Below are 114368 nucleotides of genomic sequence, written 5' to 3' on the forward strand. Positions count from 1 at the left end.
CTTGTCGCCAATGATGATTTTCTTCTGCCCGTCGCGCTCAACCAGAATCAACGCATGGATGTGCAGAATGCGCCCATCGCGCTTGAACTCTTCGATTTCCACGGTGATTTGATACGGCAGCTCGGCGCCAAGTTGGCGCATGACTTTCTCGCGCACCAGCTCGGCAGCGAAGAAACGGCTGGAGCGGTCGGTGACCTGATCTTCCGGGAAGAAGTGCACACCTTCCGGCAAACGCTCACCTACCAGCTTTTCCAGAGTATCGAGGTTATGCCCGTGCTGCGCCGATACCGGAACGATTTCAGCATTCGGCAACTGGGTGGCCAGCCACTCCAGATGCGGCATCAGCTCGGCTTTATCTTCCAGACGGTCAGTCTTGTTGATCGCCAGAATCACCGGGCCTTCGACGTACTGAATGCGCTCCAGGACCATCTGGTCTTCGTCAGTCCAGCGGGTACGGTCGACCACAAAGATCACCACGTCGACATCTTTCAGCGCCGACGAGGCATTCCTGTTCATGTAGCGGTTGAGCGCTTTCTCGTTGTTTTTGTGCAGACCAGGCGTATCGACATAGATCGCCTGCACCTCACCCTCGGTCTTAATCCCGAGCATGTTGTGCCGCGTGGTCTGCGGCTTGCGCGAGGTGATCGCCAGCTTTTGCCCGAGAATATGGTTCAGCAAAGTCGACTTACCCACGTTGGGCCGGCCGACGATGGCGACATAGCCACAGCGTGTAACAGGTAAATCAGTCATTGCCATTCTCCACACCCAGGGCGATCAGCGCGGCAGCGGCGGCCACCTGCTCGGCAATACGCCGGCTAGCCCCCTGCCCCAGGGTTTTATCATTCAGTAAGGTAATCTGACATTCGACCACGAACGAGCGGCAGTGCGGCTCGCCCTGGATATCCACCACTTCGTAACGTGGCAGCTCACAACCGCGCGACTGCAAAAACTCCTGCAGGCGGGTTTTCGGGTCTTTGTTGGTGTCGACCAGCGTCAGGCTCTCCAGCTCCGTGGTCAGCCAGGCCAACACCCGCTCACGGGCGGCCTCCATACCGGTGTCCAGGTAAATGGCGCCAATCAATGCCTCGAGGGCATCGGCCAGGATCGACTCACGACGGAAGCCGCCACTTTTTAGCTCACCGGAACCCAGACGCAGGTACTCGCCAAGGTCAAAGCCGCGCGCCAATATCGCCAACGTTTCGCCCTTGACCAAGCGCGCACGCAGGCGTGACAACTGGCCCTCACGGGCCAACGGAAAGCGCTGAAACAACGCTTCGCCGGCGACAAAGTTGAGGATCGCATCACCGAGAAACTCCAGGCGCTCGTTATTACGCCCGGCGAAGCTGCGATGGGTGAGCGCCAGGATCATCAGTTCCTGGTCTTTGAAGGTATACCCGAGTTGCCGCTCGAGGCGGGCTAATGACGCGCTCACGGCATACGCACGCGGAATTCTTTATCGAAACGCACCACCAGATCGATATTCTCGATCAACGGCTCGCGCTTTTCGTATTTCACGTGTATCAGGAACTCGTTGTTTTCCACTTTAATTTTCACTGCGTCCTGCATGTTCAGGTCACGAATGCTGTTGACCTGCATGCCTTTGCTGATGTGGCTGTAGAAGTCGCTAACGCTGCGAACATCGACAGCTTTATCGGTTTCGACGGAGGTGATCATTTTCTCCAGAGCCATGTTGTCGAAGTAATGCGGCATTACCTTGAACGCTGCGCTGGCCAAAAAGGCCACAACTGCAAGCACCATCAGCCAACTGAGAATCGACATTCCTTTTTGCGAATGTGCAGATTTCATATTTGTCCCCAAATTCAAGTGGTGTGAAAGCCATTACGGCTGGAGGCAAGACTATATATAGCCTGCGAGGCTGCATTTAACAGCGTCGCAAGCTCGTCCGCGGGTCAGTGAATCAGACCTACACGGGAAAAATTGGGCAGGTTACTCGACTTAGGATCCGGCCAGCTCATCCAGATCGCAAAGGCCTTACCGACGATATTCTGATCCGGAACCATGCCTAGCAGCGGCTTGGGGATGGCCGGATCATTCCAGTAACGGCTGTCATTGGAGTTGTCGCGGTTGTCGCCCATCATGAAGTAATGCCCTTGCGGCACCACCCACTCGCGGCCAGGTTCAAGACGGTAGCGGCGCATTTCCTTACGGATCTGGTGCTCTGCCTCACCGAGTTTTTCGTTATACAGCGTCGCGCTGCCCAGGCTGCCGGGCTCATCGCCAATCAACTGCTGCGCAACAGACTCACCATTAATGGTCAGGCGCTTGTCGCTGCTGTAAGCAATCCGGTCGCCGGCCAGGCCCACCACACGTTTGATGTAGTTAATGTTCGGATCGCTGGGGTAGCGGAACACCATCACATCGCCGCGCTGCGGGTCACCCACCTCAATCACCTTGGTGTCCAGCACAGGCAGGCGAATGCCATAAGCGAACTTGTTAACCAGGATGAAATCGCCCACTTCCAACGTCGGCTTCATCGAGCCGGATGGAATCTGGAAGGGTTCGACAAGAAACGAACGCAGCACCAGCACGATAGCCAGCACCGGGAAGAACGATTTACCGTACTCCATCAGCAGCGGCTCTTTGTTCAAGCGTGCCACCACCGCCTCATCAGGTTCACTGACCTGACTGTGGTAGGTGCTAATCGCCGCTCGCCGGCGTGGCGCCAGAAAGATCAGGTCGAACAACGCCAGTGCGCCACAAACGGCGACGGCGATAACCAGCAATAACGGGAAATTGATCGACATAAGCCCTTAACTATCCAACCTGAGCACGGCGAGGAAGGCTTCCTGTGGAATTTCCACGTTGCCAACCTGCTTCATGCGTTTTTTACCGGCCTTCTGCTTTTCCAGCAGCTTGCGTTTACGGCTGACGTCACCACCGTAGCATTTGGCCAATACGTTCTTGCGCAGCGCCTTGACGGTAGTGCGCGCCACGATCTGCCCACCAATGGCCGCCTGAATGGCCACATCGAACATCTGCCGAGGAATCAGCTCTTTCATCTTCTCGGTCAACGCACGACCTTTGTAGTGCGCGTTGTCACGGTGCACGATCAACGCCAAGGCATCGACCTTCTCACCGTTGATCAGTACATCCAGCTTGACCAGATTGGCCGACTGGTAACGGTCGAAGTGGTAATCCAGCGAGGCATAGCCACGACTGGTTGATTTCAGACGGTCGAAGAAGTCCAACACAACTTCGTTCATCGGCAGGTCATATGTAACTTGCACCTGGGAGCCGAGGAACAGCATGTCGTGCTGCACGCCGCGTTTTTCAATGCACAGGGTAATCACGTTACCCAAATGCTCCTGCGGCACGAGGATATTGGCGCGCACAATCGGCTCACGCATATCTTCGATGGCCGAAAGATCTGGCAATTTCGACGGGTTATCGACGTAAATCGTCTCACCGGTCTTAAGCAGCAGCTCGAAAATCACCGTTGGCGCGGTGGTGATCAGGTCCAGGTCGTACTCACGTTCCAGGCGTTCCTGAATGATCTCCATGTGCAGCATGCCGAGGAAGCCGCAACGGAAACCAAAGCCCAGTGCATCAGAGCTTTCCGGGGTGTACTGCAGGGACGAATCGTTGAGCGTGAGCTTTTGCAGGGCTTCGCGGAAATCCTCGAAATCATCGGAGCTGACCGGGAACAGACCGGCGTAAACCTGCGGCTGGATGCGTTTGAAGCCTGGCAGCACATCAACATCCGGCGTCGAACTCAAGGTCAGGGTGTCGCCCACGGGCGCGCCATGAATGTCCTTGATGCCGGCGATGATAAAGCCCACTTCACCCGCTTTGAGATCAGCGGTGGCGGTGTGCTTCGGGTTGAACACGCCGACACTGTCCACCAGGTGAATCTTGCCGGTGGACTTCACCAGCACCTTGTCACCCTTCTTGATCCGACCATGGCGCACGCGCACCAGGGACACAACGCCCAGGTAGTTATCGAACCAGGAGTCTATGATCAAGGCTTGTAGCGGGTCTTCGATATTGCCGGTGGGCGCGGGAATGGTCTGCACCAACCTCTCAAGCACCTCATCAACGCCCAAGCCGGTCTTGGCACTGCAAGTTACGGCGTCGGTGGCATCAATACCGATGATCTTCTCGATCTCTTCCTTAACCCGGTCTGGGTCGGCCTGAGGCAAGTCGATCTTGTTTAGCACCGGCATGACCTCAAGGCCCTGCTCAATCGCGGTGTAGCAGTTGGCTACCGACTGCGCTTCCACGCCCTGACCCGCGTCGACCACCAGCAGCGCGCCTTCACAAGCGGCCAAGGAGCGGCTGACTTCGTAGGTGAAGTCGACGTGACCCGGCGTATCAATGAAGTTCAGCTGGTACGTAACGCCGTCTTTAGCCTTGTAATACAGGGTGACGCTGTGGGCCTTGATGGTGATCCCGCGCTCGCGCTCAAGATCCATGGAATCCAGCACCTGGGCTTCCATTTCACGATCAGCCAGGCCGCCACACATCTGGATAAAACGGTCAGCCAGGGTCGACTTGCCGTGGTCAATGTGGGCGATGATGGAGAAATTGCGGATATGACTCAAATCACTCACGGATCAACACTCGAAAAGGTCGCAGGCGATTGCCCGCCGAAAATAGCCGCGAAGTGTACCCGAAAGCCACCTTGCACGTCACCACAGCCGCAAAGCGGCTCCACGTAAAAGGGCGACCGAAGTCGCCCTTTTTCCCTAGAACTGCCGTTAATCGGCCAGCTTAAAGGTAATAAAGCTGGCACGCCCCTGGCGCAGTACGCGCATCGACACCGAACGGTTTTTCGGCAGTGCCTGCGCCACCTCGGTAAAGGTCTTGGCCGAATTAATCGCCTGGTTGTTCAGGTGGGTGATTACATCGCCCGGACGCAAGCCAATCAACGCTGCCGGCCCCTCCTGCACCTCGGAAATCACTACGCCACCTTTAAGGTCGAGGCTCTTCTTCTGCTCAGCACTCAACTCAACCACCTTGACCCCAAGACGGTTGCTGCTGCGCTCGACGCCAGGCGCCGCGCTTCCTGCCAACGTTTCGCCATCTTCAGGCAACGCACCGATGGCCACTTTTAACTTCTTACGTGCGCCGTCACGCACCACGTCCAGCTCGGCGCGAGCGCCCGGCTTCAGCGCACCGACCAAATGCGGCAGATCAGCAGACATGATGATCGGCTTACCATCCAGACTGAGGATGACATCACCCACTTGCAAACCACCTTTAGCCGCCGGACCGTCTTCTAGCACCTGAGCCACCAACGCACCCGCCGGTTTGTCCAGGCCAAACGACTCAGCCAAATCCTTGTTCACTTCCTGAATCACTACGCCCAGCCAGCCGCGGCTGACCTTACCCTCCGCCTTGAGCTGATCAGCCACGTCCATGGCCACACTCATCGGAATGGCAAACGACAACCCCATAAAACCGCCGGAACGGGTGAAAATCTGCGAGTTGATGCCGACTACTTCGCCGGCCAAGTTGAACAGTGGACCACCCGAGTTGCCCGGATTGATTGCCACATCCGTCTGGATAAACGGCACATAGCTCTCGTTCGGCAGACTGCGACCCTTGGCACTGACGATGCCGGCAGTGACCGAATGATCGAAGCCAAATGGTGAACCGATCGCCAAAACCCACTCACCGACTTTCAGCTCGTCAGACTTGCCCAGCTTGACGGTTGGCAGACCGCTACCCTCAACCTTGAGCAACGCCACATCGCTGCGCGGATCCGTACCAATCAATTTGGCTTCCAATTCACTGCGATCCGCCAAGCGCACGATGATCTCATCGGCATCGGCAATCACGTGATTATTGGTCAGCACATAACCATCAGCGGAAATGATAAAACCGGAGCCTAGCGACTGAGCTTCACGCTGACGACCGCCCCCTGGCGCACGCGGCATCTGGGGAATGTTGCGCTCAAAAAACTCGCGAAACATCGGCGGCAAGCCTTCCAGATCAGGCACATTAAGCTGACCTGCGCCGGCCACCGGGCGATCTGGCATCTTCTGCCGGGTACTGATATTGACCACCGCCGGCGACGCCTGCTCAACCAGCTCGGTGAAATCCGGTAGGCTTGCCTGGGCAAGCAGTGCCTGCCCCATCAGCAACACGGCACATAACGCAGTAAAGGTAGATTTCAGACCAGGCTTCGACATACAACTCCCCATCAGGCCAGCAAAAGTCTTAATACGCTGCCGCGGCACCAGCAAGCAATGCGCGCAACACCACAGGTTGCAGAGCCGGATCACCGGCCGTAAGACGACTGCGCCAACGTACTGCGCAGCAGGCAAGCAGAAAACCGAACAGCGCACTGAGTATCACCCAAGGCTCCCTCAACCCTAGCTGATCAGCCAGCACAGCTGCAAAAAATAAACCCAGCAATGGCAGCAAATAAACCAGCAGCGAGCCGCGCACCAGCAAATCCTCGCGCACGCCGATGATGACTGCATCCCCAACACTCAGGTGTAGATTCGACAGCGCACGTACATAACCACGACGCCCACTTACCCCGATCTGGTCAAGCAAGCCCTGGCCGCAACCGGCTTTGACCGAGCAGCTGGAGCAGGTGCTTTTACGCAAGGTTTCGACCCACACAGCGCCCGACTCGACTGCCACGACGCGGCCATGCTCCTCGATCACTGCACCACCTCAGTGGCTGCACGCATTGACAAGGCCACACGCTCAGCGGTCCCCAGCGGTATCTCGCCGACCACCGTGACCATGACATCACCATCGTCCGTTTTCAGCCGGCGCGAAACAGCAGCAGTTGGCCCCAGTTGAGTGCGCATGTCTTCGACGGCCGTACCGCGCAACGGCTCCATAAATACAGAAAAGCGTGCCAGGCCGTCGTCATACACCTGGCAGGCGACCAACTCATCCGATGCCGGGCTGCGACGCTGAGTAACTGAGCTCAGACTAAAACCTGGCGGCAACCAATCCGAGTGCCAGGCCTCAGCAGTGTCAGCCTGCACAGGCGACAACCGCACGGGCCGACAGCCGACGCTCGGTTCTAGGTTAGCAACGGCGGGAGTCTCAGTTTGCAACTGGGTGAATTGAAAACGCTCGAGCAACTGGCCTTTGTCGTTAACCAACAACGATTTCAACGGCAAACCTGTTTGCTGATCAATGTGCAGCTCGATGCCATAACGGTGCTGGTCTCGCGGCACCAGCGCCAATACTCGACTGGCACGCCCCGCCACACGAGCCGCACCCAGCACACGCAGCTCGTACCATTCACTCAATTGCGCAGCATCCAGCCCTCTGGCGGGCCACAACTGGCTGTCAATCAACTGATCGGCCAATGCGCCGCTGGCACATTGCACCTGACCATCGACGCGCACGACCTCCTGAGCTGAACCATCCAGCTGCAGCAACCGCTCACGCGGAGCGCCATCCTCCTCAACACGATGCCAGATACTGTGCGTCGAAAAGCTGCCATTGCGCTCGTATACAAAGGTGCCTTGAAAGCTCTGCGTGCGCTCAGCATCCGCCAAACGCTGCAGTAAGTCCTGCCCCTCATCGGCCACGGCAGGCAATGCCAGCCAACTACCCAGCAACAGGACGCTAAAAGGAATAAAGCGCATGCGACTCCCTAACGAAAACCCTTAACGGGTTTCCAAACTGGCGGCGCGCGCATAAGGCAGCGCACCTTCACTGGTGCTCATGGCCGCTTGTTGCGCATGCTGGCGCAAATAGGACGGCAGGCGCTGCTCATGCCAGCCAGGCTGCCCCTGGCCTACAGCACTGGCCGCTGGACCAACAGGCTCTTCGCTCGTATTAAAACCGGCCAACATGGCCTGACCGCTGACCTGTGGCGTGCTCAGCACCGGCTGACTAGCCTGCTGCGCCATTTGTGCACCGGTGATGTCATCTTGGTTATACAGACGCACGCCAGCCAACACCGCCACGGTAACCGACGCAGCAACCGCCAAACGCCCTACGGTGCGCCAGGCGCCACGCGCTGCTGGCTGGGCAACCGGCGCAGCCTCATCAGCCAAGGCGGCAGACACGGCAGCCGCAATATCCAGGCGCGGCTCAAGCAGCTCTTTGTGCATGACCGCACGCGCAATTTGATAGCGCGACCAGGTTGCACGCAGCTCTGGGTCGTCACTGGCCGCCAGCACTCGCCTTAATTCAAGTTCATCCGCTTGGTTATCCATCACCGCGGACAGCGATTCCTGCAGGGTTTCACGACTCATGGCGGTTCCTCTCTTGGCTGACGCCGCTGCCTTAGGTTTCCTGCAACAACGGCTGCAGGGATCGATCAATGGCCTCACGCGCCCGGAAAATTCGCGAACGCACGGTACCAACTGGACACTGCATGACGCTGGCAATGTCCTCGTAACTCAGACCATCAAATTCACGCAAGGTTAGCGCTGTGCGTAAATCTTCTGGCAACTGCTCAATACTGCGGTGCACCGTGGCCTCGATCTCGTCACGCAAGAGCACGCGCTCCGGCGACTCAATATTTTTGAGGGCGTGATCGCCATCGTAGAACTCGGCATCCTCAGCACTTACATCACTCTCTGGCGGCCGCCGACCGCGCGACACCAAATGATTCTTCGCCGTGTTAATAGCGATGCGGTACAGCCAGGTATAAAACGCACTGTCACCGCGGAAATTACCCAAGGCTCGGTAAGCCTTGATAAAGGCTTCCTGCGCCACATCCTGTGCCTCATGGGTGTCATGCACAAACCGCACAATCAACCCGAGAATCTTGTGTTGGTACTTGAGCACCAATAGATCAAATGCACGCTTGTCGCCGCGCTGAACGCGCTCGACCAGTTGCTGATCATCTTCCTGGGTTAGCATGAAAACTCCTCATTGGGTTTGAAGGAGCGCAAGCCGACCCATTAATCGATCTGCCAAAGTAGACTTGGGCATTGCGCAAAAGTTCTCTCCTTCAAACAAGCTTCCTGCAGATCACTTAAAAGTCCTGCACGGAATAGCGCAGCAAAGGGACTCCGATGCTGCGCTTTTAGTCTGGATCACACACGGGCCAAGCAAAACTGCCGGCCTACTGCAACGCCGCCTGAGACAGGCGAATTAGCAAATAAATAACCGCCTATGGAACCCGAAACACTTAAAAAGTTCCCGAGTAACGCACTTGGTCATAAGCCGGCTATTGTGCAGCCCACCCCCTCTATATACTAGGGGTCGCTTTTCGCGGAATTCAAACATGAGCCAACATTACCAACACGACGTTCTGGTTATCGGGAGTGGCGCAGCCGGCCTGACTCTAGCCCTGACGCTGCCGGCACACCTACGCATTGCAGTGCTCAGCAAAGGTAACCTGTCTAACGGCTCCACCTACTGGGCACAGGGCGGCGTGGCGGCGGTGCTGGACGACACCGACACCATCGAATCGCATGTCGAGGACACCCTCAACGCCGGTGGCGGCCTGTGCCGCGAAGAAGCTGTACGCTTTACCGTCGAGCACAGCCGCGAAGCCATCCAATGGCTGATCGATCAGGGCGTGCCCTTTACCCGCGACGATGAACACGCTCGTGAAGATGGCGGCTTCGAATTCCACTTAACACGTGAAGGCGGCCACAGCCATCGGCGCATCATTCATGCCGCCGATGCCACTGGCGCCGCAATATTCAACACCCTGCTCGAACAGACCAAGCAGCGAAATAATGTCGAACTGCTGGAGCAGCGCGTCGCCGTCGATCTGATCACCGAGCGCAAACTTGGCCTGGAGGGCCAGCGCTGCCTGGGCGCTTACGTGCTCAATCGCACCAGCGGTGAGGTGGACACCTTCAGCGCGCGCTTTGTGATTCTCGCCACTGGCGGCGCGGCCAAGGTCTACTTGTACACCAGCAACCCGGACGGCGCCTGCGGTGATGGCATCGCCATGGCCTGGCGCGCCGGTTGCCGGGTCGGCAACTTGGAATTCAACCAATTCCACCCGACTTGCCTGTACCACCCCAAAGCGAAAAGCTTTCTGGTCACCGAGGCGCTGCGCGGTGAAGGCGCATTACTCAAGCTGCCCAACGGCGAGCGCTTTATGCCGCGCTTCGATGATCGCGCCGAGCTGGCCCCGCGCGATATCGTGGCCCGCGCCATCGACCATGAAATGAAGCGCCTGGGGATTGATTGCGTATTCCTGGATATCAGCCATAAGCCGGCTGACTTTGTGAAATCACACTTCCCTACTGTGTACGAGCGCTGCCTGGATTTCGGCATCGACATCACCCAAGAGCCGATTCCAGTCGTACCGGCCGCGCATTACACCTGCGGCGGCGTGCTGGTTGACCAAAACGGCCACACCGACGTGCCCGGGCTATATGCCATTGGTGAAACCAGCTTTACCGGCCTGCACGGGGCTAACCGCATGGCCAGTAACTCGCTGCTGGAATGCTTCGTCTATGCACGCTCGGCGGCCACAGACATTGTCAGCCAGCTGGCGCAGGTACAAATACCCACAGCCCTACCCAGCTGGGATGCCAGCCAGGTCACCGACTCCGATGAAGACGTGATCATTGCGCACAACTGGGACGAATTACGGCGTTTTATGTGGGACTACGTCGGCATCGTGCGCACCAATAAGCGCCTGCAACGCGCCGAGCACCGGGTGCGTCTGCTGCTCGATGAAATTGACGAGTTTTACAGTAACTACAAGGTCAGCCGCGACCTGATCGAGCTGCGTAACCTGGCCCAGGTGGCCGAGCTGATGATTCGCTCAGCCATGCAGCGCCATGAAAGCCGTGGCCTGCACTACACCTTGGATTACCCGCAGCAGCTGGCCGAAGCCAAAGATACTATTTTGCTGCCGCCCACCTATGGCGACTGAACTTCAACCGCACACGTAAACGCCGGTGCTGCTCACGTGGCAGGCTGTCACGGGCAACGCACAACGAGCGCACGCGGCGCTGCCCGGCCAGGCGAAAGCGCAGCAAGACAATCAGCGGCAACGCCAGGCTATCGGGGTGTATTTCGATGGCCTGCCATCCCTGCGCGGCACTGTAAACCTGCCAGCCATCGTGATTGCAGCGCAGCGCCTGATAGGCACAAGGCTGCGTCAGCAACAGGTGTCGCGGCACAACCCAAGCGGCATGCGCCAGACAGAACAGCACACCCAAGCCCCACGCCCACAGCGGAATATCCACCCAAGCGAGACTGAGCAGCGCAAGCCCCAGGACTAGCGCATAGCCTGCCAGCAGCCAGCGCGAGGGCTGCCACTGGCATTCAAAGGCATCACTTCGGCTGGACACGATCCAGAATCATCCGAACCATGCGCTTAAGATCGGCATCTTCCGGCTCAGCACGCTGCATAAACCAGCCGAACATGTCCTGATCTTCGCATTCGAGCAGCTTGCGATAACGCTCGCGATCATCGGCATCGAGGTGCGGATACACCTCTTTGACAAACGGCACCAACAGCACATCCAACTCCAGCATGCCGCGACGGCTGTGCCAAAAAAGACGATTGAGTTCAACCGAGTCAACCATAGGTCTGCTCCTTGAAAAAATGGCGTGAAACCATTTTTAACGTCGCACAGCGACTGCCCGAAGGGTGGTCGCCATAAATGGCAGACCATAAATAAGGCGCGCAGTATACCGAGGAAACCGCCGCGATTGGCCATGTACAGCATTGAGCAGGGTGATGCACTGCAGCGATGCAGCGGCAAGCGCTGACAAGGCGCAAGGTGCACTCTATGATGAGCACCCTAATTTTTATCCAGCGATACCTAATCCACCATGGCCGACACCGCGTTTTATTGCATCCTCAGCCACGAAGGCATCCTCGCCGTACGCGGCCCGGACGCCAACAAATTCCTCCAGGGCCAAGTCACCTGCAACCTTAACTACCTGAGCGACAGCCACTCCAGCCTCGGTGCGCGCTGCACACCCAAAGGCCGTATGCAGTCGAGCTTTCGCATCGTTATGGTCAGTGACGGCTATTTACTCGCGATGGCCAGCGAGCTGCTTGAAGCGCAGCTCGCCGACCTTAAAAAATACGCCGTATTCAGCAAATCCAAGCTCGCCGATGAAAGCAGCGCGTGGCTGCGTATTGGCCTAAGCGGCGGCAACAAGGCCCTACACAGCCTCGGCCTGGAACTGCCTGACGCCGCCGACAGCGTGGCCCATGCTAATGACATGCTGGCCCTGCGCCTGAGCGATGGCCGCGCCGAGCTGTGGATACCTGCCGCCCAAGCCGAAGCCGTACAGGCGTTGTTGGCCAGCCAACTGCCGGAGGCGCCGATCAACGATTGGCTATTGGCCCAGGTCCGCGCCGGGATTGGTCAGGTCATGGGCAGCACCCGCGAGCTGTTTATTCCGCAGATGCTCAACCTGCAGGCGGTCGGCGGTGTCAGCTTTAAAAAAGGCTGCTACACCGGCCAGGAAATCGTTGCGCGCATGCAATACCTGGGCAAGCTAAAACGCCGCTTGTATCGCCTAGAACTTCAAGACAGCCAAGTGCCGGCACCGGCCACAGAACTGTTTTCGCCCACACATACATCCAGCATCGGTGAAGTCGTGCTGGCCGCGCGCAGCGAAGCAGGTGTCGAACTGCTCGCCGTGCTGCAGGGCGATGCAGTGCTAAATGGCAATATCCACCTAGGCTCTGCCGAAGGCAGCCCGCTAAGCGTGCTTGATTTGCCGTATACACTGGATACAGACCGTGAAATACAGCGCTAATCAGCGCGCACCCGTTCATTACACTTATTTGCCTGACCGCCTAAAGAGAATTGCCCATGAGTAAGCTTGCCGAAAAAGTCCAACAAGAACTGCTCCTGGCTATCGACAGAGATGAACTGGTGCTGCCAACCCTGCCCGAAGTCGCCCTGCGGGTGCGCGAAGCGGCAGAAGACCCTAACGTCGGCATTGCCGAGCTGAGCAAGGTGATCGGTAACGACGCGGCACTGACCGCACGCATCATCAAGGTCGTCAACAGCCCGCTGCTGCGCACCAGTAAAGAAATCACCGACCTGCAGATGGCCGTCGGCCGCCTGGGTATCAACTACACCAGCAACCTGGCCACAGGCCTGGCGATGGAGCAGATGTTCCAGGCCACCAGCGACGTCGTGGACCGCAAGATGCGCGAAGTGTGGAACAAAAGCACCGAAATCGCCGGCATCTGCCACGTACTGTGCAAGCACTACACCCGCCTGATGCCGGACCAGGCCACCCTCGCCGGCCTGGTGCATCAGATCGGCATACTGCCGATCCTCACCTATGCCGAAGAGCACAGCGAACTGCTGGCTGACTCAATCAGCCTCAACCACGTGATTGAGCAGATTCACCCCATCATCGGTGACAAGATCCTGCGCACCTGGGAATTCCCCGAGCAGATCGCCATGGTGCCCAGCCAGCACCTGGACTTCACCCGCGATAGCGCCAAAGTCGACTATGTCGACCTGGTTCAGGTCGCCACCCTACAAAGCTACTTGGGCAGTGAGCACCCCTACACCCAACTGGACTGGAGCCAGATCCCGGCGTTCCGCAAACTGGGCCTAGACCCAAGTCAGAACCTGAATGACGACGAAGACCTGTCGGCTGCCATGGAAGCAGCCATGAGCATGCTTCAGTAACGCGTTAACAAGCCCACACCCGCATGCAACCGAAGCCAACCAGCCGTGCCTCCACCTCGGCAACTGGCATACGGTTCATGCGCACACTGCTGTTATCCGCCCTACTCAGCCTGATAGGCTGTGGCCTCGCTGCGGCGCAATCGGTGCGGCTGACCAACGGCGAATGGCCGCCTTACCTGGGTGAACACCTGCCACACCACGGCGTTGCCTCGCGTATTGTCAGTGAAGCCTTTGCCTTGCAAGGCATCATGGTGGAGTGGGAGTTTCACCCTTGGGCCCGCGCATTGCTAATGGCTAAAAAAGGCCAACGTGCCGGCAGCGCCGTGTGGCTGAATAACAGCGAGCGGGAAGCCAAGTTCTTTGTTAGCGACCCCGTGATGGAAAGCGGTTATTACATCTTCCACCGCAAAGGCTATAGCTTTGACTGGGCCCAGGTAGCTGACCTGCAAAGCCAGCGCATTGTCGGCACCCGCGGCTATGACTACGGCAAAGCCTTTCAGCAGGCCGAAGCCAGCGGGCAACTACGGGTCAACCGGGTGACCAGCGATGAAACCGCGTTTCGCCAGTTACTCGCGGGCCGAGTGGACCTATTCCCGGTCGATAAGGCCGTAGGCTTTGACGTGCTGTATCAGCACTTCAGCGCCGCCGAGCGTGCCCAACTGAGCTTTCACCACACCCCGTTACGCACCGACAGCATGCACCTGCTGCTGTCTCGGCAAGTTCCCGGCAATGCGCAACTGATCAAGCGCTTCAACCTTGGTCTGCAACAGTTGCGCGAAAGCGGAAAAATCGCCCAGTACCTGCTGGAAATCCAGCAACCACTTAGCCTCAGCCCTTAACGCAAGCCTCGCCTGCGGCAAATGCAACGCGAACCAACAAGCCATGGGGCTGGGCTTGATGCAGGCTGATCTCTGCCTGATGTGCACGGCAGATTTCACCGACAATCGCCAAGCCCAAACCGGCTCCCGCGCCCTTATTACTATGCCTATAGAAACGCGCAAACACCCGTTCATGCGCCTCTGCTGGAATACCTGGGCCATCATCCTCGACCTCCAGCACCGCGCTCGGCAGCACCCGCAAAATCACATTGCCGCCGGGCGGCGTATGCGCCAGGGCGTTGTCCAGCAAATTGCACAGCAACTCATTGAGCAAGGTCGGCTCGCCGCTGACCCACACCGGCTGCTCGGCTTCCAACGCCAGGGCGATGCCCCGCGCATGGGCCAGCGGAGCCAGCGCCATTCCTAACTCGCGGGCCAGTTGACTGAGATCCAGACGTTGCGCGCCACCTTCAGCGATTGCCCGCGCGCCACTTTCGATGCGTGCCAGGGAGAGCAATTGATTGGCCAGATGGGTCAATTTGTCGGTGTTTTGCGCCGCTTCCTCCAGCGTACTGCGCCACACCGCCGGCTCTTGTGCGCGCAAGCCCAACTCAACCCGCGCCTTGAGCGCCGCCAAGGGTGTGCGCAGCTCATGGGAAGCATCGGCAATAAATTGCGACTGACGCTCGAACAGGTTGTGCAGCCGATCATTGAAATGGTTTAGCGCATCGATCAACGGGCGCAACTCACGCGGCATGCCGATAGCCGACAACGGTTGCAAATCATCACTGGTGCGCGCTGCCACGCGGCGGCGCAAGGTTTCCAGCGGGCGCAGCGCAGCACTCACCGCCAACCACACCAACAGCAACGCGCTCAGCGACAGCACGCCCATGCGCAGCAGAGTACCGAGCAACAACTCGCGGGCCATGCGCTCGCGTGCGCCCTGGGTTTCCGCCACGCGGATTTCCGCGACACCATTGACTCCTGGCTCGCTGACAGGCTGCAGCAAGCTAACCACCCGCACACCCTGATTACGGAATTCGGCATCGTAGAAACGCGCCAACGCCGGATAATCCTCGGTGCGTTTGGTGCCCGCTGGCGCAGGCGGCAAGTCCTCATAACCGGACACCAGCGCGCCCTGCACATCCAGCACTTGGTAGTAGATGCGCCCAGCGCTGTCATAGGCAAAGGTGTCCAGCGCCACATAGGGCACATTGGCATTCAGCCGCTCGGCGGTGGTGTACAGACCATCGGCAATCGCCCGCGCCGAGGCCAACAAGGTGCGGTCATAGGCGGTATCCGCCGCATGTCGGGCGCTCCAATAGGCGCTCAGGCTGCTGACCAGCAGAATCAGCGCCAATAGCAGCGCCAATCGGCGGATCAACCGCCCGCGCAGGCTGCCTGGCTGGTTATCCACGGACTTTCCGTGCTCAGTCACCGACTGCCTCCAATAGATAACCCAGGCCACGGAAGGTGACGATGCGCACTCCGCCGCCTTCGAGTTTTTTGCGCAGACGGTGCACGTAGATTTCGATGGCATCGCTGCTGGCCTCTTCATCCAGGCCGAACACCTGAGCGGCCAGCTGCTCCTTACTCATCACCCGGCCCGGCCGGGCGATCATCGCTTCCAGCACCGCCTGCTCGCGAGAGGTCAGGGTCAGCAGGCTATCGGCCAGGGTAAAGCGCCGGGTATCCAGGTCATACAGCAGATTGCCGCAGCGCTGCTGGCGTTCGCCACCAAGCACGGTACGTCGCAATAGCGCCTTGACCCGCGCCTCAAGCTCGCTCAGCTCGAAGGGTTTGGCCAGGTAATCATCGGCGCCGAGGTTAAGGCCATGCACGCGGTCCTTGACCTCACCACGGGCGGTGAGCATCAGCACTGGCAGGGTATTGCCGCGCTCGCGCAGGCGCGCGAGTACTTGAAAACCGTCCAGACGCGGCAAGCCGATATCGAGAATCGCCAGGGCGTAATCCTCGCTGCCAAGGGCCAGATCAGCGGCTACGCCGTCATGCAGCATGTCCACGGTCAACCCGTTGCCACGCAGGGCCTGGGCCACACTTTCAGCCAGGGGCAGATGGTCCTCGACCAGCAGGATTCGCACGGTAATAGCACTCCACAGCACTTTTCTTGTGCGCCCAGTGTAACGGCGCAGAGGCCGCTGCGAATGCCCCAGCGACTTTCTTTCAAACTGAAAGCCTGGTGAAAGCTTGACCCCCTAGCATCGGTTTCAGGTGGCTCGACCCACCGACCTGAACGACTGACGCAGTGGTGCGCAGCCGTGACAAAAACAACAATGGAGACCACAGGATGCCGACTGCATCAAATCGGGCACTTTCGCCTGTACACCTGCTCAGCCTGGCCATCAGCACGGCCCTGCTTGCCCCCGCTGCCCACGCCGACTTTGTCGCCGACAGCAAAGCCAGCCTGACCACCACCAATATCTACCTCAATCGCGATTTCCGCGAAGGGCAAAGTCCTGCGCAGAACAAGCGTGAAGAGTGGGGCCAGGCGTTATGGCTCGACGTTCAGTCCGGCTACACCGAAGGCACTGTCGGTTTCGGCCTTGATGCCCTAGGTGTTGTTGGGCTCAAACTCAACTCCGGCGGCGGCACTACCGGCACCGACCTGCTGCCTGTTCAGGACGATGGCGGCACCCCAGACCAGTTCGGTCGCCTGGGCCTGACAGCCAAGATCAAGGTCTCCAATACCGAGCTGCGCTACGGCTCGCACATTCCTGAACTGCCCGTGGTCAAGGCCAGCGACAGCCGCCTGCTGCCGCAAGTATTCGAAGGCGGCCTGCTGACCTCCTCCGAATTCGAAGGTTTGACCTTTACCGGCGGGCGTTTGGACAAAGTGATCGACCGCGCCTCGACCAACTCCGAAGAGCTGATCCTCAACGGCAAGAACAAGCGCTTTGCCGCTGGCATCACCGCTGACCATCTGGATCTGATGGGCCTCGACTACCAGTTCGCCAAGGGCCTCACCGGACGTTACTACTTTGCCGACCTCGACGACATCTACCGTCAGCACTTCTTCGGCCTGCTCGCCAGCCAGCCTCTGGGCAGCGGCAACCTGAGTGCCGATGTACGCCTGATGCTGAGTAAGGACAGCGGCGCGGCGAACGCCGGAAAAGTCGATAACCGCGCCTTCAACGCCATGCTCAGTTACGCCATCAACGGCCACAAACTGGGCCTGGGCTTCCAGGACATGAGCGGCGACACCGGTTACGCCTATATCGATGGCAGCGACCCGTTCCTAGTCAACTTCGTACAGATCAATGACTTCGCCAACGCCGACGAACGCTCCTGGCAGGCCCGTTATGACTACGACTTCGGCAAAGTTGGCGTACCCGGCCTGAGCTTTATGACCCGCTACATCAAAGGCAGCGATGCGCAAATTGCTGGCAGCGACGACACCGGTGGCGAGTGGGAACGCGACATCGAGGTCAAGTACGTGGTGCAGAGCGGCCCGCTGAAAGATGTCTACGTGCGCCTGCGTAACGCCAGCTTCAAATCCGACTTCGCCCGCGATGCGGACGAGAACCGCGTCATCGTCGGCTACACGTTGCCGATCTGGTAAACCACAATAAGAGTTCAGAGGAACACACCATGAAAACTGCCTTTACTCGCATTGCCCTGGCGACCGCTTGCATGGCCTTTGCCGGCCAACTGCTGGCTGCCGAACCGAAGCGCCCAGAATGTATTGCCCCAGCCAAACCCGGCGGCGGCTTCGACCTGACCTGCAAACTGGCGCAGAGCGGCCTGAAAGATGAAGGCCTGCTCAAGTCGCCGATGCGCGTCACCTACATGCCCGGCGGCGTTGGTGCGGTGGCCTATAACGCGGTGATCGCCCAGCGCGCTGATGATCCAGGCACCATCACCGCGTTTTCCAGTGGCTCGCTGCTCAACCTGGCGCAAGGCAAATTCGGCCGTTACGACGAAACCGGTGTGCGCTGGCTGGCCGCCGTCGGCACAGACTACGGCGCCATCACCGTGCGTGCTGACTCGCCCTACCAGAACCTCGATGATCTGGTGCAAGCGCTGAAAAAAGACCCAGGCAGCATCGTTTTCGGCGCTGGCGCCACCATCGGTGGCCAGGACTGGATGCAAACGGCACTGATCGCTCGCCTCGCTGGCATCGACCCAAAAAACCTGCGTTACGTTGCCTTTGAAGGCGGCGGCGAAACCCTCACCGCCATGCTCGGCGGCCATGTACAGGTGACCAGCAGCGGTCTGGGTGAAGTCACCCCGCAACTGGCAGCGAAGAAAGTACGCATCCTCGCCGTGCTGTCCGATGAGCGCCTGCCAGGCAAGCTGGCTGACATCCCGACAGCCAAGGAGCAGGGCTACGACATCAGCTGGCCGGTGATCCGTGGTTTCTACATGGGCCCAGAAGTGACTGACGAGCAGTTCAACTGGTGGAAACAGCAGTTCGACACCCTGCTGGTCAGCGAAGATTTCGCCAAGCTGCGTGAACAGCGCGACCTGCTGCCGTTGTCAGTCACTGGCGACGAGCTGAAAGCCTTGGTCTTCAAGCAAGTTGAGGAATACAAGGCACTGGCTGGAGAGTTCGGCCTAGTTCAGTAACTCGCTACGTAGGATGGGTATCGCTGCGCCCGACCTACGCGGCCCGACCCATCCTACGGTTCCACGCTCTGCCCCCGATTCTCGACTAGGTAATCCGCCATGTACGTTCGCCTGTTCGCCGCGATCTGGCTGTTGTTTTGCGCCGCGCTCGCCGTTATTGCCTGGGGCTTCCAGGCACCCTTCGCCTACGACCCGGTGGGTCCGCGCGCCTATCCCTTGCTGCTGCTGACCCTGATGTCGGCCGGCAGCCTGTGGCTACTGTTCAAGCCAGGTTTGCTCGAGCAAACCTTCAACCGCAAAGCCGCCCTGCGCGCCACGCTCTGCGTGCTGACGCTGCTCGCCTATGCCGTGCTGTTTGAAACCCTTGGCTTTGTCATCAGCACGGCCTTGGCCGCTTTCGCCCTTGGCCTGCTGTTTACCGGCCGCCTGATTCCTTGCGCCATCAGCGCCGTGCTGATGGGCGTGTTGCTGTATGTCCTGTTTGACTACCTGCTGGATGTGCCGCTGCCCCTCGGCCTGTTCGAAGCCTTTGTGGAGAGCTGAAATGGAAACCCTGAACTTCTTGATGCAAGGCTTTGATGTCGCCACCCGCCCGGAAAACCTGTTGATGGCGCTGTTCGGTGCCTTTGTCGGCACCATCGTCGGCATGCTCCCAGGCCTTGGCCCGATCAACGGCGTGGCCTTGCTGCTGCCACTGGCGTTCGCCCTTGGCTTGCCGCCGGAAACCGCACTGATCCTGCTGGCCGCTGTGTACCTGGGCTGTGAATACGGCGGGCGCATTTCCGCCATTTTGCTCAACGTACCGGGTGATGCTGCCGCGGTGATGACCACCTTGGATGGTTACCCCCTGGCGCGCCAGGGCAAGGCTGGTATAGCCCTGTCGCTGTCGGCCGTCAGCTCGTTTATCGGCAGCATCATCGCCACCTGCGGGGTGGTTCTGTTTGCGCCGCTGCTGGCGAAATGGGCGGTGGCTTTTGGTCCTGCCGAGTACTTCGTGCTGATGATCTTCGCCATCGCCTGCCTCGGCGGCATGGTCGGCGACAAACCGATGAAAACCCTGATGGCGGCGTTGATCGGTCTGGCCCTGGCCACGGTCGGCGTCGACTCCACCACCGGCGTATACCGCTTCACCTTCGGCAGCGTCAGCCTGTCCGACGGCATCCAGTTCGTGATCGTGGTCATCGGCTTCTTCAGCGTCAGTGAAGTGCTGTTGATGCTGGAAAAAACCCACAACGGCCAGAAAGCGGTGAAAGCCAGCGGTCGCCTGCTGTTCAACTTCAAAGAGTTCACCTTCACCTTCTGGACCATGGTGCGCAGCGCCGTCGCTGGCTTCGTCATCGGCACCCTGCCCGGTGCCGGCGCAACCATCGCCAGTGCCATGACCTACATGAGCGAAAAGCGCATGGCAGGCAGCACAGGCAAGTTCGGTGAAGGTGACCTGCGCGGCCTCGCGGCGCCAGAAGCGGCTAACAATGCCTCGGCCTGCGGCTCGCTGATCCCGATGCTGACCCTCGGCGTACCCGGCTCGGGCACCACTGCGGTGATGATCGGCGCGCTGACGCTGTACAACATCACCCCTGGCCCGCTGTTGTTTGAACAGCAGCCCGATGTGGTCTGGGGCCTGATTGCCTCGCTGTTTATCGGCAACGTGATTCTGCTGGTGATGAACATTCCGCTGGTTGGCCTGTTCTCACGCATGCTCAGCGTGCCTAACTGGGTATTGGTACCGGCGATCACCGTGATCAGCATGGTCGGCGTCTACGCGGTGCACAGCACCACCTTCGACTTGGTACTGATGATCGGCCTCGGCGTATTCGGCTACATCCTGCGCAAGCTGGACTTCCCGCTGTCGGCCTTGATTCTCGGTTTTGTGCTCGGTGAGTTGATGGAAGACAACCTGCGCCGCGCCCTGTCGATCTCCGCAGGTGATCTGAACATCCTCTGGAGCAGCCCGATCAGCCTGTGCCTGTGGTCACTCACCGCGCTGATGCTGGCCCTGCCAGGCCTGCGCTGGTGGCGTGCACGTCGCACGGCGCAACCGGCCAATGCCTAAGTTACCCATGCTCACCGGCTGGCAAGGCTGGTGGGCCACTCCGCTGGTCGGCCTGGCCGGCGGCGCGCTGGCCAGCCTGATCGGCTGGCCTTTGCCGTGGATCATCGGCTCGCTGCTCGCGGTTATCGCGGCACGCTGCAGCGGCTGGCTGATTACCGAGCTACCGGGCGGGCGCAAGACCGGCCAGTGGCTGGTATCCAGCGCCATCGGCCTGCATTTCACCAGTGAAGTATTCGGCCAGCTCTTCAGCCACTTCGGCGTGATCCTGCTCGGCGCCCTGCTCACCCTGCTGCTGAGCCTGATTGGCATTATCGTGCTGCGCCGCGCCGGCCTCGATCGCGCCACCGCGTTCTTCGCCAGCATGCCGGGCGGCGCCAGTGAGATGGTCAACCTGGCGCAACGGCACAACGCCGAAACCGCCAAGGTGGCCGCCGCCCACAGCCTGCGATTACTGCTGGTGGTATTGCTGATTCCGGCAATCTTCACCTGGAGTCTGCCGCCTATCGAACCACCGGTGCCGGCGCCGGTGAGTTGGCCGTGGTTAGCGCTGCTGTTGCCTGGCGGTGCGCTGATGGCCTGGTTATGGGGGCTTTTGGGCCAACCCAACCCCTGGATGCTTGGCCCGCTGAGCGTTTGCGCCGTGGCCAGCGTTAGTTTTGACCTGCATCTGGGCTTGCCCGACGGCCTTGGCCAGGCGGGACAATGGCTGATTGGCTGCGCATTGGGTTGTCATTTCGACCGCAACTTCTTTCGCAGCGCGCCGGGCTTTCTCGCGCGCATCCTGCTGTTCTGCCTGCTCGCCATGCTCGCCGCCGCCGCATTGGGCCAGGGCCTGGGCTGGCTGGCCGGAGAAAGCCAGAACGCGCTGATGCTCGGCATGATGCCCGGTGGCATCACCGAACTGTGCCTGACCGCCGAAGCCCTGCAACTTTCAGTGGCAATGGTCACCGCCCTGCAGGTGCTGCGGCTGTTTCTGGTGATGTTCCTGGCCGAGCCCTTGTTCAGGCTCTGGCAGCGCCGCTGAAAACGCATTAACGACCACATTTAGCCCGCCTTGTGCGGGCTCTTTTTTGCCGGCTTCGGCAACAATTTTTGTTTAACAGATATGTCCATCACCACGCAGACGCATTGCGCAGGGGTACTCTCAGGGCCTGGCTAAATGAGGCATTTGTGTATGAGCGTACTGCGCTGGCCCGCCGCAAAAACTCTGCTGCTATTGCTCTGCCTGAGTTTACTGGTCACGGCCTGCAGCCGCCTGGGGCTGGCCTACCGTAATCTGGACTGGCTGGTGCCCTGGCGGCTGAACGATTACCTGAACCTCAACAGCCAGCAGCAGGCCTGGCTCAAGCCGCGCTTGCAGACCCACCTGCAATGGCACTGCAGCGTCGAGTTACCACGTTATATCGACTGGCTGCATACCACCGAGAGCCTCCTCAACCAGCCGCAGCCGGACAGCAGCCAGCTGCTTGAGCAATTCGCCCAGTTCGATGCCGCGCTCAAACGCATCAGCGTCGAAATCACCCCCACCGCCATCGAACTGCTGCAAGGGCTGAACGAGCAGCAGGTTAACGATTTTTACGCGGCGCTAGATGAAGACAATCTGGAAGACCGTCAGGACTTCCTCGACCCGCCCCTGGCCACCCAGATCAGCGAACGGCAGACGCGCATGCAGGAACGCCTGCGACCCTGGCTGGGCCGCCTGAACAGTACGCAAACCGAGCATATCGCCGCTTGGGCCAATGGCCTTGGCGAACAGAACCGCCTGTGGCTGGAGAATCGCCAACGCTGGCAAGCACAGTTGCGCACCCTGCTTGCTGAGCGCCACAGCGCTTACTTTGCGCCCGAACTGACGCAGCTATTGCAGCACCGTGAACGCTTCTCCAGCGACGCCTATCGCGCCAGTTATGCTCGCTCACGCCAGGCGCTGGCCACGCTGCTGAGCCAACTGTTAAGCAGTGCTGATGAACCACAGCGCGAGCGCCTGAGACATCGCCTGCGTGATTTACGTCGGGATCTGGCCGAGCAGCAGTGCAGTGCCGCTTAAAGGGTTCTAGCAAGCAGGCTCGGGTAAGCGCCAGTCGATCGGGCTCAGTTCATGCTGCTGCAGGAACTTGTTGGTACGGTTGAAATGGCCATTGCCGATAAAGCCACGGTGCGCTGATAGCGGCGAAGGGTGTACAGATTTCAGCACCAGATGCTTGCTGGAGTCGATGAGTTTTTCCTTGCTCTGCGCATGCGCGCCCCACAGCAGAAATACCAGCCGCTCCTGCTGCTGGCTGACCACTTCGATCACCTTATCGGTGAAGGTTTGCCAGCCGATTTTGGCGTGGGAACCGGCGATGCCATGCTCCACGGTTAATGAGGTGTTGAGCAGCAACACGCCCTGCTCCGCCCAATGCTGCAGGTTGCCGTGACTGGGGATGTCGATATTCAGGTCGCGCTTGAGCTCTTTATAGATGTTCACCAGCGACGGCGGGGTTTTCACCCCAGGCTGCACCGAGAAGCACAGACCATGGGCCTGCCCCGGCCCGTGGTAAGGGTCCTGGCCGATCACCACCACCTTGACTGCCGCCAATGGCGTGGAATTCAAGGCATTAAAAATCAGCGCACCCGGTGGGTAGATCTCTTTGCCCGCCGCCTTCTCCGCCCGCAGAAAGTCGCCCAGCTCACGCATATAGGGCTTTTCGAACTCCTCGCGCAGCGCAGCTTTCCAGCCGGCTTCGAGTTTGACGTTATCTGCAGCGCTCATGCCTATGTCCTGCCTGTACCAACGGAGACGGCACGCTAAGGAAGCCTCATCGGCAAGTCAAGCAGACAGGCATGCCCCATATTGCTCACTCTAGAGTGGCTTAATCCCGTAGCGGGCAAATAATGCGGCCCAGGCGGGATCAGCCTTAGCGCGCTCAAGCACGTCGCGTAAATCTGGACGGCTTCTGGGAATCATGGCCTGCAAGGTGAACTGGTTGAACGGTTGCTTGGCCACGTAGAAATCAGCCGCAATTGACATCAACTGCGGATCGTTCTGCAGGTAATAGTTGAACGCCAAACGACGAATAATGGTTACCGCGGCCCGCCGTGAGTGGATACGCATCAGCGAGGCGCGCACATCATTTCCATCTTCGCGGTCAATTTTGCCTTGCTGCATCAGCTCTTCAACGCCCATTGGGTAGTGATGCCCGCGCAACGCGGCGAAGCGTTGACCGATCAGCGAGTTGGCGTTGCGGTAAGGAACCTTATGCTGCTGCGTTGAAACCACCAGGTCTTCATCTTTGAACAGATCAACCCAGAGAAATCGCTGCTCAGCCCTCTCGCCCCAGCCCCACGCGGGGATAACCCAAAGCAGCATCCAGTTGTCATCACAACCTGGCGCCCCTGGCCCTGCACAACTGCCGTCTAGCCAACCCGCCAAGGTTTGGTTTAAGCGTGCGCGCGGCAGCACACGGGCATCATAGGTTTGCTGAGCGTCGGCTTGCTGATTCAGCAGCGCAGCCACCTCAAACATAAGGCCCGTGCGCGGCTCTAACTCCAGAACGAAGGGGGGCTGGCGATGGTAGGTGTAAAGACTGACAGGTGCGGCCACTACCGTGACGGGCAACAACAGAAGCAGCATCCAGGCTAGGCGTCTCAATATGACCTCGTACTAACAGTGTCCCTACCGACCGTTGTGGGCCAGCTTAATGACTTTATTAGTGTGCCGGGGCCTTCGGCAGCACTTCATGTATAAGGCAGAAATCTGGCAAACACCACCTGCTGCACGGCTTATTTACTAAAGAATGCAAGGCAGCATCAGCCCTGATGCAACGCCCGATAATGACTAGGCGCCATGCCCACTACTTTGCGAAATAGCCGCGAAAAGTAATACACATCGTCATAACCCAACTGCTCCGCCACCTGACGAATGCCCTGCTCGCCCTCATCAAGAAGGCGGCAGGCGTGAGCCATTTTTAGCTGGATAAAGTCCTGAATCGGCGCATGCCCGGTCAGTGCACGGTAGGTCTTGGCGAAGTGAAAACGGGACAGTTTGAACTGCGCGGCCAGCTCATCGAGGTTCAGCGAGTCATGCAAATGCGCGCGCATCACCGCCTGCACCGCGTCCACATCCAGCACCCGCCCAGACTTCAGTGTGGCACGCGCCGGCAGCACCGCCAGGGATGTCAGCAACACCTGTAATTGATGCGCCGCATGAATAAAGTGCGGCGGGTTCAAGCCCTGCTTACGCAGATTCAGTAACGCATCGAATTCGGCCAGCAGCCGTGGCTGCACGCCAATGCGCCACAGCGGCCCCTTACCCAACGGCTTGAGAAAATCCGCCACCAACTCACCATCAAAATGCACCCAGTACAGGGTCCAGGGCTTCTGCGCGTCCGCGCCATAGGTATGCGCCACGCCTTTTGGCAACAGCAGCAAATCGCCACCACTGACAGCTAATCGTCCATCAGGCGTGTCCAGCCAGCCCTGCCCGGCGCGGCAGTAGATCAGCAGGTGATCCTCCGGCTGCGGGCGATGCATACGGTGCCCTGCAGCTTGCGGGTAGAACCCCAGAGCCAGCGGGTAGCAGCCATGAGCTAAAGGGCTACGAGCCAGCAGGCGGCGCAAGCGGGGCGGCGTGATAAAGCGCACGCCGTTAGCGGGCAAGGGCCAGTTGGAGGTCTCGACATAGGCTGGCATCGGGCAGTCCTATTAGATTTCAAGCACAAGATAGTCCATCCAGCGGCCAAGATCGTCAATCCACAAAGCACCGTAGTGCCGCTATAACAACCAAACAATAACAATCGAGCCCAACAGCGGTTCGCCACGAGGAATACCCGCATGGCCAAGGCAATCCCACAGTTGATCGACGGTGAATGGCGCGAAAGTCGCGCCCGTGAATTTATCGAAGTCACCGACCCGGCCACTCAAGAGGTACTGGCCCTGGCGCCCAAGGCCACTGCCGAGGAGATCGAAGCCGCGATTGCCAGCGCCAAGGCCGCCTTCCTCACCTGGCGCGACGTGCCAGTCTCCGACCGTGCGCGGGTGATGCTGCGTTACCAGCATCTACTCAAAGAACACCACGACGAACTGGCGGAAATTCTCGCCGGCGAAACCGGCAAGACCCTGGCCGATGCCAAGGGTGATGTCTGGCGCGGTATCGAAGTGGTCGAGCAGGCCTGCAACATCGCCAGCCTGATGATGGGCGAGACCATGGAGAACGTGGCCCGCGATATCGACACCGCCAGCTGGATTCAGCCGCTGGGCGTATGCGTCGGCGTTACCCCGTTCAACTTCCCGGCGATGATTCCGCTGTGGATGTTCCCCCTGGCCATCGCCGCCGGTAACACCTTTATTCTCAAGCCGTCCGAACAAGACCCGCTGACCCCCAACCGCCTGGCCGAGCTGTTTATCGAAGCCGGTGCGCCCAAGGGCGTGTTGCAGGTGTTGCATGGCGCACGCGAAGTGGTCGACAGCCTGCTGACCCACCCGGACATTCGTGCCATCTCCTTCGTCGGCTCGGTGCCAGTCGGACAGCACATCTACCGCACCGGCACCGCGCACCTGAAGCGTGTGCAGGCCTTCGCCGGGGCGAAGAACCATATGGTGATCATGCCCGACGCCAACAAGCAGCAGGTGCTGAGCAACCTGGTCGGCGCCAGTTGTGGCGCGGCCGGGCAGCGCTGTATGGCGATTAGCGTGGCGGTATTTGTCGGCGAATCGAAACAGTGGATCGACGAACTGCAGGCGCAGATGACCGACCTGCAGCCCGGCTACTGGACCGACGGCCACGCCGCCTTCGGCCCGCTGATCAGCCAGCAAGCGAAACAGCGCGTGCTACGGCTGATCGCCGAAGGCAAAGCGGAAGGCGCCGAATGCCTGCTGGATGGCTCGCATTGTGCGGTCGAGGGCTACCCCAATGGCAACTGGATCGGCGCCACACTGTTTCGCGGCGTGACAACCAAGATGAGCCTGTACCGCGAGGAAATCTTCGGCCCGGTGCTGGTGTGCATGGAAGTCGACACCCTGGAAGACGCCATCGAACTGGTCAACGCCAGCCCATACGGCAACGGCACCTCGATCTTCACCCGCTCCGGCGGCGCGGCGCGGCATTACCAGCACGCAGTGGAAGTCGGCCAGGTCGGCATCAACGTACCGGTGCCGGTGCCGCTGCCGTTCTTCTCTTTCACGGGTTGGAAGGGCTCGTTCTATGGCGACCTGCACGCCTATGGTAAACAAGGGGTGCGTTTCTTTACCGAAACCAAAACGGTCACCAGCCGCTGGTTTGATGAAGAGGCCGTAGCCGCCGGAATGCCGGCCAGCCCGAATATGACCATTCAATTGAAATGAGAACCCGTAGCCGTATTGATCCACTGCAATACCCAGTTGTTTAGACCAAAAGACAATGCCTCCTTGCGTGCCAGAGCCTCACAGTGCTTTGACATAAAAACAACATGGAGGATTGCAATGAAACAACTGACTGCCGCCCTGGCCCTCTGGGCCGGGCTTACCGCCTGCGCGCAAGCGGCTGAGCCGATCACCCTCGGCCTCAACTACCCACGCACAGGCCCTTATAAGGAAGAGGGGTTGGCCCAGATGCGCGGAGCCTTGCTGGCCATCGACGAGCTTAACGCCCAAGGCGGAGTCCTGGGGCGCACGCTGCGCCTGTCGAGCAAAGACACCGCTTCGCGTCCGGCCAAGGCCGTGAAAAACGTCGACAAGCTGGCCAGTGAAGGCGCGGCCATGCTGTTTGGCGGCTCATCCAGCGCCGTGGCCATCGCCTCCGGCAAGCGCGCAGCAGAACATGGGCTGCTGTACTTCGGCACCCTCACCTACTCCAACGACACCACCGGCAAAGACGGCCATCGCTATATGTTCCGCGAGAGCAACAATGCCTGGATGAGCGCGCGGGTGTTAGGCCAATACCTGAGTAAAAATCTGCCGGACAAACGCTACTTCTACATCACCTCCGATTACACCTGGGGCCACACCAGCGAAAGCTCCTTGCGGCAAACCACTGGCAGCGCAGACAGCACTCAACACCCCGGCCTCAAAGTTGCCTTTCCGGGTGCGCGCCTGGCCGACTACCAAGACGCACTTAGCCAAGCTGCCGCCAGCAACGCCGAGGTGCTCGCTCTGGTGCTGTTCGGTGAAGACCTGGTGCGCGCCATGCGCATCGCCAAGGACCTTGGCCTCACCGAACGCATGCAAATCGTTGCGCCGAACCTGACCCAGAGCATCGTCGAACAAGCGGGCCCCGGCCTGATGGAAGGCGTTATCGGCAGCGAACCCTGGACCTGGCGCGTGCCGGCACTGGAAAAATCCGTACACGGCGAAGCCTTCGTCAAATCCTTCAGCGAGCGTTACAGCACCTACCCGTCCAGCTCCGCAGCATCGGCCTACAGCATCGTCTATCAGTGGGCCGATGCCGCCAAACGCGCAGACAGCCTGGACAGCGAAGCGCTGATCAAGGCCCTGGAAGGTCATCAGTACCAGCTACTCAAGGACCCACAAACCTGGCGTGCCTTCGACCACCAGAACGTGCAGACGGTGTATGCGGTCAAAGTCAAAACCCGCGCCGAGGTGCTCAAGGACCCGTTCAAGCAAGACTATTTTGAAATCGTCGACCGACTCGACGCCTCCCAAGCGGCGCCCAGCCTTGCCGAATGGCAAGCCGAACGACGCGCCGCCGGGCAACCCCTAACCCTGCAATGAGGACTTATGGATTTCGAACTCAGCGATGAACAACGCCTGCTGGTCGACAGCGCCCGCCAATTTGCCAGCCGCGAGCTGGCGCCGCATGCCGCCGACTGGGATCGCGACCACCACTTCCCGGTAGACGTAATCAAGCGCGCCGCCGAGCAGGGCTACCTGGCCCTGTACATCGGCGAAGAGGACGGCGGCCTGGGCTTGTCGCGATTGTCTGCCTCGCTGATCTTCGAACAGCTCGCCGCTGGCTGTATCGCCACCACGGCGTTTCTGACCATTCACAACATGGCTTCATGGATGCTCGCCTCCTTCGCCGACCAGGCATTGAAAGATGCCTGGCTGCCGCGCCTGGTCAGCGGCGAACTGCTGGCCTCCTACTGCCTCACCGAACCCGACGCCGGCTCCGACGCCGCGCACCTGCGCACCCGCGCCAAGCGCGATGGTGATGACTACGTGCTGGACGGCAGTAAATGCTTTATCTCCGGCGCCGGCTCCACTGATGTGCTGATCGTCATGGCGCGCACCGGTGAGGAAAGCGGTGCCAAAGGCGTGTCCTGCTTCCTGGTGCCGGCCGACGCCGAGGGCGTGAAGTACGGCCGCAATGAATTGAAGATGGGCTGGCGCGCCCAGCCGACGCGCACCATCACCTTTGAAGGCGTGCGTATCCCGGCGGGCAACCGCATCGGCCCGGAAGGCCAAGGCTTCGTCTACGCGATGAAGGGCCTGGATGGCGGGCGCATCAATATCGCCAGCTGCTCGCTGGGCGCTGCACAAGCGGCGCTGGAGCAGTCGCTGCGCTACGTCGAAGAGCGCAAGCAATTCGGCAAGCCGCTGAGCGACTTCCAATCCTTGCAGTTCAAACTGGCCGACATGCTCACCGACCTCACCGCCAGCCGGCAGATGGTGCGGTTGGCCGCGCATAAGCTCGACCATGGCCACAGCGAGGCCAGCCTGTATTGCGCCATGGCTAAGCGCTTTGCCACCGACCACTGCTTCAACCTGTGTAACGAGGCGCTGCAGCTGCATGGCGGTTACGGCTACCTGAATGATTACCCGCTGGAGCGCTGGGTGCGTGACAGCCGTGTGCACCAGATTCTCGAAGGCACCAACGAAATCATGCGGGTGATCATCGCCCGGCGCCTGCTCGACCAGGGCGGCATGCTGGATCGCCTGCTATAGAGCCTGAATCCTTGACCCGCAGGTGGCAGCAACAAGCTGCCTGCATCAGCCCACATGAGGACACCCATGAGCCACGCCATCGAACCCTACAGCCCCGGTGTATTCGACCTGACTCACAAGATCACCGTGGAAAAGCACGGCCACACGGCACTGATCACCCTTAACAACCCGCCTGCCAATACCTGGGATCGCGACTCGCTGATCGGCCTCAAGCAGCTGGTTGAACACCTCAACCGCGATGACGATATCTATGCCCTGGTGATCACCGGCCAAGGCGGCAAGTTCTTCAGCGCCGGCGCCGACCTCAAGCTATTTGCCGATGGAGATAAGGCCCGCGCCCGGGAAATGGCCCGACGCTTCGGTGAGGCCTTCGAGGCGCTTCGCGATTTTCGCGGGGTGTCGATTGCCGCACTGAACGGCTATGCCATGGGCGGTGGCCTGGAATGCGCCCTGGCCTGCGACATCCGCATTGCCGAGCGTCAGGCACAAATGGCCCTGCCGGAAGCCTCGGTAGGCCTGCTGCCCTGCGCGGGCGGTACGCAAAACCTGGCCTGGCTGATCGGCGAAGGCTGGGCCAAACGGATGATTCTCTGCGGCGAGCGCCTCGATGCGGAAACCGCCCTGCGCATTGGTTTGGTCGAGCAAGTGGTCGACAGCGGCGAAGCCCGCGGCCACGCCCTGCTGCTGGCGGCCAAGGTCGCGCGGCAAAGCCCGGTGGCGGTGCGCACCATCAAGCCACTGCTGCAGGGCGCACGCGAGCGCAGCCCGAATACCTGGCTGAGCGAGGAGCGTGAGCGCTTTGTCGACCTGTTCGACGCCGATGACACCCGTGAAGGGGTCAACGCCTTTCTGGAAAAACGCGACCCGCAGTGGCGCAATAAATAATCCGCTCATGGAAGGAGCTTTAGCCGCGATTACAGCCCTATCGCCGCTAAAGTCCCTCCGACAAACCTATTAAGCCGGCTGAGCTGAACAAGCAGCCCCGTGCAGCAGGGACACATGATGAACGTGCAATTTGAAGAACGCCCCGCCCAACACGGCATGCGTATCGGCATCGCCAGCCTGGATGCCGAGAAAAGCCTGAATGCCCTGTCACTGCCGATGATCGAAGCGCTGGATGCCCAGCTCAAAGCCTGGGCCGATGACCCGAGCATTGCCTGTGTACTGTTGCGTGGCAATGGTCCCAAAGCCTTCTGCGCCGGCGGCGACGTGGTGCAGCTGGTGCAACAATGCCGCGAGCATCCCGGTGAAGTACCGCCCCTGGCTCGGCGCTTCTTTGCTGACGAATACCGTCTCGACCACCGCATCCACACCTACCCGAAACCCTTTATCTGCTGGGCCCATGGTCATGTGCTGGGCGGCGGCATGGGGCTGATGCAAGGTGCCGGTATTCGCATCGTCACCCCAGGCAGCCGCTTGGGCATGCCGGAAGTAAACATCGGCCTGTACCCGGATGTCGGTGGCAGCTGGTTCCTCGCCCGCCTGCCGGGCAAGCTCGGGCTATTCCTCGGTCTGACCGCCAGCAGCATCAACGCCCGTGACGCACTGGATTTAAACCTGGCCGACCGCGTATTGCTCGACAGCCAGCAAGACGACCTGCTCGATGGCCTGGCCCAGCTCAATTGGCAAGAACAAAGCGCGCAACAACTGCACAGTCTGCTCAAGGCGCTGGAAAACCAAGCCCTTACTGAACTGCCGGAAGCGCAGTGGCTGCCGCGCCGCGCGCGCATCGATGCACTGCTCGACAGCGCCGACCTGCCCCATGCCTGGCAAGCGATCAGCGAACTGCAAAACGATCACGACCCGCTGCTGGCCCGCGCAGGCAAAACACTGACCGGCGGTTGCCCGCTGACCGGGCACCTGGTGTGGGAGCAAATTAAGCGCGCCAAGCACCTGTCCCTGGCCGAAGTATTCCGCATGGAATACGCCATCAGCCTGAACTGCTGCCGCCACCCGGAATTCCCCGAAGGCGTACGCGCGCGGCTGATCGACAAAGACCATGCGCCGTGCTGGCACTGGCCGGATCTGGCGAGCATTCCTGTCGAGGTGATCGAAGCGCACTTCGAGCCGGTGTGGGACGGCGCTAATCCGCTGGCGGATCTGTAAGGCATATCAACTCAGTGCGTAGGGTGGATGACGCTTTTTCATCCACCGATAAGACCGCGGCCGGTAGATAGGTGAAGCGTCATCCACCCTACACGGCTACCCGAACGTTATTCAGCGCGACAGGAGCATAACAATGACAACAATCGCTTTTATCGGCCTCGGTCACATGGGCCTGCCCATGGCGCGCAACCTGCTCAAGGCTGGCTTCAACTTAAACGTCTTCGACCTGCTGCAAGCTGCCGTTGAGGATTTGGCCAAAGATGGCGCACTCCCTGCCAGCAGCGCACTGGAGGCGGTGCAGAATGCCGATGTGGTGGTGAGCATGCTGCCGGCCAGCCGTCATGTTGAAGGTCTGTACCTGGGTGATAGCAGCCTGCTGGCGGCGCTCAAGCCCGGCAGCTTGGTGTTGGAATGCTCAACCATCGCCCCTGAGTCTGCGCGCAAGGTGCACCAAGCCGCGCAGGCGCGTGGTATCGAACTGCTCGACGCCCCGGTATCCGGCGGCACCGCTGGCGCGGCGGCGGGCACCCTGACCTTTATGATCGGCGGCGCAGCAGAAACCCTGGAAAAAGCCCGTTCGATTTTCGAAGCCATGGGCAAGAACATCTTCCACGCCGGCCCCGCCGGTGCAGGCCAAGTCGCCAAGGTGTGCAACAACCAAGTGCTCGCCGTGCAAATGATCGCCACCGCCGAAGCCATGGCCATGGGCGTAGCCAACGGCCTTGAACCCGCGGTGCTGGCCGAGATCATGCGCCAGAGCTCAGGCGGCAACTGGACGCTGGAGAAGTACAACCCCTGGCCCGGCGTCATGGAAAACGCCCCTGCCTCCAAAGGCTACAGCGGCGGCTTTATGGCCGAGCTGATGGCCAAGGACCTGGGCCTGGCGCAGGAAGCCGCCCAAGCCAGCGGCAGCAGCACCCCCATGGGCGCGCTGGCCTTGCAGCTCTATCGGCTGCTGCTCAAGCAGGGTAAAGGCAAGCAGGACTTCTCGGTGGTGCAGCAGTTGTTTATCGAGTAAGCGTGAGACGTTTGTAGCCTTAATAAAGCGGAGGGTAAAGCAGCCGCGAGCGCCTGGCAGCGGACTCATCCGTCATAGCGCGGAAGCGCCCGATTGATCGCAGCCAAAGCGCGTCGCTAAGCGCTGCTCGCGCGCACCCCAGACAGCAAAAAGCCGCAGATAACTGCGGCTTTTCTATGCAGACCTTCAACCACTCAACGTTCGCGCAATGCCTCGGCGCGAGCACGGATAATCGGCTTGAGCAGGTAACTGAGCACACTCTTCTTACCGGTGATGATATCCACCGAAGCGACCATGCCAGGAATAATCAACAAGGGATGCTCCTCGCTGCCCAAATGGCTTTTGTTGGTGCGCAGCTTGATCACGTAAAAACTGTTGCCATCATCGTCGGTTACCGTATCTGCACCAATCTGCTCCAGCTCAGCCTTGAGTCCGCCATAGATGGTGTAGTCATAGGCCGTGAACTTGACCATCGCCTCCTGCCCCGGATGCAGGAAAGCGATGTCCTGCGGGCGAATACGCGCCTCAACCAGCAGGTTCTCACCCAGCGGCACGATCTCCACCAGGTCGCTGCCCGGCTGAATCACCCCGCCGATGGTGGTGACCAACAGCTGTTTGACGATGCCGCGTACCGGAGAAATCACCAGAGTGCGGTTGACCCGATCTTCCAGCGCCTTACCGGTTGACTGAATTTTGCTCAGTTCGGTGCGCGCCTCGTTGAGCTGAGTCAGCGCATCGCTGCGGAAGCGCCCACGGGTTTCATCGATCTTGCGCTCGACCTCCTTGATCGCCGACTCGGCGCGCGGTATGGCCAGAGTAGTGGCCTCCAGCTGGCCACGGGCCTCCACTTCGGCGCGTTTTAGGCGCAGCACTTCTACTTGGGAAATCGCCCCCTGAGCCACCAGCGGTTCAGACATACGTATTTCCTGACGCAGTAGGCTGAGGCTGTTGCGGAACTGCCCCTGCTTAGAGACAAACTCGCGCAATTCCTGTTGGCGCTGAATCAACTGCTCTTCCAAGCCAGCCACTTCATCGAGCAATTGCTGCTTGCGACTGTTGAACAGCTGAATTTCGTTATCCGCCTGCCTCGGCGCCTTTTCGCGCACCTCATCGGCCACCACCAGCTCGCGGTCCTGCACTTCGGCGCTGAGTCGCTCAACCCGCAGCAGCAGGGCCAGACGATCGGCCTCTGTTTCACCGACATTGGAGGCAAAGCGGGTGTCATCAAGGCGCAACAGTGGGTCACCCGCGTTGACGATCTGCCCCTCGCGGACAAACAGCTCAGCGACGATTCCGCCTTCTAGGTTCTGGATTTTCTGCAGCCGCGAGGATGGAATCGCCTTGCCATCACCGCGCGTCACCTCATCAACCACGGCGAAATTCGCCCACAGTAAGCAGAACACCACAAAGGCAATCAGCCCCCAGATGGTGAGGCGTACCACCCGTGGCGCGTCCTCAATCAGCGCTTTATTGACCTCAGGCAGCGGCTCATCGCCCAGCTCATCGTCACTGCCAAAATAGGCGGCAACGGCCTGACGCAGGCTCTTTTTCTCGGGCACTTTAGCTGACACTGATCTGCCCCTTCTTCAACGCTTCCATCACGCTGCCTTTTGGCCCGTCGGCGATGATCTGTCCGCGATCGACAATGATCAGCCGGTCGACCAGGCTGAGCATCGACGCACGGTGAGTGACCAGCAGCAGGGTTTTAGTGCCAATCACCGCAGACAAACGCTGCTTGAGGCGCTCTTCACCGGTGTTGTCCATGGCGCTGGTAGGTTCATCGAGCAGCAGAATAGGTGGGTCAAGCAGCAACGCACGCGCCAAGGCAACGTTCTGTCGCTGGCCGCCGGAGAGGTTCTGGCCGCGTTCCCCCACCTGCAGCTCATAGCCTTTCGGGTGCAGGCGAACGAACTCATGCACGCCAGCCAACTCAGCGGCCTGCAACACCAGCTCGTCTTCCACATAGCGCGCGCCGGACACCAGATTGTCACGCAAGGTGCCGCTGAACAGCTGAATGTCTTGTGGCACATAACCGATGTTATGCCGCAAGTCGCTGACATCCAGTTGGCGTACGTCAATACCGTCGACCAGCAAGCTACCGGCATCCGGCTGATACAGACCGACAATCAGCTTGGCCAGCGAGCTTTTGCCCGACCCACTGCGGCCGATAATGCCAATTTTCTCACCAGGCCGAACGATCAGGTTGATGCCCTGCAAAGCAGCCTGCTGCTGATCCGGGTAATGAAAATCCAGCTGCCGAAACTCGATGGCGCCCTGCAGCGATTGGCGCTTGAGCGGCCGCTCATCGGCCTGACGCTCCTGCGGCAACTCCATCATCTGATTGACTGAATCGAGGGTGATCCTGGCTTGCTGATAACGCGTGAGCAAACCGGAAATCTGCGTCAGCGGGCCCAGCGCACGGCTACTGAGCATGTAGCACGCAATTAGCCCACCCATGCTCAGGTTGCCGTCGATAATCTGGTACACCCCTAGCACGATCACCACCACACCCGCCAGTTGCTGCAGCAGCATGGTGGCGTTCATCGCCAGGCTTGAGAGCATGCGCGCGCGCAGCTCCAGACGACTGAGGGTGCCGATGGTCTGCTCCCACAGGTATTGGCGCTCACTTTCGGCGTTATTCACCTTGACCGCATCCAGCCCCGCCAGGCTCTCGATCAAACTCGACTGACGCTCACCAGCCAGGGCCATGGTGCGCTGCATAGTCTCGGCCAGCGGGCGTTGCAGCGTCCAGCCAATCAGCGCCACCAGCGGAAAAGCGAGCACCGGAATCCATACCAAATGCCCGCCGATCATGGCGATCACGGCGAGAATCAACAGGGTAAACGGCAAGTCAATCACGCTGGCCAGGGTCAGCGAGGCAAGAAAATCGCGCAGGCTTTGAAACTCATGGATGTTCTGCGCAAAGCTACCAACCCGCGCAGGACGGAACTTCATGGCCATCCCAACGATGCGTTCGAACAACGTGGCGGAGATAATCAAGTCAGTCTTCTTGCCCGCCAAATCCAGACACAGACCGCGCAAGGTTTTCAGCAACAAGTCGAAGCAAAACACCCCGGTGATGCCAATTGCCAACACCCACAGGGTCGCTTCGGCCTGATTGGGCACTACTCGGTCATATACGTTCATCACGAACAGCGGCGTGGCCAGGCCGATCAGGTTGATCAGAAAACTCGCCGCAATGGCATCGATATACAGCCAGCGCGAACGTTTGAGGGTGTCGCGAAACCAAGAAGTGGCGCGCGGAATCAACTCGCCGCGGTTGAAGTCGAACTTATGCAGCGGTTGAGCAAAGAACACCCGTCCGCTGTAATCCTCAGCCAGCGCCTCGGCACTCACAGACAGCTCACCACCCTCGCTTTCGCTGGGCATGATGCGCGCACGGCCTTGATCATCCCACCCCAGCAAAATGGCGCTGCGGCCATCGCGCAGCAACAACAAAGCGGGCATAGCCAAGGCCGGAATCTTCTCCAGCGCACGCCGCAACCAACGCCCTTGCAACCCCGCACGCGCCGCTGCACGTGGCAGCAGCTCGGCGCTCAAACGCTGCTCAGGCAACGGCAAGCCAGCCGTGAGCATGGCACGGCTGACCGACTTTTGGTGCAAGCTACAGAGCGACAACAGGCTGTCTAGCAGTGGGTCGTCGTAGCGATCGCGCGGATCACTACGGGTTTGCATCGGGCTGGGGTCTACTGCCACAAAGATTCACTCGTACTCAACTTGGCTCAATTCAGACCCGGCAAATTCACCTGGGTCTTGATCTCGTCCAGCGGCGCAGCGGCCATTGGCGCGACTACACCCTGACTCTTGAGCAGGGAGCCCATGGTGGCCTTGATCCGGTATTGAGTAAACAGCTCGGTGAAACGCACTTCCTCAAGACGGCGCGAGGCGGTGAACAACTCGTTTTCACTGTCGAGCAAATCCAGCAAGGTACGATCACCCAGGCTGAACTGCTTCTGATAGGACTCACGCACGCGGCTGCTGTAATCAACATATTGCTGGGCAATCGGCAACTGCTGGCGAGCATTCTCACGAGCGTTCCAAGCCAAACCCAGCTCTTCATTTAATACGCGTAGGGCGTTATTACGAATATCCATGGCCTGGTTGGTTTGATAGGCCTTGGATTGCAGGTCCGCCTTGTTGCTGCCACCGGCAAACAGGTTGTAGCGCATACGCAGCATCGCCTGCCACTCGTTGCTATGGCCGCTGACGCCATCGATATTGTTGTCTAAACCGCGTGACAGTTCGGCATCAAAGCGCGGATAGAAACTCGACTTAGCCGCTTCATACTGCTGTTCAGTGGCCTTTACATCCGCCTCGGCAGAACTCAACAGCGGATTGTTGGCGAGCATTTCCTGACGGGCCGCTGGCAAACTTTCCGGCAACCGACCAACCAGGCCAGCAGGGCGGCTCAGCTCACTGGCATCGCGGCCAACCACGCTGAAATAATTGACCTGCGCGTCTGCCAGGTTAGTTTGCTCGGTGATCAGGTTGTTACGCGCCTGCGCCAAACGCGCCTCCGCCTGATCAAGGTCCGCTGTGCGCCCTACGCCACTCTGGCTACGCAAGGTGATCTGATCGTAGATTCGCTCATGGCTGGCCAGATTAGTCTCGGCAAGACGCACCAACTCCTGACGGGTCAGTACATCCAAATACACCTGCGCCACTGTCAGGGCAGTGCGCTCGGCAGTGCCTAGCAACTCATAGGCACGCGCATTAACCGTGGCGCGTTGGCGGCCAACTTCACTGCGCGTCGCAAAACCATCGAAAACCATCTGCTGCAAGCGCAGGCTCGACTCGCCACGGTTAAGGGTTTCAGTGTTGTGGGTATTACCACGAGTGCCAGGGCTATCCGTACCTTCACGGCCATAACCGGCCAACAGATCAACCTGCGGCAGATAGCCACCCTTGGCGGCCTTCATCTGCTCTTCAACCGACAAGCGCGCATTAATCCCCGCCTGAATCTCCGGATGCATCTCAAGGGCACTTTGCATGGCTTCATTAAGTGACTGGCCATGGGCTGCCAGAGAGACCGCCAAAGCAAGGGGGACGAGAGCAAGAAAACGCATTTGGTGAAATTCCTTATTCAGACAGATCGAGCGACTTAACCCGCGAAGAGCCCACGCTTGACACTGCGCCCGGCTGGACACATAAAACAGCAAGCAGCACGTGACGCGCATCACAGAATTACTCGCCAATATCAAAGTGACATCGGCCGCGGCATTGTTTATTATCCCGACGAGCCAGTCAATAGTTTGGCATATACCTAATTCCAAATAGCTATATGCCAAAAATATGTCACGCCGGAAAGACAGAAGATTGCCGCATCGGGAACTCGCACTAACTAGTAGTAGTCGCCGCTCAATGAGCGAGCTGCACATCATTCAGGGAGCTTCACCTTATGAGCACTATCGCCGCTATCGTCAAAAGCCTTGTAGGACAAGTGTTTGCCGTTTCCCTCGACGGCCTCAAGCGTCAGATATTCGAAGGTGAGCGTCTGCTGATGGGCGAGCAGGTCCTTACAGGCCTGGGCGGCGAAGTGACCTTGCAACTGGCCAGTGGCGATGTGGTCAATGTGGCGCAGAACAGCAGCTGGCAAGCAGCGCCCAGTGCAGCTCAAGCTGAGGACGATAAAGCCGAGCCCGACTCAAGCCTGGAACAGGCCCTAGCTGCCGGCCTCGACCCCACCACAGAGCTTGAAGCCACCGCTGCAGGCCAAGGCACTGGCGGCGGCACCGGCGGTGCTGCAGGGGGCGGGCATAGCTTTGTATTGCTGGACGAGACTGGCGAGCAGTTGGATCCGACTATTGGTTTCCCTACCGAAGGCCTCGACTTCGCAACAGAGTTCGTCAGAGAAGAACTGGGTCAACCGGATGACAACAACGCCGCTATCCCCGAAGGCATCAGTGCGGCCATCAACCTTACCTCCGATGGCACCGTCACCGAAGGTGGCAAGATCACTGTTACAGCCACGGTCAGCAGCCCAGTCACCGGCTCGCCGCTGTTTATCAACTTAGGTAATGGCAACACCATTAGCATCCCGGTCGGCGCAAGCACGGGCTCCACTGAAGTCGACACCCGTGGTGACGACGTCTATAAGCAAGACGACGAAACCGTCACCTTCGAAATCGTCGGCACCACCGGTGGTAACTACGAAGCGCTGAACACCAGCAGCACCACCTCAACCACAGTCACAGATGACAGTGATCAGGTCTATGCCGTGATCAGCGTCGACGCCAACACCGTCGCCGAAGGCGGCAAGCTGACTTACACCGTAACCCTGCAAGACACCAATGGCGTGGCCGTCACCGTGCCTGCGGGCAAGTCCGTCAATGTCGCCCTGGACTGGACCGGTACGGCTGCAGGCGGTACTGATACCAGCGCACTGCCAACCAGCGTCACCATCACCAACGGCAGCAGCGCTACCTTTGATATCAGCGCCACCGACGACTACCTCAACGAAGGCAGCGAGCCGCTGGTCGCCACCATCAGCGGCGTCACCGACACCGACGCGACCTTCGAGGCCGTCGCCATCGGCAGCAACAATACCGCCAACAGCGCCATCACCGATGACGCCGGCCCAGGCTCACCGACGCCTCCAGGCACCCCAGGCGCTGAAGACACTGTCTACGCCGTGATCAGTGGCCCAACGACCGTTGTCGAAGGCGCGACCACCACCGACTACACCGTGCAGCTGGTCGACAAGGACGGTAATCCCGTCACCGTCACCAACGCGACTAGCGTGGTCGTCAAATTCACCAACGGCAGCGCCGAAGTCGGCGACTACGCCGCCGGCAACCAGACCGTCACCATTGCCGCAGGCAGCAGCAGTGCAACCCTGACCGTCGCCACCAATGAAGACGCCGACTTCGACAACGAAACCTTCACCGCCAGCATCGAGTCCGTGCAGGACACCGGCCAGTTCGAAGCGATCAACATCGTCGACGGCGCCGCCGGCCAGACCGCCAGCGCTGACACCACCATCACAGATAACACCACCGCGCCGACCATTGCTTCCGCCATCGTTACCGTATCCGAAGAGGCGCTATCAGAAGGCATCCAGGGCTCCAACGGCGTGAACGACAGCACCATCCAGACCGGCACCCTGGCAATCAGCCATGACGGCGGAACAGCCACCGTTAGTCTAGACATCGCTACCTTACCTCCCCTCACATCGGGTGGAGTTGCCATTATCTGGAGCTATGGCGATAACGGCAGCAATCAAGCGGTTATCCAGGGTAAGGCCGGTGCCAACAGCGTTATCGAGATCAGCCTCAATGGTGGTAACAGTTCCGTTGCGGGCAACGCGAGCAGTGTGGGCTACACCGTGACATTGCTGGGCCCTGTCGACCACCCCGATACCACTGGCGAAGATGTACTGGACCTCGACGTTGGCGTAACCATTTCTGATGGGCTGAATAGCAGCACCGGCTCACTGACCGTGCAAATTGAAGATGATGCCCCGTATGCTGGTGTCATAGTGCAAACCACCGGTTCTGCAACCGTTTTCAACGCCAACATAATGATCAGCCTCGATGTATCAGGCAGTATGAATGACGCCTCAGGCATAAGTGGACTAACCCGGCTAGATGCTGCCAAACAGGCCATAACCGAACTGCTCAATGAGTACAAAGCCACGCTGACTGCAGCCGATAATGGCGATGTAAAAGTGAACATCAGCCTCTTTGGCTCCTCGAGCACCCAGCTGTCCAATGGCTGGGTTAGCCTTGATGCCGCACTCAACTTGATAAACACCGTCCCCCGCTCAAGTGACACTACGCTCACCAATTACGACGCCGCGCTGCAGGAGCTCATTGACTCCTTCAACCCGGCCGAATATGGCGCCAATGGTCCCGTAACAGCGCTAGGCACACAAAACGTTTCTTACTTCTTGAGTGACGGAGCGCCAAACCGCTCCAATGTTGGCACCAGTAACTCTGTCGGTATCCAAGCGGGTTTTGCTCCAGGGTTCGATGCCAACAGCATCAATGGCACCAGTGATGTCGGACAGGCCAACTGGGAAGCCTTCCTAACTGCCAACAAGGTTGTTTCCTACGCTATTGGCATGGGCTCCGGCGTATCAGCCGCTAAACTGAACCCGATCGGCTATAACGGAGCCACCGGCAGAGACGACAACACTGATCTGGTCAAAGTCGTTACCCAGCTGAGCCAGCTGTCTAGCGTACTGATTGGCACCACGCTGCAGGCCGAGCAGCTGGCCGGTTCCCTGGTGACAGGCAGCGCTAGCACCACCGGATTTGGTGGTGACGGCGGGCGTGTAATGACGATCACAGTGGATGGCATTCTCTACACCTACAACCTGGCTGATGACAACATCACGTCGGTAGGTGCTCCCACCATCGACGGTGACACCCTAAACCTTACCACCGCCTTGGGCGGTAGTTTCTCTATCGATATGTCCAGCGGTTCGTATAACTACACACCGCCCACCACTGGAACCGCAGGCACTGAGCGCATCTTCTTTACTCTCATCGATAAGGACGCAGACACCGACTCAGGCCTTCTGAAAATAGTGGTTAACAGCAGCACGACGATTGCGGCTGACGACAACATCATCACCAATATCCTATCCAACAGTGTCGTAGTACCGGCCGAAGCTTTGCTGGCCAACGACGTTGCCGCAAAAGGTGGCACGCTGAGTGGCAACAATCTGGCACTAAATACGGGCTGGCTGCCAGAGACGCAACCGTCGGTCAGCGTCATAAGCACGCGCGATAGTGCCGCCACCATATCGCGTGACAGTTTCGAGCTAGAATCGCCCACCACCGCCTCGCTCATGGTAAGTGGATCGCTGAGGGGTAACAGTAGTAGTAACAACAGAAGCGATGTGCTGACCATCAGCCTGCATGCTGGAGAAACACTGCAGGTGACATCCAGTAACCCAATCGGTTTCGAATACCGCACAGGGACCTCCGGCAGCTACTCGACTCTCGCCAACAATGGAATCATCGCCAACACCGGCCCAGGTGATCAGGACTACCAAATCCGGGTTACCAAGACCAGTAACGGCAATGTTAACTACGACCTGGATCTGACCCTGGGTGGCAACGGTTTCGATGCAAGCGACTTCACCAGCACGGTAAGTGGTACCTACACTGCCACCGGCAGTGCAGGTGGCAGCGATAGCGCCGATGTCAGCCTGACCTACCAGGCCGGCAGCATCCTGACAGGCACCGACGGCAATGACACCTTGCTGGCGGGAAGCATTGCGACCACCCTCAATGGCGGTGCCGGGCATGATGTGCTGTACGGCGGCAGCGGCGGCGACACCCTGAATGGCGGCATCGGCAATGATCGGCTGTTTGGCAATGCTGGCGACGACACCCTGCTCGGCGGCGACGGCGACGACATCCTCATCGGCGGCACCGGCAACGACAATTTACGGGGTGACGCTGGCAGCGACACCTTCGTCTGGAAGAACGGCGATCTAGGCAACGACGTGATCAAGGACTTCAACCCAGAAGAGGACCGCATCGATCTCCGCGATCTATTGCGAGGCGAAACCGATGCCACTATCGGCAAGTTCCTGCAACTAGTCACCGATGCTAGCGGCACCTCAAGCCTGCTGATCAGCACCGAGGGTCACTTAAATGATACTGGCGGCGCGGCGGCTAATGCTGACATGACCATTGAGTTGGCCGGAGTGAATCTATCCAGCAGCAGTATCAACTCGCTGATCGCTGGCGCCGACCCTGTCATCAAGGTCGATCACACCTAACAAGAAAACCCCGCTAACATGGGTTAGCGGGGTTTTCGTTCAAGGGAAGCCGTTGGCACTAGGGAGCGATCGATGTTGTATGTAAAACGCGATGCTTGGGGCAATCTGCAGCAGGTCGAAGCAGCGCCTTTCGAGGGTATGGATGGTGAGTTGTTGGCGGACAGCCAGGAGGCTCAGGCGTGGTATGCCAATCAGATAGCTGAAAGCAGCCTGCTTAAACTGGAACAGAGCGACCTGGACATGATCCGGGTACTGGAAGATTTGATCACCGTGCTCATCCGCAAGGGCGTGGTGCGCATTACCGATCTACCGGAAGCGGCGCAGAGCAAGTTGGTCGGCCGTAGCAAGGCGCGGGATGCACTGGGCGGTTTGCATCGGCTGATTAATGATGATGAGTCAGAACTGATCTGACCTCGACCAACGGTATAAGGTTTTTCCGATTCAAACCCAAAAGTTCGCGGGCAACCCGCACTTAATAACAGCTGTTAGCGCTTGGGCGCTGGCTCGCACGTGACACGCCGAGCGCGTAGCACCTGTAAGCCTCCTTGCGTTTCCAGCGGCTCGGTACTCAGCGCTGCCGCTCCCATCCCCGCTTGCTATCGCGGCGCTCATCTGCACGGCGTTCTTCGTTACGCGATGCATTGCCGCGCTGTTGGCGCGAAAACTGATGGCCGCGCGAAAAATCGCGTTCAGCATGGCCACCCCAGCTCGCACGCGGTTGCGGTGCGCGGTCATCATGGCGCTTCTGATACTTACGCGTTTGATAATGGCGGGGCTGTGGGGCCGGTGCGTAATAACGCGGCGGCTGGCGGTGATTATCATAGCGACGGCCATCATGGCGGTATGCCGAGTAGCGATGTGGCTGCGGCACCGCATACACAGGGTAGCGGTGGACCTGGTAATAAGTGCTGGTATGCCTTCGATCATAACGGTGATCGTCATAACCACCGCCACCACCGTAGACCGCACAACCGCTTAAAAACATCAGCAACAACGCCAAGAGCATCGCTTTATAGGGCATAGCGGCCTCCTTCGACCGCAGGTATGGCAACGACCGTTGTCGCTACCAGGGGGACTCCCGATAGATCTGACAGCGGCATAAGCGCTTTGGTGCGCTGATGGACAGCAAGTATCCGACCAATTGCTTTCTGCAGATTGATTCGACAACACCCCCAAAGCCCAGCTCAACTATCAACGGTTGATTCACGCCCCTTCGTGATCTGCGTCACGCCTCACTTAGTCACGACTCAATCGCCTAAACCTTAAAAAGGCGTAGCACCGGCCTGTCCTTTGAACAGGCTCGGCGGTCGGTCAGCCCCTCCTGAAATCAACCCAGCGTTACACCCTGAAAACCAGCACATTTAAATATGTTGAGCGGCCCTAAAACTCTCGCAGAGTCAGCCCTAGATGATGCTCAGGCCATAACGGCTATCGCCCTTCACTCAGCAGGCCAGGTGATAGGTACAGCCTGCACCTGTTTCAGCGATGCAACACATTGCACCGTACAGCTGACACGCCACATACCCATCGGCGGGCAAGCCTATGTTTTAAAACCATTTTTGCCTGAAAGCCAAGTTTCACCGGCTTTACACATACACCATTAAGCTGGCCAAAATAATCACCATCTTATTGATATTTAAGGAAATTAAATTGGTGGCATGTTCTCTGCTCTGTCTACCGTCGTAGATACAACGCATTGCACAGGGAACCTAAAAATGCACAAGCAGCTCAGCAGAATCACATGCACAGGGTTGCTGAGCAGCGCGCTGGTGATGGTGCTGCTGAACAATCCGGTATACGCCGATAACGGCTTAATCGTCCTCACACGCGACGTTCAACCGCGTGCCGCAACCCGAACGGAACTGGTTGCAGACCCTCACCCGCTAACTGTCCAGGCCGGGCTGCCGCGCAATGCGAGTGCCGAGCTGAATGACAGTGACTTTGCCCATATCAACACCGGCCTGTCGGTATCCAACAGCGCGCTGACAAGACAAACCAACAACCTCTCCAGTTCAAACAGCATGCCCCAGTCGGCGGGTAATGACATGCCTGGGCTGGGTGCAGCCATCGGGGGCGATGACACCGGGGGCACAACAGGCGGCCTCAGCGGACGCATCAACGGCGCCATACAAACCGGCTTGCGCCCCCTGCAAAAAATGAGCTTAGGACAATGACATGCGCCAGCTAACGCTATTTCTCGCGAGCGCCCTGTGCAGCCAATTATTGCTGGCCGAGCCAGCCATGCAAGCCACTGCCAGCCTCAACCAAAGCGGCCAGAACCATCAAGGTGTACTGATGATTAATCAGGCTGCAGGCGATGCTCAGCAGCAGGCTAACGCCCGCGCCATAGCCATTGGCAGCGGTGTGAATGCGCAGGCCACGGCGACCACCAACGTCAAACAGAACACCGACCATTTACCCATAAACCCACCCGGCATGGTTGCCAGCGCCAGCATTGGCGGCAGCTCATTTGCCAACAGCAACGGTGTTGTGGGGATCAATCAGGGGGCCGGTAGCGGCAACCAACAGATCAATGCAATGCGCATCACCAGCGGTCTTGCGCAGGGCTTGGATGACAGTGCGTTGGCGCAACAAAGCGTCAGGCCGTCAAGCATCTCGGGGGCAGCAGAACCACTAAGCGCAGAGCGCATTGTCTCGGTAGACGACAGCGCATTCAGTAACAGCCGCGGAGTGGTCCAGTTGAACCAGAGCGCCGGAGTAGGTAATCGCAGCATCAATAGCCTCGGCATACGGATCACGGAATAACTCCGCGTATCCGCCAACACAACCGCGAATGGAGAAACAAAAATGAAAGCTCAATTCATGCTCAAGCCACTGGCATTTGCATTGGCTGCCGTTCTGTCCGCAGGCGTCTATGCCGACCAGGGCGGTGATCGCAACAAAGGCCCTCAAAATGGTGGCAACGCCAGCATTGTTGATAGCCAGAACAACCATAACAACCTGGTACGTAATGAAGGCACCGTGAACGACGCCACTGTGGAAGGCTCACTCGGCGGCGCTTCAGGCAATGTCGGCGTCAACGTGGCTGCCGGCGACAACAACCAGCAAGCCAACGCCGGGGCCATTGCCGTGGCCGATGCGTACATGGTGTTTGGTACCGCCGCCAGCGCCACTATCGATGTGGATCAAACCGCGCGTAACAACACCCTGCGTAATTTCAGCGTGCCTAATACCGCGTCGATGGCCGACTCGGCCAACGGGGCCAGCGGTAACGTAGGCGTGAATATCGCTGCCGGTAACTTCAACCAGCAGAAAAATGACATGGCCATTGGCGTATCGGAAACCGCCTATGCGGCGAATGCCGGCGTGAATGTGAGCCAGGTATCCAATGGCAACGTCACCAAAAACAATGCCACCCTGGACTACGGCACAGCGGCTGTGAGCCTGAGCATGAGTGGCACAGGTACCTACAGCGGGCAGTCTGACCAGATTGGCAACGTCTATCCCGATATCTGGACGGGCGACTCTCACCCGGCTGGCAGCCCAGATGGCCACTTTGACTTGGATACCGCCACTCAGGGTGGCTCTGACCTGAATGACGACGGGGGTGCTTTGGCCTTTAACGAGGCCGGCACGCTTGGCCTCTCGGGCTCGGTTACCGGGGAGATCCCAGTTGTTGCCGGCTTCAATACCGCTGTCGTTAACACCGCCAGCCTGAGCAACTCGCTGAACGGTGCCAGCGGCAACGTTGGCGTCAACATTGCCGCCGGTGGCGGTAACCAGCAGAGCAATTCGCTGGCAGTGGCAGTCGGCTGTACTGCGTGCGCTAGCCAGTAACGCAACCGATAGCGCGGGGTGCCAGCAAGGGCCCTGCGCTTTATGCAGGTGTTTCAATAACCGGAGTGTTGCAACCCATGCTGCGTTTTGTACCGACGCTTATGCTCTGCTCTGCCCTCTGCGGTGTTTATCTGCAGCCGGCTGCAGCTGCCCAGAATATGCCGCTCGCGGTATTGCCAGGCGGTGGCATGGTGTTCAAACCAGTGCAAAGCATCCGTGAGCGGCGCTTCAGTCATTTGGTCGAGCAAAAAACCGATTTCAGCTGCGGAGCCGCCTCCGTAGCGACCATTCTCAACCAGGCCTATGGCTGGGATTTGAGTGAAGAACAAGTCATCCACGGCATGCTCGCGGTGGCCGACGAAGAGCAAGTGCGCAGCAAGGGCTTCTCCATGCTGGACATGAAGAACTACGCAACCAGCTTAGGTATGCGTGCCCGCGGCTACCGTATCGAAAGTAGCCAACTGAAAAGTGTCAGCATCCCGGTGATCGTGCTGATTGAGGTTCGCGGCTACAAACATTTCGTGGTGATGCAGCGCACAGCCGATGACTCGGTGTACGTCGGAGATCCGGTGCTGGGCCACAAGAAAATGACCATGGACGAGTTCACCAAGGGCTGGAACGGCATTGTCTTTGCCCTGATTGGCCCCGGCTATGACCGCAACAATCCATTGCTTGACCCACCTGAGCCATTGACCGCCAGGAACCGCTTAGCGGGTTACAAACTGGTCAACGATGCCGAGCTCATGGAGTTCGGATTCATTCAGAGTGATTTTTTCTAGCACACAGTGCGCGCGGGCAAGAGGCCCCGGGAGTCTGCAATGAAACTCAAAACATGGATGCTTGCCAGCCTGTTGCTACCGGCAATGCCGGTTAGCGCATCGAGTTTGTTTCAACCTATCGAAATCAGTGATGCCGAGATGGCCACCCTGCGCGGCCGCTACATTCTGCCCGAAGGCATTGTGCATTTCGGCGTAACCATGTCGACGTCATGGCGCAACAGCAGCGGCGCCACCATTGGTGCCCAGGTCAATCTGTCAGTGAGTAATCTGACGGCCAACCTGAACGTCACGCCGCTGAATACGGCAGGTAGCGGCGGTGTGCCAGGCCAAGGTCAGGGCCAAGTCATCGGAGGCCAAGGCCTGAATAACGTTCAGGGCATCTCCCAGAGCGTACGCACGGCGGGTGACTACAACACTGGCGAAAACTACGTTGACATCGCGATCACTCACAGCGCCGGGCAACCAATCGCCACGACGGGGCAAAGCTGGAGTGGCAATCAGCAGTTCAGCAATGACGCCGGCACGGTGCAGGTCTCTTCTGCCAATGGTGGCCTGCAGATGCAATTACAAGCCAATCAGGGCCAAGGGGTAGCCCGCCAGTCGATCGGGCGTGGCGGTATCAATCAGCAGGCCAATATCGGCGGCACCTTGAACCAGGTACGCAACCTCACCTCGCTGACCGTGGCCATGCAAGAGAATCCGGCGGCGCAGCAGCGGGTCTACTGCAACCTGAGCCAGTTAGGCGTCATGCAGCGTGCCGGTTATTAAGCGGCTGATCTAAGCGCGACCTCAAGCGCTGTACTTTCCAGGCGCGGACATTTCAGCGCCTGTGAGCCCCATCTTGAGCCGATGTTTTCGGCACAGCCCGGCAAGTGTGTCTAGGCTGGTCAAATAATAATCAGAGTTGATGGAGTGATCCTTATGCGCATACCCGCTTACTTGTTGATATTGCCCATAGCGAGCGCCATCAGCATGGCCAACGCAGCCGAGAACAGCGCCGAAATAACCGCCCTTCGTCAAGAGATTGAAACACTGCAAAAGCGTTATGAGGCGCAGCAGAATGCGCTGATGGTGCTTGAGCAACGGTTCCGCGCAGTGGAAGCCCGCGACCGGCAACAGGCTGCGGCACCGCAACGCAGCCTTGTCGGTTCCGGCCGGACCGTGGGCGGTGCACCGTCTTCTTACGGCGCCTCGCTCAAAGATGATTCCAAGCCCGCCGAAAGCGTTGAAGACGTCTACCAGCAGGCCAGCGGCTTCTTCGGTACCGGCGCATTCAGTTTAGAAACCGGCCTAACCTACACCCACTACAACTCCAACCAGCTCGCCCTAAACGGCTTTCTGGCGCTGGATGCGATCTTCCTCGGCAATATCAATATCGATGAGATCAACTCTGACAGTTACACCCTGGACGTGACCGGACGCTACAACCGGGACCGCTGGCAGTACAGCATGACCGTGCCGGTCAACTACCGCGAATCGACTTACTCCTCGGCGGGTGCTGGCGGCTCAACCGCCAGCTTTAGCGAGCAGAGCGTTACCGGCGACCCACGCATTGGCGACATCACCTTTGGCGTGGCCTACAAGTTTCTCGACGAGGCGGCTGGCATGCCCGACGGCGTGCTCAGTGTTGACGTGCGTGCGCCCACCGGCAAAGACCCTTACGGCATCAAACTGGTGGAAACCTCAGGCAACGACAACCTGTTCGTCCCCGAAGACCTGCCAACCGGCAACGGAGTATGGGGCGTAACCACCGGCCTCTCGCTGGTCAAAACCTACGACCCCGCCATTGTCTTCGGCAATATCGGCTACACCTACAACCTTGAAGACAGCTTCGACGACATCAGCTCCCAGCAAGGCGTGAAAGTGCCGGGCAAGGTGAAGCTGGGCAACACCATCAATTTCGGCTTGGGCGTAGCCTTCGCGCTAAACGAAAAAATGAGCTTGGCCCTGTCGTTTTCCGAGCTGATCTCACAAAAGAGCAAGATCAAGCCTGACGACGGCGATTGGCAATCAGTGGATAACAGCAATTACAACGCGGCCTACTTCAACGTCGGCATGACCTTCGCCCCAACAGCCAACATGAGCATCGTGCCAAACCTGTCGATTGGCCTGACCCCCGACGCCCCGGACTTCAGCTTTAGTATCAAATTCCCCTATTACTTCTAAAGCCTATGCACGGTCTTTTGGACTAGCGTCAGACAAAGAAAAAACAGGCGAGGAAGCGCAGTTTACGAGCTGTAAATGAGCATTCCGAGCCTGTTTTTAACGCGGCATGGCTGACGGCCAGGAGAGCGTGAGCCGGTTCTAAGAGCCCGTATTTCCAAGCCCCCCTACCCCACTTAATTGGTGCTTATGCAAGAGGCGGTACAGGGTGGGCCTAGAAATACCCAGCGCGCGTGCCGCCTGACTGAGATTCTGCGAGTGCTGCATAAGCGCATCGCCAACGGCCTGGCGTTCGGCTCGCAGCTTGTATTCTTCTAGGGTGCCGATTAACGGTGGCCGCTGGATGCCCCGATCAAGCCCAATATCCTCGGCTTCAATCTGCTTGCCCTCCGCGATAACCAACCCACGCCGGACTCTGTTAGCCAGCTCGCGCACATTGCCGGGCCAATGGTGCGAGGTCATTGCCAGTAATGCAGCCTGGCTAAAGCGCCGCGGGCGGCGACCGGTCTCCACACTGAACAGGCTGGCAAAGTGAGCGGCCAGTTGCGGCACATCGAGCACGCGTTCGCGTAACGGCGGCACCTGCACCTGTAACACGTTGAGGCGGTAGTAGAGGTCTTCGCGAAATGTGCCGCTGGCGACAGCCTCTTCCAGGTTGATGTGGGTCGCAGCGATCACCCGCACATTGACCGAAATCGCTTTGGACCCGCCGACTCGTTCGATGGTCATTTCCTGCAAAAAGCGCAGCAAATTTGCCTGCATCTCCAAAGGCAGATCGCCGATCTCATCCAGAAACAGGGTGCCGCCATCGGCAGACTCGATGCGCCCTATTTTGCGCTGGTGAGCACCGGTAAAGGCGCCCTTCTCATGCCCGAAGAGCTCAGACTGAATTAGGTTTTCCGGGATGGCACCGCAATTAATCGCAACCGACGGCATGTTGGACCGCGCGGACATCCGGTGCAGGCTGCGGGCAACCAGCTCTTTACCCGTCCCGCTTTCACCGCGAATCAGCACCGGCGTATCGGTCGGCCCGAGTTTCTCCATGAGTTTGCGCACACGGCGAATCGATTCACTTTCGCCCAGTAATTCATGGCTCTCGTCAGCCAGAAACTTATCACTCTGTTCGCGCAGGAGGGCCATGCCGCAAGCACGCCCCAAGGTGACAATCAGGCGACTCAGGTCAACCGGCATCGTATGAAAATCAAAGAACCATTCACTGATGAAGTCGCACAACTTGGCTTTGGACATGTCTTGGGCACTGACCAACGCCACCCACTCAGCAACATTGCTCGCAATCACAGCCTTGATTTCATCCAGGCGTGATAGCAATCCGGAATGAAAACAGAGCATGCCAACCTGACAAGGATGAATGCCTACATCGCTTAACGAGCGCGCTTCAACCAACCATCCTGCCGCTCGCAACCGTGGGAATAAGCCTCGACACTCCTCGCACGGCTCAATAACCAGCAGCCGACGGGGCTCAACGGCAACAACACACATGCGAACCTCACTCAAGGGTCAAAAAAATAGCCAACCCGAGCAAAAGTAGCAATAATTTGACACAAATGAGCGAACGATTCGCTCTAGATAGCCAAGGGCTTATTACCCTGCGTGTGGCGCCGAGCTATCGACTCAACGCCTAGAAGCCCTGGAGGCGCGAGTAAAAACAGTATGGAGATGCGGACTTTTGGTGAGTCGCACGGTCTAGCGGCATCAGGGCAATCGTGGTTAAGTGCAGCAAGCGCCATTACTCCGCGCACATCAGCCAAACCCTGTTGTAGCCGCCCTGCTCAGTATCGAGCGCTACAATGCAGTGAGTATTTAACCAGCAGAGCCTTGCATGCCTGACTCATCTTCCCTGCCTCGCCAATGGCCGTTGATTGTCTTACTGCTGGTACTACTGGGGTGTGGCTTCCTTGCCACCTCCCTGGCCAGCTATTACGCGGCCCTCGACTCCATACGTGCAGGGATCATCCACACCGAGCTGCCACTGACTTCGGATAACGTCTATTCGGAAATCCAAAAGGATCTGGTCAGGCCCATCCTGATTTCCTCGATGATGTCCCGCGACACGTTTATGCGTGACTGGGTAATGGACGGTGAGCAGGATGCCAAACAGGTTGTCCGCTACCTACGCGAGGTGCAGGAGCATTACGCCACGGTCACCAGCTTCTTTGTTTCCGAGAAAACCCACACCTACTATCAGGCCAAGGGCGTACTCAAAAAGGTCGAGAAAGACCAATCGCGTGATGACTGGTATTTCCGTGTGCGCGACATGCAGGCGCCCTACGAGATCAACGTCGACATCGACATGGCCAACAGCGATCGCATGACCGTGTTTATCAATTACAAGGTGTTCGATTACCAACAGCGCTTTATCGGCGCAACCGGTGTCGGTCTAACCGTGGACGCCGTGGTCAAACTGATCGACACCTACCAGCAGCGCTATAACCGCAGCGTGTTCCTTGTCGACACCGAAGGCCGCTTGGTCCTCACCGGATCCAGCGGCGGCCCCTTGGGCGCACGCGTCGGCCAGTCGCTCAACGAAATTGCCGGCCTGGAAGAGCTGATGGTCAAGCTGCCCCAGCCGCAGAGCGGTGATTTCGAATACCAGGAACAAGGCCGCGGCCACTTCCTCAACGTGCGATTTATCCCTGAGTTGAACTGGTATCTGTTTGTCGATACACACGAAGACGGCGCGGTGGCCGGCATCCGCCAATCGCTGTACATAAACCTGCTGATTTGCCTGGTGATCACCGCTCTTATCATCACCCTGGTTAACGTGGCGCTACGGCGTTATCAGCGCCGAATCAGCGCTCTGGCCACCACCGACCAACTGACCGAACTGCCCAACCGCCGCGGCTTTAACCTGCTCGCCAACCAAGCCATGCAGGAAGCCCGGCGCAACCAAAGCGCGCTGTGCGTTCTGATGCTCGACCTGGATAACTTCAAGCAGCTTAACGACAGCCAGGGGCATATGGCCGGTGATGAAATGCTGCGCCGCTTTGCCAGCCACCTGCGCAATACCGTGCGTAAATCCGACATCATCTGCCGCTGGGGCGGTGAGGAATTTATCCTGCTGCTCAAAGACACCACGCCCGAGCAGGCCCGCGAACTGGCCGAGAAAATCATTCAGCAAACGGAGCAAAGCAGCATCCGTTTCAATGACGTCGACCTGCAGATCACCACCAGCATCGGTCTGGCCCACCTGCAGGCCGATGAATCGCTGGAGCAAGTGATCACCCGCGCCGACCGCGCGCTGTACCGGGCCAAGCAGAGCGGGCGCAACCGCCTGTGTGAAGAAACCGCATGAGTGATGCACCGAGCCACTGCCCCTGCTGTGGGCAGCTCAACCAATGCGCCCAAGCCGCAAGCGCTTCACCCGTGACGCACTGCTGGTGTTTTTCCGTAAAGGTCGACGCCCAGCAACTGGCCAACGTGCCAGCAGAACTGCGCAACCGCAGCTGCCTGTGCCCACGCTGCGCGCAAGGCCTGCCGCCTGATTCGCCACCTGCAACCAACTAGCCATGCGCCTCGACCGCTTTATCAGCAACCTGCCGCAATTCAATCGCCAAGCCGCCCGTCGGCTATTGGCCAGCGGGCAAGTACGGGTGGATGGCGCAGTGGTCGGCGACGGCCTGTACGAAATCAGCCAATTCAGCCGCATCGAGCTGGATGACCAATTGCTCCAAGCTGGCAAAGCCGCGCGCTACTTTATGCTGCACAAACCGCCTGGCGTGGTCAGCGCCACCGCGCACGATGAACACCGCACCGTACTTGATCTGCTGGATGAGCCGGATAAAGCCGACCTGCACCTGGCTGGTCGCCTGGACCTCAACACCAGCGGCCTGCTGCTCATCACCAACGATGGCCAATGGTCGCGCCGCCTGACCGAACCCAGCAGCCGATTGGGCAAGGTCTACCGGGTCGAAACCGAACAACCGATAACGCCTGAGTACATCGAGGTATTCGCCGGCGGCCTGTACTTCGCCTATGAAGACCTCACCACCCTGCCCGCCGAACTGGTCATCCTTAGCAGCAACAGCGCCCTGCTGACCCTGCACGAAGGCCGCTACCATCAGGTCAAGCGCATGTTTGGCCACTTCCAAAACAAAGTCATCGGCCTGCATCGCCTGAGCATGGGCGCCATCGAACTCGACCCCCAGCTCGCACCCGGCCAGTACCGCGCACTCAGTGCCGCAGAAATCAACCACTGCTAAACCACCTGCCGCTTTCTCGGCATACGACCAGCGGTGGAAGAAAAAACAAATAAAGACTTGTGAGTGCAACACGCGGCTGCTTAAATCGAGCCATAAGGTCTTAACGTGACTTGCGAGTCACGAAAGCCATCTAAGCGTTCTTTTGGTTGCTTGCGCACTGCGCAAAATGGGTTCCTGCCTGGTTAAAGACACCGCTCCACACCTGTAAAAAGGGCCGTGGACGATGCTCTGTTTCAGCCCTAACTGATTGAAAATAAACAACTTATAAAATCCTCCAGCCTGACATCTTGCTGTCACGTCCAGGCGCTTATCTATCTGTCCTAAATAGCCCGGCTTAACGCTACCACCGTTAGCCGTGACCACTTTTATGCGCCAGGAGGAAACGACATGAAGCCAGCCATTGCTGTCGTCGATATACACAGGACGTTCAAGGTACACACGGAGTTCTACGCCAACCCCAGCGCGCGCAAGACCATCATCCTGATCAACGGCTCGCTGGCCACCACCGCCGCCTTCGCGCAAACCATCAAATACCTGCAACCGCAGTTCAACGTGGTGCTGTACGACCAGCCCTATGCCGGCCAATCCAAGCCGCACAACAGCAATACCCGGCCGATTAGCAAAGAAGATGAAGCGAGCATCCTGCTGGAACTGATCGAGCAGTTTCAGGTGGACTACCTCATGTCGTTTTCCTGGGGCGGCGTTGCCGCCATGCTCGCCCTGGCCCAGCGCCCAGCGCGCATCGAAAAAGCCGTCATCACCTCCTTCTCACCCCTGCTCAACGAGCCAATGCTCGATTACCTGGAGAAAGGCATGGTCTGCCTGCAGGCCACCGACGGCGAACAGGTCGGCCAATTGGTCAACAGCACCATCGGCAAATACCTGCCTTCGCTGTTCAAACGCTACAACCAGCGCCATATCAGCCGTCTCGACCGCCACGAATACCTGCAGATGTATGCGCACATCAACCAGGTGGTGCACATGGACAACCACTGCCAGATGGAATGCCTGGCGGCTATCGACATCCCGCTGCTGTTTATCAATGGCGAACACGACGAATACACCGCCGCGCAGGACGTGCGCATATTTGCCGAGTACCTGAGCGACTGCCAGTTCGTCACCATCAACAACGCCGGGCACTTTCTGGATATGGAACACAAAGGCGCATGGCTGCAAAGCCAAACCGCCCTGCTGAAATTCCTCCAAGCCCCGGCGCGCAACAGCGCCAGCTACCGAGCAGCGTCCAACCCGCACCACGCGATCGCCGTATGAAACCGCGCCGTAAACCCAAGCCTGCCGCGCAAAAGCACAGATAACCGCGCGGCAGGCTTCATTTCGGCCAAGACTTCCGGTATAAAGGCACCCGCTGCGGACGTCGTATAGTGGTAATACCCTAGCTTCCCAAGCTAGAGCTGTGGGTTCGATTCCCATCGTCCGCTCCAAATCGCAGTAAAAAAGCCCCGAAACCTCAAGGTTCCGGGGCTTTTTGCTCTCTGGCCTAAGCCCTAAGCCGGCGCAGCCGAAAGGCTGCCGACTCAGACAGGTGACAATCATGATCCACGTGATCGATTGAACGCTTGGCCCCCGCTGCGCGAACTACAGAATGGCTAGGGCGGAAAAGCCCAAAACAGGCCGGCTATACGAATGCAACCGCGCTGACGACAGGGTTAGGAAAGCTTTGCTCACTACTTGTGGGGAGAGTCCATATAGCACTTGTTAAAGATTTACTCTGACTTTGCGTTGCATATGCTTATACCAACCAGAGATTATTACGCACTCGGCATAGGCGATCAAACCATAGAGTATAAAGTGGGAAACTATCTCTATTTTAAAGTTTCCAGGCTCGGCTACTAGCCAGATTAACGGAAATGTAAGCATGACCCCAGAAGCAACCCTTATTAGGCTCAATGCGCCAGCCCCAGCCTCTTGAAGAGTATGAGTAATTATGCTCCATGTCTTTCTGCTTGAGTCAGTGCGTTTCCAAATTAACCAATTTATCCCCACACAACTAGGAACGCACCGAATAGCGCCACTAAGTATTATGTAAGGAAACTGTTTTTGGTTATGAGCGCTCCAATCATTGCCTCTAGCTCTTTTGCTCCACCAAGGAAATGGCTGGCTATAAGAGGCAGGCCTCCAAGCAGGAATATTATGAGCGCTTCACTTATCAGGCGAGTCTGCACTTTTCGATAAATCTCTAACGCCTCAATAACCGGCGCAGCTTTGCTGCGTCCGGCGCCGTAGGCGCGTAGTTAATTGACTTGTTAGGGCTATACCAGCCCCCATTCTTGATGAGCTTCGCGAGTGTAGTAACCATACCCATTTGTAGGATAATTTTTGTTAGTTATACCGAATTGACTCAAGGCATCTAAAACGGGTGCTTTTCTAAAAGGTATATGAATAGCTCTTGCTGAGCCGTTCTCGATTCTGGCTTTTAGTGCCGGAGGCCAATAATCGGATAATTCAGCCGGAGCCATTATTGAATCGTAATCAGGGTATGCCAGTATTAATGGCAACTCACAAGTGTCGACAGCATAGGCAATCTCGAATGGAACCCAATCTGTATCATTTTTTGTGGTTTTTGTAAGTATCAATAGAAATTGCTTAGAATTTCTAAGCCTTGTAATCAAGCTTCTTTTCAGAGTTTCTTTATTTGACGAGTCTCGTACTGACGAAGTTTTTTCATGGCTATTACATAGGCTAAATTCAATATGCTTGCTAGCATCCCACATCTTCATTGTATTGTAATACTTAATATCTGACTTAGTTGGGTCTGTGGTTCCGCCTGCGTGAAAGGCCACATATGTTCCGTTACGATATGCCATTTTTAGCTCCAAATAATACGCTTAATCTATTCTCACAAGGCTGCTACTCACTAAAATTAAATACCGCTTCTAGCCGACTTTATGTCCAGAAGATTAATTTTATCAATCTTATCCTCGTGGACAATAATGGTAAGTCTGGCTGGGTATTTAAAACGCATTTCACTAATCCTAAAGGTCCAGAGCATGATTTTAAGTAGGTCTTCATCACTTATATTTTTATGCCCTTGAATTCGTGTTATGCCTGATCCGAATATAGGTGTTGATACATTTTTTTGTGCATAAACTCTATTCACCCGATCCCAGAAGTTAATCAAAAACTCCAAATACTCTGGCATTGTAATTAATGCTTTGTTTGAATCATCAAACTTAGCAAAGGCTGTCAGCAGGTAATCTTTATAAATACAAATAGAACCAATTTGGTGTCGAAGTTTCTTGCCTTGCGTTCTGTTCTCGTTAGCGCCCAAAATTTCATCTTCATAAAAACTATAAGCAGCTATGTGTTCATCCAGATCTGAAACTGCAATATCAAGATGCTCTTTAATAAATACTCCATTCAACGAGCTTTCTGAAATTATTTTATTATCTACCTGAGTATCGAAGTACTCATTGAAAGCAATAACCTTAAAATCAGCCTCTTGAAAAATATCACCCACTTTTATAGTCACATCGCTTCCTTCGATAGTGACATTGATCTTTGTAAGTTTATTTGACCAAACCCATATCCCAAAATAGATAAGCAACAAGCTTATTAAGAAAGTCCCTCCATATACTTCCTTGCACTCTTTTGGTATATCAACGAAAATTACAATCAATGATAAAGCAGTGCTTATGAAAGCGGTGACCTTGAGAAAAGTCTCAATTACTCTTCGATCAAAAAAGCTAACCTTGGTCATTAATTTATGCCCTTATCATTTCTATACATCTACATGCTACGGATTGTAGTCACAGGCTTGAGCCCTAACGCTTGAGTTAAGGGGCGGCCGGCTTGCCGGACGTCCCAGCCTGCGGAGCAGGCGGTTTCAACGAATTGTTATGTTCTTTGACGACGGGCTGCTCAACTTTTTCTAATGCTTCTTTTGTTGGTGTTGGCTCAGGATTGTTCGGTGTGAGTGGCGATATTTTTAATATGGCGACGACTACGAGAAAGGTAATAGATAAACCCACAGTAGTTAAAGCCGCGTATTTCGTAACCCTGTATCCTAATTCTCCGTCTCTTGCCCGGTTCCACTCGTATTTTAGTAGCTCCCGAGATTTGCTGATGAGGGTTTCAATTTTTTCTTCAGCATTGCCGAATTCAGCAGATTCAAAGTCGTTATGAATGTTTTCGACAAGAGATAGAAATTCATTGTTCATTACTTTGATTTTTTCTTCTTTTTCTTTGTCATTTATTCTTAGGAGAATGCTTACTTTAGAATTTAGCATCTGATTGTAAAGGTCTCCATGGTTGTTCTTTTTTGCCATGAAGTCTTGCTTTGGAATCATCTGCCGGTGATTGTCATTCCTCAGCTTCTCCATCAGCGCCCTAGCTGCTGATATGTATTCTGATATTTCTTTACGCAGATCGTTTATCCAGTCTTGTCGGAATTCAGATACTTTTGATTCCTTAACAGAAACTAAATTTATATAAGAGAACACCCCGGCAATTATTGCAGCGGCCACTACTCCAAAGGCTATAAATACTGTATCTGGAAGGCTGATCATGCGTACTCCATGTAAAGAACATAACGTTTGGTTAAGGGGCGGGCTTTAGCCCGCCCCAGCGAGCACAGCGAGCGATTTGAACCACTTGTTATGTGTTTGTTGCGTTATTGAACGGAATGATGCTTGCCAAACCATCATCTACGTCAACTCCATATGCAACCGATATTTCCGCAACCGATACACCGAATTTTTCTCGTAATTTAAAAAGTTCTCTCTCAAGTATTGATACTTGTACAGGCTGATCAAATGTCGAAAATTTTGGGTGGCCGAGTTTATTGCTGAAGTCGTGGCAGGATTTTCTCATGCGTTTTAACGAGTTCGATAAGTTTGAGCTTGTTGGCAATGCTTGTAGTGCTTTGGTTATTTCAGACCGGATTTCAAGTACGCTCAGAGCACAATGATTTGAGTCTTCCATGTTGGCAGGATTGAAAAGAACACGTTTATCTTCGAGAAAGACAATAATACTCTTGGCTTCATCTGCTTCTATAACAGGAGCATTCCACTGAATGCCGAATATTGGGCAGCTCAGGCCTGTGATGTTTTTATATATTCTTTCAAATTTCAATGAGTGCTCCTTGCTAAGACACATAACTATTAATTAGACGACACCGCTGTCGCATAACACCCTTCTTGGTGCCTGATAACGTTCCCTGTCACTTGCGAAGCGTTTGAGTTCTAAGCAGCCACGCGTGAAAAACGCGACATGGGGAGGACGAAAAACGGCAGAAGACGAAATCGGGTGCAGGGTGGCTGCACCGCTAGAGCAAGAACTTACTGTCGGGCGGCAGGCCTGTCTAGCAGGCGCGTCGAGTGCCTGTGGAAACCAGCCAGTAAAAAGCCCCGATAACTCACCGTTATCGGGGCTTTCTGCTTTCTCGCTTAAGCCTTGGTTAGCGGGAACAGCAAGCTAAAACGCGTGCCTGCCTCGTTACTCACCACACTGACCTGCCCGCCATGGGCTTGCATGATCGAACGCACAATGGCCAGGCCTAGGCCGCCGGAGTCGTCCGGTTGGTTGCGTGACGGGTCGCAGCGGTAGAAGCGCTCAAACAGGCGTGGCAGATGTTCGGCGGCAATCGCGGGGCCGCTGTTATGCACGCTGATTTCACAGGCGCCATCGCGCAACTGGCTGCTAATGGTGACCGCGCTGTCAGGCAGGCCGTAGCGCAGTGCATTGGCCAACAGGTTAGCCAGGGCGCGGCGCAGCAATTGTGGGTCGGCTATTAGAGTGCCGCTGGCCTGGTTGATCAGCTCCATAGCGCACTCCTGCGCGGTGCCTTCGAAGTACTCGCAGAGCTGTTCGACCAACTCATGCAGGTCGACCGTTTGCCGGTTGATCGAGGCATTGGCCTGCTCGGTACGCGCGAGAAACAGCATGCTGTCGATCATTCGCGCTAGCCGCTCGTATTCCTCAAGGTTGGAGACCAGCAGGTTCTGGTACTCGTCCAGTGGGCGGTTGCGTGCCAGGGTTTGCTGCGCGTGGCCCATCAGGTTGCTCAGCGGGGTGCGCATCTCGTGGGCCAGGTCTTCGGAAAAGCGCGAGAGTTGGGCAAAGCCGTCTTCGAGACGCGCGAGCATCTGGTTGAGCGCCTGGCTAAGCGCCTGCAACTCGCTGACGTCTTTAAACTCATCGAGGCGCAGGTGCAGGTGCTGCACGTCAATCGCGGCGGCGCGGGTTGCCAGTTGACGCACCGGGCGCAGGCCGCGCTGGCTAACCAACCAACCGAGGCCAAAGGCCAGTAACGCGCCAACCGACAAGGCCAGCCAGAGTTTCAGGCGATAGGACGCGAGCATTTGCTCACGCTCGCTGAGCAGCTTGCCGGCAATCAGGGTCAGGCGCCGATCGCCCCGGCTGACATCCAGCCAGGCCAGGCGCAGCGGTTCGCTGCCTTGGCTATCGCCGAGGGTGGCCTGCGCGGCGGCGGGCAATACGGGCAATGGCAGCAAAGCCGGGTTGATCTCGATCAGACGCTGCCCGGCGTCATCGACGATCCACAGCAGGCTGTCGCGGTTGCCCAGCATGTTTTCGTAGAGCTGCGGCCTGCTGCGCAGGGCGTCGATGCTCTCGCTGTCGTCGAGCAGCGCTTGCATGCGTTCCAGCCGGCCGAGCAGCGCTTGGTCGTCACGCCAGGCGATTTCACGCTGCAGCGATTGGTACAAATAAAAGCCAATCGAGCCCAGTAGCAGCGCGCTGACCAAGGCGAACATCACGGCTAGGCGCACGCTCAAGGCACGCGGCCACAGCCTCACGACTGCGCCTCAAGCATGTAACCCATGCCGCGCACGGTATGGATCAGCTTGAGCGGGAACGGGTCATCGACCTTGGCGCGCAGGCGACGGATGGCGACGTCGACCACGTTGGTGTCGCTGTCGAAATTCATCTGCCACACGTGCGAGGCAATCAGGGTGCGCGACAACACCTCGCCCTCGCGGCTGAGCAGCAGGTGCAGCAGGGCAAATTCCTTGTTGGTCAGGGTAAGGCGTTCACCATTACGGGTGACCTTGCGCCGCAACAGGTCCAGGTGCAGGTCGGCGACCTGAAACTGTTCAACCTCACGCGGCGGGCCACGGCGCAGCAAGGTGCGTACGCGGGCCAGCAGTTCGGCGTAAGAAAAGGGTTTGACCAAATAATCATCGGCGCCCAGTTCCAGGCCTTTGACCCGGTCTTCAACCGCATCGCGCGCGGTCAGAAACAGCACAGGCGTTTGCAGCTTGCGCCGAATGATCTGCAGCAGCTGCCAGCCGTCGAGGCCAGGCAACATGACGTCAAGAATGATCAGGTCGAACTCGTGCTCTTGCACCAGATGCTGGCCATCGAGGCCATTCAAGGCCACTTCCACGCGATACCCCGACTCAGTCAAGCCTTTACACAGGTAGTCCGCGGTTTTTACTTCGTCTTCAACAACCAGAATGCGCATCTTTTCCTCCAGCACAGGTGCATAGCCTAGGCCGATCTGCTCCGCGCTCCCATTACAAATTGGTAATCCAAGCGCAATCGGTTTGACGGTGGCACAGGGGCAGTATGGCTACCAATCGCTCAGCCGAGCCCAACCCTGGAGAACGACATGCTACTTCGCAGCGCCACCTTGTCACTACTCGCACTGGCCATGGGCTCTTCCGCCGCATGGGCTGCTAACGAAAACGTCGCTCAGCGTCAGGACGTCACCCTGGCTCTGGCCAACGACCTGCTCAACGCCACGCTGGCCGCTTGCCATGCTGACGGCCGCACCGGTGTTGCAGCGGTAGTCGACCGTGGCGGCAACCTGGTTGCTGTGCAGCGTGATGACAACGTGGGCCCGCACAACACGGTGGCGGCGCAGCGTAAGGCCTTTACCGCACTGTCGACCAAAACCGCGACACGTCTGCTGTCTGAACGTGCCCGTAACAACCCGGAAGCCGAGAACCTCAACACCCTCGATGAGCTGCTGCTGCTCGGCGGCGGCGTGCCATTGAAGGTCGGTGATCAGGTCATCGGTGCCATCGGTGTCGCTGGCGCCGGCGGCGCTGAAATTGATGAAGGTTGCGCCCTGAAAGCCATTGCTCAAGTTTTGCCTACCACTCACTAATTAGGAGTCACACCATGAATATGCTGAAAACCCTGTTCGCCGGCGCTGTACTGACCAGCCTCTCCTCCCTGGCCCTGGCCGCTGGCAACCCGCTGAGCGTGCACGTGCTGAACCTGCAAGACGGCCTGCCTTCGCCAGAAGTCAGCGTGACCCTGGAAAAGCAGGACGGCAAAAACTGGAACATGCTCAACAGCGGTGAAACCAACGAACAAGGCCGTATCACCGCCCTGTACCCAGCAGACAAGGCGCTGGAAAAAGGCACCTACCGCGTCACCTTCAAGACCGGCGAGTGGTTCAAAAAGCACGCCACGGCGAGCTTCTTCCCAGAAGTACCGGTGATCTTCGAAGTAGACGGCACCGTACCGCACTACCACATCCCGCTGCTGCTCAGCCCTTACGGCTTCTCCACCTACCGCGGCAACTAAGCCGTCGCAGGTCGGCTAATGCGCACACCCGCTCGCGCATTAGCCAAGAGCCCATAAAAAATGCCCGCATTACGCGGGCATTTTTGTGTGCGGCAGAACCTGCCTGAGTTGACGCGGGTTAGACCACACCCTGCGCCAGCATGGCATCGGCCACTTTAACGAAGCCGGCGATGTTGGCGCCTTTAACGTAGTTGATCCGCCCGTTCTCCTCGCCATAACGCACGCAGGCGCTGTGGATGCTTTGCATGATGCTGTGCAGACGCTCGTCCACCTCACCGGCGGTCCAGCTCAGACGCATGGCGTTCTGGCTCATCTCCAGACCACTGGTGGCAACACCACCGGCGTTCGAGGCTTTGCCTGGGGCGAAGCAGATGCCGGCGTCGATAAACAGGTCCACCGCTTCCAGGGTCGACGGCATGTTGGCGCCTTCGGCCACGCAGTAGCAGCCATTGCTCAGCAGCGTGCGCGCGTCGTCGGCATCCAGTTCGTTTTGCGTGGCGCATGGCAGGGCGATGTCGCATGGCAGGTGCCATGGGCGCTGGCCAACCAGGAAGTTCAGGTTGAACTGCGCGGCCATTTCGCTGAGGCGGCCACGGCGCACGTTTTTCAGGTCCATCAGGTACTGCCACTGTTCTTCGGTCAGGCCGTCTGGGGTGTGCAGGGTGCCTTCGGAGTCAGACAGGGAAACCACCATGCCGCCCAACTCCATGACCTTCTGCGCGGCAAACTGGGCAACGTTGCCAGAGCCGGAGATCGCCACGCGCTGGCCGTCAACGCCACGATGAATGCGCTTGAGCATTTCCTGGGCGAAGTACACGCAGCCATAACCGGTGGCTTCCGGACGAACCAGGCTGCCGCCGTAACTGATGCCCTTGCCGGTCAGCACCGAGGTGAACTGGTTAGCCAGGCGCTTGTATTGGCCGAACATGTAGCCAATCTCGCGGCCACCGACGCCGATGTCGCCCGCGGGCACATCCAGGTCGGCACCAATATGGCGATACAGCTCGCTCATAAAGGCCTGGCAGAAGCGCATCACTTCGTTGTCGCTTTTGCCCTTCGGATCGAAGTCCGAACCACCCTTGCCGCCGCCCATGGGCAGCGAGGTCAGCGAGTTCTTGAACACTTGCTCGAAGGCGAGGAACTTGAGTACGCCCAAGTTGACCGACGGGTGGAAGCGCAGCCCGCCTTTGTAGGGGCCAATGGCGCTGCTCATCTGCACGCGGTAACCGCGGTTGACCTGCACGCGCCCGGCATCATCGACCCAGGACACCCGAAACATAATCACCCGTTCAGGCTCGACCATGCGCTCCACGATGCCCGCCTGCAGGTAACGCGGGTTGGCTTCCAGAAACGGCCAAAGTGTACGCAGTACCTCTTCCACGGCCTGATGAAACTCAGGCTGATCAGGGTCACGCTGCTTTAGGCGGGAGAGGAAAAGCTCGACGGATTCGCTCATGTGGATATCCCAACAGTGCCCATTTAACCGGGCAGATCAACTGAAAAGTGCGCGGCACTTTAACAGCCAACAATGCACTTCGACAGCGCAAAATGTCGCCTTAATGAATCTTTTTAGTGCATTGATATAAAACAACAGTTCTATAACGGGCATTTCCGCCGACAGCATATCGCCCATATTAAGGGCGCTTGCGCACAGCCTTAAGGCACGCAGTCTTTCCCACGGGATCAATACAGGCGCTGGAACCGTTGCAAGGCGATCGCACACGCAAGCGCCGATGCCCGCGCAATGGGGGCAGCGAGAATCAAGGCAGGCGATTAAAAGCGTGCAGAGGTAAAGATGGCGTTCCCAACTGGATTCGAACCAGTATCTAGCCCTTAGGAGGGGCTTATTCTATCCATTGAACTATGGGAACCAAGGCTGGATAGGCGGGCTACCAGCGGGCGGCATCTTAGCGAGCCTGAGCGCGTTTGTCATGCCGCTGCCATTTTCGCCGCGCCATACTGCCCACTGGCGGCTAACCGGCCGTCATCAGGAGAGGAGATCGCCATGCGCCCTGCTGCTTCGCAGTCTTTGCCCGACTCGCCCTTTGCCGACTATCACCTGCGCGCCGCCAGCGTCACCGATGCCGCCGCCCTCGCCGCGTTGCTGCAACAATTGGCGCCCGATGAACCGCGTGCAGATGCCAAGCTACTGGCCTTGCGCTTGAGCGAGCTGCCAATAAGCCGGGTGGTGCTGGTGGCCGAGCGCGACGGCAAGTTGCTGGGCACCTGCACGCTCAACCTGATTGAACACCTGGCGCACAACTTCGCCCGCTCGGCGATTATCGAAGACGTGGTAGTGGACGCAGACGCACGTGGCCTGGGGATTGGCCAGGCGCTGATGGGCAAAGCCATCGAACGCGCCCGCGCCTGGGGCTGTTACAAGCTCGCGCTGTCCAGCAGCCAGAGCCGCGAGGCGGCCCATGCTTTTTATGCAGGCCTCGGATTCAAACCGCATGGCATTAGCCTGGCGCTAACGCTGGACTGAGAGACCATTTCTAAAGCGATGTCTGCTGTCGACAGGCTACTGTTTTTGTAGGAGCGGGCTTGCCCGCGAACCAAGGTCAGCGGAAAAGCATCGCGGCCAATAACCAGGCGTTCCCGCCCCTCCTACAGGTTTTGTGCAACGTGCTTGTTGTGCGGGCAACCCTTAGGCGTTTTTAACGGCCAAAACGTTCTTCGGCCAACTGATCGGCAATCTCGACAGTGGTCTTGCTCGCCGCCTCGGCGCGCTGGAATATCTGCTCCAGCGTCGCGCCAATGCCTTCAATGTGCGCATTGAGTTGCGCGGCGCTGCCGCCACTGCGACCGTAATACACATCGATAATGCCGCCGGCATTGATCGCGTAATCCGGCGCGTACAGGCACTCGTTACGGCGCAGGGTTTCCGCCAGACTGGGGTCGGCCAGCTGATTATTGGCGGCCCCGGCGATAATCGGTGCGCGCAAGGCTTCCAGGGTGTGTTGGTTGATGATGGCGCCCATGGCGCACGGCGCGAACACATCAACATCCAGACCGAAAATCGCCTGCTGGGTAACAGCGGTCGCACCCAACTGCTCGACCGCGCGACGCACATTGGCCTCGACGATATCGGTGACCCACAGCTCGGCCCCGGCGGCTTTCAACTGGCGCGCTAGGTCGAAGCCCACCTGCCCTACCCCTTGGATCGCCACCTTCAGGCCGCGCAGGTCATCACGGCCCAAGCGGTGTTTAACCGCCGCCTGAATACCGATAAACACGCCATAAGCGGTGGACGGTGACGGGTCGCCATTGCGTTTACCGCCAGCTAAAGCCTCGCGCAGTTCAGCGCCGGATACATGGCGGGTGCGCTCAGCCATGATCTGCATTTCCGCCACGCCGGTGCCGGAGTCGGCGGCGGTGATATAGCGCCCGCCGAGGCTCTCGACAAAATCGCCCATGGCCTGAAACAGCGCCGTGCTCTTGCCGGTATGCGGGTCGCCGATGATTACGGCTTTACCGCCACCCAGCGGCAAGTTAGCCAGGGCCGATTTATAAGTCATGCCGCGCGACAGGCGCAGCACATCGCGCAGCGCTTCATCGTCATTGGCGTAGGGCCACATGCGGCAACCGCCGAGGGCCGGGCCAAGGTTGCTGTTGTGGATGGCGATAATCGCCCGCAGGCCGCTGGCCTTGTCGTGGCCGTAGACCACCTGTTCGTGGTGGTCGAAATCGATATGGGAAAACACGGACATAGAGGTTCCTTGATTGTTCTTGTTGTTTGGTTTTTGTAGGAGCCAGCTTGCTGGCTCCTACAGGGAGGTGGTTTAGGCAGCGGGTTCAAACAGCTGTACCGCCGCAATCTCGCTGACGACCATGCGCGCCTTGAGCTGGCTGCACTGCTCGCGCACCTTGGCCAGGCTGCGTTCCTTGACGTGGCCATAGCCGCGAATCTGCTCCGGCAGTTCGGCCAGGGCCAGCGCGGTGCGGTAGTTGTCGGCGTTGAGTTCCTTGAGCAGGTAATCCAGGGTCTGCTCGTAGTCGTCGATCAACTGCAGCTCCAGCTTGCGTTCGGCGCTGTAACCGAATACATCCAGCGCTGTGCCACGCAGAAACTTGAACTTGGCCAGTACGCCGAACGCCTTAAGCATCCAGGGGCCGAACTGACGCTTGCGCGGCTCGCCAGTGCTGGCATCCGGCTTACTTAGCCAGCTAGGCGCCAGGTGGAATTCCAGGCGGTAGTCGCCACTGAACTGCGCTTCCAGCTGACGGATAAAACTGCCGTCGCTGTACAACCGCGCCACTTCGTACTCGTCCTTGTAAGCCAGCAGTTTGAAGTAGTAACGCGCCACGGCCTTGCTCAGGGCTTGATCAGCGCTCTTATCAGCTTGCTGCACCCGCGCCACCTGCTCGCGGTAGCGCTCGGCGTAGGCCGCATTCTGGTAGGCAGTCAGGCGCGCCATGCGGTCGTTGACGATTTCTTCCAGGGTTTGGCAATGCGGCGCTTCGTTCACGTCTGGCTTGGCTAAGCGCTCGACGGCAACCGCATCATGAGCCGCACGACGACCCCAGAGGAACGCCTGCTGATTGAGCTGCACGGCCACGCCGTTAAGCTCTATTGCCTGATTGATGGCTTCGGCGGACACCGGCACCAAGCCCTTCTGGTAAGCGAAACCGAGCATAAACAGGTTGGTGGCGATGCTGTCGCCGAGCAGGCGTGTGGCCAGGCGGCTGGCATCAACAAAGTGGGTTTTGCTCGCTCCAACAGCCTCGATCAGCGCCTCACGCATGGCCGCGCCGGGCACCTGAGCATCCGGGTTGCGGGTGAACTCAGCAGTGGCGGCTTCATGGCTGTTGACCACCGCATGGGCGATCTTGTCATTCAGCTTGGCCAGCGATTCTTCACTGGCGGCCACCACCAGATCACAGCCGAGCAGCAGGTCCGCTTCACCGGCAGCGATACGCACGGCGAAAATATCGTCCTGCTTGGCGGCGACGCGGATATGGGTGATCACCGGGCCGAATTTTTGCGCCAGCCCGGCCTGATCTAGCACCGTGCATCCCTTACCTTCGCTGTGCGCTGCCATACCGAGCAAGGCGCCAACGGTGGTCACGCCGCTGCCGCCCACGCCAGGTAGAAGGATATTCCACGGCCGCTGCAAGCCCGGCTGCTGCGGTTCAGGTAGCGCGACAAACAACGCGCCATGCCCGACGGCACTGGGTTTGCGCAACGCCCCGCCATGCACGGTGACAAAGCTTGGGCAGAAGCCATCAACGCAGCTGAAATCCTTGTTGCAGGTGTTCTGGTCAATCTCGCGCTTGCGCCCCAATTCGGTTTCCAGCGGCAGCACGGACAGGCAGTTAGACTTCACGCCGCAATCGCCGCAGCCCTCGCACACCGCCGTATTGATAAAGGCACGCTTTTGCGGGTCGACCAGCTTGCCGCGCTTACGCCGGCGGCGCTTTTCGGTGGCGCAGGTTTGGTCATAGATGATCACCGAGCAGCCTTTGAACTCACGCAGCTCGCGCTGTACGGCATCCAGCTCGCGGCGATGGTGGAAGGTGACGATGGGCGCGAAGGTGGCGCGGGTCGGGTACTTCTCCGGCTCGTCAGTCACCAGGGCGATGCGTTTCACCCCTTCGGCATACACCTGCTGGCTGAGTTGATCGACGCGCAGTTCGCCGTCAATGGGCTGGCCACCGGTCATGGCCACGGCGTCGTTGTAGAGAATCTTGTAGGTGATATTCACCCCAGCAGCCACGGCCGCACGCAAGGCCAGTTGGCCGGAGTGGAAGTAGGTGCCGTCACCCAGGTTCTGGAAGATATGCGGCGTGTCGGTAAACGGTGCCTGGCCGATCCAGGTCGCGCCTTCGCCGCCCATTTGGGTAAAGGTGTCGGTGCTGCGGTCCATCCACTGAGTCATGTAGTGGCAACCGATGCCGCCTTGGGCGCGGCTGCCTTCGGGGACGTTGGTCGAGGTGTTGTGCGGGCAGCCGGAGCAGAAGTGCGGCGTACGCGCCGTGTGATGTTTCGGCGCCGCCAGGGAGGCTTCCTTGGCCGCGAGAAAGGCCAGGCGCTCTTCAATTTGTGCGCTGCTGTAGATCGGCGCCAGGCGCTTGGCGATGGCGCGGGCGATCATTGCGGGGGTCAGTTCGGAGAGGTTCGGCAGCAGCGAATGGCCGGCTTCGTCGAACTCACCGACCACCACTGGGCGCTTGCCCACCGGCCAGTTGTAGAGCTGGCCGGTGAGCTGGTCTTCAATAATGCTGCGTTTTTCCTCGACCACCAGAATCTCGTCCAGGCCCTCGGCAAACTCATGCACCGAGACCGGTTCCAGCGGCCAACTCATGCCCACCTTGAGCACGCGCAGGCCCACCTGAGCGCACAGCGCCTCATCCAGACCGAGGTCATCCAAGGCCTGGCGCACATCCAGATATGACTTGCCGGCAGTGATGATGCCCAAGCGCGGGGTGGGCGAGTCGAGCATCACCTTGTTCAGCTTGTTGACACGAGCAAAGGCCCGCGCGGCATAAATCTTATAGGTGTTGAGGCGCGCCTCCTGCGCCAGGGGCGGATCTGGCCAGCGAATATGCACGCCGCCTTCCGGCAGTTGGAAGTCTTCGGGGATGGTCAGCTGCATGCGCAGCGGGTCGACCTCCACCACGGCGGAGGAATCGACGTTTTCGGCGATGGTTTTCAGCGCCACCCAGCAACCGCTGTAACGCGACAGTTCCCAGCCGATGATGCCGTAGTCGAGGATTTCCTGAACGTTGGCCGGGTTGAGCACCGGGATCGACGCCGCGATAAACGCATGCTCGCTCTGATTGGCCAGCGTCGACGACTTGCAGCCATGGTCATCACCGGCCAGCAGCAATACGCCGCCATGCTCGGAGACCCCGGCTGAGTTGCCGTGTTTGAACACATCACCGCAGCGGTCCACACCCGGCCCTTTGCCGTACCACATGGCAAACACGCCATCGTAGCGTGCCCCAGGAAAAAGATTGGTCTGCTGGCTACCCCACACGGCGGTTCCGGCCAACTCTTCGTTGACCCCAGGCTGAAAGTGGATGTGGTTGTCTTTGAGGTACTGCTTGGCGTCCCACAGGCTCTTGTCGAGGCCACCCAGTGGCGAGCCACGGTAGCCGGAAATAAAGCACGCAGTATTCATACCATGGGCTGCATCGCGTTGCTTCTGCAGCATGGGCAGGCGGGTCAGCGCCTGGGTACCGGTCAGGTAAAGGTGACCGGTCGCAAGGCGGTACTTGTCATCCAGGCGGATCTCGGCCAGGGACATATCTGCGCTCCTTTTATTATTTTGGCGAGCTGCGGGGCAACGGTTAGTGCCGCCGCTTTAAGCCTAGTGCGGGATCACCGCAGCAGACGTATGGCTAAGAATATGACCGAGCGGTACTGAGATTTTCTTTCTATTTGCTGGACGCTTTGCCGATACTGCGCATGATTAATCCAACAAGAACAAAAAATTGGAAACAGTCATGCAAGAAAAACTCAGCCCCATCGACCGCAAGATTCTCCGCCTGCTGCAACACAATGCCGACCTCTCCGCCGCCGAAATTGCCGAGAAGGTCGAGTTGTCACAATCGCCTTGCTGGCGGCGGATTCACCGCATGCAGGAAGAGGGCATCATCGAGCGCAAGGTCGCCCTGCTCAGCCACAAGCAGCTGGGCTTCAGCATCACGGTATTCGTCGACATCAAACTCTCGGCCCACGGGCGCAGTAACCTGGAAGAGTTTGAGCAAGCCGTGGTCGGTTACCCCGAAGTGCTGGAGTGCTTCACCATGGCCGGCGGCTCGGATTACCTATTAAAAGTGGTGGCCAAGGACATCGCCAGCTATGAGCGCTTCCTGCGCGACCACCTGCTGCAACGCCCGCACGTGCACGAAGCGCACTCGCATATCGCCATGAGCGAGGTCAAACGCACCACCGAGCTGCCGCTGGATTGAGGCCGCCGGAATACCGCGGGAGGGGCTTTAGCCGCGACAGCTCGCAAATCCAGCTGCATATCGCGGCTAAAGCCCCTCCCACTGATAGTTAGCGATGCCTCGTAGGGTGGGTTAGCGACGCCGAACACCGCTCGATCATCCAACCTCGCTAGCAGCGCGGCGCGTAACCCACCCTACGAACTGTATGTCGCGGCTAAAGCCCCGCCCACAGCCCCGCCAACGCAAGTCATAACACTTGCCCATCCACGGCCAAACTCACGCCGTGCGGCAAGGCATTTGGGTTATCCAGCAGCCAGGCATCAAAGCTGTGGCCGATATGGGTGAGCACGGTCTGCTGCGGTTGCAGCTGCTCGACCACCTCCAGCGCGCGGGTCAGATCGTTGTGATTGCGCGGCGCAATGGGTTGCGGCGCGGTAGAACAATCCAGCACCAGCAGATCCAGCGGCTGCTGGCGCAGCACCTCGGCGCTGGCCTCGGGGATGCCGAGCGTGTCGGTGAGGTAGGCAATGCTCCGGCACTCGCCATTAACCATAGGGCCTTGCAGCAGGTAGCCAAAGGTCAGTTTGGAGTGATTCAACGGCAGCGCGGTAACACTCAACTCGCCCAACTGGCGCCGCTCGAAGGGCGCAAACGGCTGGCTGAAATCGAGAATGCCAGGGTGTTTGTACAGGTCAGCCAGCCCCTCAGGATCATCCGGCCCATGCACCGGAATAATCAGCCCCTGGCCCCAGCGCAGATGCAGCAGGCCCTGGGCGTGGTCGGCGTGATAATGGGTTTGCAGAATGCCGCTGAGGCTATGGGGCGGGAAACGCTCGCACAGATCGGTCAGGCCCGAGTCGATCAGCCAGCGCTGCGTGCCGCACTCGATCAACGCGCTGCAAGGCCCGCGACGGCGCGCCGGATAGACCCGCGCACTGTCGCAGGCAGGGCAGCTGCAGTTATACACCGGCACCTGCCGCGCATCGCCCGTACCGAGCAGGGTCAAGCGCATGTGCGGCTGGCCCCGATCAGCGCCAGCAGGTTGTTCCGCGCCCGCTCAATCGACGCCGAGTTATCCAGCAGATGCAGGCAATCACGCTCAGCGCTTGCTGCGTCGAACTGAGCATTACGCGCCAGACGCTGTTCGATCTGCTCAAGGCTTTCACGCCCGCGCCTGAGCAAACGCTCACGCAATACTGCAGGCTCGACTGTGAGCAACACACCGATCAAATAGGGATAGCGCAGCCGCGCCTGCGGCAGATAACCGCGCGAGCCATTGACCAGCACATCCTGCCCTGCCGCCAGCCAGTCATCTATCTGTTTGGGGATGCCATAGGCCAATCCATTGGCGCGCCAGCTCAGAGCAAAGCCACCGGCCGCCTCCTGCTGATCAAATTCGGCAGGCGTAACGCCAATGGCGTCCTCGCCCACGGCCTCCGCCGAACGGGTAATCACCCGCCGCGCGATCACACAATTACGCTCAGCCAAACGCTCACGCGCGGCCTCCAACAGGCTGTCCTTGCCTGAGCCCGAAGGCCCCATCAAATAGATCAACCGGCCGCTCATCAGAACACCCTATTGGCTTGTCGCCACACTTGCTGGATAACCGCTTGGCCCTCATGCAGCCGTGCCTGGAGCAGATCAGCACGCAGGCCCACACGAATTTCACCCCGATCATGCAAACCCGCCGCATGGGCTGGCAGGCGGCTGACGGTGGCAATCGCCCGGGGCAGATCATAGCCGTTGTCTTGCGCCGCCAGGAGAAAAGCCGCCTGCAACAGGCTGGCCGGGTAATAGTCGCTGGAGAGGATATCCAGCACTCCATGACGGGCCAGTTCGGCAGCGGCGATATTGCCCGAGTGCGAGCCACCACGGACGATATTCGGCGCGCCCATCAACACCTTCAACCCCAGTTCATGGCTGGCCTTGGCGGCCTCCAGGGTGGTGGGGAACTCGGCGATAGACATGCCATAACCGGCCGATTCCTGCACATGGGCCAGAGTGGCGTCATCGTGGCTGGCCACCGACAGGCCGCGGGCGTGGCAGTCCTCGACAATTGCCCGGCGATGACGGTCACTGAACTCGATGGAATTGGCCACCTGCTCCTTGATGAAGGCATCCATCTCGGCAGTGCTCAGGTGGTACTTGCCCATGTAGTACTCGCGGTATTTGTCCTCTTTAGCGAACTGACGCTGGCCCGGCGAGTGATCCATCACCGACACCAGCGCTACCTGCGGGTGCACCACCAGATCACGGAACACCGCCAGGGTATCGGGGTGGCACAACTCGCAGCGCAGGTGCAGGCGATGATCGGCGCGGGTAAGCCCGGCACGACTCGCCTCGGCGATGGCTTCGAGCATCGCCGGCAGCTGCTGCATACGTTTGCCGCGCGGGTTGATATCGCCAATCGACAGCGCGTCAAACACCGTGGTGATGCCGGCCGAGGCGATCTGCGCATCATGGGTCAGCACTGCCGATGCAGACGGCCAGTCCACGCCAGGGCGCGGGCTCATGTACTTCTCCAGGTTGTCGGTGTGCAGCTCGACCAACCCCGGCAGCAGGTAATCGCCACCCAGATTCTGCGCCTGGGGCAAGCCGCTGACGCCCTCTTCCACCTGGGCAATCAGGCCGTCACGCAGCACCAGGGTGCCGACGAACTGCTGCTCGGCGGTGATGATCCGCGCGTTGGTCAGAATTTGTTCAACCGGCATATACATACTCCTGCTGCGCGGCAGCGCTCATATCAAGAAAGCGATCGGCCACCGCCTCACGGGCGGTGCGGTCGTGGAAGATGCCGATCAGCGCACTACCAGCGGCCTTGGCTTCATCGATCAGTTCCAGCACCACCTGACGGTTGGCGTCGTCCAGCGAGGCGGTCGGCTCATCCAGCAGCATCAGCGGCCAGGCGACCATAAAACCGCGGGCGATATTCACCCGCTGCTGCTCACCGCCGGAGAAGGTGCCCGGCGCCAACTGCCACAGGGCTTGCGGAATATTCAGGCGGCTCAGCAGACTCTTAGCCCGCGCTTCAGCATCGGCCTTACTCCAGCCACGGGCCAACGCCGGTTCCATCACCACATCCAGGGTCGCGACGCGCGGTATTACCCGCAGAAACTGGCTGACATAGCCCAGAGTCTGCCGGCGCACGGCCAGCACCTGACGAGGTTCGGCACCGACCAACTCGACCCATGCGCCGTTGTGCAACACCCGAATGCTGCCGCCAGCGGCCAGGTAGTTGCCGTACAGGGTGCGCAGCAAGGTTGACTTGCCGGCGCCGGATTGGCCGTGCAGCACCAGACACTCGCCGGCGCGCACGCTGAAATGCAGCCCGCTCAATACATTCAGCACCACACCGTGCTGCTGATGCAGGGTAAAGGTCTTGCTGAGGCCGGAGACCTCGATAAGCGTATTCATATAAACCTCGATACGTGGGAGGGGCTTTAGCCGCGATAACCGCGGATCGCGGCTAAAACGGATCGCCGCACGGCCCCTCCCACATGACGGAACTAGGGCTGCAGCACCGAAGACACCAGCAACTGCGAATAGGGATGCTGCGGGTCATCGAGAATCTGGTCGGTCAGCCCGGCCTCGACCACGTGGGAGCGGCGCATCACCATCAGCCGGTCCGCCAGCAAGCGCGCCACGGCCAGGTCGTGGGTGACGATCACCACCGCCAGGTCCAGCTCGCGCACCAGGCCGCGCAGCAGGTCGAGCAGGCGCGCCTGCACCGACACATCGAGGCCGCCGGTAGGCTCATCCATAAAGATCAGCCGGGGGCTTGAGACCAGGTTGCGAGCGATCTGCAAGCGCTGTTGCATGCCGCCAGAGAAGGTGCGCGGCAGGTCGTCGATACGCAGCGGGTCGATCTCCACCTGTTGCAGCCAGTCGATGCCGGCCGCGCGCAACTCGCCGTAATGGCGCACGCCCTGGGCCATCAGCCGCTCGCCGATATTCGCCCCGGCTGACACGCCCATGCGCAGACCGTCACGCGGGTTCTGCTCGACAAAGCCCCACTCGGTGCGCAGCAGCGTGCGGCGCTGCGCTTCACTGGCGCTGTATAGATCGACCCAGTTGCCGGCCGTATCGCGATAACTGACGGAGCCGCGATCCGGCGGGCAGCGCCCCGACAGCAGGCTGAGCAGGGTCGACTTGCCCGAACCGGACTCGCCGACGATACCGAGCACTTCACCCGGATACAGATCAAACGACACGCCCTGGCAGCCCTTCTCCAAGCCGTACAGGCGGGTCAGGTCACGCACGCTAAACAGCGGCTGCGCCGTGTCGGTGTGCAGGTGCAACTTTGCGGCAGCACTCATTGCTCGCCCTCCTCTTCAAGGTCACGGCGTTGCATGCAGTAATCGGTGTCAGAGCAGACGAAGCGCTTGCTCCCGGCATCGTCGACGATCAGCTCATCCAGGTAGGAATCCTGACTGCCACAGAAGGCGCAGCATTCGTCCCAGCGCTGGATCTCGAAGGGGTGGTCTTCAAAGTCCAGACTCACCACGCGAGTAAACGGCGGCACGGCATACAGACGCTTCTCGCGGCCGGCGCCAAACAGCATCAGCGCCGGGCTCATGTGCAGCTTGGGGTTGTCGAATTTGGGGATCGGTGATGGGTCCATCACGTAGCGCTCGTCGACCGTCACCGGGTAGGCGTAGCTGGTGGAAATATGGCCGAAGGTGGCAATGTCCTCGTACAGCTTCACGTGCATCACACCGTAGTCTTCCAGCGCGTGCATGGTCCGCGTCTCGGTTTCCGAGGGTTCGATAAAGCGCAGCGGCTCAGGGATCGGCACCTGATAGACCATGATCTGATCGCCGCTTAGCGCAGTTTCCGGAATCCGGTGACGGGTCTGAATCACCGTCGCCTCGGGCGTGCGGGTGGTGGTTTTAACCCCCGCGGTGCGGGCGAAGAAACGGCGGATCGACACCGCGTTGGTGGTGTCATCCGCGCCCTGGTCGATCACCTTGAGCACATCCTCAGCACCGAGAATCGCCGCAGTCAGCTGCATACCACCAGTGCCCCAGCCATAGGGCAACGGCATCTCGCGGCCACCGAAGGGCACTTGATAACCGGGAATAGCCACGGCTTTGAGTAAGCCACGGCGGATCATGCGTTTGGTTTGCTCATCGAGGTAAGCGAAGTTGTAGCCAACCTCAGTCGCGTTTTGTGTATGGGCCTGGGCATTCATGCGCGTTGCTCCTCGGCGGCGGGCTGCTCTCGCTCCTGCTTGCGCAGCTTGCGGATCAGCTCCAGCTCGGATTGGAAGTCGACGTAGTGCGGCAATTTCAGGTGCGAGACGAAGCCGGCGGCCTCGACGTTGTCGCAGTGCATCAGCACGAACTCCTCTTGCTGTGCCGGGCCTTCCACCTCTTCAGCGTACTCAGCAGCGCGCAACGAACGATCGACCAACGCCATGCCCATAGCCTTGCGCTCGGCATAGCCGAAGGCCAGGCCGTAGCCACGGGTGAACTGCGCATCGATACCTTTACCGCCGACGAACTGGTTGACCATCTCGCACTCGGTTACTTCGATATCGCCCAGCGGCACGGCGAAGCCCAGTTCCTCCGGTTCCAACCAAACCTCAACCGCACCGATGCGAATCTCCCCGGCAAACGGGTGATTGCGCCCGTAACCGCGCTGGGTGGAATAACCCAGCGCCAGCAGAAAGCCTTCATCGCCACGGGCCAAAGCCTGCAGGCGCTGAGCACGGCTGGCGGGAAAGTCCAGCGGCTCGCGGGTGATATCCGCCACCGCTAAACCGTCATCGACTTCGCGGGCCATCAGGCCTTCTTCGACGAGAAAATCCAGCACACGCGGGCACGGCGACAGTTCAGCCTGTGGATCGACCTGTGGGCCTGGCTGTTCGCCGTCGGCCAGGAGAGCGAAATCCAGCAGGCGGTGGCTGTAATCGAAGGTCGGCCCAAGCAGCTGACCGCCGGGCAGATCCTTGAAGGTCGCGGAGATGCGCCGGCTCAGCTGCATCTGCGTGGTCTCCAGCGCGACGCTGGCACCGAAGCGCGGCAGCGTGGTGCGGTAAGCGCGCAGCAGGAAGATCGCCTCCATCAAATCGCCGGCCGCCTGCTTGATCGCCAGCGCAGCCAATTGCGGGTCATACAGCGAGCCCTCACTCATCACCCGCGCCACGGCCAGTGGCATCTGCTCGCGCACCTGGTCGACGCTAAGTTCTGGAACTGCAGTATCGCCACGCCGCTGTTTGGCTAGCAGCAGGTGGGCATTGTCGATGGCGCGCTCGCCACCTTTGACGGCAACGTACATCAGGCAGCCTCCTCGGCATTGAGCAGTACGCGAGTGCTGCGCGGCAGGCCGATCACCTGCTCGCCCGCCGCGAAGAAAGCATCCAGGCCGCGAGGGAAGGCACTGCGCGCTTGGCGTTGCTGCCAGAACACAGGAGCCAGCGGCAGTTCAACGCTGCGCACATCCTTGATCCCCGGCCCGCGCCAGCGCAGGGGCTCGCCGCCGCTCAGTGCATCGAGCTGAACCAGCAAGGTGCAGGACTGGTCGGGGTAACGCTCGCTGCCGTTATCGAAGGCGGAGAGGTCAGCGGCGCCCGCCTCATCGAGCAAGGCAAACAACGCCAGTTCACGCTCGGCGACGATCGGACAACCGCAGTGGAACGACAGGTTGGCGCGAATCGCCGGGGTGTCGAAGCACGGCGCCAACCATAGCGGCGTGTCGCCATCGAGAAAGGCCAGGCACAGGGCGTAGGTCGCCGGCTGCAGATTGCCCAACGCCAACGCACGATCCATGGGCTGTAGCAAACCCGGCTCCGACAGGGCTTTAAGCGCAGTGCGGAAGCTGGCCTGGGCATCCAGTACAGGATTGTTGAAGGCCGGTTGCAGCCATTGCGAGCTGTTCGCCGCGTTCATCAGTCTTCTCCTCTGACCAGGGTGAAAAATTCCACCTGGGTGGTTGCGGTTTCGGCGGCTTTGGCAGCCTGTTGGTGCTGTTGCGCGGCGGCCAGTGGTTCAATCAAACGGCTCAGCCAATGCGGCTGCTCGACGCCCTGCAAGTGCGCGTCGGCCAGGGCGGCCAGCTCGGCGTGCTGTTTGTCGCGACCGGCCACATAGCTGTATCCGGTACGGCCATCGGTCAGGCGCACCACGCAGCGGGTCACGCTCATTTCACCGAGGTTGAACGGGCTGCCGGTCCCCCCCATGCGCCCACGGACCAGGGTCATGCCGATTTCGGGCGCGCGGATCAGGCTGTACTCGGTTTCTTTCAAGGCTGACTCATAGGCCGCCAAGCCGTTACCGGCGCGGGCAAGTACGCCCATCCAGCGTTGACGTGCAGCAATGTGCGGGTCGCTGTGCAGCAGGTTGCGGTTCATCACAGGCCTCCATCAAAGAGCGAGCTGGTACTGGAAACGGTCGGCGCGACTGGTCGATAACGACAGCTCCACCGGCTGGCCAGCCAGATCGCGGGAAAGGGTTTGCACACTCAGCAACGGAGCGTGTTTGGGCATTAATAAGCGCGCCGCTTCTTCACGGCTGGGCAGACGCGCGCCGATCAAGCTAAAGGTGCGGGTCAAGGGCAGGCCGCGCTGGCTGAGGTACTGGCGCAGCGAACCACCCTGGTAAGCCGCCAACAGCTCGGCGTATTGAGTACTGAATGCATGGCGAATCAGGCTGACGGGCTGCCCCTCGATTAAACGCAGGGTGCTCAGTACCAGCACATGCGCCCCCGGTGGCAGCTGTAGATAATTGCGCTCCTCGTGACTGGCCGGACGCACGTGCCGCTGCAGTAACTGCGCTTCCACCTGATGGCCGAGCGCCGATAACGAGGCGCTGTAAGCACTCCCCGCTTGCATGGGGTAAATCAGCGGTTTAGCCAGCACCCGTGTGCCTTTGCCCTGCTGGCGCAGCAGGCGGCCTTCGAGCACCAGCTCATCCACGGCGCGGCGCAAGGTGTGGCGGTTGACCGCAAAACGCGCGGCCAGCTGTACCTCGCCTGGCAGGTAATCACCGGGGCTCATGCGCTGCAGTTCATCGCGCAGCACGCCAGCCAATTCGCGGTAGAGCGGCTCGGGTTGTCTAGACAAGTGCATAGCTAAAAAAGGCATCCGTAGACGCCTATCTCCGTCAGATAAATTGCTTACGCAGACGCTGGGAAATGACGTCGAGCAGGCTCACTACCAGGATGATCACCAGCAGCAAGGCGCAGGTCTGGGCGAACTGGAAGCCGCGAATCGCTTCCCAGAGAATCACCCCGATCCCGCCCGCCCCAACCATGCCGACCACGGTGGCCGAGCGCACGTTGGACTCGAAGCGGTACAGCGAGTAGGAGATCCACAGCGGCAGGACTTGCGGGATCACCCCGTAGATCACTTCCTGCAGGGCGCTGGCACCGGTGGCACGCACGCCTTCAACGGGACCGGGATCAATCGCCTCCACCGCCTCGGCAAACAGCTTGGCCAGCACTCCAGTCGTGCCGATGAATAGCGCCAGCACCCCGGCGAATGGCCCCAGACCGACCGCCACCACAAAGAGCATGGCGAAGACCATTTCGTTGATCGAACGGCAGGCATCCATCACCCGGCGAACCGGCTGGTAAACCCACCAGGGCACAATGTTCTCGGAACTGAGAATGCCCAACGGGATGGCGCAGACAATCGCCAGCACCGTGCCCCAGAGGGCGATCTGCACGGTGACGATCATCTCCTTGAGGTACAGCTCCCAGTTGCTGAAATCCGGCGGGAAGAAGTCCGCGGCGAAGGTTGCCATGTTGCCGGAGTCACGGATCAGGCCGAGCGGGTTCATCTCCGCGCCCTGCCAGGACCAGGCCAGCACAGCGATAAACAGCCCCCAGCCAATCAGCTGCGTCCAAGAACGCTTGGCTGAAAAATCAGGCGTAGGTGCGGTAGTTAGGGTGGTCATAACGACATCTCGAATGGAGCAACAAAGAACATCGGCTCGCCCTTAGGTCATGCAGGGCAAGGCGAGCCGACTCAGGCCATCAACCCGCGCTGGCAGGGCTGTGCTTGGCAATTTCTGCCAGACGCTTTTCCAACTTGGCCAGCTCGGCATCCAGCGCCTTGAGTTGGGCCTGCTTGTCAGCGGCATTGAGCTTTTCGTTGTTGGTCACTTCGGTGCGTTTCTTGAACAGCTCCAGCTGGCGAATCGGCAACAGCTGATCGTCATCCGAGGCTTTGAATTTGGCCCACTGCAGCCCAGCGAGCACCTTCAACTCAGCCGGCTTGTCGCCGTAAGTCATAAAGAACTCACTCAACTTGTTCTTGGTGGCGTCATCGAGGTTCTTGCGCCATACCAGCGGGTCAGACGGAATCAGCGGCGAGGTCCAGATCACCTTCAGCTGAGCGGCCTTATCGGGCGCGGTCACTTCAAGGCGTTCCATGCCTTCACTGTTGAAGGTGCCGATATCAATCTGCTTGTTGGCCACCGACAGCGCGTTGACCTCATGGCTGCCATTGAGTGAACGCTTGAAGATCTTGTTGGCGTCCGCGTTGTTCTGCGCAAACACGTAGTAGCCGGGCACCAGATAACCCGAGGTGGAATTCGGATCACCGTTGGCGAAGGTCAGGCTCGAGGCGTTTTTCAGCATGTCCTCGATCGAATTGATCGGGCTGTCCTTGTGCGCCACCATCAGGCTGTAATAGCCCTGAGAACCGTTGGCGGCGACGGTTTGCGCAAACACCTGGCCGCCGGCGCGGTCCACGGCTTCCATCGCCGACTTGTTGCCGTACCAGGCCATATCGACCTTGTCGAAGCGCATGCCTTGAATGATCCCGGCATAGTCAGGGGCGAAGAAGGCGTTGATCTTCAGCCCGGTCTGCTGGCTCATGTCCGCCAGGAAGGGGTCCCACATACTTTTCAGGTTTTGCGAGGACTCGGTGGAGATGATGCCGAAATTGATTTCCTGCTCAGCGGCTTGAGCAGCGCCCATAACCGAGCCTGCCAGCAGCGTGGAGGCGACAAGAACGCGACTGATACGTTTGAACATGCAAAGCACTCCTAGTGCGGATGAACAGATAAGAATTGGCCTAGCAGGCATCACTCAGGCCTTGGCCAGAGCCAGCGGTACTTTCGATGTGCGGGCGCGGCGGGCTTTCTCGATGGGCAGCGGCGCTACTTCAAGCTCGGCGCCATAGAGATCGTTAAGAAAGTTGGGGTGCAGCTCGGCGGCGGCGCCATCGAAATGAATCCGCCCCGCTTTCAACGCCACGGCGCGCTGGCAATAACGCATGGCGTAGTCGACCTGATGCAGGGTGACCACCACGGTGGTGCCGTCTTCGCGATTGATGTCGGCAAGGATCTGCATGACCTTGCGCGCAGACTCGGGGTCGAGTGAGGCAATCGGCTCATCGGCCAGAATCACCTTGGCGCGCTGGCACAAGGTGCGGGCAATCGCCACACGCTGCTGCTGCCCACCGGACAGGGTCGAGGCGCGCTGCTGCGCCAAATCGGCCAGCCCCACCCGATCCAACGCCTGCAGCGCGCGCTGTTTTTCTTCAGCGCTGAACAGACCCAAGGTGCCGCGCCAGCGCGGCATACGGCCCAGGCAGCCGAGCAGGACGTTCTGCAGCACGCTGATACGCCCCACCAGGTTGAACTGCTGGAAGATATAGCCAATATCCGCGCGCAGCCGGCGCACATCGGCATTCAAGCGACCTTCAGCCTGCACGTCGCGGCCCAGTACCTGAATGCTGCCGCCGCCTGTGCGATCACAGCAGGCGAGACCTGCGACATGGCGCAGCAGGGTTGATTTGCCAGAGCCCGACGCCCCAATCAACGCCACCATTTCACCGGGTTCAACGGACAGCGCCAGATCAAACAGCGCCTGTTTACGGCCGAACGTTTTGTTCAGGCGCTCAACCCGGATCACTGCACTCATGGAATGCCTCCTTTATTAACGGTTACACCGCGGCTTGGGGCCGCCTTCTGGTGTAGACCAAGGTAGGCAAATCCTGTGTCAGGGCTATTAATGAGCCGTGACACTTACATGACGGTTACTGGAAATTATCTCGATACCGGGATTTGTTGCTTTTTGCACAGTAAGGCGCATTTCTTTCAGCCGTAGCCGACGAAGCGGCTACACCCACCGCCAAATAAAACATATAATTGACGCCAATTTATTGCCTGCTCGACAAGCGAGTCACAAGTAGATACCTAATCTACTTTCTGGCGGAACGGTTAGCGCTGGCGCTGGTCAAAACGCTGACTATGCTATAGCCCATTGCCAGTATCGCTTTCCTGAACTAACCGGTTTAATGTACGCGCCCTATGAAACAAGCACTCTATTCCAGCCGTACCGCTGACAAGTTCGTAGTTCGCCTGCCCGACGGTATGCGCGAACGTATTGCGGATGTCGCACGTAACCATCACCGCAGCATGAACTCGGAGATCATTGCTCGCCTTGAGCAAAGCATGCTCCAGGAAAGCGCCTTGGGTGATGACCTCAACATGCGTCTCGATAGCCCTGAGCTGTCGCTGCATGAACGTGAGTTGCTGCAGCGCTTTCGCCAGCTGTCACGTCGTCAGCAAAATGCTCTAGTGGCATTAATTGCTCACGATGCCGAGATGGCTAACGAAGAAGGCTGATTGCAGCTTCGACTGAAAACCGGCCATGGCCGGTTTTTTTTGCTCATAAATCACTCAAAACGCCAAATCACGCCCATAAAAAAACCGCCTACTCAGGCGGTTTTTTTATTTCAGTGCGAACTCAGCCGACAAAGTTGAGCAACACACCCGCTGCAACGGCCGAACCGATCACACCCGCCACATTCGGGCCCATGGCGTGCATCAGCAGGAAGTTCTGCGGGTTGGCTTCCAGGCCGACCTTGTTCGATACCCGCGCCGCCATTGGCACCGCAGACACCCCAGCCGAACCGATCAACGGGTTGATCTTGTTGCTGCTGAACAGGTTCATCAATTTGGCCATCAACACCCCAGCTGCCGTACCGGCGCAGAATGCGATCATGCCCAGGCTGAGAATACCCAGCGTCTTCAATTGCAGGAACGATTCCGCCGAGAGCTTCGAGCCAACCGTCAGGCCAAGGAAGATGGTGACGATATTGATCAGCGCATTGCGCGAGGTATCCGCCAGACGCTCGACCACACCGGCTTCACGCAACAGATTGCCAAGGGCAAACATCCCGATCAGCGGCGCAGCGTCAGGCAGCAACAGGCCAATCAACAGACACAGCACAATCGGGAAGATGATCTTCTCGCCCTGCCCCACCGGACGCAGTTGTTGCATGACAATCGAGCGCTCTTCCTTGGTGGTCAGCGCACGCATGATCGGCGGCTGAATCAACGGCACCAGCGCCATGTAGGCATAAGCCGCCACGGCAATGGGGCCGAGCAAGTGCGGGGCCAGCTTGGAGGTCACGAAAATCGAGGTTGGGCCATCGGCACCGCCAATAATCGCAATCGATGCCGCCTCCTTTAGAGTGAACTCCAACCCCGGAATACCCAGCGCCGTGAGCGCCAGCGCACCCATCAGCGTACCGAAAATCCCGAATTGCGCCGCCGCACCGAGTAGCAGGGTCTTGGGGTTGGCCAGCATCGGCCCGAAGTCGGTCATGGCGCCGACCCCGAGAAAGATCAGCAACGGGAAGATACTGGTGGGCAGGCCCACCTCGTAAATCATGTGCAAAAAGCCGCTGCCTTCGGCCATATTGGCCACCGGAATGTTGGCCAACAGGCCGCCAAAACCAATGGGCAGCAGCAGCAAAGGCTCAAAGCCCTTCTTGATCGCCAGGTAAATCAGCAGGATGCACACCGCGATCATAAACAGCTGACCGACTTCGATGTGGTACAGGCCCGTGCTATGCCAGAGCTTGAGGAGCTTATCCATTACTGCGCTCCCTTAACCGATGGCCAGCAGGCTGTCGCCCACCGCTACCGCATCACCCACTTTGACGTTGACCGCAGCGACAGTGCCGGCCTTGAACGCGCGAATTTCGGTTTCCATCTTCATGGCTTCGAGGATGATCACCAACTGCCCTTCTTCTACAGCCTGACCAGGCTGCACCAATACCTTGAAGATATTGCCCGCCAGCGGCGCATTCTGCGGCTCACCAGCGCCAACCGGCGCCGCTACCGCTGCAGTCGCAGAAGTCGCGCCGCCAACAGCTTTGAGCCCTTCGATATCACCACCTTCACCCACCTGCACCACATAGGACTTACCATTCACTTCAACGGTGTAGACCTCGGGCTTACCGACTTCGCGAACAAGGGTTTCCTTACCCGTCGGCACCGGTTCAAAGGCTGCTGGATTGCCGCGGTTCTCCAAGAACTTCAGGCCAATCTGCGGGAACAGTGCATAGGTCAGCACGTCGTCGACTTCATCGGCGGCCAGCTTGATGCCCTTCTCTTTAGCAATGCCTCGGAGCTCGGCAGTCAGCTTGTCCATTTCATCATCAAGCAGATCGGCCGGACGACAGATAATGGCTTCAGCACCATCAAGCACACGCGCCTGCAAGGCTTTATTGAACGGCGCAGGCGCTGCGCCGTATTCGCCTTTCAACACGCCAGCCGTTTCCTTGGTGATCGACTTGTAGCGCTCACCGGTAAGCACGTTGATCACCGCCTGAGTCCCTACGATCTGCGAGGTCGGCGTTACCAACGGGATAAAGCCGAGGTCTTCGCGCACCCGCGGGATCTCGGCCAGCACTTCGTCGAATTTATCCTGCGCGCCCTGCTCTTTCAGCTGGCTTTCCATGTTAGTCAGCATGCCACCCGGCACCTGAGCGACCAGAATGCGCGAGTCGACACCCTTGAGGTTGCCTTCAAATTTGGCGTATTTCTTCCGCACATCACGGAAGTAAGCCGCGATCTCTTCGAGCAACTCCAGGTTCAGGCCGGTATCGCGCTCGGAACCCTGGAAAATCGCCACCACAGACTCGGTTGGCGAGTGGCCATAAGTCATCGACAGCGAGGAAATCGCCGTATCGACGTTGTCGATGCCCGCTTCAACCGCCTTGACGATGGCGGCGGTCGACAAACCTGCAGTGGCATGGCAATGCAGATGAATTGGGATCGACAGGGTTGCCTTCAGGCGCGTGACCAAATCAAACGCGACATAAGGATTAAGAATGCCGGCCATGTCCTTAATCGCGATAGAGTCGGCACCCATGTCTTCGATCTGCTTAGCCAGATCGAGCCACATATCCGGGGTATGCACCGGACTGGTGGTGTAAGAGATGGTGCCCTGAGCATGCTTACCCTGCTGTTTTACGGCTTTCAGCGCGGTCTGCAGGTTGCGCGGGTCGTTCATCGCATCGAATACGCGGAATACATCGACACCATTGAACGCGGCGCGCTCGACGAATTTTTCCACCACGTCATCGGCGTAATGGCGATAACCGAGCAGGTTCTGCCCACGCAGCAGCATCTGCTGAGGCGTATTGGGCATGGCCTTTTTCAGCGCACGAATACGCTCCCACGGGTCTTCACCCAGGTAGCGGATGCAGGAGTCAAAGGTAGCGCCGCCCCAGGTCTCTACAGACCAAAAACCGACTTGATCGAGCTTGCCAGCGATCGGCAGCATGTCCTCCAGGCGCACACGAGTGGCCAGGATCGACTGGTGCGCGTCACGCAGCACCACATCAGTAATTCCGAGGGCTTTCTTTACGGCAGTCATGCAGATGCTCCCTGTCGAACCTGGCTCACCCGCGGCGGGCGCGGTGCTGGTGAATAGCGGATTGAATGGCGGCGAGCACATCGGCACTCGGCTCGTCCGAGGACGGTTTGACGGCCAATGGTGCAGCGAGGGGAATCGGTGCTTTCGCGGCAAACTGCCCAATAACCCACGACATCACGCGGATTACCATCACCAATAACACTAGAAAGAGAAATACGAAGCCCAGGCCGAATAGCATGAGCTCGACACCCTCGAGCAGGAGTTCACTAGGGGTCATCTTGGCTCCAATACCCGCTCGTGCGAGCTGCGTTAATTATTAGATAGGAGCGCCCGGGACCCTGTCCCAGGCAAAGCTGGCGAACCTTAGCGTGAAACGAACGTTTGAAGCAAACCCCATACGGACTACTTGCGCGATTTGCCAGCCACAGGCGCAGCAGGCAAAAACCAGCCCACTAGAGCAGGAACAGACTGGCCAAACCCAGGAAGATAAAGAAGCCGCCGCTGTCCGTGACCGCGGTAATCATTACACTAGCCCCCAGGGCTGGATCGCGCCCCATGCGCACTAGCGTCATAGGAATCAACACCCCCATCAGCGCCGCCAACAGCAGGTTGAGCACCATCGCAGCGGTCATCACCACGCCCAGCGACCAGCTGCCATAGAGTAAATAGGCGACCACGCCAATAACCCCGCCCCAGACAATACCGTTGATCAAGGCGACCCCCAGCTCTTTGCGAATCAAGCGCGAGGTATTGCCAGTACTGACCTGATCCAGCGCCATGGCCCGCACGATCATGGTGATGGTCTGGTTACCCGAGTTCCCACCGATGCCCGCAACGATCGGCATCAGTGCAGCCAGGGCGACCAGTTTCTCGATGGAATCTTCGAACAGGCCAATCACGCGCGAGGCCATAAACGCGGTCACGAGGTTGATCGCCAACCAGGCCCAGCGGTTACGCAGGGACTTCCACACCGAGGCGAAAATGTCTTCTTCCTCGCGCAAGCCGGCCATGTTGAGGACTTCGCTTTCGCTTTCCTCACGAATCAAATCGACCATTTCATCGATGGTCAGACGGCCAATCAGCTTGCCGTTCTTGTCCACCACCGGCGTGGAGATCAGGTCATAACGCTCGAACGCTTGAGCGGCGTCGTAGGCATTTTCATCCGGATGGAAGCTCACCGGATCGGTGGCCATAACCTCACTGACCAACTTCTCCGGATCGTTAACCAATAGCCGCTTAACCGGCAACACGCCCTTGAGCACACCGTCGTAATCCACCACAAACAGCTTGTCGGTGTGCCCCGGCAACTCCTTGAGGCGACGTAGGTAACGCAACACCACTTCCAGGCTGACATCTTCGCGGATGGTGACCATCTCGAAGTCCATCAACGCGCCGACCTGGTCATCCTCGTAGGACAACGCCGAACGCACGCGCTCACGCTGCTGCGCGTCGAGGGTTTCCATCAGCTCATGCACGACATCACGCGGCAGCTCGGAAGCCAGGTCGGCCAATTCGTCGGCGTCCATTTCCTTGGCTGCCGCGAGAATCTCATGGTCGTCCATGTCGGCGAGCAGGGTTTCACGCACTGCATCGGACACTTCGAGGAGGATGTCACCGTCGCGCTCAGCCTTGACCAGCTGCCAGACAGTCTGGCGGTCATCCAGCGGCAACGCCTCGAGGATGTGGGCAACGTCAGCGGAGTGCAGGTCATCGAGCTTGCGTTGCAACTCGGCCAGGTTCTGCCGGTGCACCAGGTTTTCTACCCGGTCGTGGTGCTGGCCTTCCTGACGATGAGTCAGGTCTTCAACCAGCTTATGCCGATGCAATAGCTCGACCACCTGAGCCAGGCGGTCCTGCAGGCTTTCTTGCGGCTTTTTTGCTTCTACTTCAGTCATGGCGCACTCCACCCCCAGCGGCAGCGCACGCCAAAGAGGGTCAATCAGTCAACACGTGATTGCACAATCGAGATTCAACGTAACTACTGGGTAAGTCCATGGTGGTAATCCACAAGCCCCGGCGGGGCTGACGCGGCGAATGATACCACCGCACCGGCGCTTTGCATGCGGCAAACAAATAATCCAGGAACAAGCGCTTACAACACACATTTAAACGCGCCTGCATCGTTCATTGCGACGTGCCGGGCACTGGCAAAGGCACGCCTGGCACTGACATCGCTATCGACTACGCTTGCACATGCACCGTTAAGGAGGACGTACCATGCAAGGATTGCCCTGCGCAGCTATCTGCGCCATTTTGCTTTGCCCACTGCCGGCACTCGGTTCAAGCGTATTTCGCTGCGAAGACGCTAACGGCCACATCACCTTCACCCGCCAAGGCTGCCCCGACGACCACAGCAAGAGCCTGCAGCAGGCCTACAACCCTACGCCCGGCAACGGCAAGCCAGTGCCGCTGGCAAAACCGCGTAAAGCGGCACGCGAGAGCCAGAAGCAGGCTGAACAGGACTTGACGGTCATCGGGATCAAACAGGATGGCTGCGGCAACCATCTGAACAGCAGCGAACGCCGCGCAGCCATCATCAAGCAACAGATACGTGTAGGCATGAACCGCAGCGACGTTGAGAGCAGCCTGGGCAAGCCGGACAAGATCACCGAGCAGAATGGCCAGACGCGTTACGTTTATCAGGGCAAGAAAGGCAGCAAGCGCAACGTCAGCTTCGATGAAGCCGGCTGCGTCAAAGGCAAGGTCAAGCGCTAAATCGCGCGAACAATCACTAACCGCAACCAGCAACGCCGGAGGACGGCGACCTGCAGGATGGCCGCCGTGATTGCGGCCATAAAAAAGGGCCTGCATCGCTGCAGACCCTTCTTGTTTGGTGCACTCAGGAGGATTCGAACCTCCGACCGCTCGGTTCGTAGCCGAGTACTCTATCCAGCTGAGCTATGAGTGCATGTGGCGCTTTTAAACCAGATCACCGCTGGCTGAAACAAAATGGCTTGCATTGCTGCAGGCCATTCTTATTTGGTGCACTCAGGAGGATTCGAACCTCCGACCGCTCGGTTCGTAGCCGAGTACTCTATCCAGCTGAGCTATGAGTGCATGTGGCGCTTTTAAACCAGATCACCGCTGGCTGAAACAAAATGGCTTGCATTGCTGCAAGCCATTCCTATTTGGTGCACTCAGGAGGATTCGAACCTCCGACCGCTCGGTTCGTAGCCGAGTACTCTATCCAGCTGAGCTATGAGTGCATGTAACGTTCGCACTGTAGATATCCAAACCGCATCTACAACACTCAATAATGGCGGAGAAGGGGGGATTCGAACCCCCGACACCCTTTTGAGATGTACTCCCTTAGCAGGGGAGCGCCTTCGGCCACTCGGCCACCTCTCCGCAACACGGGGCGCATGATAACCATGTTTTCCCCGTTTGCAAAGCCAAAATTTCGATAAAAATTAGAGGCTTGGTTCTTCACCCTTCTCTTTCTGGATGCGCTGGTAGATTTCCTCACGGTGCACAGCAACTTCTTTTGGCGCGTTAACGCCAATACGCACCTGATTACCCTTCACACCCAGCACGGTGACAGTGACTTCGTCACCCACCATCAGGGTCTCTCCAACCCGACGAGTCAGAATCAGCATTCCTTTCTCCTTACGGATATCATTTCAAGACAACAGCAGTCTGCAAAAAAATGGTGGCAGCCCCGAACATCTCAAGCAGAGCCTTCACCCAAGTATTGACCAGTGTGAGCAGAAAGAAAGTTCCGGCCCACACCAGCCAAAAAAGACGAAAGGCGCGGGATAGCCCGCGCCTTTCGGATGATGCCTTAGTCGCCCTGTCGGGCCGGGGCATCCAGTTCAAAAGCAGTGTGCAGGGCGCGCACCGCCAACTCCAGGTATTTCTCCTCGATTACCACCGAGACTTTGATTTCCGAGGTGGAGATCATCTGGATGTTGATGTTTTCTTGAGCCAGAGACTCAAACATACGGCTGGCAACCCCTGCGTGGGAGCGCATACCAACGCCCACGATGGAAACCTTGGCGATGTCGGTATTGCCAACCACTTCACGCGCACCCAATTCCTGAGCCGTTTTCTCCAGCACGAGCATGGCATTGCTGTAGTCATTGCGATGCACGGTGAAGGTGAAGTCGGTGGTGTTATCGTGCGCAACGTTTTGCACGATCATGTCCACCTCTACATTGGCGGCACTGATCGGCCCGAGGATCTTGAACGCTACGCCCGGAATATCCGGTACGCCACGGATAGTCAGCTTGGCCTCATCGCGATTAAAAGCGATGCCAGAGATAATCGGCTGTTCCATGGATTCCTCTTCATCAATAGTAATGAGGGTGCCCGGACCCTCTTGAAAGCTGTGCAACACGCGCAGCGGGACGTTGTATTTGCCGGCGAACTCCACCGCACGAATTTGCAGCACCTTGGAACCGAGGCTGGCCATCTCCAGCATTTCTTCGAAGGTGATTTTGCTTAAGCGCTGAGCCTTTGGCACAACCCGTGGATCGGTGGTGTAAACGCCATCGACATCGGTATAAATCTGGCACTCATCGGCTTTTAACGCAGCCGCCAGGGCCACACCGGTAGTGTCGGAGCCACCACGCCCAAGGGTGGTGATATTGCCGTGCTCATCAACACCCTGGAAACCGGCAACCACCACCACACGCCCAGCCTTAAGGTCGGTACGCAGTTTCTGATCATCGATCTGCAGGATGCGCGCCTTGTTGTGCGCACTGTCCGTGAGGATGCGCACCTGGTTACCGGTATAGGACACCGCAGGCACGCCAATCTTGATCAGCGCCATGGCTAACAAGGCAATGGTGACCTGCTCGCCGGTCGAGACCATTACGTCGAATTCACGCGGTACCGGCTGACCATCACTAACCTGTTTGGCTAGCTCGACCAGGCGATTGGTTTCACCGCTCATGGCGGAAACCACAACCACAATGTCATCTCCGTTTTCACGGAATTTCTTCACCTTCGCGGCCACCTGCTGAATACGCTCAACAGTGCCGACGGAAGTGCCGCCAAATTTCTGTACGATCAAAGCCATTTCAAAGCCGCCTCAGCCCGTGAAGGGCGCCCATTAAACACATAACTCAATACCTACCAAGGCCCGCCGGGCGTAGATCGGGCCTCGGGCTGCACACCCAGAATCAGGCGCTTACAGACCTTGTTCGGCGAACGCAGCAGCCAAGCCCAAAGCAGCATCCAGCGCAGCAGCGTCAACGCCACCACCTTGCGCCATATCCGGACGTCCACCCCCTTTGCCACCTACGGCCGCAGCCGCTTGCTTCATCAGATCGCCCGCCTTCAGCTTGGCTGTCAGATCTTTGGTCACACCAGCAACGAGCACGACCTTTTCATCCTGCACGCCACCCAACAGAATCACCGCACTGCCAAGCTTGTTTTTCAACTGATCGACCAAGGCCAGCAACGCCTTGCCATCCACCCCATCGAGACGCGCACTGAGCACCTTGATGCCTTTCACGTCGATGGCAGAACCGGCCAGGTCATTACCCGCCGCACTGGCGGCCTTGGCCTTGAGCTGTTCCAGCTCTTTTTCCAGCTGGCGATTACGCTCCAGCACACCGGCAAGCTTATCCAAGAGATTTTCGCGACTGCCTTTGACCAGTACAGCGGCCTCTTTCAGCTGCTCTTCCGCCGCGTTGAGGTAGGCAAACGCGACAGCACCGGTGACCGCTTCAATACGCCGCACACCGGCAGCCACACCGCTCTCACTGATAATTTTGAACAGGCCGATATCGCCCGTACGCTTGGCGTGAATACCGCCACACAGCTCAACCGAGAAGTCGCCGCCCATGCTCAATACGCGCACCTGATCACCGTACTTTTCACCAAACAGCGCCATGGCACCTTTGGCCTTGGCGGTTTCGATGTCGGTTTCCAGGGTTTCAACGTCGCTATTGCCGCGCACTTCGCGGTTGACGATGGCTTCCAGTTCTTTCAACTGCGCCGGCGTGATCGCCTCGAAGTGACTGAAGTCGAAGCGCAGACGCTGACTGTCGACCAACGAGCCCTTCTGCGTAACGTGCTCACCCAATACCTGACGCAAAGCCGCGTGCAGCAAGTGGGTGGCCGAATGATTAAGTGCAGTGGCCTGGCGTACGCTGGCATCCACTTCGGCCTTGACCGAGGTGCCGACGCTCAGGCCACCTTTAACAGCAACCCCGTGGTGCAGGATCGCGCCACCCGCCTTAGTGGTATCACGCACATCGAAACGCACGCCAGCGCCTTCAAGGAAACCGCAGTCGCCGACCTGACCACCGGACTCGGCGTAGAACGGCGTCTGATCGAGGACCACAACGCCCTCCTCGCCTTCGCCCAGACTGTCGACTGCCTGACCAGCCTTGAACAGCGCAATGATCTTGCCGCTGCCGCTGGTGCCCTGATAGCCGAGGAACGCGGTGTCGCTGTCGACCTTGACCAGGCTGTTGTAGTCCATGCCGAACGCGCTGGCAGAACGAGCGCGCTTGCGCTGCTCTTCCATCTCGCGCTCAAAGCCTGCTTCATCCAGAGTCAGCTCGCGCTCACGGGCGATGTCGCCGGTAAGGTCCATCGGGAAGCCGAAAGTGTCATACAGCTTGAAGATCACATCGCCCGGAATCACCGTGCCTTCGAGTTCGGCCAGATCCTGCTCGAGAATCTTCAGGCCCTGTTCCAGGGTCTTGGCGAACTGCTCTTCTTCGGTTTTCAGCACGCGCTCGATATGCGCCTGCTGCTGTTTCAGCTCAGGGAAGGCATCGCCCATCTCGGCCACCAACGCGGCAACGATCTGGTAGAAGAAGCTGCCCTTGGCGCCCAGCTTGTTACCGTGACGGCAGGCGCGACGGATAATGCGGCGCAGCACGTAGCCGCGACCTTCGTTGGACGGCGTCACGCCGTCAGCGATTAGGAAGCCGCACGAGCGGATATGGTCGGCCACCACTTTCAGCGACGCCTGGGCTTCGTTGGCACAACCGATGGCCTTGGCCGCGGCATTCAGCAGGCTCTGGAACAGGTCGATCTCGTAGTTCGAGTTGACGTGTTGCAGCACCGCGCTAATGCGCTCCAGGCCCATGCCCGTATCCACACTCGGCGCTGGCAGCGGATGCATCACGCCGTCAGCCGTGCGGTTGAACTGCATAAAGACGTTGTTCCAGATTTCGATGTAGCGATCACCGTCTTCTTCTGGCGAACCGGGTGGGCCGCCCCAGATGTGCTCGCCGTGGTCGAAGAAAATCTCGGTGCACGGGCCACACGGACCGGTATCACCCATGGCCCAGAAGTTGTCCGAGGCATACGGCGCGCCCTTGTTATCGCCGATGCGGATCATCCGCTCAGCCGGCACGCCGATTTCTTTGTTCCAAATGTCATAGGCTTCATCGTCGCTGGCATAGACGGTGACCCAGAGTTTTTCTTTCGGCAGCTTGAGCCAGGCGTCGCCGGTCAAAAATTCCCAGGCGAAATGAATGGCATCACGCTTGAAATAGTCGCCAAAGCTGAAATTACCCAGCATTTCGAAGAAGGTGTGGTGACGCGCGGTATAACCGACGTTCTCCAAATCGTTATGCTTGCCGCCGGCGCGTACGCACTTCTGGCTGCTGGTGGCGCGGGTATAGGCGCGCTTTTCCAGGCCGAGGAAGCAATCCTTGAACTGGTTCATCCCCGCGTTGGTGAACAACAGGGTCGGGTCATTGCCCGGAATCAGGGAGCTGGAGGCGACACGGGTGTGTCCCTTCTGTTCGAAGAAGCTGAGGAAGGCTTCACGGATTTCTGCGCTTTTCATAGGAATCTTCCAAAAACCAGCGGCCACAACAAAGCCGGCAAAGGGCCGCATTATATCGGCCCTGCGCCATGGGGCTAGTGACTTTATTGATAGATAACGGCTATTAAAAGCCCAGAGCTATTCAGCTCACGCGAAAAGCGGCAAAGGCCGCAATCACCTGTTCGATATCCGCAGCGGCGATATCCAGGTGCGTCACCATGCGCAAACGCGGCGCCGCCGAGAGCTTGATGCCCCGCGCGGCGCAGAACGCCTGCAATGCGCCAGCCTGCTCACCCACCGCGACGTAGACCATATTGGTCTGCACCGGCTCGACTGCATAACCCAACTCACGCAAGCCGGCGGCCAAACGCTCGGCATTGGCATGGTCGTCAGCCAGCCGCTGCACCTGATGCTCTAGTGCATACAACCCTGCTGCCGCGAGCATGCCGGCCTGGCGCATGCCGCCGCCGACCATCTTGCGCAAACGCCGCGCCCGACCAATAAGCTCGGCTGAGCCGCACAGCACCGACCCCACCGGCGCACCAAGCCCCTTGGACAGGCACACTGACACCGAATCAAAGTACTGAGTAATCTGCCGCGCCGGCACGCCCAGCTTGACTGCCGCGTTATATAGGCGCGCGCCGTCCAGGTGCAGAGCCAGACCGCGGCGCGTGGTCAGCTCGCGCGCTGCCTGCAGATAGGCCTGAGGCAGGACCTTGCCCTGCATGGTGTTTTCCAGCGCCAACAGGCGGGTGCGGGCAAAGTGAAAGTCATCCTGCTTGATGGCCGCTTCAATCTTGTCCAGGTCCAGCGAACCATCTGCCTCGCCCTCAATCGGCTGCGGCTGGATCGAACCGAGTACCGCCGCGCCGCCACCTTCATATTTATAGGTGTGCGCCTGCTGACCGACGATGTACTCATCGCCACGCGCGCAATGGGCCATTAGGCCAAGCAGGTTACTCATGGTGCCGGTGGGCACAAACAACGCAGCCTCGAAACCCAACTCAGCGGCCAGGTAGTGCTCGAGGCGGTTGACCGTAGGATCTTCGCCGTACACGTCATCCCCCAGCTCAGCGGCTTGCATGGCCTCGCGCATACCCGGAGTCGGCTGGGTGACGGTGTCGCTGCGCAGGTCGATGATGGGCATGGTGGGCAATCCTTAGATGAGGCTAAAGCCCGATGCTAAAGCGCCCAACTGAGGCAAACAAGGTACAGATAAGGCGAGAACGCGCAGGACAGCTGTGCAGGGTGAATGACGCCTTTTTCATCCGCCTGGCGTGCATCGATTGGTGGATGAATAAAGCGCCATCCACCCTAATAGCTTAAGCCAGCTGCACGTCTTCGGCGGGAACAATCAAGATGCCGGCCCGCAGGCCGTTTTTGACTTTGGGATTGGGAAAGATAATCCGCGTACCCGGCTCATCGATCACCCAGCGGGTATCACTGAGGTCTTCCGCCAGCAGGTAGCCAACGGGCAATTCGCTGAAATTCTCGATATCAGCCGGCAGGTGCAGCTGAAACGCATCGCTGTGCTTGATCACTTCGCGGGCCACGGCAAATAGCTTTAGCTCGCCCAGATCATCCGAGGCCGCCTCCAACTCACGCCCTTCAATCAGTGCCTGCATGTGCAGCTCAAGCCGGTCGAGGTTGACCAACGCGTTCTGCCCAAACGGCCGCGCCTTGCCCAGCTCCAGCGTGAACGCTTCCGCCCCGAGCTGGGTGTAGGTGTAGGCACTGAAGGTAACCGAGCTTTTGTTGTGCAGCAGCACGGCCTCAATCCCAGCGACACTTAAACGCGCCAGCTCACGCCGACTGCGCGGACGACCTTCCTGGAAGGGATAAAGAGCAAACTGTTCAACCTTCGACGCGCGAATAGCGGTGTGCAGGTCGTAATGCAGGCGGGTGCGCTCGGGCTTACTGAAAAAAGCCGCAGCCAGATGCTCCAGCTCACAGGCGCGCAGCGCCTCGGGCCCGCTGTGTTGGTCGTGGCGCCCGTTGAATAGGCGGTTAATGTCTTGCTCGACATACCGCTCACCGCGACGCATCGCGGCCGGGTTACCCAGCAGAAAGAGAATGCGTGCGCACGGCTGCAGCTGATTACGCGCAATGGCCTGCAGCAGGCGGTCGAGTAATTCGATTGGGGCGGTTTCATTGCCATGGATACCCGCCGACAGCAGCAGGTCCTGGCCGTTGTCGCGGGCCGCAGGCGGGGTGATTTCCACCGCGCCTTCGGCCAGCCAACGCACACGCGTACCCTCGGGAGTCAGCTGAATTTTTGCTGCCGGCTCATGGCCGGCCAGGGTCAGTTCAAGCAATTTCCCAAGGGCAAGCATAGTGGTTCCTCAGTCGTGAGTGCAGTCTGGGCCGTGCACGTGCTCGTCGTCATCGCCCGGCTCAGCGGCTTCCATTTCCAGCTCCAGGCTGACCAGGTTGGTAGCCAATGGACGCAGCAGCAGGTTGGCGTATTCGGCAGCGCCCTCCTCGACGTCGACACCGATCATCAACTGGTTGTTGCCTACCTGTTGGAACCAGATTTCCTGGCCCTGCCAGATCACGGCAAAGCGTGTACAGGAGGTTTCCAGCTGGGTACCGTCAGTGTCTTCGAGGATCAGTTGCAGGGCATCGCTCATAAAATCTCCACAGTTTTGGATGTAGGGTGGATGTGATTTTTTACATCCACCGGTGGATCGATAAAGCGCGACCCAGCCTAGTTAGCTAATTGAAAAGGATAAACCGCGCCCAGTTTAAGGATCTGCGTCAGTTCATCCAAGGCCGTACGGCATTCACTCAACAATTGTGGATCAGCCAAATCGTTTTCGCTCAGGCGATCGCGGTAGTGCTTGTCGACCCAAACATTGAGGGTGTCGTACAGCGTCGGGGTCATGATCACGCCCTGGTTGACCGCCGCCAACTCGTCTTCCTTGAGCGCGACTCGCAGGCGCAGGCAGGCTGGCCCACCGCCGTTCTGCATGCTTTGCTTGAGGTCAAACACCTGTACTTCACGGATCGGCCCGTTGCCGCTGGTCAGCTGCTGCAGGTAGTTCCAGACATTGCCGTTGTTGCGGCACTCTTCCGGCACGATCAGCAGCATGCCGCCGTCGGCGCGGCTGAGCAGCTGGCTGTTGAACAGGTAGGATTTGACCGCGTCTTCGACCGCCACCGCATCACGCGGCACGCACACCGCCTGCAGGTTGCCGCCACGACGGGCGAGCTTGTCGCCCAGTTCGGCCAGCACCTTATCCGTGTCGAGGAAGGCGTCTTGGTGATAGAACAGCACCTCACCGTTACCCACGGCGATCACGTCATTGTGGAACACCCCTTGATCGATCACCGCCGGGGTTTGCTGAGCGTAAACCACACCGTCATCACTGAGGCCGTGCAGGCGCGCCACGGCTTGCGAAGCCTCCAGGGTTTGCCGCGCCGGGTAGCGCTGCGGCGCCGGGAAGCGGCTGTCAAAAGCACTGCGGCCGAATACAAAGAACTCCACACCCGCATCGCCATAGCCTTTGCAGAACCGCGTGTGATTTGCCGCACCTTCATCGCCGAACTGAGCAACGGCGGGCAGCGCGGCGTGGTGGGCGAAGTGCTGCTGATTGGCGAACATGGCGCCCAGCACACGGCTGGTGGTTGGGTGTTCGATGGAGCGGTGGAATTTGCAGTTGAGGTTGGCGGCGGTGAAATGCACGCGACCATCCGCAGTATCAGCACTCGGGCTGACGGTGCAGGCATTGGCCGTCCACATGCTGGAAGCCGAGCAGCTGGCAACCAGCAGCGGCATGGCGTCTTTCGCAGCCTTTTGGATCACCTGCGCGTCAGTGCCGGCAAACCCCAAGCTACGCAGTACCGCGACATTCGGCCGTTCCTGCGGGGCCAGCACGCCCTGCTTGAAGCCCATTTCCATCAAGGCCTTCATCTTGGCCAGGCCTTGCTTGGCAGCCTCTTTCGGGTTCGACCCTACCTGGCTGTTGCTCTGCGAAGCCACGTTGCCGTAAGACAGGCCGCCATAGTTATGGGTCGGGCCGACCAAACCGTCAAAATTGACCTCATATGCGTTACTGCTGGCGACTGGGCTCATAGGCTGACTCCCGGAGTCAGGGTGGCAGGCAGGCTGAGGCTGTCGGCTTCCAGCGAAGCCACCGGGTAAGCGCAATAATCAGCCGCGTAATAGGCGCTGGCGCGGTGGTTACCGGACGCCCCCACGCCGCCAAACGGCGCGGTGCTGGCAGCACCAGTCAGCTGCTTGTTCCAGTTAACGATACCCGCGCGGCTGTGCAGCCAGAACTGCTCATAACGCGCCTTGGAGTCAGACAGCAGCCCAGCAGCCAACCCATATTGGGTGTTGTTGGCCTCAGCAATCGCGGCAGCAAAATCGGTGTAGCGAATCACCTGCAGCAGCGGGCCGAAGAACTCCTCATCCGCCCGCTCGGCCAGGTCCGTTACGTCAATAATGCCGGGCGTGAGCAAAGCCGCGCCCTGCAACGGTTGAGACATTTTCAGCAGCGGCTTGGCGCCCTGGGCCAGCAGGTGTTGCTGGGCCTTGAGCAAGTGCTGAGCAGCATCCAGAGAAATCACCGAACCCATAAACGGCGCTGGCTGAGCGTCGAAACTACCGACTTTGATACTCGCCGCTACTTCCACCAGGCGCTCCAGCAAGCTGTCACCCCACGCGCCTTGCGGCACCAGCAGACGCCGCGCGCAGGTGCAGCGCTGGCCGGCGGAAATAAACGCCGACTGGATGATGGTGTACACGGCGGCATTGATATCGCTGACCTGCTCAACCACCAGCGGGTTGTTGCCACCCATTTCCAGCGCGAGAATTTTCTCCGGACGACCGGAGAACTGCTTGTGCAGCAGGTTGCCCGTGCGGCTGGAACCGGTGAAAAACAACCCGTCGATACCCGCATGGGCCGCCAGCGCCACACCTGTCTCGCGCGCACCTTGCACCAGGTTGAGCACGCCCGCCGGCAAGCCGGCCTCAATCCAGCACTTAACCGTTAACTCGGCGACTTTCGGCGTCAATTCGCTGGGCTTGAACACCACACAATTGCCTGCCAGCAGCGCCGGCACAATGTGGCCGTTGGGTAGGTGGCCGGGGAAGTTGTACGGGCCAAACACGGCAACCACACCATGCGGCTTGTGCCGCAATACTGCTGTGGCATCGCCCAACGGGCCGCTCTTCTCACCGGTACGCTCGCGGTAACTTTGCACCGAGATGGCGACCTTGTTGGCCATGCTGGTGACTTCGGTGGCGGTTTCCCACAGCGGCTTGCCGGTTTCCTCACCAATGCAGTAGCCCAGCGCGTCAGCCTGCTGCTTGAGGGTGGCGGCAAACTGCTCAAGCACGGCAATGCGTTCATCCAGCGAGCGCGAGGCCCAAGCGGGGAATGCGGCACGGGCGGCCTGCACGGCAGCATCAACCTGCGCAGCACTGGCGGCCTGGCCGTGCCAGATGGCTTCCTGGCTGACCGGATTGAGCGATTCCAGGGCTTCACCCTGACCTGCGTGCCATGCACCGGCAATGTAATGAGTGCTCATCTTGTTTTATCACTCCCAGCAAGGTGTGGACCCGGCTAGCCGCCGGATTAGCAATTTAGACACAGCCTTAGCACACGCAGTGGCGCATAGCCTTTAACCGCGAGCGGAGACCGCTACCGCGCGCACTTGATCGCCTGCCGACAGCTGCAGGCGCTTGGCCGTTTGTGCATCGACCACCAGCGTGCCGGCAGCCAGACGCGCCGGGGCGACGGTAATCCGACAGTCTTCGCGCTTGCGGTTATGGATCAGGTAGTGGGTAACGTCATCGCCTGGCGTACCGATGGCCAGTACCAGCACTTCGCTGTCCTGTACCGCGCGGATCTTCGCGGTTTGCGCCTCGATGGCCGGGCCTGCGTCGAAGATGTCGACATAGCCCTGGTAACTGAAACCTTCGGCCTTGAGCATGGCCAGCGCCGGCTCGGTGTCCGGGTGGACACGGCCGATGGTGTTGCGCGCATCCTCGGAAAGGAAGCAGGTGTAGAGCGGAAACTTGGGCATCAGCTCAGCGATAAAGGCCTTGTTGCCGACACCGGTGAGGTAATCCGCCTGGCTGAATTCCATTCTGAAAAAGTGCCGACCCAGGCACTCCCAAAACGGCGAACGGCCCTGTTCATCGGACATGCCGCGCATCTCGGCGATCACCTTGTCGCCGAACAGCTCACGGAATTCGGCGATAAACAGAAAGCGCGCCTTCGACAACAACCGACCGTTAAGCCCGCTGCGTTGGTCACTGCGCAAGAACAGCGAGCACAGCTCGGAGTTGCCGGTCAGGTCGTTGGCCAAGAACAGGGTGGGAATCTGCCGATGGATATTCAGCTCCTGCGAGGCGCTGACGGTCAAACCAACCCGGTAGTTGTACCAGGGCTCACGCAGGCCGACGGCACCGGCGACAGCGGAAATACCGACCACCTCGCCATTGTCGTCTTCGAGCACGAACAGGTAGTCGGCATCGCCGCGGGCGGCCTCACCGCGGAAGGCTTTTTCAGCCCAGCCAACGCGGTGCGCCAAGCGCTCCTCATTGGCGGGCAAGGTAGTCAAACCAGCGCCGGTACTACGTGCCAGTTGAAACAGAGCCGGCAGATCGGTGCTGCGAACGGGACGAACGATCATGCGCTAACTCCTTAAACCGCAACCAGGCGAACACTGACGCCCTCGCCGACGCCCAGGGCTTCGGCGGCCGCAACACTCAGGGTGACCGGCTTACCCGGGACCCAATCCAGCTCCGCGACAATCGCGCGAAAATCCTGCAACTGGCCATTACTGACCAAGTATGGCCGCCCGCCTTTGCTCGGCTCGGCTTTCTCAGCCGCCAAACGCACCGGCACCACGCGGCTCTGGGCAATCGAACGAATGCCCGAGGTGCGCGCATGCAGAGTCGGGCCGCCATCGAAAATGTCGATGTAGTGGTCGGTCTCGAAGCCTTCGCGCATAAGGATGTCAAAGCTGACCTGCGCCCGCGGATGCACCTGGCCCATGGCTTCTTGAGCTTCGTCCGGCAGCAGCGGCACGTAGATGGGGTAGTGCGGCATTAACTCGGCCAGGAAGGTGCGGCTTTTCAGGCCACACAGGCGCTCGGCTTCGGTGTAGTTCATGTCGAAGAAGTTACGCCCCACCGCATCCCAGAACGGCGAGTCGCCGGCCTCATCGCTGTAACCGACGATTTCCACCACTACGGCATCGGCAAAGCGCTCCGGATGGTTGGCCAGGAACAACAAGCGCGCCCGCGAGTTGAGGTCGGACCAGACGGTGTTCACCAGCGGTTGTTCGACGTAGAAGCTGGTCAGCAGGCTGTTGCCAGTCAGGTCGTGGCACAACGAGAGCACGTGGATCTTGTTGTGGATCTTCAGCTCGCGGGAGTTGTGCACGAAGGTTTCGTTACGGAAGCTGTAAAACGGCTCCGAGTAACCGGCCGAGGCGACGATGCCGGAGCAGCCCACCAGGCGCCCGCTGTCGCTGTCTTCCAGGACGAAGAAGTAGCTCTCTTCACCGTTGAAGCTGACTTCGGCGGCAAACGAGGCTTCCGAGGCGGCAATCTTTTCACGCAGACGGTCACTGTCGTCGGGCAGTGAAGTCACACCAACCGGGCTGTCCGCGGCGAGACGCTGCACTTCAGTGAGGTCGGCCATTTGCGCGGGGCGCATCACCAGCATGGTGTCACTCCTTTGGATAAAAGCTCCAAGCAGCTCTCACGAGCGACCCAGAGAAAACCGCAAGCCAAGGCCGCGGCACACACAGAGACGGGCTTCCTTGCTGTTTAGCTCAACCCGTCCTGGGTCGAGCGGGCACAGCCTGAGCCACCATTTACGGCGGCTCAGACCGGCAATCAGGCCTGAGTCAGCTTGGCCACGGCACGCTCTAAACGCGCCAAACCTTCATCAATATCGGCGTCTTCCACCACCAGGCTTGGGGCGAAGCGCACTACATCCGGACTGGCCTGCAACACCATCACGCCTTCTACCGCTGCGGCGTCGAGAATCGCCTTGGCCTTGCCTTTCCAGGCATCGGACAACACCGCGCCGATCAACAAACCGAGGCCGCGCACTTCGCTGAATACGCCGTATTGCTGGCCGATCTGCTCCAGCTTGGTTTTAAAGCGCTGATGCTTGGCCTTAACCCCAGCCAGCACTTCAGGGGTGTTGATGGTGTCAATGACCGCCTCACCCACCGCACAGGCCAGCGGGTTACCGCCGTAGGTGGTGCCGTGGGTACCGACGGCCAAGTGCTTGGCCAGCTCAGTGGTGGTGAGCATCGCGCCGATCGGGAAACCACCGCCCAGGCTCTTGGCGCTGGAGAGAATGTCCGGGGTCACGCCGTAGTGCATATAGGCGAACAGCTCGCCGCTGCGGCCCATGCCGCTCTGTACTTCGTCGAACACCAGCAATGCGTTGTGCTTGTCGCACAGCTCGCGGGCCGCTTGCAGGTAAGCCAGGTCAGCCGGCAGCACACCGCCTTCACCTTGAATCGGCTCCAGTACCACGGCGCAGGTCTTGTCCGATACCGCGGCCTTGAGTGCCTCGATATCGTTATAAGGAATGTGGCTGATGCCCTGGATCTTTGGGCCAAAACCATCGGAATACTTCGGCTGACCACCGACGCTGACGGTAAACAGAGTGCGACCATGGAAGCTGTTGGTCGCGGCAATGATTTCGTGCTTGTCCTCGCCGAACTTATCGAAGGCCACGCGACGGGCCAGCTTGAACGCGGCCTCGTTGGCTTCGGCGCCGGAGTTACAGAAGAACACGCGATCGGCGAAGGTGGCGTCAATCAGCTTCTTGGCCAGGCGCAGCGCCGGCTCATTGGTGAACACGTTGGACACATGCCAAAGTTTGCCGGCCTGCTCGGTCAACGCGTTAACCAGCACCGGATGGGCGTGGCCGAGTACGTTGACGGCGATGCCGCCGGCAAAGTCGATCAGCTCACGACCGCTTTGATCCCATACACGCGAACCGGCGCCGCGGACTGGAATAAAAGCTGCGGGTGCGTAGTTGGGCACCATCACCTGGTCGAAATCGGCGCGCTGCACCGGGTCGTGCTGAACAGACATCTAAGCTCTCCTAACGAGGAACACCTGCATTGACTAGCAGGCGACGTGACGGATTGTAGGGACTGATCCAGAGCCGGCATTGCCGCCATGCGACAACTTCTTATAGCGCCGACCCGAGGAAAACCACTGCTTTCGCAAATGCGACAGAAAGCATCGTGAAGGCGCAGTTTAAATGCAGCCCGCTACCCTTGGCGCGGTTTTATCCGCGCGACGCTAAAGGATTTTGACGGCCAGCCATCCCTGGCAGCCATTCAAGACGCCGCCCTATTTAGGCAGGCTCAGCGACCCCGGCCGGCACGGGTGGGCTGTCGAGGCTAAGAAACTCGATCAAGCGGGCTTTCTGGGCCATGGCGTCCTGATAGCCCAGCTCGATCAATTCGTTGCAGTAACCCGGCTCGAATAGCAGGTAACTCAGCACCCCCGCACCACTGGCTTTAGTCGCCCCTGGCCCACGTAGAAATAGGCGTAGCGCCTTGGGCAGCTCATGCCGATGACGGGCGGCGATCAAGTCCAGCGGCTGGCTGGGGGAAATCACCAACACGTCCACCGGCTTAAGCCCCAAGCCACGCGGGTGGAGCTCGGCGGGAATCAAACGACCCATCTGGTTGAGCCGTTCAAGCATCTCGATGTCGCTTTCCAGGTTATCGATAAAGGTGCTGTTGAGCATATGCCCACTGATTTGCGCCAAGCTGGGCTGGCGGCTTTCCTTGGGACGGAGCACCGGCACCTGAGCCTGCAACCCTACCGGGTTATCGCTGACCCCCACCACCAACACCCGGCGGGCGCCCAAGTGCAAGGCGGGGCTGATCGGTGCGGACTGGCGCACCGCACCGTCGCCAAAGTATTCGCGGTTGATCTTTACCGGCGGGAAAATCAACGGAATTGCCGCACTCGCCAGCAGGTGCTCAAGCGCAAGACGGGTAGGCGCACCGACCCGACGATGGCGAAACCACGGATCGATGGTGGCGCGCCCCTGATAAAAGGTCACGGCCTGACCGCTCTCATAACCAAACGCGGTGACGGCCACCGCGCGCAGCTGACGGTGGCGTACGGCGGCGGAGATACCACTGAAATCCAGCTCACGCGCCAGCAGCTTGGCCAGCGGCGAACTGTCGAGCAACGCCACCGGTACCGGCCCGCCCAACCCCAGCAGGCTGTGACCGACAAAGCGGCTGGCCTGGCGCAAGACACCCGGCCAGTCACTGCGATACACCTGATGGGTGTGAAAGCCCTGCCAAACACTCGTCAGCCGGCGCACCGCTTCAGTGAAGTGCAACGCACCACAGGCCAGCCCCACCGCATTAATCGCCCCCGCAGAGGTGCCGACTATTACCGGGAAAGGATTGTGCGCAGCATTGGGCAAGAGGTCAGCGATGGCAGCCAGCACACCGATTTGATAGGCCGCCCGTGCACCACCGCCGGAGAGAATCAGCCCGGTGACAGGCTGATCGGTTGAAGCCGTGTGCGGCATTGGCGAGTTCCCATTGTTTTTTTCGCCAGTATAGAAGCCCGTCAAGCGCGCACGGAACCCGCAAACGCCAAGAAAGCCGACTTAAGCACTGCGCCCGCCAGAGGCGGTATCGGCTTAGCGCTTCTTTTTATACAGCTTCGGCTCGCCCTCAGGGCGGGTCTTGAAACGCCGATGCGCCCACAGGTACTGCTCAGGGCAAGCACTGATGGCCTGCTCGATCCACTGATTAACCCGCAGGCAGTCGGCTTCTTCGCTGTCACTGGGAAAGTCCGCCAGCGGCGGATGAATCACTAAGCGGTAACCCTGACTATCAGGCAAGCGCTGCTGGGTAAAGGGGATAACCTTGGCCCGCCCCATGCGCGCAAATTTGCTGGTGGCCGTGACGGTAGCCGCCGGCACCCCAAACAACGGCACAAACACGCTGCGCTGGGCGCCGTAATCCTGATCGGGCGCGTACCACACCACCCCGCCGGCGCGCAGCAGCTTGAGCATGCCGCGCACATCGTCACGGCCAATCACCCCGAGCAAACGCTGCTCGCGGCCACGGCGCTGGACGTAATCGAACAGTGGATTTTTGTGCGGGCGGTACATGCCATACATGTCCTGGGCCAGGCCGAGCAGGCCACCGCCCATTTCCAGGGTGGTGAAATGCAGCGCCATGAGAATCACCCCCTGCCCATCGGCCTCGGCCTGACGCAGGTGCTCCAGCCCCTCAATCGTCCCCAGGCGACGCAAACGCTCAGCCGGCCACCACCAGGCAATGGCCATTTCGAAAAAGGTAATCCCGGTAGAGGCGAAGTTTTCCTTTAATAACGCCTTGCGCTCGACAGCGGACATCTGCGGAAAACACAGTTCCAGGTTACGCGCAGCGATCTTGCGCCGCGCGCTGGCCAGGCGGTACATCAGCGCACCCAGGCAGCGCCCCAACCACAGCAGCACCTTATAAGGCAGCTGCGCGACCAACCACAGCAAGCCCAGCCCCAGCCATAACAGCCAGAAACGCGGATGCAGGAAATAAGCACGGAAAACGGGGCGATCCATAAAGCAGGTCCGAGGCACGCAATAAAGCGCGGCATTCTATCAGGACTTTCCCTGAGCCTTGGTTTCGCCGCACGCAACTTGCGAGCGCGCGGCGTTCTCGTTATAAGACCGGCTTACTTTCCCCCAGTTTCTAAACAAGGGCCGTATCAGGCAGACCATGAGCCAAGCTGATCTTCTCGAGCAAGACCCCGTATTCCAGCTAAAAGGCAGCATGCTGGCCATCACCGTCATGGAACTGGCACACAACGATCTCACTCGCCTCGACCTGCAACTCAGCGAAAAAGTCGCCCAGGCGCCGGCTTTTTTCAGCAACACCCCGCTGATCCTGGCCCTCGACAAGCTGCCAGAAAGCGAAGGCGCCCTCGACCTGACTGAGCTGATGGCCGTTTGCCGCAAGCACGGCCTGCGCACCCTGGCGGTCCGCGCTAACCGCGAAGCCGACATCAACGCCGCGCAAGCGCTGGACCTGCCCGTACTGCCGCCGTCCGGCGCGCGTGAACGACCGATTGAACTGGCCCCTGCAAAACCGGAAAAACCGGCTGAACCGGAGTTCAAGCCAAGCAAAATCATCACCAGCCCAGTGCGCGGCGGCCAACAAATTTATGCCCAGGGCGGTGACCTGATCGTTTTAGCCCCCGTCAGCGCCGGTGCGGAACTTCTCGCCGATGGCAACATCCATGTTTACGCCCCCATGCGCGGCCGTGCATTAGCCGGCATCAAGGGCAACCTCAAGGCGCGGATTTTCTGCCAGCAAATGGGCGCAGAACTGCTCTCCATCGCGGGCCACTATAAAGTTGCCGAAGACTTGCGCCGCGACCCGCTCTGGGGCCAGGCCGTGCATGTCTGCCTGTCGGGTGACGTGTTGAACATCACACGCCTTTAACGGATACTGCGGCCACTTTCAAACAGGGCAGCCGGAAGCCTGAAATAGGCCATGGAACCTGCGTTATCTCTACATTTTAGGGTGAATCACCTTGGCCAAGATCCTCGTTGTTACGTCCGGCAAAGGTGGCGTTGGTAAAACCACCACCAGCGCTGCCATCGGTACCGGCCTCGCCCTGCGCGGGCACAAGACTGTCATCGTCGACTTCGACGTCGGCCTGCGTAACCTTGACCTGATCATGGGTTGCGAGCGCCGCGTGGTGTATGACTTCGTCAACGTGGTCAACGGCGAAGCCACCCTGTCGCAGGCGCTGATCAAAGACAAGCGCCTGGAAAACCTCTACGTGCTAGCCGCCAGCCAGACCCGCGACAAAGACGCGCTGACCGAAGAAGGCGTTGAAAAAGTCCTCGAAGAACTGCGCCAGAACTTCGAATACGTGGTCTGCGACTCGCCAGCCGGTATCGAAAAAGGTGCGCACCTGGCCATGTACTTCGCCGATGAGGCGATTGTCGTGACCAACCCAGAAGTGTCCTCGGTACGTGACTCCGACCGCATGCTGGGCCTGCTGGCGAGCAAATCGCGCCGCGCCGAGAAGGGCGAAGAGCCAATCAAGGAACACCTGCTACTGACCCGCTACAACCCTGAGCGCGTGATCAAAGGCGAAATGCTCGGTGTTGAAGACGTTGAAGAAATCCTCGCCATCCGCCTGCTCGGCGTGATCCCTGAGTCGCAAGCCGTACTCAAGGCCTCGAACCAGGGCGTACCGGTGATCCTCGACGACCAGAGTGATGCAGGCCAAGCCTACAGCGACGCGGTTGACCGCCTGCTGGGCAAGGAAGTGGCGCATCGGTTCCTCGATGTGCAGAAGAAGGGATTCATGCAACGCCTGTTTGGAGGTCGTGAATGAACATTTTTGACTTCTTTCGTGAACGCAAAAAAGAAACCACAGCGTCCATCGCGAAAGAGCGCCTACAAATCATCGTCGCCCACGAGCGCGGCCAGCGCAGCCAGCCGGACTACCTGCCGGCCCTGCAGCAAGAGTTGGTCGAGGTGATCCGCAAGTACGTCAACATCGACTCGGATCAAGTCCAGGTCGCGCTGGAAAACCAAGGCAGCTGTTCCATTCTGGAACTCAACATCACCCTGCCCGATCGTTGATTGTCTAACACCCCGAAACGGCGGCTCTGGCCGCCGTTTCTATTTGTGGAATACACATGCCGCTGTCAAATGTCGTAATTCTCCACCAGGACGCCGCCCTGCTGGTGATCAACAAGCCCACCCTGCTGCTCTCGGTGCCCGGCCGCGCGGAAGATAACCGTGATTGCCTGGTTACCCGTCTGCAGGAGAACGGTTACCCGGAAGCGCGCATCGTCCACCGCCTGGACTGGGAAACCTCAGGAATCATCGTCCTGGCGCGTGACGCCGACAGCCACCGCGAACTGTCGCGCCAGTTCCACGACCGCGAAACTGAAAAGGCCTACACCGCACTGTGCTGGAGCCAACCCGAGCTGGACAGCGGCAGCATCGACCTGCCCCTGCGCTACGACCCACCGACCAAACCGCGCCACGTGGTCGACCATGAGTTAGGCAAACATGCGCTGACCTACTGGAAAGTGCTGGAGCGCCACGCAGAGCATTGCCGCGTCGAGCTGACGCCGATCACCGGCCGCTCGCATCAACTGCGCGTACACATGCTGTCCATCGGCCACCCGCTACTCGGTGACGGCCTGTACGCACACGAACAAGCCCTGGCTGCCTATCCGCGCCTGTGCCTGCACGCCAGCATGCTCAGCCTGACCCACCCGCAAACGGGCGAGCGGATGCGTTTCGAGTGCCCAGCACCATTCTGATCAGCTGCTTATTCGCGGCGTAGCCGGGATGAAACGGGGAATCGGTAACTGCCTGGAAACCGCTCCCGGCTTGCATCCGGGCTACGGTCACGCCTGCTTACGCGGCCAGATCAGGGTAAAGCACGCACCACCCAGCCCTGCACTGCGACTGATCTGTGCACGGCCTTCGTGCCAGTAGATGATCCGCCGCACGATCGACAAGCCCAAACCATGCCCACCCGAGGCGCGGGTGCGGCTGTCGTCCAGACGCAGGAAGGGGGTGAATATGTGCTCCCAAGCCTCTTCCGGCACACCGGGGCCGTCATCCTCGACATCCACCCGGCAACGCTGCGCGCCGATCTGGTAACTCACCCGCACGCGCGACTCGGCATGGCGCATGGCGTTGCTCACCAGGTTCTGCAAGGCACGGTGCAGGTAGCGCAGCTCGGCCTCAACACAGGCACCGCCGCCATCCAAGGCGTCGCGTGAGGGGCCGCGCTCAACCCGTACACTGGCGCGCAGCGGGGCCAGCTCGGTGATCACCTGATCGATCAGCTCATTCAGGTCGACCGGCTGGAAGTTCAGCGCTGGCGCGCCCTGCTCCAGGCGCGCGTAGGTGAGCATCTCGTCAACCAGCTTGTCGAGGTCCTGGATATCGTTGTCCATGCCCTCCATGTATTTGCGCCGCGCCGCGTCGGTTTCCGCATCGCCGATCATTTCCAGACCGAAGCGCAACCGCGCCACCGGCGTGCGCAGCTCATGCGATACCGCGCGGACCAGCTCCCGCTGAATACCCAAAGAACGCTGCAAGTGCTCGGCCATGGCGTTAAAGGCCGCCGCCAAGCGCCCGACCGAGTCGGTACCGCTGGTCGGCACACGGGCATCCAGACGACCACTGGCAATCAAGGTCGCGGCGGCCTCCACATCCCGTAAGCGCTGCTCCAGCGGCCGTACCAACAGGTAAACCATCAGGCCGATCAGGCTCAGGCTCAGCGCACCAATCAATACCAGCCACTGCGCCGGGTAAGGGTCCATCTGGTACAGCGGGCCGATTTCCAGCACCCAGGGCGTGTCGACGATGCCGGAGAACACATAAATGCTGTCACCGCCCCGGCCCAAGGCCATCACCGTATCGCCCTCGTCCACGCGGCGACGCTGGTCGGGGTCGAGGTCGGCTTGATCGAGCCGCACCAGGCGCAAGTCGAAGCCAAAGCGTTTATCGCGTTTGAGCGCGGCCAGCCGGCTTGGCTGCTCATCCCAGGGGTAGCGCACCAGCTCATCAATCAGCAAAAAACTGGTGGCGCGCGCCAACTGCTCACTGACCTGCTGTACATCCGCGACAAGCAGCAACGGCAGCTCACCTAACTGGCTGTAAATACGCGCCTCGTGCGGGCCGGTTTGCTGCACCAGCACCAGGCCACGGCGCAGGTTGTTGCGCGCACTGCTGTCGAGGCCAGCCTCAGCCAGCGCGGTGACTTGCATGGGCACACCGAGCAAACGCCCCCACACCGCGACAGCACGGCGCCGCTCCACCTCCACCATAGGCGTTAGGTTATCGGCCATCAGGCGGAAAGTGCCCTGGGCCAGACGTTCGCGGTATTGATCCACACGCACGTCGTTGAGCAGCTGCAGCGCGCCGACACCCAGCAATGCCACCAGCACCAGCACGGCCAGCATGCCGCCATAGATGCGCAGGAAGATCGAGTTCACGGACGGATCACCGCGCCACTCATGCCATGGCCTCGGCCGCTTCGGCGACAAACAGGTAGCCCTTGCTGCGCACTGTTTTGATCAGGCGCGGATGCATCGGATCATCACCGATCTTCGGCCGGATACGGGAGATGCGCACATCGATGGAGCGGTCCTGGCCGTCGTACTCGATGCCGCGCAGGGCATTAAAGATTTCCTCGCGCGAGAGAATCCGCCCGGCGTTGGAGGTCAGCAGCCACAGCAAATCGAATTCCGCACTGGTCAGCTCAATGCCCTGCTCGCCCAGCCAGGCCTCACGCATGGCGCTGTCGATCACCAACGGGCCAAACTGCAAGCGCCGGCGTTCATTCGGCACCTGCGCCTCGCTACTTTCATGGCGGCGCAGCAGCGCCCGGATACGCGCCAGCAGCACACGCGGGCGCACCGGCTTATATACATAGTCGTCCGCGCCCATCTCCAGGCCGAGCACCTGGTCCATGTCATCGGTACGCGCGGTGAGCATCAGGATCGGCCCCTCATATTGCCCGCGCACCTTGCGGCAGATCGACAAGCCGTCTTCACCCGGCAGCATCAGGTCGAGAATCACCAAATCCGGCTGCTCCTGCAAAATGCGCGCGGCCGCCTTGGCGCCGTCCATTTCGATGGCCACATTAAGGCCATTACCCTCCAAGTACTCGCGGGTCAACTCGGCCAGGCGCTGGTCGTCTTCAACAATAAGGATGTGCCACGACTGCTGCTCCACAACTAACTCCCTAGCACTGCTCACCTGGCCAAAACGGCGCCGGCATTGTAGCAACGCGGCCTACACCGCGCTGCCCTTACAAGCGCCTTAACGAGCGGCAACGTGGCGCTAAAAAAAACGCCAACCCAGCCCCCGGCAACAGGCCAGCCATGCCGGCAAAAAGACTACATATTGTGTTTATCTGATTGACTAAAAAACCGCCTTAAGGGTGGCTAAAAAAGCACAAGCCATGACGACGAACGGTCTATAGGGGGCAACCCCAGCAACTACGCGGCCTTGCGAAAGTTACCCCAAAGTAACCCACAGCTTTATCCACAGGCGGCGCAAATTTATCAACTTGCCTTCACCCCTACACCGCACTATCTTGTATCCCCAGCGCGACAAACACCTACATATTGGGTTTTAGCACACAGAATCACACAAGCACATTTGCCCCGAAGCAGTCCATACAACGGACTGAAAAAGTGCAAAAAATAGCTTAGATGGGCGTTTGAGCATCACCGATCCAGATCAGGCCACTGACCCGCCAGAAGAGCGTGGACGCCTTGATCAGAACAGGCCGTATACCCGACGTGCCACAACATCTAGTGGTACAGGTCGAATGCCTGTACAAGACTTGAAGAGCCAGGAAGGCGCTTAGTCGTACCTTACCTGCCCAGATTGCAAGTCCCGAACGAACGGCCTAGTGCTGTTCGTGCGGCGTTGTTGAAATGGAATGAACGATGGTACGGCGCACTGATCAACTGTTCGGCGCCCCTCTAAAACCAGAAGAACGGAGACTTTCATGCACACCGACACCTCCCGCGAGAACTCGCAGGCCGACGCGCCGCAGGCCAACGCTGACAACCAGAACCTGAGCGCCACCGCGCCAGGCCAACTGCGCGTGATCAAGCGTAACGGCACCGTGGTGCCTTACACCGATGACAAAATCACCGTTGCCATCACCAAGGCCTTTCTCGCTGTTGAAGGCGGCACTGCTGCCGCCTCGTCGCGTATCCATGAAACGGTTGAGCGCCTGACCGAGCAAGTCACCGCCACCTTCAAACGCCGCATGCCGTCCGGCGGCACCATCCACATCGAAGAAATCCAGGACCAGGTCGAACTGGCCCTGATGCGTTCCGGTGAGCAGAAAGTCGCCCGCGACTACGTGATCTACCGCGAACTGCGTAGCCAAGAGCGTAAGCGCGAGAGCGTTGAGACCCCGGCTCAGCCGCACCCAAGCATCCGCGTCACCCACCTCGACGGCAGCGTTGCGCCGCTGGACATGGGCCGCCTGGACACCATCATCCGCGAAGCCTGCGAAGGCCTGGCTGAAGTCGATGGCGCACTGATCCAGAAAGAAACCCTGAAGAACCTCTACGACGGCGTTGCGCAGAGCGATGTCAGCACCGCCCTGGTGATGACCGCCCGCACCCTGGTTGAGCGTGAGCCGAACTACAGCTACGTCACCGCCCGCCTGCTGATGGACAACATCCGTGCCGAAGCGCTGAACTACCTCGGCGTCGCGGCCAGCGCCACCCATCACGAAATGGCTACTTTCTACGCCCAAGCGCTGCCGGCCTACATCACCAAAGGCATTGAGCTGGAATTGCTCAACCCCGTGCTAGGCACCTTTGACCTGGAAAAACTCGGCCAGGCGATCAACCACGAGCGCGATCAGCAGTTCACCTACCTGGGCCTGCAGACCCTCTACGACCGCTACTTTATCCACAAAGATGGCGTACGCATCGAGCTGCCACAGGTGTTCTTTATGCGCGTGGCCATGGGCCTGGCGATTGAAGAGAAGCAGAAAGAAGAACGCGCCATCGAGTTCTACAACCTGCTGTCCTCGTTCGACTACATGTCGTCCACGCCGACCCTGTTCAACGCCGGCACCCTGCGTCCGCAGCTGAGCTCGTGCTACCTGACCACCGTACCGGATGACCTGTCGGGCATTTATCACGCCATCCACGACAACGCCATGCTCTCCAAGTTTGCCGGCGGTCTGGGTAACGACTGGACCCCAGTGCGTTCGCTGGGCGCCTATATAAAAGGCACCAACGGCAAATCCCAGGGCGTTGTCCCCTTCCTTAAAGTGGTCAACGACACCGCAGTCGCAGTTAACCAGGGCGGCAAGCGCAAAGGCGCGGTCTGCGCCTACCTGGAAACCTGGCACATGGACATCGAAGAGTTCATCGAGCTGCGTAAGAACACCGGTGACGACCGTCGCCGCACCCACGACATGAACACCGCCAACTGGATCCCAGACCTGTTCATGAAGCGCGTCTTCGACGACGGCCCATGGACCCTGTTCAGCCCGTCCGAAGTGCCAGACCTGCACGACCTCACCGGTAAAGCCTTCGAAGAGCGCTACGAGTACTACGAAGCCCTGACCCAGTACGGCGGCAAGATCAAACTGTTCAAGACCATCCAAGCCAAAGACCTGTGGCGCAAGATGCTCTCCATGCTGTTTGAAACCGGCCACCCATGGCTGACCTTCAAAGACCCATGCAACCTGCGCAGCCCGCAGCAGCACGTCGGCGTCGTGCACAGCTCGAACCTGTGCACCGAGATCACCTTGAACACCAACAAGGATGAGATCGCCGTGTGCAACCTCGGCTCGATCAACCTGCCGAACCACATCGTCGACGGCAAGCTCGATACCGCCAAGCTGGAAAAAACCGTCAACACCGCTGTACGCATGCTCGATAACGTGATCGACATCAACTACTACAGCGTGCCGCAGGCGCGTAACTCCAACTTCAAGCACCGTCCGGTCGGTCTGGGCATCATGGGCTTCCAGGACGCGTTGTACCTGCAGCACATCCCATACGGCTCCGATGCAGCCGTTGAGTTCGCCGACAAATCGATGGAAGCGGTCAGCTACTACGCCATCCAGGCCTCCTGTGACCTGGCCGACGAGCGCGGCAGCTACGAAACCTTCCAGGGTTCGCTGTGGAGCCAAGGCATTCTGCCGCTCGACTCGCAGCAGATCCTCATCGAACAGCGCGGCCAGAAGTACATCGACGTCGACCTGAACGAAACCCTGGACTGGGCGCCGGTTCGTGCCCGCGTGCAGAAAGGCATCCGTAACTCCAACATCATGGCCATCGCACCGACCGCCACCATCGCCAACATCACCGGCGTATCGCAGTCGATCGAACCGACCTACCAGAACCTCTACGTGAAATCGAACCTCTCGGGCGAATTCACCGTGATCAACCCGTACCTGGTTCGCGACCTCAAAGCCCGCGGCCTGTGGGACTCGGTCATGATCAACGACCTCAAGTACTACGACGGTTCCGTGCAGCAGATCGAGCGCATCCCGCAAGAGCTGAAAGACCTCTACGCCACCGCGTTTGAAGTCGACACCAAGTGGATCGTAGACGCCGCCAGCCGTCGCCAGAAGTGGATCGACCAGGCGCAGTCGCTGAACCTTTACATCGCCGGCGCCTCGGGCAAGAAGCTCGACGTGACCTACCGCATGGCTTGGTACCGTGGCCTGAAAACCACCTACTACCTCCGTGCCCTGGCCGCGACCAGCACCGAGAAGTCCACCATCAACACCGGCAAGCTGAATGCCGTGTCCAATGGTGGCAACGATGGCCTGAGCGCCGCACCGGCCAAGGCCCCGGAAGTGGAAATGAGTGCCGGTCCAGCGCCAGTGCCAAAGGCCTGTGCCATCGACGAGCCGGATTGTGAGGCGTGTCAATAAGCGCGCGGATCTGAGCGGCACGCTTGAATGTCGAGCAAGAGTAAGAAGCAACACCTCGGGAGAGGGCTAAGCAACACTGCCCTCCCCACTCATTACTAGCCCCCGCCCTCACCGGCGTGGGCCTCGGGGCAACGGCCAGTCATTAGAGCCACCCCGACCAGCGGCACCCGTTTTACCCTTGCGCGCTGTACGCAACGGAACACAATTAATCTGTATATCCACACAGGTCGGTTATTTCACCGGCCCGCAAGCAGGAGCCAAGCCATGCTGAGCTGGGATGAATTTGACAAGGACGACGACGCCGAAGTCGCCGTAGCCAACAAAGCCTCTGTCCAAACGGCAGACATGAGCATCGACAAACTCGACCAGGTCGGCGGTGCTGCCGCTGTTGAAGCCCGCGCCGTAGCCAGCGACGACAGCGCCGCTGTCGCCCGCGCCAAAGCCTCGCTTGACCAACTCGATATCGCCGAAGGCCTGGCCGAGCTGGAAGGCACTGCCGCGCGCGTTGCCGTTGACGAAAAACGCATGATCAACTGCCGCGCCGACCTCAACCAGCTCGTACCCTTCAAGTACGACTGGGCCTGGCAGAAGTATCTGGATGGTTGCGCCAACCACTGGATGCCGCAAGAAGTGAACATGAACGCGGACATCGCGTTGTGGAAAACCCCAGACGGCCTGACCGATGACGAGCGCCGCATCGTTATGCGCAACCTCGGCTTCTTCTCCACCGCCGACAGCCTGGTTGCCAACAACCTCGCCCTGGCCGTGTACCGCCTGATCACCAACCCGGAGTGCCGCCAGTACATCCTGCGCCAGACCTTCGAAGAGGCGATCCACACCCACGCCTACCAGTACTGCATCGAATCGCTGGGCATGGATGAAGGCGCGATCTTCAACATGTACCACGAGATTCCATCGGTCGCGAAGAAAGCCAGCTGGGGCCTCAAGTACACCCGCTCGATCTCCGACCCGACCTTCAACACCGGCACCGTTGAGACCGACAAAGAACTGCTGCGCAACCTGATCGCCTACTACTGCGTACTGGAAGGCATCTTCTTCTATTGCGGCTTCACCCAGATCCTCTCCATGGGTCGCCGCAACAAGATGACCGGCGTGGCCGAGCAGTTCCAGTACATCCTGCGTGACGAGTCCATGCACTTGAACTTCGGCATCGACGTGATCAACCAGATCAAGATCGAAAACCCGCACCTGTGGGATGCCCAGCTCAAAGACGAAGCCACCCAGATGATCCTCCAGGGCACTCAGCTGGAAATCGAATACGCACGCGACACCATGCCGCGCGGCGTACTGGGCATGAACGCGGCGATGATGGAGGACTACCTCAAGTTCATCGCCAACCGTCGCCTGACCCAGATTGGTTTGAAGGAAGAGTACCCAGGTACTACTAACCCGTTCCCATGGATGTCGGAAATCATGGACCTGAAGAAAGAGA

Annotated in this window: 103 protein-coding genes and 6 tRNA genes (2 of these 109 cut by a window edge); 41 read left to right on the forward strand and 68 right to left on the reverse strand. The window is 59.1% G+C overall.

Annotation, left to right across the window (positions count from 1 at the left end; translation table 11 throughout):
* The 10 genes from era to rpoE all read right to left on the reverse strand — a co-directional run.
* Positions 1–750 carry the 5' portion of a GTPase Era gene (gene era / locus SOP97_RS01370; protein WP_322947823.1) on the reverse strand. The gene continues 153 nt to the left of window position 1, outside the view, so the window shows 750 of its 903 coding nt (coding positions 1–750); it begins with the start codon at positions 748–750; the stop codon falls past the left edge of the window.
* Positions 743–1432 carry a ribonuclease III gene (rnc, locus tag SOP97_RS01375; RefSeq protein ID WP_274087828.1) on the reverse strand — a complete coding sequence of 230 codons (690 nt, stop codon included), beginning with the start codon at positions 1430–1432 and terminating at the stop codon, positions 743–745. The genes era and rnc overlap by 8 nt, the downstream gene beginning before the upstream one ends.
* Positions 1429–1806 carry a DUF4845 domain-containing protein gene (locus SOP97_RS01380; protein WP_322947825.1) on the reverse strand — a complete coding sequence of 126 codons (378 nt, stop codon included), beginning with the start codon at positions 1804–1806 and terminating at the stop codon, positions 1429–1431. Before SOP97_RS01380 ends, rnc begins: the two co-directional genes overlap by 4 nt.
* A 104-nt stretch (positions 1807–1910) precedes the next feature.
* Positions 1911–2765: a signal peptidase I gene (gene lepB / locus SOP97_RS01385; protein ID WP_274087826.1), complete on the reverse strand. Its 855-nt coding sequence runs from the start codon at positions 2763–2765 to the stop codon at positions 1911–1913.
* Positions 2766–2771: 6 nt separating this feature from the next.
* Positions 2772–4571 (reverse strand): translation elongation factor 4, encoded by a 1800-nt coding sequence (lepA, locus tag SOP97_RS01390; protein WP_274087825.1) that lies wholly within the window; start codon positions 4569–4571, stop codon positions 2772–2774.
* A 147-nt stretch (positions 4572–4718) separates the two neighbouring features.
* The gene (locus SOP97_RS01395) at positions 4719–6101 is read right to left on the reverse strand and encodes a DegQ family serine endoprotease (RefSeq protein ID WP_411912011.1); all 1383 of its coding nucleotides are present in this window, start codon (positions 6099–6101) and stop codon (positions 4719–4721) included.
* Positions 6102–6183: 82 nt separating this feature from the next.
* On the reverse strand, positions 6184–6639 hold the full coding sequence (locus tag SOP97_RS01400; RefSeq protein WP_322947830.1) for a SoxR reducing system RseC family protein: 456 nt from the start codon (positions 6637–6639) through the stop codon (positions 6184–6186).
* Complete coding sequence (locus SOP97_RS01405) at positions 6636–7583, reverse strand: MucB/RseB C-terminal domain-containing protein (protein ID WP_322947832.1); 948 nt, start codon at positions 7581–7583, stop codon at positions 6636–6638. The genes SOP97_RS01400 and SOP97_RS01405 overlap by 4 nt, the downstream gene beginning before the upstream one ends.
* Before the next feature lie 21 nt (positions 7584–7604).
* Complete coding sequence (locus tag SOP97_RS01410) at positions 7605–8198, reverse strand: sigma-E factor negative regulatory protein (protein WP_322947834.1); 594 nt, start codon at positions 8196–8198, stop codon at positions 7605–7607.
* 31 nt (positions 8199–8229) lie between these two features.
* Positions 8230–8811 (reverse strand): RNA polymerase sigma factor RpoE, encoded by a 582-nt coding sequence (rpoE, locus tag SOP97_RS01415; protein ID WP_274087820.1) that lies wholly within the window; start codon positions 8809–8811, stop codon positions 8230–8232.
* Positions 8812–9178: 367 nt separating this feature from the next.
* Between rpoE and nadB the strand changes: the two genes are divergently transcribed.
* Positions 9179–10795 carry an L-aspartate oxidase gene (gene nadB, locus SOP97_RS01420; RefSeq protein ID WP_322947836.1) on the forward strand — a complete coding sequence of 539 codons (1617 nt, stop codon included), beginning with the start codon at positions 9179–9181 and terminating at the stop codon, positions 10793–10795.
* Here the strand turns inward: nadB and SOP97_RS01425 are convergent.
* On the reverse strand, positions 10764–11216 hold the full coding sequence (locus SOP97_RS01425; RefSeq protein WP_322947838.1) for a protein YgfX: 453 nt from the start codon (positions 11214–11216) through the stop codon (positions 10764–10766). The genes nadB and SOP97_RS01425 overlap by 32 nt on opposite strands.
* Positions 11200–11454: an FAD assembly factor SdhE gene (locus SOP97_RS01430; RefSeq protein WP_274087817.1), complete on the reverse strand. Its 255-nt coding sequence runs from the start codon at positions 11452–11454 to the stop codon at positions 11200–11202. The genes SOP97_RS01425 and SOP97_RS01430 overlap by 17 nt, the downstream gene beginning before the upstream one ends.
* Before the next feature lie 249 nt (positions 11455–11703).
* Here SOP97_RS01430 and ygfZ point away from each other — a divergent pair, with 249 nt between their 5' ends.
* The 3 genes from ygfZ (at position 11704) to SOP97_RS01445 (ending at position 14377) form a co-directional block, all read left to right on the forward strand.
* Complete coding sequence (gene ygfZ / locus SOP97_RS01435) at positions 11704–12645, forward strand: CAF17-like 4Fe-4S cluster assembly/insertion protein YgfZ (RefSeq protein ID WP_322947840.1); 942 nt, start codon at positions 11704–11706, stop codon at positions 12643–12645.
* A gap of 56 nt (positions 12646–12701) precedes the next feature.
* Positions 12702–13538, forward strand: coding sequence for an HDOD domain-containing protein (locus SOP97_RS01440; RefSeq protein WP_274087815.1), 837 nt, complete (start codon positions 12702–12704; stop codon positions 13536–13538).
* Between the two features lie 77 nt (positions 13539–13615).
* Positions 13616–14377: a substrate-binding periplasmic protein gene (locus SOP97_RS01445; protein ID WP_322947842.1), complete on the forward strand. Its 762-nt coding sequence runs from the start codon at positions 13616–13618 to the stop codon at positions 14375–14377.
* Here the strand turns inward: SOP97_RS01445 and SOP97_RS01450 are convergent.
* Together SOP97_RS01450 and SOP97_RS01455 are read right to left on the reverse strand one after the other, a co-directional pair.
* Complete coding sequence (locus tag SOP97_RS01450) at positions 14367–15794, reverse strand: sensor histidine kinase (protein WP_322947844.1); 1428 nt, start codon at positions 15792–15794, stop codon at positions 14367–14369. The genes SOP97_RS01445 and SOP97_RS01450 overlap by 11 nt on opposite strands.
* Positions 15787–16458 carry a response regulator gene (locus SOP97_RS01455; protein WP_322947846.1) on the reverse strand — a complete coding sequence of 224 codons (672 nt, stop codon included), beginning with the start codon at positions 16456–16458 and terminating at the stop codon, positions 15787–15789. Before SOP97_RS01455 ends, SOP97_RS01450 begins: the two co-directional genes overlap by 8 nt.
* A 206-nt stretch (positions 16459–16664) precedes the next feature.
* Here SOP97_RS01455 and SOP97_RS01460 point away from each other — a divergent pair, with 206 nt between their 5' ends.
* The 6 genes from SOP97_RS01460 to SOP97_RS01485 all read left to right on the forward strand — a co-directional run bounded on the left by SOP97_RS01460 (position 16665) and on the right by SOP97_RS01485 (position 23040).
* Positions 16665–17936, forward strand: coding sequence for an OprD family porin (locus SOP97_RS01460; protein ID WP_322947848.1), 1272 nt, complete (start codon positions 16665–16667; stop codon positions 17934–17936).
* Between the two features lie 29 nt (positions 17937–17965).
* Entirely contained in the window at positions 17966–18943 is a 978-nt protein-coding gene (locus tag SOP97_RS01465; RefSeq protein WP_322947850.1) for a Bug family tripartite tricarboxylate transporter substrate binding protein, read from the forward strand.
* A gap of 99 nt (positions 18944–19042) precedes the next feature.
* A complete protein-coding gene (locus SOP97_RS01470) occupies positions 19043–19486 on the forward strand; it encodes a tripartite tricarboxylate transporter TctB family protein (RefSeq protein WP_274087810.1) in 444 nt (147 codons plus the stop codon).
* Between the two features lies 1 nt (position 19487).
* Positions 19488–20996, forward strand: a complete 1509-nt coding sequence (locus tag SOP97_RS01475; RefSeq protein ID WP_322947852.1) for a tripartite tricarboxylate transporter permease — start codon at positions 19488–19490, stop codon at positions 20994–20996.
* The gene (locus SOP97_RS01480; protein ID WP_322947854.1) at positions 20989–22020 is read left to right on the forward strand and encodes an AbrB family transcriptional regulator; all 1032 of its coding nucleotides are present in this window, start codon (positions 20989–20991) and stop codon (positions 22018–22020) included. The genes SOP97_RS01475 and SOP97_RS01480 overlap by 8 nt, the downstream gene beginning before the upstream one ends.
* A gap of 150 nt (positions 22021–22170) precedes the next feature.
* Complete coding sequence (locus SOP97_RS01485; RefSeq protein WP_322947856.1) at positions 22171–23040, forward strand: DUF6279 family lipoprotein; 870 nt, start codon at positions 22171–22173, stop codon at positions 23038–23040.
* A gap of 6 nt (positions 23041–23046) precedes the next feature.
* Here the strand turns inward: SOP97_RS01485 and ung are convergent, their stop codons facing one another.
* The 3 genes from ung to SOP97_RS01500 form a co-directional block, all read right to left on the reverse strand.
* Positions 23047–23745, reverse strand: coding sequence for a uracil-DNA glycosylase (gene ung / locus SOP97_RS01490; RefSeq protein WP_274087806.1), 699 nt, complete (start codon positions 23743–23745; stop codon positions 23047–23049).
* Between the two features lie 90 nt (positions 23746–23835).
* Positions 23836–24606, reverse strand: a complete 771-nt coding sequence (locus SOP97_RS01495; protein ID WP_322947858.1) for a hypothetical protein — start codon at positions 24604–24606, stop codon at positions 23836–23838.
* Positions 24607–24782: 176 nt separating this feature from the next.
* The gene (locus SOP97_RS01500; RefSeq protein ID WP_322947860.1) at positions 24783–25664 is read right to left on the reverse strand and encodes an AraC family transcriptional regulator; all 882 of its coding nucleotides are present in this window, start codon (positions 25662–25664) and stop codon (positions 24783–24785) included.
* A gap of 141 nt (positions 25665–25805) precedes the next feature.
* On the opposite strand from SOP97_RS01500, the gene SOP97_RS01505 reads away from it, so the two are divergent.
* From SOP97_RS01505 to mmsB, 6 genes are all read left to right on the forward strand, one after another.
* Complete coding sequence (locus tag SOP97_RS01505; RefSeq protein ID WP_322947862.1) at positions 25806–27314, forward strand: CoA-acylating methylmalonate-semialdehyde dehydrogenase; 1509 nt, start codon at positions 25806–25808, stop codon at positions 27312–27314.
* A gap of 117 nt (positions 27315–27431) precedes the next feature.
* Complete coding sequence (locus tag SOP97_RS01510; RefSeq protein ID WP_322947864.1) at positions 27432–28679, forward strand: ABC transporter substrate-binding protein; 1248 nt, start codon at positions 27432–27434, stop codon at positions 28677–28679.
* A 6-nt stretch (positions 28680–28685) separates the two neighbouring features.
* On the forward strand, positions 28686–29852 hold the full coding sequence (locus SOP97_RS01515) for an isobutyryl-CoA dehydrogenase (RefSeq protein ID WP_322947866.1): 1167 nt from the start codon (positions 28686–28688) through the stop codon (positions 29850–29852).
* A gap of 66 nt (positions 29853–29918) precedes the next feature.
* The gene (locus SOP97_RS01520) at positions 29919–30737 is read left to right on the forward strand and encodes an enoyl-CoA hydratase (protein ID WP_322947868.1); all 819 of its coding nucleotides are present in this window, start codon (positions 29919–29921) and stop codon (positions 30735–30737) included.
* A gap of 117 nt (positions 30738–30854) precedes the next feature.
* The gene (locus tag SOP97_RS01525; protein WP_322947870.1) at positions 30855–31958 is read left to right on the forward strand and encodes an enoyl-CoA hydratase/isomerase family protein; all 1104 of its coding nucleotides are present in this window, start codon (positions 30855–30857) and stop codon (positions 31956–31958) included.
* Positions 31959–32091: 133 nt separating this feature from the next.
* Positions 32092–32976 carry a 3-hydroxyisobutyrate dehydrogenase gene (mmsB, locus tag SOP97_RS01530; protein ID WP_322947872.1) on the forward strand — a complete coding sequence of 295 codons (885 nt, stop codon included), beginning with the start codon at positions 32092–32094 and terminating at the stop codon, positions 32974–32976.
* 194 nt (positions 32977–33170) lie between these two features.
* Here the strand turns inward: mmsB and SOP97_RS01535 are convergent, their stop codons facing one another.
* Genes SOP97_RS01535 through SOP97_RS01545 form a run of 3 tightly spaced genes read right to left on the reverse strand, consistent with a single transcriptional unit; the run spans position 33171 to position 38063 of the window.
* The gene (locus SOP97_RS01535) at positions 33171–34517 is read right to left on the reverse strand and encodes an HlyD family type I secretion periplasmic adaptor subunit (RefSeq protein ID WP_322948017.1); all 1347 of its coding nucleotides are present in this window, start codon (positions 34515–34517) and stop codon (positions 33171–33173) included.
* Between the two features lie 19 nt (positions 34518–34536).
* On the reverse strand, positions 34537–36672 hold the full coding sequence (locus tag SOP97_RS01540) for a type I secretion system permease/ATPase (protein ID WP_274087797.1): 2136 nt from the start codon (positions 36670–36672) through the stop codon (positions 34537–34539).
* A gap of 47 nt (positions 36673–36719) precedes the next feature.
* Complete coding sequence (locus tag SOP97_RS01545; protein ID WP_322947875.1) at positions 36720–38063, reverse strand: TolC family outer membrane protein; 1344 nt, start codon at positions 38061–38063, stop codon at positions 36720–36722.
* Between the two features lie 332 nt (positions 38064–38395).
* On the opposite strand from SOP97_RS01545, the gene SOP97_RS01550 reads away from it, so the two are divergent.
* A complete protein-coding gene (locus tag SOP97_RS01550; protein WP_322947877.1) occupies positions 38396–42733 on the forward strand; it encodes a retention module-containing protein in 4338 nt (1445 codons plus the stop codon).
* A 72-nt stretch (positions 42734–42805) separates the two neighbouring features.
* A complete protein-coding gene (locus SOP97_RS01555) occupies positions 42806–43144 on the forward strand; it encodes a tryptophan synthase subunit beta (protein ID WP_274087794.1) in 339 nt (112 codons plus the stop codon).
* A 157-nt stretch (positions 43145–43301) separates the two neighbouring features.
* Here the strand turns inward: SOP97_RS01555 and SOP97_RS01560 are convergent, their stop codons facing one another.
* Positions 43302–43754 carry a hypothetical protein gene (locus SOP97_RS01560; protein WP_322947879.1) on the reverse strand — a complete coding sequence of 151 codons (453 nt, stop codon included), beginning with the start codon at positions 43752–43754 and terminating at the stop codon, positions 43302–43304.
* A 694-nt stretch (positions 43755–44448) separates the two neighbouring features.
* On the opposite strand from SOP97_RS01560, the gene SOP97_RS01565 reads away from it, so the two are divergent.
* The 6 genes from SOP97_RS01565 (at position 44449) to SOP97_RS01590 (ending at position 49476) form a co-directional block, all read left to right on the forward strand.
* Positions 44449–44907: a hypothetical protein gene (locus SOP97_RS01565; RefSeq protein WP_322947881.1), complete on the forward strand. Its 459-nt coding sequence runs from the start codon at positions 44449–44451 to the stop codon at positions 44905–44907.
* A 1-nt stretch (position 44908) separates the two neighbouring features.
* Entirely contained in the window at positions 44909–45499 is a 591-nt protein-coding gene (locus SOP97_RS01570; RefSeq protein WP_322947884.1) for an adhesin, read from the forward strand.
* 42 nt (positions 45500–45541) lie between these two features.
* Positions 45542–46531: a hypothetical protein gene (locus tag SOP97_RS01575; RefSeq protein ID WP_322947886.1), complete on the forward strand. Its 990-nt coding sequence runs from the start codon at positions 45542–45544 to the stop codon at positions 46529–46531.
* Between the two features lie 77 nt (positions 46532–46608).
* Positions 46609–47310, forward strand: coding sequence for a C39 family peptidase (locus SOP97_RS01580; protein WP_411912006.1), 702 nt, complete (start codon positions 46609–46611; stop codon positions 47308–47310).
* A 39-nt stretch (positions 47311–47349) separates the two neighbouring features.
* Complete coding sequence (locus SOP97_RS01585; protein ID WP_322947888.1) at positions 47350–48078, forward strand: hypothetical protein; 729 nt, start codon at positions 47350–47352, stop codon at positions 48076–48078.
* Between the two features lie 204 nt (positions 48079–48282).
* On the forward strand, positions 48283–49476 hold the full coding sequence (locus SOP97_RS01590) for a transporter family protein (protein ID WP_322948021.1): 1194 nt from the start codon (positions 48283–48285) through the stop codon (positions 49474–49476).
* A gap of 138 nt (positions 49477–49614) precedes the next feature.
* Here SOP97_RS01590 and SOP97_RS01595 read toward each other — a convergent pair whose 3' ends face one another.
* Positions 49615–50973, reverse strand: a complete 1359-nt coding sequence (locus SOP97_RS01595; protein ID WP_274087787.1) for a sigma-54 dependent transcriptional regulator — start codon at positions 50971–50973, stop codon at positions 49615–49617.
* A 340-nt stretch (positions 50974–51313) separates the two neighbouring features.
* Here SOP97_RS01595 and SOP97_RS01600 point away from each other — a divergent pair, with 340 nt between their 5' ends.
* From SOP97_RS01600 to SOP97_RS01620, 5 genes are all read left to right on the forward strand, one after another.
* Positions 51314–52786 carry a sensor domain-containing diguanylate cyclase gene (locus tag SOP97_RS01600; RefSeq protein WP_322947892.1) on the forward strand — a complete coding sequence of 491 codons (1473 nt, stop codon included), beginning with the start codon at positions 51314–51316 and terminating at the stop codon, positions 52784–52786.
* Positions 52783–52998, forward strand: coding sequence for a cysteine-rich CWC family protein (locus SOP97_RS01605; RefSeq protein ID WP_322947894.1), 216 nt, complete (start codon positions 52783–52785; stop codon positions 52996–52998). Before SOP97_RS01600 ends, SOP97_RS01605 begins: the two co-directional genes overlap by 4 nt.
* Before the next feature lie 2 nt (positions 52999–53000).
* The gene (locus SOP97_RS01610; protein WP_322947896.1) at positions 53001–53693 is read left to right on the forward strand and encodes a pseudouridine synthase; all 693 of its coding nucleotides are present in this window, start codon (positions 53001–53003) and stop codon (positions 53691–53693) included.
* Between the two features lie 387 nt (positions 53694–54080).
* Positions 54081–54965, forward strand: a complete 885-nt coding sequence (locus SOP97_RS01615; RefSeq protein WP_322947897.1) for an alpha/beta fold hydrolase — start codon at positions 54081–54083, stop codon at positions 54963–54965.
* 96 nt (positions 54966–55061) lie between these two features.
* Positions 55062–55135: transfer RNA gene (locus tag SOP97_RS01620), tRNA-Gly, on the forward strand.
* 828 nt (positions 55136–55963) lie between these two features.
* Here the strand turns inward: SOP97_RS01620 and SOP97_RS01625 are convergent.
* From SOP97_RS01625 to SOP97_RS01650, 6 genes are all read right to left on the reverse strand, one after another.
* Complete coding sequence (locus SOP97_RS01625; RefSeq protein WP_322947899.1) at positions 55964–56518, reverse strand: TIR domain-containing protein; 555 nt, start codon at positions 56516–56518, stop codon at positions 55964–55966.
* A 56-nt stretch (positions 56519–56574) separates the two neighbouring features.
* Positions 56575–57411, reverse strand: a complete 837-nt coding sequence (locus SOP97_RS01630) for a macro domain-containing protein (RefSeq protein ID WP_322947901.1) — start codon at positions 57409–57411, stop codon at positions 56575–56577.
* Between the two features lie 76 nt (positions 57412–57487).
* Positions 57488–58219, reverse strand: coding sequence for a hypothetical protein (locus SOP97_RS01635; protein WP_322947903.1), 732 nt, complete (start codon positions 58217–58219; stop codon positions 57488–57490).
* Positions 58220–58307: 88 nt separating this feature from the next.
* The gene (locus SOP97_RS01640) at positions 58308–58784 is read right to left on the reverse strand and encodes a DUF6650 family protein (RefSeq protein ID WP_322947905.1); all 477 of its coding nucleotides are present in this window, start codon (positions 58782–58784) and stop codon (positions 58308–58310) included.
* 314 nt (positions 58785–59098) lie between these two features.
* Entirely contained in the window at positions 59099–60469 is a 1371-nt protein-coding gene (locus SOP97_RS01645) for a heavy metal sensor histidine kinase (RefSeq protein WP_322947907.1), read from the reverse strand.
* Positions 60466–61137: a heavy metal response regulator transcription factor gene (locus SOP97_RS01650; protein ID WP_322947909.1), complete on the reverse strand. Its 672-nt coding sequence runs from the start codon at positions 61135–61137 to the stop codon at positions 60466–60468. Before SOP97_RS01650 ends, SOP97_RS01645 begins: the two co-directional genes overlap by 4 nt.
* Before the next feature lie 147 nt (positions 61138–61284).
* Between SOP97_RS01650 and SOP97_RS01655 the strand changes: the two genes are divergently transcribed.
* Together SOP97_RS01655 and uraH are read left to right on the forward strand one after the other, a co-directional pair.
* Positions 61285–61785: a GlcG/HbpS family heme-binding protein gene (locus SOP97_RS01655; protein ID WP_322947911.1), complete on the forward strand. Its 501-nt coding sequence runs from the start codon at positions 61285–61287 to the stop codon at positions 61783–61785.
* Between the two features lie 14 nt (positions 61786–61799).
* Positions 61800–62210, forward strand: coding sequence for a hydroxyisourate hydrolase (gene uraH, locus SOP97_RS01660; protein WP_322947913.1), 411 nt, complete (start codon positions 61800–61802; stop codon positions 62208–62210).
* A gap of 118 nt (positions 62211–62328) precedes the next feature.
* On the opposite strand, the gene gdhA is transcribed toward uraH, so the two are convergent.
* Together gdhA and SOP97_RS01670 are read right to left on the reverse strand one after the other, a co-directional pair.
* Positions 62329–63666 (reverse strand): NADP-specific glutamate dehydrogenase, encoded by a 1338-nt coding sequence (gene gdhA, locus SOP97_RS01665; protein ID WP_322947915.1) that lies wholly within the window; start codon positions 63664–63666, stop codon positions 62329–62331.
* A gap of 340 nt (positions 63667–64006) precedes the next feature.
* Positions 64007–64081: transfer RNA gene (locus SOP97_RS01670), tRNA-Arg, on the reverse strand.
* A 134-nt stretch (positions 64082–64215) separates the two neighbouring features.
* On the opposite strand from SOP97_RS01670, the gene SOP97_RS01675 reads away from it, so the two are divergent.
* Entirely contained in the window at positions 64216–64695 is a 480-nt protein-coding gene (locus SOP97_RS01675) for a GNAT family N-acetyltransferase (protein ID WP_322947917.1), read from the forward strand.
* A 172-nt stretch (positions 64696–64867) separates the two neighbouring features.
* On the opposite strand, the gene SOP97_RS01680 is transcribed toward SOP97_RS01675, so the two are convergent.
* Complete coding sequence (locus SOP97_RS01680; RefSeq protein WP_322947919.1) at positions 64868–65920, reverse strand: Glu/Leu/Phe/Val dehydrogenase dimerization domain-containing protein; 1053 nt, start codon at positions 65918–65920, stop codon at positions 64868–64870.
* A gap of 72 nt (positions 65921–65992) precedes the next feature.
* Positions 65993–69460, reverse strand: a complete 3468-nt coding sequence (locus tag SOP97_RS01685) for an indolepyruvate ferredoxin oxidoreductase family protein (RefSeq protein ID WP_322947921.1) — start codon at positions 69458–69460, stop codon at positions 65993–65995.
* A gap of 199 nt (positions 69461–69659) precedes the next feature.
* On the opposite strand from SOP97_RS01685, the gene SOP97_RS01690 reads away from it, so the two are divergent.
* Positions 69660–70127, forward strand: coding sequence for an Lrp/AsnC family transcriptional regulator (locus SOP97_RS01690; RefSeq protein ID WP_136665833.1), 468 nt, complete (start codon positions 69660–69662; stop codon positions 70125–70127).
* A gap of 226 nt (positions 70128–70353) precedes the next feature.
* Here SOP97_RS01690 and phnP read toward each other — a convergent pair whose 3' ends face one another.
* The 13 genes from phnP to phnC all read right to left on the reverse strand — a co-directional run bounded on the left by phnP (position 70354) and on the right by phnC (position 80978).
* Positions 70354–71118 carry a phosphonate metabolism protein PhnP gene (phnP, locus tag SOP97_RS01695; RefSeq protein ID WP_322947924.1) on the reverse strand — a complete coding sequence of 255 codons (765 nt, stop codon included), beginning with the start codon at positions 71116–71118 and terminating at the stop codon, positions 70354–70356.
* Positions 71109–71672 (reverse strand): phosphonate metabolism protein/1,5-bisphosphokinase (PRPP-forming) PhnN, encoded by a 564-nt coding sequence (phnN, locus tag SOP97_RS01700; RefSeq protein WP_322947926.1) that lies wholly within the window; start codon positions 71670–71672, stop codon positions 71109–71111. Before phnN ends, phnP begins: the two co-directional genes overlap by 10 nt.
* Positions 71672–72817, reverse strand: a complete 1146-nt coding sequence (locus SOP97_RS01705) for an alpha-D-ribose 1-methylphosphonate 5-triphosphate diphosphatase (protein ID WP_322947928.1) — start codon at positions 72815–72817, stop codon at positions 71672–71674. The genes phnN and SOP97_RS01705 overlap by 1 nt, the downstream gene beginning before the upstream one ends.
* Complete coding sequence (gene phnL / locus SOP97_RS01710; protein ID WP_322947929.1) at positions 72807–73520, reverse strand: phosphonate C-P lyase system protein PhnL; 714 nt, start codon at positions 73518–73520, stop codon at positions 72807–72809. The genes SOP97_RS01705 and phnL overlap by 11 nt, the downstream gene beginning before the upstream one ends.
* 92 nt (positions 73521–73612) lie before the next feature.
* Positions 73613–74422, reverse strand: coding sequence for a phosphonate C-P lyase system protein PhnK (gene phnK, locus SOP97_RS01715; protein WP_322947931.1), 810 nt, complete (start codon positions 74420–74422; stop codon positions 73613–73615).
* Positions 74419–75297, reverse strand: a complete 879-nt coding sequence (locus tag SOP97_RS01720) for an alpha-D-ribose 1-methylphosphonate 5-phosphate C-P-lyase PhnJ (protein ID WP_322947933.1) — start codon at positions 75295–75297, stop codon at positions 74419–74421. The genes phnK and SOP97_RS01720 overlap by 4 nt, the downstream gene beginning before the upstream one ends.
* Complete coding sequence (locus tag SOP97_RS01725) at positions 75294–76385, reverse strand: carbon-phosphorus lyase complex subunit (protein ID WP_322947935.1); 1092 nt, start codon at positions 76383–76385, stop codon at positions 75294–75296. Before SOP97_RS01725 ends, SOP97_RS01720 begins: the two co-directional genes overlap by 4 nt.
* Complete coding sequence (gene phnH / locus SOP97_RS01730) at positions 76385–76996, reverse strand: phosphonate C-P lyase system protein PhnH (protein WP_274088871.1); 612 nt, start codon at positions 76994–76996, stop codon at positions 76385–76387. Before phnH ends, SOP97_RS01725 begins: the two co-directional genes overlap by 1 nt.
* A complete protein-coding gene (gene phnG / locus SOP97_RS01735) occupies positions 76996–77457 on the reverse strand; it encodes a phosphonate C-P lyase system protein PhnG (RefSeq protein ID WP_274088870.1) in 462 nt (153 codons plus the stop codon). Before phnG ends, phnH begins: the two co-directional genes overlap by 1 nt.
* Before the next feature lie 12 nt (positions 77458–77469).
* Complete coding sequence (gene phnF, locus SOP97_RS01740; RefSeq protein ID WP_322948023.1) at positions 77470–78174, reverse strand: phosphonate metabolism transcriptional regulator PhnF; 705 nt, start codon at positions 78172–78174, stop codon at positions 77470–77472.
* Positions 78175–78208: 34 nt separating this feature from the next.
* Positions 78209–79003, reverse strand: a complete 795-nt coding sequence (phnE, locus tag SOP97_RS01745; protein ID WP_322947938.1) for a phosphonate ABC transporter, permease protein PhnE — start codon at positions 79001–79003, stop codon at positions 78209–78211.
* Between the two features lie 79 nt (positions 79004–79082).
* Positions 79083–80087 (reverse strand): phosphonate ABC transporter substrate-binding protein, encoded by a 1005-nt coding sequence (gene phnD, locus SOP97_RS01750; protein ID WP_322947939.1) that lies wholly within the window; start codon positions 80085–80087, stop codon positions 79083–79085.
* Between the two features lie 54 nt (positions 80088–80141).
* Positions 80142–80978, reverse strand: a complete 837-nt coding sequence (gene phnC / locus SOP97_RS01755) for a phosphonate ABC transporter ATP-binding protein (protein WP_322947942.1) — start codon at positions 80976–80978, stop codon at positions 80142–80144.
* A 389-nt stretch (positions 80979–81367) separates the two neighbouring features.
* Here phnC and SOP97_RS01760 point away from each other — a divergent pair, with 389 nt between their 5' ends.
* Complete coding sequence (locus tag SOP97_RS01760) at positions 81368–81685, forward strand: Arc family DNA-binding protein (protein WP_322947943.1); 318 nt, start codon at positions 81368–81370, stop codon at positions 81683–81685.
* A 121-nt stretch (positions 81686–81806) separates the two neighbouring features.
* Here SOP97_RS01760 and SOP97_RS01765 read toward each other — a convergent pair whose 3' ends face one another.
* From SOP97_RS01765 to mgtE, 4 genes are all read right to left on the reverse strand, one after another.
* A complete protein-coding gene (locus SOP97_RS01765) occupies positions 81807–82943 on the reverse strand; it encodes a sodium ion-translocating decarboxylase subunit beta (RefSeq protein ID WP_322947945.1) in 1137 nt (378 codons plus the stop codon).
* Positions 82944–82955: 12 nt separating this feature from the next.
* Positions 82956–84731, reverse strand: a complete 1776-nt coding sequence (gene oadA / locus SOP97_RS01770) for a sodium-extruding oxaloacetate decarboxylase subunit alpha (RefSeq protein WP_322947947.1) — start codon at positions 84729–84731, stop codon at positions 82956–82958.
* Between the two features lie 25 nt (positions 84732–84756).
* Positions 84757–85008 carry an OadG family protein gene (locus tag SOP97_RS01775; RefSeq protein WP_322947949.1) on the reverse strand — a complete coding sequence of 84 codons (252 nt, stop codon included), beginning with the start codon at positions 85006–85008 and terminating at the stop codon, positions 84757–84759.
* A gap of 175 nt (positions 85009–85183) precedes the next feature.
* The gene (gene mgtE / locus SOP97_RS01780) at positions 85184–86626 is read right to left on the reverse strand and encodes a magnesium transporter (RefSeq protein WP_322947952.1); all 1443 of its coding nucleotides are present in this window, start codon (positions 86624–86626) and stop codon (positions 85184–85186) included.
* 322 nt (positions 86627–86948) lie between these two features.
* Here mgtE and SOP97_RS01785 point away from each other — a divergent pair, with 322 nt between their 5' ends.
* Complete coding sequence (locus SOP97_RS01785; RefSeq protein ID WP_322947954.1) at positions 86949–87446, forward strand: DUF4124 domain-containing protein; 498 nt, start codon at positions 86949–86951, stop codon at positions 87444–87446.
* A gap of 116 nt (positions 87447–87562) precedes the next feature.
* On the opposite strand, the gene SOP97_RS01790 is transcribed toward SOP97_RS01785, so the two are convergent.
* The 17 genes from SOP97_RS01790 to SOP97_RS01870 all read right to left on the reverse strand — a co-directional run bounded on the left by SOP97_RS01790 (position 87563) and on the right by SOP97_RS01870 (position 104057).
* Positions 87563–87639, reverse strand: a tRNA-Arg gene (locus tag SOP97_RS01790).
* A gap of 72 nt (positions 87640–87711) precedes the next feature.
* Positions 87712–87788, reverse strand: a tRNA-Arg gene (locus SOP97_RS01795).
* 72 nt (positions 87789–87860) lie between these two features.
* Positions 87861–87937, reverse strand: a tRNA-Arg gene (locus tag SOP97_RS01800).
* Between the two features lie 51 nt (positions 87938–87988).
* Positions 87989–88079 (reverse strand) — tRNA-Ser (locus SOP97_RS01805).
* Between the two features lie 62 nt (positions 88080–88141).
* Positions 88142–88327, reverse strand: coding sequence for a carbon storage regulator CsrA (gene csrA / locus SOP97_RS01810; protein WP_274088859.1), 186 nt, complete (start codon positions 88325–88327; stop codon positions 88142–88144).
* A gap of 185 nt (positions 88328–88512) precedes the next feature.
* On the reverse strand, positions 88513–89751 hold the full coding sequence (locus tag SOP97_RS01815) for an aspartate kinase (protein WP_274088858.1): 1239 nt from the start codon (positions 89749–89751) through the stop codon (positions 88513–88515).
* Between the two features lie 111 nt (positions 89752–89862).
* Entirely contained in the window at positions 89863–92487 is a 2625-nt protein-coding gene (gene alaS / locus SOP97_RS01820) for an alanine--tRNA ligase (protein ID WP_322947960.1), read from the reverse strand.
* 121 nt (positions 92488–92608) lie between these two features.
* Positions 92609–93613: a low-specificity L-threonine aldolase gene (gene ltaE / locus SOP97_RS01825; RefSeq protein WP_322947961.1), complete on the reverse strand. Its 1005-nt coding sequence runs from the start codon at positions 93611–93613 to the stop codon at positions 92609–92611.
* A gap of 175 nt (positions 93614–93788) precedes the next feature.
* A complete protein-coding gene (gene astE, locus SOP97_RS01830) occupies positions 93789–94799 on the reverse strand; it encodes a succinylglutamate desuccinylase (RefSeq protein ID WP_322947963.1) in 1011 nt (336 codons plus the stop codon).
* 9 nt (positions 94800–94808) lie between these two features.
* On the reverse strand, positions 94809–95096 hold the full coding sequence (locus SOP97_RS01835) for a topoisomerase II (RefSeq protein WP_274088854.1): 288 nt from the start codon (positions 95094–95096) through the stop codon (positions 94809–94811).
* A gap of 77 nt (positions 95097–95173) precedes the next feature.
* Positions 95174–96541: an N-succinylarginine dihydrolase gene (gene astB / locus SOP97_RS01840; RefSeq protein WP_322947966.1), complete on the reverse strand. Its 1368-nt coding sequence runs from the start codon at positions 96539–96541 to the stop codon at positions 95174–95176.
* Positions 96538–98001, reverse strand: a complete 1464-nt coding sequence (astD, locus tag SOP97_RS01845) for a succinylglutamate-semialdehyde dehydrogenase (protein ID WP_322947968.1) — start codon at positions 97999–98001, stop codon at positions 96538–96540. The genes astB and astD overlap by 4 nt, the downstream gene beginning before the upstream one ends.
* 93 nt (positions 98002–98094) lie before the next feature.
* Positions 98095–99111 (reverse strand): arginine N-succinyltransferase, encoded by a 1017-nt coding sequence (gene astA, locus SOP97_RS01850; RefSeq protein ID WP_274088851.1) that lies wholly within the window; start codon positions 99109–99111, stop codon positions 98095–98097.
* An 11-nt stretch (positions 99112–99122) separates the two neighbouring features.
* A complete protein-coding gene (gene aruF, locus SOP97_RS01855; RefSeq protein ID WP_322947970.1) occupies positions 99123–100151 on the reverse strand; it encodes an arginine/ornithine succinyltransferase subunit alpha in 1029 nt (342 codons plus the stop codon).
* A 173-nt stretch (positions 100152–100324) separates the two neighbouring features.
* Positions 100325–101545 carry an aspartate aminotransferase family protein gene (locus SOP97_RS01860; protein WP_322947972.1) on the reverse strand — a complete coding sequence of 407 codons (1221 nt, stop codon included), beginning with the start codon at positions 101543–101545 and terminating at the stop codon, positions 100325–100327.
* Between the two features lie 268 nt (positions 101546–101813).
* Positions 101814–103016 (reverse strand): patatin-like phospholipase family protein, encoded by a 1203-nt coding sequence (locus SOP97_RS01865; RefSeq protein ID WP_322947974.1) that lies wholly within the window; start codon positions 103014–103016, stop codon positions 101814–101816.
* Positions 103017–103130: 114 nt separating this feature from the next.
* A complete protein-coding gene (locus SOP97_RS01870) occupies positions 103131–104057 on the reverse strand; it encodes a lipid A biosynthesis lauroyl acyltransferase (RefSeq protein ID WP_322947975.1) in 927 nt (308 codons plus the stop codon).
* Positions 104058–104214: 157 nt separating this feature from the next.
* Here SOP97_RS01870 and minC point away from each other — a divergent pair, with 157 nt between their 5' ends.
* The 4 genes from minC to SOP97_RS01890 all read left to right on the forward strand — a co-directional run bounded on the left by minC (position 104215) and on the right by SOP97_RS01890 (position 106790).
* Positions 104215–104940 (forward strand): septum site-determining protein MinC, encoded by a 726-nt coding sequence (gene minC / locus SOP97_RS01875; protein WP_322947977.1) that lies wholly within the window; start codon positions 104215–104217, stop codon positions 104938–104940.
* A 91-nt stretch (positions 104941–105031) separates the two neighbouring features.
* Positions 105032–105847, forward strand: coding sequence for a septum site-determining protein MinD (gene minD, locus SOP97_RS01880; RefSeq protein ID WP_274088845.1), 816 nt, complete (start codon positions 105032–105034; stop codon positions 105845–105847).
* Positions 105844–106098 (forward strand): cell division topological specificity factor MinE, encoded by a 255-nt coding sequence (gene minE, locus SOP97_RS01885; protein WP_025165363.1) that lies wholly within the window; start codon positions 105844–105846, stop codon positions 106096–106098. Before minD ends, minE begins: the two co-directional genes overlap by 4 nt.
* A gap of 56 nt (positions 106099–106154) precedes the next feature.
* On the forward strand, positions 106155–106790 hold the full coding sequence (locus SOP97_RS01890) for an RluA family pseudouridine synthase (RefSeq protein WP_322947981.1): 636 nt from the start codon (positions 106155–106157) through the stop codon (positions 106788–106790).
* An 87-nt stretch (positions 106791–106877) separates the two neighbouring features.
* Here SOP97_RS01890 and SOP97_RS01895 read toward each other — a convergent pair whose 3' ends face one another.
* Both SOP97_RS01895 and SOP97_RS01900 read right to left on the reverse strand, forming a co-directional pair.
* Positions 106878–108479, reverse strand: a complete 1602-nt coding sequence (locus tag SOP97_RS01895) for an ATP-binding protein (protein ID WP_322947983.1) — start codon at positions 108477–108479, stop codon at positions 106878–106880.
* A gap of 19 nt (positions 108480–108498) precedes the next feature.
* Entirely contained in the window at positions 108499–109221 is a 723-nt protein-coding gene (locus tag SOP97_RS01900) for a response regulator (RefSeq protein WP_322947985.1), read from the reverse strand.
* 784 nt (positions 109222–110005) lie between these two features.
* Between SOP97_RS01900 and SOP97_RS01905 the strand changes: the two genes are divergently transcribed.
* Positions 110006–112915, forward strand: a complete 2910-nt coding sequence (locus SOP97_RS01905) for a ribonucleoside-diphosphate reductase subunit alpha (RefSeq protein WP_322947987.1) — start codon at positions 110006–110008, stop codon at positions 112913–112915.
* 264 nt (positions 112916–113179) lie between these two features.
* A protein-coding gene (locus SOP97_RS01910; protein ID WP_322947989.1) for a ribonucleotide-diphosphate reductase subunit beta crosses the window boundary here: on the forward strand, positions 113180–114368 show its 5' portion. The gene runs 62 nt beyond the window's last position; only the first 1189 of its 1251 coding nucleotides appear in the window; the start codon lies at positions 113180–113182; its stop codon lies off the right edge, out of view.

Source organism: Pseudomonas spirodelae (assembly GCF_034653255.1).
Taxonomy (GTDB): Bacteria; Pseudomonadota; Gammaproteobacteria; order Pseudomonadales; family Pseudomonadaceae; genus Aquipseudomonas; species Aquipseudomonas spirodelae.

What these genes read in the sequence shown, in the direction of transcription:
- SOP97_RS01630 (WP_322947901.1), bottom strand. Translation starts at nt 57,411, where the DNA reads ATGACCAAGGTTAGCTTTTTTGATCGAAGAGTAATTGAGACTTTTCTC.
- mmsB (WP_322947872.1), top strand. Translation starts at nt 32,092, where the DNA reads ATGACAACAATCGCTTTTATCGGCCTCGGTCACATGGGCCTGCCCATG.
- SOP97_RS01545 (WP_322947875.1), bottom strand. Translation starts at nt 38,063, where the DNA reads ATGCGTTTTCTTGCTCTCGTCCCCCTTGCTTTGGCGGTCTCTCTGGCA.
- SOP97_RS01680 (WP_322947919.1), bottom strand. Translation starts at nt 65,920, where the DNA reads ATGTCCGTGTTTTCCCATATCGATTTCGACCACCACGAACAGGTGGTC.
- ygfZ (WP_322947840.1), top strand. Translation starts at nt 11,704, where the DNA reads ATGGCCGACACCGCGTTTTATTGCATCCTCAGCCACGAAGGCATCCTC.
- SOP97_RS01650 (WP_322947909.1), bottom strand. Translation starts at nt 61,137, where the DNA reads ATGCGCATTCTGGTTGTTGAAGACGAAGTAAAAACCGCGGACTACCTG.
- SOP97_RS01635 (WP_322947903.1), bottom strand. Translation starts at nt 58,219, where the DNA reads ATGATCAGCCTTCCAGATACAGTATTTATAGCCTTTGGAGTAGTGGCC.
- phnF (WP_322948023.1), bottom strand. Translation starts at nt 78,174, where the DNA reads ATGCACTTGTCTAGACAACCCGAGCCGCTCTACCGCGAATTGGCTGGC.
- SOP97_RS01590 (WP_322948021.1), top strand. Translation starts at nt 48,283, where the DNA reads ATGGCCAACGCAGCCGAGAACAGCGCCGAAATAACCGCCCTTCGTCAA.
- SOP97_RS01410 (WP_322947834.1), bottom strand. Translation starts at nt 8,198, where the DNA reads ATGAGTCGTGAAACCCTGCAGGAATCGCTGTCCGCGGTGATGGATAAC.
- SOP97_RS01430 (WP_274087817.1), bottom strand. Translation starts at nt 11,454, where the DNA reads ATGGTTGACTCGGTTGAACTCAATCGTCTTTTTTGGCACAGCCGTCGC.
- SOP97_RS01765 (WP_322947945.1), bottom strand. Translation starts at nt 82,943, where the DNA reads ATGGATAAGCTCCTCAAGCTCTGGCATAGCACGGGCCTGTACCACATC.
- phnD (WP_322947939.1), bottom strand. Translation starts at nt 80,087, where the DNA reads ATGTTCAAACGTATCAGTCGCGTTCTTGTCGCCTCCACGCTGCTGGCA.
- SOP97_RS01775 (WP_322947949.1), bottom strand. Translation starts at nt 85,008, where the DNA reads ATGACCCCTAGTGAACTCCTGCTCGAGGGTGTCGAGCTCATGCTATTC.
- SOP97_RS01870 (WP_322947975.1), bottom strand. Translation starts at nt 104,057, where the DNA reads ATGGATCGCCCCGTTTTCCGTGCTTATTTCCTGCATCCGCGTTTCTGG.
- SOP97_RS01520 (WP_322947868.1), top strand. Translation starts at nt 29,919, where the DNA reads ATGAGCCACGCCATCGAACCCTACAGCCCCGGTGTATTCGACCTGACT.
- SOP97_RS01685 (WP_322947921.1), bottom strand. Translation starts at nt 69,460, where the DNA reads ATGTCCCTGGCCGAGATCCGCCTGGATGACAAGTACCGCCTTGCGACC.
- SOP97_RS01610 (WP_322947896.1), top strand. Translation starts at nt 53,001, where the DNA reads ATGCGCCTCGACCGCTTTATCAGCAACCTGCCGCAATTCAATCGCCAA.
- phnC (WP_322947942.1), bottom strand. Translation starts at nt 80,978, where the DNA reads ATGAGTGCAGTGATCCGGGTTGAGCGCCTGAACAAAACGTTCGGCCGT.
- mgtE (WP_322947952.1), bottom strand. Translation starts at nt 86,626, where the DNA reads ATGACTGAAGTAGAAGCAAAAAAGCCGCAAGAAAGCCTGCAGGACCGC.
- SOP97_RS01570 (WP_322947884.1), top strand. Translation starts at nt 44,909, where the DNA reads ATGCGCCAGCTAACGCTATTTCTCGCGAGCGCCCTGTGCAGCCAATTA.
- SOP97_RS01605 (WP_322947894.1), top strand. Translation starts at nt 52,783, where the DNA reads ATGAGTGATGCACCGAGCCACTGCCCCTGCTGTGGGCAGCTCAACCAA.
- uraH (WP_322947913.1), top strand. Translation starts at nt 61,800, where the DNA reads ATGAATATGCTGAAAACCCTGTTCGCCGGCGCTGTACTGACCAGCCTC.
- csrA (WP_274088859.1), bottom strand. Translation starts at nt 88,327, where the DNA reads ATGCTGATTCTGACTCGTCGGGTTGGAGAGACCCTGATGGTGGGTGAC.
- SOP97_RS01550 (WP_322947877.1), top strand. Translation starts at nt 38,396, where the DNA reads ATGAGCACTATCGCCGCTATCGTCAAAAGCCTTGTAGGACAAGTGTTT.
- oadA (WP_322947947.1), bottom strand. Translation starts at nt 84,731, where the DNA reads ATGACTGCCGTAAAGAAAGCCCTCGGAATTACTGATGTGGTGCTGCGT.
- SOP97_RS01760 (WP_322947943.1), top strand. Translation starts at nt 81,368, where the DNA reads ATGAAACAAGCACTCTATTCCAGCCGTACCGCTGACAAGTTCGTAGTT.
- astA (WP_274088851.1), bottom strand. Translation starts at nt 99,111, where the DNA reads ATGATCGTTCGTCCCGTTCGCAGCACCGATCTGCCGGCTCTGTTTCAA.
- SOP97_RS01690 (WP_136665833.1), top strand. Translation starts at nt 69,660, where the DNA reads ATGCAAGAAAAACTCAGCCCCATCGACCGCAAGATTCTCCGCCTGCTG.
- SOP97_RS01460 (WP_322947848.1), top strand. Translation starts at nt 16,665, where the DNA reads ATGCCGACTGCATCAAATCGGGCACTTTCGCCTGTACACCTGCTCAGC.
- SOP97_RS01485 (WP_322947856.1), top strand. Translation starts at nt 22,171, where the DNA reads ATGAGCGTACTGCGCTGGCCCGCCGCAAAAACTCTGCTGCTATTGCTC.
- SOP97_RS01625 (WP_322947899.1), bottom strand. Translation starts at nt 56,518, where the DNA reads ATGGCATATCGTAACGGAACATATGTGGCCTTTCACGCAGGCGGAACC.
- SOP97_RS01560 (WP_322947879.1), bottom strand. Translation starts at nt 43,754, where the DNA reads ATGCCCTATAAAGCGATGCTCTTGGCGTTGTTGCTGATGTTTTTAAGC.
- SOP97_RS01525 (WP_322947870.1), top strand. Translation starts at nt 30,855, where the DNA reads ATGAACGTGCAATTTGAAGAACGCCCCGCCCAACACGGCATGCGTATC.
- SOP97_RS01655 (WP_322947911.1), top strand. Translation starts at nt 61,285, where the DNA reads ATGCTACTTCGCAGCGCCACCTTGTCACTACTCGCACTGGCCATGGGC.
- SOP97_RS01785 (WP_322947954.1), top strand. Translation starts at nt 86,949, where the DNA reads ATGCAAGGATTGCCCTGCGCAGCTATCTGCGCCATTTTGCTTTGCCCA.
- SOP97_RS01515 (WP_322947866.1), top strand. Translation starts at nt 28,686, where the DNA reads ATGGATTTCGAACTCAGCGATGAACAACGCCTGCTGGTCGACAGCGCC.
- ltaE (WP_322947961.1), bottom strand. Translation starts at nt 93,613, where the DNA reads ATGCCCATCATCGACCTGCGCAGCGACACCGTCACCCAGCCGACTCCG.
- gdhA (WP_322947915.1), bottom strand. Translation starts at nt 63,666, where the DNA reads ATGAGCGAATCCGTCGAGCTTTTCCTCTCCCGCCTAAAGCAGCGTGAC.
- SOP97_RS01500 (WP_322947860.1), bottom strand. Translation starts at nt 25,664, where the DNA reads ATGCCAGCCTATGTCGAGACCTCCAACTGGCCCTTGCCCGCTAACGGC.
- nadB (WP_322947836.1), top strand. Translation starts at nt 9,179, where the DNA reads ATGAGCCAACATTACCAACACGACGTTCTGGTTATCGGGAGTGGCGCA.
- lepB (WP_274087826.1), bottom strand. Translation starts at nt 2,765, where the DNA reads ATGTCGATCAATTTCCCGTTATTGCTGGTTATCGCCGTCGCCGTTTGT.
- SOP97_RS01555 (WP_274087794.1), top strand. Translation starts at nt 42,806, where the DNA reads ATGTTGTATGTAAAACGCGATGCTTGGGGCAATCTGCAGCAGGTCGAA.
- SOP97_RS01495 (WP_322947858.1), bottom strand. Translation starts at nt 24,606, where the DNA reads ATGCTGCTTCTGTTGTTGCCCGTCACGGTAGTGGCCGCACCTGTCAGT.
- phnK (WP_322947931.1), bottom strand. Translation starts at nt 74,422, where the DNA reads ATGAGTGCTGCCGCAAAGTTGCACCTGCACACCGACACGGCGCAGCCG.
- SOP97_RS01860 (WP_322947972.1), bottom strand. Translation starts at nt 101,545, where the DNA reads ATGTCTGTTCAGCACGACCCGGTGCAGCGCGCCGATTTCGACCAGGTG.
- phnE (WP_322947938.1), bottom strand. Translation starts at nt 79,003, where the DNA reads ATGACCACCCTAACTACCGCACCTACGCCTGATTTTTCAGCCAAGCGT.
- minE (WP_025165363.1), top strand. Translation starts at nt 105,844, where the DNA reads ATGAACATTTTTGACTTCTTTCGTGAACGCAAAAAAGAAACCACAGCG.
- phnN (WP_322947926.1), bottom strand. Translation starts at nt 71,672, where the DNA reads ATGAGCGGCCGGTTGATCTATTTGATGGGGCCTTCGGGCTCAGGCAAG.
- SOP97_RS01465 (WP_322947850.1), top strand. Translation starts at nt 17,966, where the DNA reads ATGAAAACTGCCTTTACTCGCATTGCCCTGGCGACCGCTTGCATGGCC.
- SOP97_RS01395 (WP_411912011.1), bottom strand. Translation starts at nt 6,101, where the DNA reads ATGGGGCAGGCACTGCTTGCCCAGGCAAGCCTACCGGATTTCACCGAG.
- SOP97_RS01380 (WP_322947825.1), bottom strand. Translation starts at nt 1,806, where the DNA reads ATGAAATCTGCACATTCGCAAAAAGGAATGTCGATTCTCAGTTGGCTG.
- SOP97_RS01405 (WP_322947832.1), bottom strand. Translation starts at nt 7,583, where the DNA reads ATGCGCTTTATTCCTTTTAGCGTCCTGTTGCTGGGTAGTTGGCTGGCA.
- SOP97_RS01705 (WP_322947928.1), bottom strand. Translation starts at nt 72,817, where the DNA reads ATGCCGGTTGAACAAATTCTGACCAACGCGCGGATCATCACCGCCGAG.
- alaS (WP_322947960.1), bottom strand. Translation starts at nt 92,487, where the DNA reads ATGAAAAGCGCAGAAATCCGTGAAGCCTTCCTCAGCTTCTTCGAACAG.
- phnG (WP_274088870.1), bottom strand. Translation starts at nt 77,457, where the DNA reads ATGAACCGCAACCTGCTGCACAGCGACCCGCACATTGCTGCACGTCAA.
- SOP97_RS01615 (WP_322947897.1), top strand. Translation starts at nt 54,081, where the DNA reads ATGAAGCCAGCCATTGCTGTCGTCGATATACACAGGACGTTCAAGGTA.
- aruF (WP_322947970.1), bottom strand. Translation starts at nt 100,151, where the DNA reads ATGCTGGTGATGCGCCCCGCGCAAATGGCCGACCTCACTGAAGTGCAG.
- SOP97_RS01725 (WP_322947935.1), bottom strand. Translation starts at nt 76,385, where the DNA reads ATGTACGTTGCCGTCAAAGGTGGCGAGCGCGCCATCGACAATGCCCAC.
- SOP97_RS01890 (WP_322947981.1), top strand. Translation starts at nt 106,155, where the DNA reads ATGCCGCTGTCAAATGTCGTAATTCTCCACCAGGACGCCGCCCTGCTG.
- SOP97_RS01595 (WP_274087787.1), bottom strand. Translation starts at nt 50,973, where the DNA reads ATGTGTGTTGTTGCCGTTGAGCCCCGTCGGCTGCTGGTTATTGAGCCG.
- SOP97_RS01815 (WP_274088858.1), bottom strand. Translation starts at nt 89,751, where the DNA reads ATGGCTTTGATCGTACAGAAATTTGGCGGCACTTCCGTCGGCACTGTT.
- SOP97_RS01565 (WP_322947881.1), top strand. Translation starts at nt 44,449, where the DNA reads ATGCACAAGCAGCTCAGCAGAATCACATGCACAGGGTTGCTGAGCAGC.
- SOP97_RS01440 (WP_274087815.1), top strand. Translation starts at nt 12,702, where the DNA reads ATGAGTAAGCTTGCCGAAAAAGTCCAACAAGAACTGCTCCTGGCTATC.
- SOP97_RS01600 (WP_322947892.1), top strand. Translation starts at nt 51,314, where the DNA reads ATGCCTGACTCATCTTCCCTGCCTCGCCAATGGCCGTTGATTGTCTTA.
- phnL (WP_322947929.1), bottom strand. Translation starts at nt 73,520, where the DNA reads ATGAATACGCTTATCGAGGTCTCCGGCCTCAGCAAGACCTTTACCCTG.
- rpoE (WP_274087820.1), bottom strand. Translation starts at nt 8,811, where the DNA reads ATGCTAACCCAGGAAGATGATCAGCAACTGGTCGAGCGCGTTCAGCGC.
- SOP97_RS01540 (WP_274087797.1), bottom strand. Translation starts at nt 36,672, where the DNA reads ATGCAAACCCGTAGTGATCCGCGCGATCGCTACGACGACCCACTGCTA.
- SOP97_RS01865 (WP_322947974.1), bottom strand. Translation starts at nt 103,016, where the DNA reads ATGCCGCACACGGCTTCAACCGATCAGCCTGTCACCGGGCTGATTCTC.
- astD (WP_322947968.1), bottom strand. Translation starts at nt 98,001, where the DNA reads ATGAGCACTCATTACATTGCCGGTGCATGGCACGCAGGTCAGGGTGAA.
- SOP97_RS01580 (WP_411912006.1), top strand. Translation starts at nt 46,609, where the DNA reads ATGCTGCGTTTTGTACCGACGCTTATGCTCTGCTCTGCCCTCTGCGGT.
- SOP97_RS01475 (WP_322947852.1), top strand. Translation starts at nt 19,488, where the DNA reads ATGGAAACCCTGAACTTCTTGATGCAAGGCTTTGATGTCGCCACCCGC.
- SOP97_RS01585 (WP_322947888.1), top strand. Translation starts at nt 47,350, where the DNA reads ATGAAACTCAAAACATGGATGCTTGCCAGCCTGTTGCTACCGGCAATG.
- SOP97_RS01835 (WP_274088854.1), bottom strand. Translation starts at nt 95,096, where the DNA reads ATGAGCGATGCCCTGCAACTGATCCTCGAAGACACTGACGGTACCCAG.
- SOP97_RS01480 (WP_322947854.1), top strand. Translation starts at nt 20,989, where the DNA reads ATGCCTAAGTTACCCATGCTCACCGGCTGGCAAGGCTGGTGGGCCACT.
- SOP97_RS01905 (WP_322947987.1), top strand. Translation starts at nt 110,006, where the DNA reads ATGCACACCGACACCTCCCGCGAGAACTCGCAGGCCGACGCGCCGCAG.
- SOP97_RS01445 (WP_322947842.1), top strand. Translation starts at nt 13,616, where the DNA reads ATGCGCACACTGCTGTTATCCGCCCTACTCAGCCTGATAGGCTGTGGC.
- SOP97_RS01720 (WP_322947933.1), bottom strand. Translation starts at nt 75,297, where the DNA reads ATGAATGCCCAGGCCCATACACAAAACGCGACTGAGGTTGGCTACAAC.
- ung (WP_274087806.1), bottom strand. Translation starts at nt 23,745, where the DNA reads ATGAGCGCTGCAGATAACGTCAAACTCGAAGCCGGCTGGAAAGCTGCG.
- SOP97_RS01675 (WP_322947917.1), top strand. Translation starts at nt 64,216, where the DNA reads ATGCGCCCTGCTGCTTCGCAGTCTTTGCCCGACTCGCCCTTTGCCGAC.
- SOP97_RS01510 (WP_322947864.1), top strand. Translation starts at nt 27,432, where the DNA reads ATGAAACAACTGACTGCCGCCCTGGCCCTCTGGGCCGGGCTTACCGCC.
- phnP (WP_322947924.1), bottom strand. Translation starts at nt 71,118, where the DNA reads ATGCGCTTGACCCTGCTCGGTACGGGCGATGCGCGGCAGGTGCCGGTG.
- astB (WP_322947966.1), bottom strand. Translation starts at nt 96,541, where the DNA reads ATGAGCCCAGTCGCCAGCAGTAACGCATATGAGGTCAATTTTGACGGT.
- SOP97_RS01505 (WP_322947862.1), top strand. Translation starts at nt 25,806, where the DNA reads ATGGCCAAGGCAATCCCACAGTTGATCGACGGTGAATGGCGCGAAAGT.
- SOP97_RS01575 (WP_322947886.1), top strand. Translation starts at nt 45,542, where the DNA reads ATGAAAGCTCAATTCATGCTCAAGCCACTGGCATTTGCATTGGCTGCC.
- phnH (WP_274088871.1), bottom strand. Translation starts at nt 76,996, where the DNA reads ATGAACGCGGCGAACAGCTCGCAATGGCTGCAACCGGCCTTCAACAAT.
- minC (WP_322947977.1), top strand. Translation starts at nt 104,215, where the DNA reads ATGAGCCAAGCTGATCTTCTCGAGCAAGACCCCGTATTCCAGCTAAAA.
- SOP97_RS01470 (WP_274087810.1), top strand. Translation starts at nt 19,043, where the DNA reads ATGTACGTTCGCCTGTTCGCCGCGATCTGGCTGTTGTTTTGCGCCGCG.
- astE (WP_322947963.1), bottom strand. Translation starts at nt 94,799, where the DNA reads ATGCTTGCCCTTGGGAAATTGCTTGAACTGACCCTGGCCGGCCATGAG.